Raw genomic sequence first — 97,468 nt, forward strand, 5'->3', positions numbered from 1 at the left:
CGCCCGTCCGAACGGCACTTGCCGGTGGACCGGTGGGTCAAGCCGCAGGAATTCGTGGACCTCCAGCACGAAGCCGAAGAAATCGGCTTCCTCGGCGTCATGTCCGGGCCGTTGGTGCGGTCCTCATACCGGGCCGGCCGCTTGTGGGCCACCGCGATGCGGAAGAAGGGCTGGGAAATCCCCGAAGCCCTGGCACACATCGAGTCCTCCGGCACCACCCGCCAGGAAGCCTCCACCATCCTCGCCGCCCACGGCTAGCCCAAAACGGCACAGAACCCAAACGGCACAGAAGTAACAGCAAGCAGTTCTGAAGGACCGGATGCCCCACGTAACGGCGTCCGGTCCTTCGACGTACATCACGTAGAATTAAGGCACTATGGCGAACTCCTCTGATTCCAGCAATTCGACCCCCTCGGCCGACGCACCCAAGCGTGGGCTGTTCCAGCGCAAGCCCAAGGAAGCCAAGGCCAAGAAGCCGAGCCAGCTGAAGCAGATCGCTGAAGTCTTCAAGATGACCCGGCGAAATGATCCCCAGGTTGTCTGGATCATGCTGCTGGCATTCCTCGCTGTGGTTGCCGTTGCCTTCCTTATCGGCTTCCTGTTGGAGAACTGGGTCACCGGCCTGATCATCGGTATCCCTTTGGGCCTTCTCGCAGCCGTCTTTATCCTTTCCCGCCGCGCGGAGAAAGCCGCCTTCGCGCAAATCGAGAACCAGCCCGGCGCCTCCGGTGCTGCATTGGGCACGCTTCGGCGCGGGTGGGTCACCCAGGATCAGCCGGTTGCTGTCAACCCCCGCACCCAGGATGCCGTCTTCATGGCGATCGGACGTCCCGGCGTCGTTCTCGTCAGCGAAGGACCCAGCCACCGCGTGAAGACGCTGGTGGATGCGGAGCGCAAGCGCCTTACGCGCATCCTCCCCAACGTCACCATCCACGTCCTGGAGTCAGGCCGCGGCGAGGGCCAGGTCCCCCTCAACAAACTTGCTAAGACCATGGGCAAGATGAAGAACGAACTGACCAAGGTTGAGGTCAACGCAGTTTCCAAGCGCATCAACTCCCTTGGCAACCGTCTCCCGATCCCCAAGGGCATCGACCCCTACAAAGCTCGTCCCGACCGCAAAGCCGCACGCGGCCGCTGATATTCCTGAACCAGGCACAAAACCGCCCCCGCCTCTGTGGGTAACAGAGGCGGGGGCGGTTTGTTTTTGTCGTTGGTCCGGGGACAACCGGCGGTCTTCACCGCCCGGCCCCGCGGAATCACATGCGGATAAGGATGGTGTTCATGGCTTTGTCGTGAAGACCGCGTTGGTCGGGATCGAAAACAACGGCCGGTATCACCAGGCACAGCAGGAGGGTTCGCACTACGGCGGCCAGCGGGCCTGCAGGACCGCCGCCCAAGCGGACCACATGAATACCGGCAATCCTGTGTCCCACGCTGTATCCCAACGTGCCGATCAGCAGGATCTGTTCCACGGCAAAAATGGCCAGCGTTGCCCACTGATTTCCGCCGAAGGCAAAGTTGCTGATGACCAAGGCGATGGTCCAGTCGATCACGATGCCGAGGATCCGGCGCCCGGCACGCGCCATGGAGCCAGGACCGGACTCGGGCAGGCCGAGCCTTTCACCAGGATATTTGGAGATGCCGGAAGTGTCCGGACCGCTCAACCAGGAGCCAATGTCTTTTCGATCTACCACCCTCCAAGCCTACCGCTGGAGGATGGTTGGGCATGCCGGGCGGAGGCCCCGGGACAGAGTCCGAACCGGCCGGGTGTTCGACCAGCGGACCCACGTGGACCTGGCACCGGAAAGCAGACTACCGTTTACACAACAGATGATTCTGTAACCTGCCGGAAACAATACTGACACCCCCGGGAAATCCCACCTCCCTATGGTGGTATGAGTTGCCAGCCACCATGGCAAGGGGACCTTTTTGTGTTTCCTGCGTCCTGGTCTGGGCTGCACCACGCGGCCTTCCGGGCCTGTTACTTGATATGCATAAGGAGCATAGATGTTCAAGACTGCGGACGAAGTCCTCAAGTTCATCAAAGACGAAGACGTCAAATTCGTCGATATCCGCTTCACCGACCTTCCTGGTGTCCAGCAGCACTTCAATGTGCCTGCCAAGAGCGTTGACCTGGACTTCTTCGTCCACGGCCAGCTCTTCGACGGATCCTCCATCCGCGGCTTCCAGGGCATTGCCGAGTCGGACATGCAGCTCATCCCGGATGTGACCTCGGCCTTCATCGACACTTTCCGCATCGAGAAGACCCTTGCCCTGAACTTCTCCATCGTGAACCCCCGCACGGGCGACCCTTACCACCGCGACCCCCGTGGCGTGGCCGAGAAGGCAGAGGCCTACCTGGCTTCCACCGGCATCGCCGACACCGCATTCTTCGCGCCGGAAGCCGAGTTCTTCGTCTTCGACAACATCCAGTACGAGTCTTCCCCGCAGGGCAGCTTCTACAAGATCGACTCTGAAGAAGCACACTGGAACACGGGCCGCAAGGAAGAAGGCGGTAACCTCGGTTACAAGACCCCCGTCAAGGGCGGTTACTTCCCGGTGTCCCCCACCGACAAGCAGGCTGACCTCCGCGACGCCATGTGCGTTGAGCTGGACAAGGCCGGCCTCGAGGTCGAGCGTTCCCACCACGAAGTTGGTTCTGCCGGCCAGGCGGAGATCAACTACAAGTTCACCACCCTGACCGCAGCTGCTGATGACCTGCAGAAGTTCAAGTACGTCATCAAGAACACCGCTGACGCCTGGGGCAAGTCCGTGACGTTCATGCCGAAGCCCGTCTTCGGCGACAACGGCTCCGGCATGCACTGCCACCAGTCGCTGTGGAGCAACGGCGATCCCCTGTTTTACGACGAGAAGGGCTACGCCGGACTCTCCGACACCGCCCGTTGGTACATCGGCGGCCTGCTCAAGCACTCCTCGGCAGTTCTGGCGTTCACCAACCCGACCGTCAACTCCTACCGCCGCCTGGTCAAGGGCTTCGAGGCTCCCGTGAACATGGTTTACTCGCAGGGCAACCGCTCTGCCGGTATCCGCATCCCGATCACGGGCACCAACCCGAAGGCCAAGCGCATCGAGTTCCGCGCTCCGGACCCCTCGTCCAACCCGTACCTGGCGTTCGCCGCACAGCTGATGGCCGGAATCGACGGCATCCGCAACCGCATCGAACCCCCGGCTCCCATCGACAAGGACCTCTACGAGCTCCCGGCCGAAGAAGCCAAGGACATCCCCAAGGCTCCGGGTTCCTTGGAAGAAGCCCTGGAGGCCCTGCGCGAGGACAACGAGTTCCTGCAGGCCGGCGGCGTCTTCACCCAGGACCTCATCGATACTTGGATTGACTACAAGTACGAAAACGAGATCCGCCCGCTGTCGCTCCGCCCGAACCCCTACGAGTTCGAGCTCTACTACGGCGTCTAAGCCCCTGGGCACATACTGAGAAGGCCAGCCCCATCCGCGAGGATGGGGCTGGCCTCTTTCAATGCGCAGGGATTACTGCCCAGGCTTCCCCTGTTCACGCTCCCTGATGTTCCGGGTGATCTCATCCAACTTCTCTTTCACGAAGCTTGCTGCCTCGGAAAGACCCTTTTCTGCGCTTCCCAAGGGATCGAGCTGGAGATAGACCTTGTGGTCGATCGACAGGTCGTATTCTTCCTTCAGATGCGTTCCGCCGCCGACTCCGTCGAGAGACAGATAGACGAGGGCCTCAGTCCGGGCGATGCCTGCGATGGTGCCGAAGACAACCGTGAAGTCATTTGGTTGAAAGCTAACCGATTGACCCACGTGGCGCCGGTCGAGTTCTCCGGCAGGAATTGCCCTTTCAGTGGGGCTTCCGTTGTATTCCATGGACGTTCCCTCCGATTCGAGATCAGTGACACGCCAAGTCTATAAGGTTGCTTAGTTTTATGTGCAACGCGTGACTCCGGCCGGCCAACGGCGATGCATACCGCGTCACAGGAAGGACTTGAACATCGTCCTCTGCGGTCCGGAATTGCCGCCCGAATAGCGCCCGGCGTCCACAAAGCCGGCCTTCTTGTAGGCGGCCAACCCTGCAGGGTTGCGCTCATTGACAGAAAGCACGACGCCGGACTGGCCGCCTCCCAGCCTCGCTGTCAGCTTGCGGGCTTCGGCCACGGCAGCGCGGGCAGCCCGGGTACCCAGACCACGCCCCTGGCTCCCGGCGTCGATAAGGAAACCCCTGAGCAGCCATGCCGAATCGTCATCTCCCCAGCCCGCCAGCGACGCCGCACCGGTCTGCAGTGTCAGCACCCCTACACCCACACCACCCGACTCAATGACAAAGGGCAGCCTGGACTCTTCCTCCAGAGCTATCAGCATCATGCGCAACGGATCCCCCACAAACTCCCGCTGCCCATCCGCTACGGACAGTTCAGCCACGGCGCCAAGCTGGATGGCACGGGCGTCGGCGTCGAGCATCTTCAGCGGAATCAACCACACATCGCCAACAGGATCTTGATCGATTCCGATTGAAAAAGCTTTTTCTGAGTCATCTTCACGCATTAAGTGCTTTCCTCCCGTTAGGGTTGTCTCAACAGTTTCCTACGGCAAAGGAACCCTCCGATGAGCCAGCCCAACGTCATCCTGATCTGCGTTGACGAATGGAGGGGCGACTGCCTGTCCTCGGACGGTCACCCTTATGTGGAGACACCCCACCTCGACGAACTCGCCAGGAACGGCGTCCGATTCTCCAAAGGCTATTCTGCTACGCCGTCGTGTGTGCCGGCCCGCGCAGCACTGTTCACCGGACAGTCCCAGGAGAGGCACGGCCGGGTTGGCTACAACGACGGCGTTCCTTTCCATGCGGTCCACCCGGTGACGGTACAGGAGGAGTTCAGAAAGGGCGGGTACCACACGCAGGCCATAGGCAAGATGCACGTGTGGCCCGAACGCTCCAGGCTCGGTTTCGACGACGTCATCCTCCACGATGGCTACCTCCACCACGCCCGCCGGGAGCACCAACAGCATTTCGCGATGTTTGATGACTATGTGCCATGGCTCCGCAGGCAACCCGGCATGGGCCCCGACGCCGAGTACTTCGACCACGGCGTCAACTGCAATTCCATTGTCGCCCGCCCGTGGGACAAGGCTGAAAGCCTGCACCCGTCACACTGGATCGGCACGCAAGCCATTGAATGGATGCACCGCCGCGACCCCGTGAAGCCCTTTTTCCTGTATCTGTCCTTCCACCGCCCCCATCCGCCGTACGATCCGCCGTCGTGGGCTTTCGAACAGTACCTCGGCATTCCCGCCTACGAAGCCGTGGAGGGCAACTGGGAACACCACTGGGACGCCCACCGGCAGGACAGCGACTACCAAGCAAGCTACGGCACCATTCCCGACCACGTTGTGCATAGAGCCAGAGCGGGGTACTACGGCCTGATGGCCCAGATTGATCTGCAGATCAACCGGATCAAAGAGTCGCTGGCAGACTTCGGTCTCGACCGGAATACCGTGATCGCTTTTACCAGTGACCACGGGGAGATGATGGGCGATCACCATATGTTCCGCAAGGCCGTGCCCTATGAGGGGTCGGCCCGGGTCCCGTTCATCATCGCCAATGCACCCACCGCGGAGCATGCCGTCCGCGGAGCCGTGGTGGACCACGTAGTGGAACTCAGGGACATCATGCCCACTCTGCTGGAACTCGCCGGACTCCCGATCCCCGATTCCGTGGACGGCAAGTCCCTGGCATCAATCATCCGTGGTGAAAACACTGACGCCGTTCGGGAGGTACTGCACGGCGAACACGTGTACTGGGGGCAAAACCTGCACTGGCTGACGGACGGCCGTTACAAGTACATATGGGGCTCGGGCGAAGGCACGGAGGAACTGTTCGACCTCGACGCCGATCCGCAGGAACGCAACAACCTCGCCGACGACGCAACCCATCAGGCGGAATTGACGATGTGGCGCCAACGCATGGTGGAGGCACTGACAGACCGCGAAGAAGGGTACGTCGTCGACGGCGAGCTGGTCACCGGGGTGCCGGTGGTGACGATGCTGCGGCACGCCCGGGAGCTGGCCGCCTCGGCCGCTGTCACGAGGTAACCCGTAATCCCTTTGGCCTTAGGTGGCGTAGAACATCTTCTCGAAAACCGCCCTGGCCCGACGACTCAGCCGGAGGTAGTCCTCCTCAAAATGCCCGGCGTTCCCGGGCGGGTAGCCGCACCAACGCGCAACAGCTTCAAGGTCCTTGCGCGAGGAAGGCAGGACATCGGAAGCACGCCCGGTCACGATCACATTGGCCGACCGGATGCGGCTGGCCAGACGCCAAGCATCCCGCAGCAGTGACGCGTCGTCCCTGCCGATGAACCCCAACTCCTCAGCGGCAGCCAGGGCCTCAAGGGTGGAGCTGGTCCGCAAAGCGGGATGCTTCCCGGCATGCTGCAACTGAAGCAGCTGCACCAGCCACTCGACGTCGCTCAGACCACCACGGCCAAGCTTGACGTGCCTGGCGGGATCCGCGCCCCGGGGCAGCCGTTCAGACTCTACCCGCGCCTTGATCCGCCGGATCTCACGAACATCCTGCTCCTGCAGTTCCTGCGGATACCGGATGGGATCGATCAGCTTAACGAAGTCTGCCGCCAACTCATCCGAACCAGCCATGGGACGGGCACGCAGCAGCGCCTGGGCTTCCCAGATCAAAGACCACCGGCGGTAATACTCCGCGTAGGAGTCCAAGGACCGCACCATCGCACCGTTCTTGCCTTCCGGCCGGAGGTCGGCGTCCACCATCAGCACCCGCTCTGCCATGATTGCCGGCTTGAGCGGCTGTGTGAGGAAGCCGGAGACCTTGGCGACGATCGCCGTCGCCTGTTCCTGCGCCTCGGCATCGCTGAAGCCAGGGCGGGCACGGTGCACGTACATCACATCCGCGTCCGAGCCGTAGCCGATCTCGCGGCCGCCCTGCCTCCCCATGGCAACCACAAGTACATCGGTTTTCAACGGGCCTGAGCCAGCCACTACGGCCTCGGCCACATGCAGGGCTCCCAGTACGGCAGCGCGGTCAGTCTCGGCCAAAGCCAAACCGACGGCGTCCTGGTCAAGGAGTCCGGCGCTGTCCGCAATGGCCGTCCTGAGGATCTCGCGTCGCCGGATCAACCGGATGAGCCTCATGGCGCTCTCAGGGTCAGGATGCCGGGACAGCTTGGATTGGATTTCCTGCCATTGGGCTTCGAAACGAACGGGGGCCAATTCCTTGTCGCTGCCCAGCCACGCCACAGACTCCGGTGATACTTCCAGGAGGTCCGAAATCAAACGGGAATTGGCCAGGACCTGGCATAGGCGTTCGGCGGCAGCCTGCGAATCACGGAGCAGACCCAGGTACCAGTGCGTGGTGCCAAGGGCTTCGCTGACCCGGCGGAACGCAAGCAGGCCGGCATCGGGGTCGACGCCCTCAGCAAGCCAACCCAGAAGGATCGGCAGCAACTGCCGTTGCAAAGCAGCGCGGCGGCTGACGCCCGCCGTCAAAGCTTCAATGTGTCGCAGAGCTCCCTGGGGATCCAGGTAGCCGAGAGCCGCCAGCCGGCCCTGGGCTGCCTCAGGACTGAGCTTTGCGTCTTCGCTGCTCAACTTCGCAGCAGTGTTGAGCAGCGGACGGTAGAAGATCCGCTCATGGAGTTCCCGCACGGACTTCTTGGTCTTTTGCCAGGCAGCCATGAGCTGGTCCGGATGGGGGCGCTCAAGGGAAAACGGACCCAGGACAGCTTTGGCCAGGAACCGCTGGGCATCCTCAGCCACAGGCATAAGGTGGGTGCGCCGCAGCTGGAACAGCTGGATCCGATGCTCCAGCAAGCGGAGGTACCGGTAAGCGCTGTCGAAGGCAGCGGCATCGGCACGCCCGATGTAGCCACCCGCCGAAAGTGCGGCGATGGCCGACGTCGTGTCTTTGCAGCGGAGGGATTCATCGGACTTGCCGTGTACCAACTGCAGCAACTGGACGGTGAACTCGACATCCCGCAGTCCGCCACGTCCCAGCTTGATCTGCCGCTGCTCCTCGGATGCGGGGATGTAGTCGGTCACCCTGCGGCGCATCGCCTGCACGGACTCCACAAAGCCCTCACGGCCGGCAGAAGACCAGACCAACGGCTCCACGGCCTTTTCATAGCGCTGGCCAAGTTCCCGGTCGCCGGCGATGGTCCGCGCCTTGAGCAGCGCCTGGAACTCCCAGCTTTCGGCCCACCGTGCGTAGTAGCTCAGGTGGGAAGGAAGGGTGCGTACAAGAGGGCCAGATTTTCCTTCCGGGCGGAGATTCGCATCCACTTCCCAGAGGCCCGGTTCGGGAGCAAAGGAGGAAATTGCCCGGGAAATACCCGAGGCCAGGGCAGTCCCGATGGTGGACGCCCGGGCATCCTCCAGCTCTTCGGACTCGATGACATAGATGACATCGACGTCCGAAATGTAGTTCAGCTCGCGGGCTCCGCATTTGCCCATTCCGATGACGGCCAGTCCGACGTCGGCGATGTCGTCAGCGTCGTAATGGCCTGCCGCTTCAGCCCGGGATACGGCAAGGGCGGCTTCGATCGCGGCACCGGCGAGGTCGGCCAGTTCAGCTCCGGCTGCAGGCATGAAGTCCTGGGGCGAAGCTGCACACAGGTCTTTGATGGCGAGCTCAGTCAGGCCCCGGCGGTACGCCGTCCGCAATGCGGCATAGGCGGGCTGCCCGGTGATGCCTGCCACGGGCCTGTGGGCGCCGGGCTCAGCCTTGACGGAACGAAGCAGTGTGGCGCGGAGCTCGTCGCTGGAAGCCTGCAGGGGCTCCGGACTGACAGGAGCATCAAAGACATCCAGGTGCTCAGGCCGGCGCATCAGGAACTCCCCCAGCGCCTCCGAGGCCCCCAGCAAACGGTACAGGGGCTCGCAGGTGTCCGGATCCGCCGCGGCCAGCTTCTTCAGGCCAGGATTCTTCTCAATGAGCCGGACCAGTGACTGCAGGGCTGTATCGGGACTGGCCGCCATGGAAAGGCCGGCAAACAGTGCGTCCTCGTCAATACCCTCAAGCTCGGGGGCAGCAAGGAAGCGCTCCCCCTTCTCAAGGTCGCTGAATCCGGCTGAGATGAGCCGTCGTGCAAGGCTCACTGGCCCTGCCTAAAGAATGCCGAGGTTGCGCTGCAGCTCATAGGGGGTGACCTGGAGCCTGTAATCCTGCCACTCCGCCCGCTTGTTGCGGAGGAAGTGCTCAAAAACCTGCTCGCCAAGGATTTCGGCCACCAGTTCGGATTCCTCCATTGCCCGGATGGCGTCGTGGAGGCTGGCTGGAAGAGGCGCGTGCCCCATCGCCTTGCGCTCCGCGGTGGTCAGTGACCATACGTCGTCCTCAGCGGCAGCGGGAAGCTCATAGCCCTCCTCGATGCCCTTCAGGCCCGCCCCGAGCAACACGGCGTAGGCCAGGTAAGGGTTGGTGGCGGAGTCGATGCCACGGTATTCGATCCGCGCAGACTGTCCCTTGCCGGGCTTGTAGAGCGGAACGCGGACCAGCGCAGACCGGTTGTTGTGTCCCCAGCTCAGGTAGCTCGGGGCCTCGCCGCCGCCCCAAAGCCGCTTGTAGGAGTTCACGAACTGGTTGGTGACAGCCGTGAATTCCGGAGCGTGCTTGAGGATGCCGGCAATGAACTGGCGTGCGGTCTTGGAGAGCTGGAACTCCGCACCGGCTTCGAAGAATGCGTTGGTGTCGCCCTCGAACAGCGAAAAGTGCGTGTGCATGCCGGAACCGGGGTGGTCGGTGAACGGCTTGGGCATGAACGTGGCGTAGGTACCCTGCTGGAGCGCAACTTCCTTGATGACGGTACGGAACGTCATGATGTTGTCCGCGGTCTGAAGCGCATCGGCGTAACGAAGGTCGATCTCGTTCTGCCCCGGGCCGCCCTCGTGGTGGCTGAACTCCACGGAGATGCCCACGGATTCGAGCATGGTGACCGCAGTACGGCGGAAGTCCTGTGCCACACCACCGGGAACGTGATCGAAGTAGCCGCCCTCGTCCACAGGTACCGGCGAGCCATCCGGGCCCAAGTCCTTGGACTTGAGCAGGTAGAACTCGATCTCAGGGTGGGTGTAGCAGGTGAAGCCCATGTCCGCGGCCTTTGCCAAGGTCCGCTTGAGGACGTTGCGGGGGTCCGCGGCCGACGGTTCGCCGTCCGGAGTCAGGATGTCGCAGAACATCCTTGAGGTTTGTTCGGTCTCACCACGCCAGGGCAGGATCTGGAAGGTGGAGGGATCCGGCTGCGCGAGCATGTCGGATTCGAACACACGCGCCAGGCCTTCGATCGCTGAGCCATCAAAGCCAAGGCCTTCTTCAAAGGCACCCTCGACTTCGGCGGGCGCAAGCGCCACCGATTTAAGGGAACCCACGACGTCGGTGAACCACAAGCGTACGAAGCGCACGTCACGCTCTTCGATTGTCCGCAGAACGAACTCTTGCTGGCGGTCCATAGGGCCTCTTTTCCGATTCGTTGTCCATGCCGCTGGTTTCAAGGGACAGAAGCCACGGCAGCTCAGCCTTCACTCTACTAAGAGTTCCCCCCTAAAGCCGCAGCAGTAGCTGCGTGTAACACACCGTTTACAAAAGGTGACGCTGGGCACACTGCTGGCAGCCGCCGTCGGCACCGCTTAGGCTCTATCCATGGCCCCGAGCAACCTTCCTGAGTCCACCACGCCCGCCGAAGTTTCCGCCCCTTACGGAAGCGGTCCCGGAACCGGTGCGCAGGCGCCATCAGCGACCGGCAGGAAGCCGGCCGGCCGGGTACGGATCCACCACCTCCAGCAAGCCAAGGACAACGGCGAACACTTCGCCATGCTGACCGCGTATGAGCAGTACGCGGCGGAGATCTTCGACCAAGCGGGAATCGAAGTGCTGCTTGTCGGCGATTCGGCTTCCAACAACGTCTTCGGCAACGAAACCAGCCTTCCCGTCACCGTGGATGAGCTTCTTCCCCTGACCCGGGCAGTGAGCCGCGCAGCCAAGCGGGCATTGGTCATTGCCGACCTGCCTTTCGGCAGTTATGAGGTCTCTCCCGGCCAGGCCGTGGCTACCGGTGTGCGCTTCCTGAAGGAAGGCCTTGCACACGCGGTGAAGATCGAGGGAACCGCGTACTACGCGGACACTGTCAAAGCGATGGTCCAGGCAGGCATCCCCGTCATGGCGCATATCGGCTTCACACCGCAAAGCGAACACTCCCTCGGCGGTTACCGCGTCCAGGGGCGTGGGGATGACGCGCAGCGGCTCGTGGACGACGCTGTGGCCCTCCAGGATGCCGGAGCGTTCAGCGTCCTGATGGAAATGGTCCCCGCGGAAACGGCTGCCATTGTGGACGCTGCGTTGCGCGTACCAACGGTGGGCATCGGAGCAGGCAAGAGCACCACAGGCCAGGTCCTCGTCTGGCAGGACATGGCCGGACTCCGGGGCGGCAAGATGGCCAAGTTCGTCAAGCAGTACGCAGACCTGCGCACAACCCTGACCGACGCAGCTGCCGCATTCGGCGAGGACGTCCGGTCCGGGCAGTTCCCCGGACCGGAACACTCCTTCTAGGCAGGCCTTGGCTAATCGTCGTCCTGGGCGTCCCAGGCGTCATTGCGGGCTTTGACCTTCTCCAATGCGTGCTCGGCTTCTTCCCTGGTTTTGTAGGGGCCAATCAGCTGGGTCCAATCGGACATGGCGTCCTCTTCGATCTCGTGCGTCTTGACGTTGTACCAGTACTCCGTCACGTCTCCTCCTCATCGCCGGGGCCGTTGAACGCGTAACGTTGGCGCGGCCACAGGAGCCTTGCCGTGCATTGTTACTTACGTCTCTTGCGTGCCTTATATGATCAATCTATGCCTTCTCTTGCTTCGACTGCACCCATTGGCGCCCTCACCCCGGGAACCATCAGCCCTGAACGCCCCGTCCCCGCATCGATTCCCCGGCCGGAGTACGTCGGCAAGAAGGCGCCTGCGAAGTTCACGGGCTCCGAAGTGAAGTCGCCGGAGACGGTTGAGAAGATCCGCGTAGCAGGCAGGATTGCCGCCCAGGCGATAGTAGAAGTAGGAAAGCACATCCAGCCGGGTGTCACTACCGACCAGCTGGACAAGATCGGCCACGAGTTCCTCCTGGATCACAACGCCTACCCGTCCACCCTGGGCTACCGGGGCTTCCCCAAGTCCCTCTGCTCCTCCCTCAACGAGGTGATTTGCCACGGCATCCCGGATTCCACCGTGGTCCAGGACGGCGACATTCTCAACATCGACATCACCGCCTTTATTGACGGTGTGCATGGGGATACCAACTACACTTTCCTGGTTGGCGACGTGGATGAAGAGTCCCGTCTGCTGGTTGAGCGTACGCAGGAGTCGCTCAACCGGGCCATCAAGGCCGTGGCCCCCGGCCGCGAAATCAACGTAATCGGCCGTGCCATCCAGTCCTACGCCAAGCGCTTCGGTTATGGTGTGGTCCGGGACTTCACAGGCCACGGCGTGGGTGAGGCCTTCCACACGGGCCTCATCATTCCGCATTACGACGCAGCCCCGGCATACAACACCGTGATCGAGGCGGGCATGGTGTTCACCATCGAGCCCATGCTTACCCTCGGCACCATCGAATGGGATATGTGGGCAGATGACTGGACAGTCGTCACCCGCGACCACAAACGAACGGCCCAGTTCGAACACACGCTGCTGGTCACTGAGACCGGCGCGGAAATCCTTACCCTTCCCTGAGCTCACCGGAAGGTCCAAGCAGCCCGGCCGGCTGTGCCTTGCCCATCCCCTCCTGCCATGATCGGAAATGCATTGTCCAAGAAGGATGAGAAAACCCACAAGAACGCGCCGCTGATCGGTATCGACATCGGCGGTACCGGCATCAAAGGCGGCATCGTCGACCTCAAGAAGGGGAAGCTGATCGGCGACCGCTTCCGGGTCCCCACACCGCAGCCTGCTACTCCGGAAGCGGTGGCCGATGTCGTAGCCGAGATTGTCGCGGAGCTGTCCAAGCGTCCCGAGGCCCCGGCAGCGGACTCCCCGGTGGGCGTCACTTTTCCCGGCATCATCCAGCACGGCGTCGTCCACTCCGCAGCAAATGTGGACAAGTCCTGGCTCGAAACCGACATAGACAAGAAGTTCACCGAGCGCCTCGGCCGTCCGGTTGAGGTCATCAACGACGCCGACGCAGCGGGCCTCGCGGAAGCACGCTACGGAGCCGGTGAAGGTGTCGATGGTACCGTCCTGGTGATCACCCTGGGAACGGGCATCGGGTCAGCATTCATCTTCAACGGCCAGCTGGTCCCCAACGCCGAGCTCGGCCACCTTGAGGTGGACGGACATGACGCCGAAACCAAAGCCTCCGCCGTGGCCCGCGAACGGGATGGCCTCAGCTGGGACGAGTACGGCGTGTTGCTCAACCGCTACCTCCAGCACGTGGAATTCCTGTTCTCCCCTGAGCTCTTCATCGTGGGCGGTGGCATCTCCAAGCGCTCGGACGAGTACTTCCCGCACCTGGACCTCCGTACCAGGATCGTGACTGCAAAGTTGAAGAACGACGCCGGCATCGTGGGCGCAGCCCTCGAAGTTGCCCTGCACCACAAACTCGCCAAGTAACCCTGACATGGCCGAGGCTACAGAAAGCCGCTCAGGCATCGCGATCGTCACCGGCGCAAGCCGCGGGATTGGTGCTGCCGTCGCCCAAGCAGCGGCCGTGGCGGGATACGGTGTCGTCGTCAATTACTCGTCTGACGCCGCGGGCGCGGATGCCGTGGTTAACAGCATCCGCGCCCGCGGCGGCGAGGCACACGCCGTCCGGGCAGACGTCAGCCAACCCGCCGACGTCGAGCGTTTGTTTGACGAAGCTGCGCGCCGCGGACCCGTGACTGCCGTTATCAACAACGCAGCCATCACGGGCGATCTGATCGGGCCGCTGGTGGACGTACCTGCCGGGACCGTGCAGCGGGTATGCGACGTTAACATCGCCGGCCTGATCTATATGTGCCAGGAAGCTGTCCGGAGGCTCTCGTTGGATTCCGGCGGACCCGGCGGTTCCATCATCAATATTTCGTCGACGGCCACCAAAGCCGGCTCTCCCGGAACCTGGGTCCACTACGCCGCAACCAAAGGCGCAGTGGACGTTCTGACCGTGGGCCTGGCTGCCGAGGTCGCCAAACAGGGAATCCGGGTTAACGCCGTAGCGCCCGGAAGCACGAACACCGGGTTGCATGCCGCAGCCGGAATGCCGGATCGTGTGGAAAGGCTCAATCCCACCATTCCCATGGGCCGCGGAGCCGAACCCGAGGAAATCGCGGCAGCTGTGACGTGGCTGATGTCCGATGACGCCGGATACATCACGGGTGCAGTGCTGCCAGTCTCCGGCGGCCGCTGATACGGCCATGCCTTGGTGCCGGTGGCGGCTGCGGCTTCCCCTCCGCTGCCGCCACCGGAGCTAGAGTTGGCTCGCCTCGGAGCCTTTGGGTTGCTTGCTGCCCGCTTTTGCGTGCGCTTCATGCTCGTGTCGGAGCAGCGAAATAGCGGATTCGAAGTCTTCTAATGATTCGAAGGCCTGGTACACACTGGCGAAGCGGAGGTAGGCAACCTCGTCCAATTTGCGGAGCGGTCCAAGGATGGCGAGCCCGACCTCGTGGGCATCAATCTCCGCCGCGCCGGATGAGCGGATGTTTTCTTCAACTTCCTGGGCAAGCATGGCGAGGTCGTCCTCGGTCACCGGCCGCCCCTGGCAGGCCTTGCGGACGCCACTGATGACCTTGATGCGGCTGAATGGTTCACCCACGCCGGAGCGTTTGATGACGGAGAGGCTGGTTGTCTCCACCGTGGTAAAGCGGCGGCCGCATTCCGGGCATTGCCGACGGCGGCGAATGGAAGAGCCGTCGTCCGCCATGCGGCTGTCGACAACACGGGAATCGGGATTCCGGCAGAACGGACAATACACGCTGGGCCTCCCCTGACAACTCCGGCACGGGCACCACCCGGCAAGCCGCCGGATGCGCAAAAGGTGCCGGAAGATTCACTTCCGGCACCAGTTTACGTAGGTACACACCGTAATGACAAGCTTGTAATTACTACATGTAGTGGTGGTGACCCTTATATGTAGTGGTTGACCTGCTATTCGAAGCGGATCCGCACCGCATCTCCGTGACCCGGCAGGTCCTCGGCACCGGACAGGCTCACGATGTGGCTGCTGACCTCCTTCAGGGCACCGCGGTCATAGTTGATGACCTGGACGGCCCGCAGGAAGGTGGTCACGTTCAGTCCGGAGGAGAACGCCGCCGTGCCGCTGGTGGGCAGGACGTGGTTGGATCCGGCGCAGTAGTCGCCGAGGCTGACAGGGCTGTAATCCCCCACGAAGATGGCCCCGGCGTTGTGGATGCGTCCGGCTACCGCTGCGGCATCCGCCGTCATGATTTCCAGGTGCTCCGCAGCGTAGGCGTTGCAGACTGCAATCCCCTGCTCAAGGTCATCCACGAGGACCACGCCGGACTGCGGGCCGGAGAGGGCCTCAAGAACACGGGCGCTGTGCTTGGTTGCCGCCGCCTGACGCGCCAGCTCACGCACGACGGCGTCAGCGAGTTCGGTCGAATCCGTCACCAGCACTGAGGCTGCTTTGGGATCGTGCTCTGCCTGGCTGATGAGGTCGGCCGCCACAAGCGGGGCTTGGGCAGTGGAGTCGGCGAGGATGGCGATCTCCGTAGTGCCGGCCTCCGAGTCAATACCCACCACGCCCTTGACCAGCCGCTTGGCCGTGGCCACGAAGATGTTGCCCGGGCCTGTCACGACGTCCACAGGTTCGATGGGCAGCTCGTCCCCCGAGCCCGGAATCCCGTAGGCGAAGGACACAATGGCCTGCGCACCGCCGATGGCGTAGACCTCATCAATGCCCAAAAGCTTGGCGGCCGCGAGAATAGTGGGGTGCGGAAGTCCGCCAAAATCCTTCTGCGGCGGTGAGGCCAGGGCGATGGATTCGACGCCGGCGGCCACCGCAGGAACGACGTTCATGATGACGGAGGACGCCAACGGAGCGAGTCCCCCGGGAACGTACAGCCCCACCCGGCCCACCGGAATCCAGTTCTGGCTGACGACTGCACCGTCCCCCAGCGAAACGTCCACGTTGCGGGGTCGCTGCCTGTCGGCAAACTGCCGAGCCCTGCTGATTGACTCTTCAAGGGCGGCCCGGACGTTGGGATCAAGCCCGGCGAGAGCCTGGGTCAGGGCCTCCGCGGAAACCCTTGGATGCGACTGCTCAACGCCGTCGAACGTGCGTGCCAGCTCGGCCAAGGCACTGAACCCGCGGCTGCGAACGGCGGCAATGATGTCCTGGACCTTCTGTTCCGCATCCGCCATGGTCTGATGGCGCGCCCTGGGAACAGCTCCGCGGAGTTCCGCCAGGGAGAGGCGACGACCCCGGAAGTCAATGCTCCGGAAGTTAAGGGCGGCTGGGGCGGAAGTATCGGAGGAAGTGGTCACCCCGCTATTTTACGGGCTTCTTGGAGAGAACCCCGAATAAAGACAGGACGAAGGTGACAAACGCCGTCGCACCGGTCCATAGCAGGAGGACAGCATAGGACCGGAGCGTGAACCCATAACCAGGGCCGAGGGCCGGGTTGGCTGGAGGACCCCATAGCTGGGCGGCCAGCAAGCCGGTCAGCCATGCGAGGAGTGCACCCGCCGCACCCCCGAGAAGCGCCAACACCAAACGCCGGGAGGCGCTGGCACCCTCGAGCTTGCCATCGAGCATGAGCCCGGCAGCGCACCCCGATACCAGCATCAAGGCCGCCAGGATCAGGTCACGCGGGAGCCACGACTCAGGGTTGTCAGGATTGGACAGCTCGGGATTGCCGGAGACGAGGTTGAGGCCGCCCGGAGCCAGCAACCACCAGAGAAGCCCCACAACGATTCCGGAAGCGGCCGGGACAACCAGCCAAAGGAAGTCCCGCGCCGGGCGGGAAGCGGTGGCCGGAGCCGGTTCGGAAGCAGCTTGGAGGTTCACACTGGGCTCGGTCATGCACTCACATTAACAAAGGTTCACGCTGGCTCCGCAAAATAGGGGAACCGCTGCGTGGGAGGAATACTCTGGGAGGAGAGCATAGGCCCACCCCCAGGAGAACACCACCGTGGCAAGCGAACCATCCGGCTTCGAACAGACTTTCAGGGAGATGTTCCGCAGGCACGCCGCCGGAGTCGCCATCATTACGGCCAACCTCAACGGCAAACCCTTTGGTTTCACCGCAACATCCGTGGCATCGCTGTCCGCCGAGCCGCCCCGTTTCACCTTCAACATGGCCAGGAGCTCCAGTTCCTGGCCCGCCGTCGCGAACGCGGAATATATCGGTGTCCATATGCTGGGGCTGGAGAACCAGGCGTTGGCCGACAGGTTCGCACGGACCCGCGACAGGTTCGACGGCGACCACTGGGAACCCGGCCCCCACGACGTTCCCATCCTCAAGGACGTCAGCGGCTGGCTGGTCGGCAAGATCCAGATGCGCTTGTCTTTTGAGAACAACGCAGTGGTTGTGGTCGAGGTCGTCGACGGCCAAGTGGGCGGGGAAGGGACCCCGCTGCTGTACCACGGCGGCGCTTACAGCAAGCCTGCGCCGCTCGACTACGAGATCTGACTACCGCGGGCCCGGCTGTCAGTTGTCCAGACAGGCCGGACCGAGCAGGACCTTGAGGTCTCCAAAGAGCGACGGACTGGGATTCACCCGAAGATGCACTGGCAATCCCATGACCTCCACCTTGGTATCACCCATCAGCTTCAACCGGACCTCCGAGTTCCCGCGGTGGGTGCGAAGGACGTCCCGGAGATCCGTTACCACTGCCTCCGTGGCCTTGAACGTGGGAATGGTGATCACGACGGGACCGTTGACGCTTTCGCTCAGGTCCGGCACCGATAGTTCCATGCAGTTCAATGTCACGGCGCCGTCATCCCGGCGCTGCAGGCGCCCCTTGACCACAACGATCAGGTCTTCGGCCAGCACAGAAGCAATGGGGCCGTAGACCTGGCCGAAGAACATGACCTCCATTGATGCACCGAGGTCCTCGATCTCCGCCCTGGCATAGGCATTGCCGCTGGCCTTGGCGATCCTGCGGCTCAGGGAGGTGATCATGCCTGCAATGGTGACAATGGCGCCGTCGTGTGGTCCGTCCTCGGCGATGATCGACGCAATGGTCTGCTCGGCGTGCTGGCTCAGGACACCCTCCAACCCCTGCAGGGGGTGGTCTGAAACGTACAGTCCCAACATGTCGCGCTCGAAGGAGAGTTTGTCCTTCTTTTCCCATTCAGGGAGATCGGGAATTTCCGTGGTCAGCGAAGCTTCCGGTTCCTGGTCTTCGAACCCGGCGAAGAGGTCGAACTGGCCAATGGCCTCGTTTCGCTTGAGCGTGATCACCGAATCAATGGCTTCTTCGTGGATCATCGCCAGCGCCCTGCGATGGTGGCCAAGGGAATCGAAGGCGCCCGCCTTGATCAGCGATTCAATGGTGCGCTTGTTGCACACCACCGCCGGGACCTTGAGGAGGAAGTCCTTGAAGGACGTGTAGTTTCCCTCCGTTGCCCGGGTGGACACCATCGCGTCCACCACGTTGACACCAACGTTGCGGATGGCTCCCATGCCGAAACGGATGTCCTGGCCCACCGGGGTGAAGTTCAGCGACGATTCGTTGACGTCCGGCGGAAGCACCGTGATGCCCATGCGCCGGCACTCATTGAGGTAGATCGCGGACTTGTCCTTGTCATCACCCACCGAGGTCAGCAGTGCGGCCATGTACTCCGGTGCATAGTGCGCCTTCAAGTAGGCAGTCCAGTACGAAATAACCCCGTACGCGGCCGAGTGCGCCTTGTTGAAGGCGTAGTCGGAGAACGGAAGCAGGATGTCCCAGAGGGTTTTGACCGCGGCCATGGAGTAGCCGTTGTCCTGCATGCCTTGGGAGAACCCGGCGAACTGCTTGTCCAGTTCGGATTTCTTCTTCTTGCCCATCGCGCGGCGAAGGATATCTGCCTGGCCAAGCGAGTAACCGGCCAGTTTCTGGGCGACGGCCATGACTTGCTCTTGGTAGACGATCAGGCCGAAGGTGCCACCAAGGATCTCCTTGAGCGGCTCTTCCAGCTCCGGATGGATGGGAATGACTTCCTGGATGCCGTTCTTCCGCAAGGCATAGTCCGTGTGGGCGTTGGCGCCCATGGGACCCGGCCGGTACAGGGCCAGGACAGCGGAGATGTCTTCGAAGTTGTCAGGCTTCATGAGCTTGAGCAGCGACCGCATGGGTCCGCCGTCGAGCTGGAACACGCCCAGGGTGTCGCCGCGGGCCAGAAGCTCATACGACGCGGCGTCGTCCAGCGCAAGGTTTTCGAGATCCAGGTCCACGCCACGGTTCATCTTGATGTTTTCCAGGGCGTCCGAAATGATCGTGAGGTTTCGGAGGCCCAGGAAGTCCATCTTGATCAGGCCGAGGCCTTCAGAGGTGGGGTAGTCGAACTGGGTGATGACCTGGCCGTCCTGGAACCGCCGCATGATCGGAATAACGTCGATGATGGGGTCCGAGGACATGATGACGCCGGCGGCGTGTACACCCCATTGGCGCTTCAGGCCCTCAATGCCCAGCGCCGTCTCGAAGACCTTGGCCGCCTCCGGGTCGGTGGCAATGAGCTGCCGGAAGTCCCCGGCCTCGCTGTAGCGCTTGGACTCCGGATTCTGGATGTCCGCGAGGGGAATGTCCTTGGCCATGACGGCCGGCGGCAGGGCCTTGGTCAGTTGCTCGCCCATGCTGAACGGATAGCCCAGCACGCGGGAGGAGTCCTTGAGCGCCTGCTTGGTCTTGATGGTTCCGTACGTCACGATCATCGCCACGCGCTCGTCGCCGTACTTCTTGGTGACGTAGTCGATCACTTCCGAACGGCGACGATCATCGAAGTCGACGTCGAAGTCAGGCATGGAAACGCGGTCCGGGTTGAGGAAGCGTTCGAAGATCAGACCGTGCTGGAGGGGGTCGAGGTCGGTGATGCGCATGGCGTAGGCAACCATGGAACCGGCACCGGAACCACGTCCGGGACCCACCCGGATGCCGTTGTTCTTGGCCCAGTTGATGAAGTCGGCCACCACGAGGAAGTACCCGGGGAAACCCATGGAGGTGATGACGCCAAGCTCGTAATCGGCTTGTTTGCGGACCTTGTCCGGGATGCCCTGGGGGTAGCGGTACTTCAGGCCGGCGTCGACTTCCTTCACCAGCCACGAGGTCTCGTCTTCGCCTGGCGGGCAGGGGAAGCGGGGCATGTAGTTGGCACCGGTATTGAAGGAAACTTCGCAGCGCTCGGCGATCAGGAGCGTGTTGTCGCAGGCTTCCGGATGGTCACGGAACAGCTCCCGCATTTCCTGCGGTGATTTCAGGTAGTAGCCACTGCCGGAGAAGGCGAAGCGGGACCCGCCGTTGTCGTAGGTTGGCTCGAGCAGAGTGGAACCGGACTGGATGGCCAACAGGGCTTCGTGCGCCTTGGCATCGTGTTCGTGTGTGTAGTGGAGATCGTTGGTGGCCACCAACGGCAGGTTGAGCTCCTTGGCCAGGCGGAGCAGGTCGCCGGTGACGCGCCGCTCAATGTCCAGACCGTGGTCCATCAACTCGCAGAAGTAGTTTTCCGCGCCGAAGATGTCGCGGAACTCGGCTGCGGCTTCCACGGCCTCGCGGTAGAGTCCCAGGCGGAGCTTCGTTTGGACTTCTCCGGAGGGGCAGCCCGTGGTGGCAATGAGGCCTTCGGAATAGGTGTTGAGTAGTTCACGGTCCAGGCGCGGCCACTTACCGAAAACAGAATCCAACGACGCAATCGACGAGGCCCGGAACAGGTTCCGCATGCCCACGTTGTTGTAGCTCAGCAGGGTCATGTGGGTGTAGGAGCCACCGCCGGAAACGTCATCTTTACGCTGGCTCTCATCGCCCCAACGGACCCGCTCTTTGTCACCGCGGGCCGTTCCCGGGGTCACATAGGCTTCGACGCCGATGATCGGCTTGATGCCTTTATCCGTCGCCTTGCGCCAGAAGTCGAAGGCGCCAAACAAATAGCCATGGTCTGTGGTTGCGAGGGCCGGCATGCCCAGGCGCTCAGTTTCGTCGAACAACTCCCCCAGCCGTGCCGCTCCATCCAGCATGGAGTATTCGGTGTGGGTGTGAAGGTGGACGAACGAATCATTGCTGGAAGTCACCACGACAGTCTACCGTCCCGGGTCGGGGAGGAAACGGACCGCAACGGCACCGGACTTCAGGTCAATGGAATCAGGCCGAACCTGTTTCCAACAGATCCAAGGCGTACTGGAGGTCCGCCGGATAATCGCTGGCAACTTCCACCCATTCGCCGGTGCGGGGGTGCGTGAAGCCGAGCTGGCGGGCGTGCAGCCACTGCCTGGTCAGCCCCAGCGTTGCCGCAAGACGGGGATCGGCACCATAGGTGAGATCTCCGGCACACGGGTGGCGCAGCGCCGAGAAGTGGACACGGATCTGGTGCGTCCGTCCGGTCTCCAGATGGACTTCCACCAGGGTCGCCTTGCCGAAGGCTTCCAGGACCTCGTAGTGGGTAACGGACGGACGACCGTCCTCGATGACGGCGAAGCGCCAGTCGTGGCCCGGGTGCCGGCCGATCGGTGCATCAATGGTTCCGACCAAGGGATCGGGCAGCCCTTGGACAACGGCATGGTAAACCTTGTCCACGGTGCGCTCCTTGAAAGCCCGCTTGAGCACCGTGTACGCATGCTCGGTCTTGGCTACGACCATGACACCGGACGTGCCAACGTCGAGCCTGTGGACGATGCCGGCGCGCTCCGGCGCTCCGGACGTGGAAATCCTGTACCCCGCCCCGGCGAGACCGCCAACCACTGTGGGTCCAACCCACCCGGGAGACGGATGCGCCGCAACCCCCACAGGCTTGTCGATGACAACGAAGTCTTCGTCATCCAGCAGGATTTTCAGGCCTTCCACAACTTCCTCCACCACTTCAAGGGGGTCACGCCGGTCGGGAACCGTGACGTCCAGCACCGCACCGGCCACAAGCTTTGCCGACTTCCCCAAGGGCGCACCGGCGCTCGTAACGTTCCCTTCGGCGATCAACAGGGCCGCGGCCGAGCGGGATATGTCCAGCAGCTGGGCCAGTCCGGCATCCGCGCGGACGCCGGCCAGATGGTCAGGTACAACCACAGCGTCACTCACCGGCGGGGCCTCCGCCGGCCGGCTTGGCGTCCTTGGAAGACTTCGCGGCGGCGACATGGCGCTTGCCGTCCATGCCAATACCCCGCAAGGTCAGCAAACAGATGATGACGACGCCGGACACCACCGCGGAGTCAGCGATGTTGAAGATGGCGAAATTCGGCAGCTGGATGAAATCGACCACGTGACCCATGGCGAACGAAGGCTCCCGGAACAAGCGGTCCGTCAGGTTGCCCAGTGCTCCTCCCAGGAGAAGGCCCAAGGAGAGCGCCCACCATGCAGAGCCCAGGCGACGAAGCTGGAACAGGATGGCCACCGATACCGCCGCCATAATGATCGTGAAAATCCACGTCACATTCTCGCCAATGGAGAACGCGGCCCCGGAGTTCCTGATGAAGTACCAGTGCAGCAACGGAGGCAGGACCGGAATGCGCTCCCCCTCGGTCATGGTGCTCGTAACCCAGAGCTTGGTGAGCTGGTCAAACGCGTAAGCGAACGCAGCGAAGCCGGCAAAAAGCCACAGCATGGCCGGACGCCACTTACGTTGCACGGTGGGTGCCGGCTGTGAGGCGTCGTCAGTTAGGTCGTCGGTCATAGTGCTTTCATTCGGGAGGCGTGGCGGTCTGTTATTGGTCTTTAACAGCAAAGGCCGGTGGCCGAGGAGTCCTCAGCCACCGGCTTTTAGAATACTTGCTAAACGTCTGCGGTTGCTTCGCCGACCTCGGGGGCAGCAACGGAACCACGGGCATCGAGATCGCGCAGCTGGCCTTCGATGTAAGCCTTCAGGCGTGAACGGTAGTCACGCTCGAAGCCACGGAGCTGCTCAACCTTGCGCTCCAGGACGGAACGCTGCTGCTCGAGTGCACCAAGGATCTTGCGGGACTTTTCCTGGGCATCGTTCACGAGGCTGGAAGCCTCGATCTGAGCCTCGGCAATGATCTTTTCCTTCTGCTGCGCACCGTCGGAGACGTGCTTGTCGTGCATCTGCTGCGCCATGGCGAGCAGGCCTGCAGCGGATTCAGCGGAGGGGGTAACGCTGTTGCTGGCGGCCGGGGCCTTGGCAGCGGCGGCAGCCTGCTCAGCTTCCTTCTTCTTGGCAGCTTCGGCGGCCTTCGCTTCAGCCTCGGCCTTCGCCTCGGCTTCCTTGTCGACCTTGACGGGAGCCGGAACCTTCTCGACGACCGGAGCCGCAGCAGTTGCAGCGGGCACAGCCGAACCAGCCTCGCCGAGCTTCTTGCGGAGCTCGTCATTTTCCTGGTTCAAGCGGCGCAGTTCCACCACGATCTCGTCCAGGAAGTCATCGACCTCGTCCTGGTCGTAGCCTTCGCGGAACTTGGTCGGCTGAAAGCGCTTGTTGACAACGTCTTCTGGCGTCAAAGCCATCTGGTCACCTCGTTGGTCTAGTTAGTCAGTAGGCCTTCCGGCCGTTCAAAACTACGGTACCTAAATAACATCTTGTTCCTCCAATTCAACACCATCGTGTTGATTTGGAGAATTTGCGGCCTGTGAACCATCGGTGGTCCAGGTTCCGCGGGCAATCAGGCCAGGCTGAAGGTCACTGCCATGGCGATGCTCACGGCAATGATCAGGATCAGGAAGCCCAAATCCAGGGATATTCCACCCAGCTGCAATGGCGGTATCAGTCGACGAAGCCTTCCCAGGGGAGGATCCGTGACGGAGTAGACCACATGTGCTGTAACCAATGCCACACCCCTGGGGCGCCACTGGCGCGCAAACATCTGCACCCATTCAAAGACCAGGCGGATGATCAGCGTGATGAAGAACAGAAACAACACAATATGGATAAGGCCGAAAACAATGCCCACGAGTTAGCTCAGATCTCCCACTTGTTCCGGAATGCGGATCGGTCCCTACTATTGCAACACAGATGCCAGGCAGGTTGACCCGCCTGGCATCCGCGAAAAGACTGTTGTCAGCTCTGATTGAAGAAGCTGGCCTGCGTTTCGCTGGCCTTCTTGTCATCTCCGATGACTTCAACGTACGACGGCGACAACAGGAAGACCTTGTTGGTAACCCGCTCGATACTGCCGTGCAGGCCGAAGACCAGGCCGGCGGAGAAGTCCACCAGGCGCTTGGCGTCCGCTTCACCCATGTCGGTGACGTTCATGATGACCGGAATGCCATCCCTGAAACTTTCACCGATGACCTTGGCATCGTTGTAGGAGCGGGGATGAACGGTGGTGATCTGCCTCAAGCCAGAGGCATCTTCGCGGCTGGACGCCGCACGCTTAATTGGTGTCACGGGTGCGCGGTATTCCTCTTCGACCTCAACAGGGGGCATTTCACGGACAACTTCCCGGACGGGAGCGGGCGCGCGTCGCTCTTCCCGATCCTGTGTCTGGGGGCGTTCTTCGTCGTGGTGCGCGGCGACGGACTGCTCAGATTCGTAGTGTTCATCGCCGTCGGCGAGCCCAAGATAGATCATTGTCTTGCGCAGAGCGCCAGCCATGGTGCACTCCTATCATTTCTGCAGTAGGCGGGCCGCCATGACTTGACATATTGGAACCCCGGCCCGTCATTCCAATACTTTGACGCTACCCCACGGCCGGACGTGAACCGAGAATATCGGAGCCAATTCTCAGGTGTGTCGCCCCGAACTTCACAGCGGCCTCCAGGTCCTGGCTCATGCCGGCGGAAATCGCCGTCGCGGACGGATGGTCGGCACGCAGTGCGGCAGAAATGCCAGCCAGGTTCGCGAACGCTTCTTCGGGGTCCGCGCCGAGTGGCGCGACCGCCATGAGCCCGCACAAACGCAGGCCGGCCGCAGACTCGATCCGGGCGGCGAGGTCCCCGACCATTGCCGGAGCGGCACCGCCCCGGTGGGTACCGGCGTCGTTCTCCAAGCTGACCTGGATGAAGCAATCAAGGTCTGCCCTGCCCGTGGCGTCCTGCTCACGGGCGACAGCCTTTGCCAGGGCATCAACCAGTTGGGGCCTGTCGATCGATTGGACCGAAGACGCATATTTGGCCACGGATTTGGCCTTGTTGCTTTGAAGCTGGCCGATGAAATGCCAGCGGATGTCCAGTTCAGTAAGCCCGGCAGCCTTTGCGGCGGCCTCCTGATCGCGGTTTTCGCCAACATCGGCGATCCCGAGGGCGGCCAACCTGCGGACATCGTCCGCGGGATGGAACTTGGTCACGACGATCAGCCGGGGAGTGTCGGAGCGGGCGGCGGCAACAGTAGCGGCCTTGATCCGGTGACTTACAGCATCGAGACGCTCCGCAAGTTCCGCAGAACGCGCGTCAGCGTGCCGCGGGGCGTCGCCGTTGCCTGGGCTAGTCATGCGTCCACACCAATCCTGCGAATCGACCGGCACGGGAGTCCCGCCGGTATGAAAACAGCGAGTCGCTCTCCAACGTGCACTCCCCCAGGTACTCCACGGCAACGCCGGCAGCGTCCAACTGGGCCCGGACACCCGCAGGCAGGTCCAGGGAAGGAGTTCCCCACGATGTGGAAGACCACGTCGCAGGAACCTTTTCCGCGACCTCGGACCGCAACTGCTCCGGGACCTCATAGCAGTTTCCGCAAATTGAAGGACCCACCCATGCCTGGATATCCAGTGCACCCCGGTGCCGCATTTCGGCCACCGTGAAAGAAACGATTCCGGAGGCAACACCTGGGCGACCGGCGTGGGCCACGGCGATAACGGGGCGATCTCCGGAGTCGATCCCTACCAGAACCACCGGTACGCAATCGGCGACCATGACTGCCAACGGTTGGGGCGCACCGTTGGGCAATACGGCCGCAGACACCATGGCATCGGCGGTGGGCCCGGAACCGTGCGAAGCGATGAACTCCACATGTTTTCCATGCACTTGGTCCATGAATTGGAATCGCCTGGAGCCCAACCCTGCCGACTGCTCCAGCCCGCTACGGCGGAGCTGCACGTCGCCGGGATTGTCCCCCACGTGGAGGGCCAGGTTCCCGGCGCCCGTATCAGTGAATGCTACGGAGACGCCGGGCCGGACCTCATCGCGCCACAAAAACACCAAGTACTTCTTCTCCGAACGGGGCTTACTTCAGGAAGTCAGGAACATCGAGATCGTCCGAGCGACTGCCCGAAAGATCGGGCTCCACCACTGCGGGGAGGTCGACGTCGAAGCCTGAGTCCGCGGGCAACGCGGCAGGACGCTGCTGGCCCCAGTTGCTCAAGCCGGCGGCGCCGATGCCAGCCGTTGCGTGCTGCGGAGCCGCAGCGTTCGACGGCGCGCTGGACGGCGCCGCAGGGCGGTCGGCCGGTACGGGGTTCTGGGCCGGACGGGACTGGTCCATGGAAGGCGAAGTGGCCTTGACGTCGTCAAAGCCTGCAGCGATGACAGTTACGCGTGCTTCGTCGCCAAGGGCGTCGTCGATAACAGCACCGAAGATGATGTTGGCCTCAGGGTGGGCAACTTCCTGGACAAGGCGGGCTGCCTCGTTGATTTCGAAGAGGCCGAGGTCCGAGCCGCCCTGGATGGAGAGCAGAACACCATGCGCACCATCGATGGAAGCCTCCAGGAGCGGCGAGGCAATGGCAAGTTCCGCTGCCTTGACCGCGCGGTCCTCGCCGCGGGCCGAGCCAATGCCCATCAGGGCCGAGCCGGCACCCTGCATGACCGACTTGACGTCGGCGAAGTCCAGGTTGATGAGGCCGGGGGTGGTGATGAGGTCCGTGATGCCCTGGACACCTGAGAGGAGCACCTGGTCCGCGGAACGGAAGGCGTCAAGGACAGAGACATTGCGGTCGCTGATGGACAGGAGGCGATCGTTGGGGATCACGATCAAAGTGTCGACTTCATCGCGGAGGGCGTCGATTCCGGCCTCGGCAGAACCTGCACGGCGACGGCCCTCGAACGTGAACGGACGGGTGACCACACCAATGGTCAGCGCGCCCAGGGAGCGGGCGATGCGCGCAACAACAGGGGCGCCACCGGTTCCGGTGCCACCGCCCTCGCCGGCGGTTACGAAGACCATGTCAGCGCCGCGGAGAACTTCTTCGATCTCATCAGCGTGGTCCTCGGCGGCCTGCTTGCCGACCTCAGGGTTTGCGCCGGCGCCAAGGCCGCGCGTCAGCTCGCGGCCGACGTCAAGCTTGACATCGGCGTCGCTCATGAGCAGCGCCTGCGCGTCAGTATTGATGGCGATGAACTCGACTCCCCGAAGGCCGACCTCGATCATGCGGTTGACTGCGTTCACGCCACCGCCGCCGATGCCGACGACCTTGATGACGGCCAGGTAATTCTGCGGTGCTGCCACGTTTCGTGCCCCTTGCTTGTGTCCTATAGCGAAACTGATCGAGTCCAACTTGAATCCTTGGACCTTAACCCTCTAGTTGAAGGTTATAGTTATGTCAAGTAACTCTACTGCGACGGTATTTCCTATGGTTCGCACATGCAATGACCGCTTGCGCGTGTCGTGGGAATGTCGCAAATTAAGGGCTACCGGCGGCAGTGGATTTACATCGTCAAAGCTGCCTATTTGGTGAATGGATGCCGTGGAACACTGACGTCATAGACGCTGACGGGAACCTTCGGATCGGCAGGCATCTTGAGCAGTGCCTCAAGTGCCTTCGCCTTCAGCTCCCTGTCCTCGGCATTGCCCCACACTACAGTCTTTCCGTCCACGAGTTTGAGTTCCACGGCGTCGACCGAAGCCGCAGACGCCGTCGACATCCGGGCCCGGACATCCGCAGGCAAGGTATCCAGGACCGCGGCGATCGCCTTGAACAATTCCGTATTGGTCGATCCGGCACCAGCATCGATCAACGGCAGTGCCACGGCAGAGGGATCCTGCGTCGCACCCACTTGGACCCCATCAACGTCAACCATGATGTAGGAATCGCCCTGCTTCAACAGCGCCACCGGAACACGCTCATTGATGTGCACCAACAGCCCCGACGGCGGCCGGGCCTCCATGGTTGCCGATCGGACCTGGACCAGGGGTTTGAGGAGCTCATTGATGTCCTGCTCAGTGACCTGCGGCAGCGGCTTGCCCTCGAGGCCGGACAACGCCTTCTGCACGGCGTCGGGCGTCAGCAGGGTGGTGCCGTCAACCGTGATGGTCCGTACTGCCAATACCGGCGAGAAGATGGCCCCGGCAATAAGCACGGCAATAAATGCGGTCACCACGGAAACCGTCCACCACACGATGCGGCGTTGGCGCCTGCGCTTGGGTTCGGGGAACGCAATGATGTTGTCCCCGGATGACGCAGCAGACTTGGTTGCCGTCGCGCCTGCCTTCCCGCCGGACTTCCCGGCAGGTTTTCCGGGGGCTTTGTCAGCAGTCTTCTCAGGCAACTTGCGACCGGCTTTATCTGCCGGTTTCACGTCAGGTTCAAGATCCCGTTGCGCACTGATGATGGCGCCGGAGTCATGGCCCCCGGGCTTGGCCGAACGGCCCGCCGCAGGTTCCGGTTGGCGGGCAGCCGGCTTGAACGTGGGCTTCCGGGTGCTAGCCACCCAACGCCTCCACAATGGCGGGACCATAGGCTGTAACGTCCCCGGCCCCCACCGTGATCACCACGTCGCCCTCCGTTGCAACCGCCGCAATGGCGTCCACGGCCTCGGCCCCGGTCACCAGGCGCCCATTCGACAGCCGGTCGGATATCAGCGAACTGGTCACGCCGGGAATCGGGTCCTCGCGCGCCGGATAAATATCCAGGACCAGCGCTGTATCTGCCGCCCCGAGTGCCGAGGCAAACTCCCCGGCGAATTCCCGCGTGCGCGAGAAGAGGTGCGGCTGGAAGAGAACGTGGACTTTGTGGCCGCCGGCTACCGAACGGGCAGCAGACAGGGCGGCACGGACTTCCGTGGGGTGGTGTGCGTAGTCGTCGTAGACCCGCACGCTCCTCCCCTGCCCCTTCAGCTCGAACCGGCGCGAGGCTCCAGTGAAGTGTCCCAGCGCTGCCGCGGCAGCCGCAGGGGCCACCCCCAGTTCAAGCGCGACGGCGAAGGCAGCCGCCGCGTTAAGCGCGTTGTGGCGTCCGGGTACCTGGAGTTCGAGGCGGTGAATGTCGTTGCCAAGACCCACCGACACCTCTCCGGGTCCACCATCGTGGAGCCTGACGTCGGCGTCGGGTGACGTTCCGTACGTCAAGACCCGGGTGCTTTCCTTGGCCGCTGTTCGTTCGGCGAGTGCCAGCGCTCCGGGGTCGTCGGCGCACGCCAGCAGTACGCCGTCGGCGGGCAGCAGCGCTGCGAACGCGTCGAAGGAAGCAAAGACAGCTTCGGGTGTGCCGTAGTGGTCCAAATGGTCCGCTTCGACATTCGTCACGACGGAGATGAGCGGCTGGTAGTTCAGGAATGAGCCGTCTGATTCGTCCGCCTCGGCCACGAAAATATCCGAGGAGCCATGGGCTGCATTGACCCCAAGCGCGGGAACGTTCGCCCCAATGGCGAAGGACGGGTCCAGGCCGGCTTCCTTGAGCAGGACTGCAACCATGGAAGTTGTGGTGGACTTCCCGTGCGTACCGGCTACCGTGACCACCCGGTGTCCCGCCATGGTGGCCGCCAGGCCTTCTGAGCGGTGCAGGACAGGCAGCCCGGCACTTCGTGCCGCCACGAGTTCAGGATTGTCGGCCCGGATGGCTGATCCAGCGACGATGGTCTGGGCGTCACCCAGGTTTGCCGCGTCGTATCCGAAGGCGATGCGTGCTCCGGCAGCAGCCAGATCCTGCATGACCGGCAGATCCTTGGCGTCGCTGCCGCTTACGGTAACTCCACGGGCAACCATGATGCGTGCAACGGCGGACATGCCGACACCGCCGATACCAATGAAGTGGACCCGGCCGAGGGTCTCAAGGGGTGCGATGCTGGTGGTCATGCGGATACCGCTTCCAGGACGAGATCAGCCATGCGCTGATCGGCGTTTCTAATACCAAGGGCCTCGGATTTCCGGGCCATGTCGTTCAGTCGTTCGCGGTCCGAGAGCAGGGGAATGAGCTCGCGTTCCAGCCACTGCGGGTCAAGGTCCTGGTCCGCGACCAACAACGCACCGCCGGCTTCCACCAAGGGAGCCGCGTTCAGGGCCTGCTCCCCGTTTCCGATCGGCAACGGCACAAAGACCGCCGGCACGCCGACTGCTGCCACTTCGCTGACCGTTCCGGCTCCCGCGCGGGCCAGCAGGACGTCAGCAGCAGCGTAGACGTTCTCCATCCCGTCCACGTACTCAACCTGCCGGTAGCCTTCACCGGCCAGCAGGCCGCCGTCGTCGTTCTTGACGGCTTTGCCAACACCTGTGATGTGGAGCGTCTGGACCCCTGCAGCCCCGAAGGCAGGCAAAGCTGCGGCGATGGCACGGTTGATGCTGAGCGCTCCGGAAGAGCCTCCGGTCACGATCAGGGCCGGCCGGTCCGGATCGAGGCCGAGCATGGCTTTGGCGGCCGGACCCGCTGCGCTCCGGTCGAGAGTGGAGATGGCACGCCGCATGGGCATGCCTACATGGCGGGCGCCCCTCAGGCGGGTACCAGCAAAGGCCACGGCGACGTGGTTGCTGAACCGGGCGCCTATCCGGTTGGCCAGCCCTGCCTTCATGTTGGCTTCGTGGACCACGATCGGGATGCCGAGCTTCCGTGCTGCAAGGTACATGGGGGTGCAGACGTAGCCGCCCACACCCACCAGGACGTCGGCCCGTGCGTTCTCCAGGATCCGGCGGGCTTGCTTGACTGCCCCGCCCAGGCGGCCCGGAAGCTTGAGCAGATCAACGGAAGGCCGTCGGGGGAACGGGACACGGTCAATGGTGGCGAGCTCGTAACCGGCCGCCGGGATGAGCCTGGTTTCCATTCCCGACGGCGTGCCAACAGTCAGGATGGACGCCTCCGGACGCTTTTCCCTGATGGCATCAGCAATGGCGAGCAAAGGGCTGATGTGCCCGGCAGTTCCGCCGCCTGCGAGGACGACGGACAAAGGCTTGGACGCGTGGGAATCAGAAGTCATGAAGTGCTAGGTACGCTTTCGTGCGGGTTTGGGTGAGCGGCGCGGCAGGAATCGTGGACGTTGCTGGGGTGGCAGCTGGCCGCGGGCCAAAGACAACACTACGCCCACACCGCACAGGGACATGATCAGCGCCGAACCGCCATATGAGATGAACGGCAAAGGCACTCCCACCACTGGCAGCAACTGCGTTACCACCGCCATGTTCATGCTCGCCTGGCCCAGGAGCCACACCATGATGCCGCCGGCAAGGGTCCGTTGGAACGGGTCCGTCTGGCGGACCACGACCCGGAAAATCGCAATGCCCAGGATGGCAAACAGCACCAGGACCACAATGGTTCCCACAAGGCCGAGCTCCTCACCGATGATGGCGAAGATGAAGTCGTTGTGGGCTTCCGGAAGCCAGTTGTACTTCTGCCGGCTCTGGCCAAGGCCCAGGCCTGTCCAGCTACCCTGGGCCAGGCCGTACATGCCGTTCGTTGACTGGAAATCGAAGTCGAACTGTTCGGTGCACGTCGCGGACGCCGTTCCGAGCCATGACGTGATGCGGCAGATCCGGTTGGAGCTGCTGACGGTGGCCAGCACAGCCCCGACGATACCCACGGCGCCGGCGATGCCGAGCATGCGCCCCGGAACGCCGGCGAAGTAGAGCCCTGCGGCGGCGATGGCTGCAATGACAATGACTGTTCCGAGGTCATTACCGAGCATCACCAAACCGATGACCAGTCCGGCACCCGGCACAACCGGGATGATCACATGCATCCACCGGTTAAGGAGCTTTTGTTTCCGGGCAAGCACGGCGGCAATCCAGACACAAAGGACCAGCTTGGACATCTCCGAAGGCTGGAGCGTGACACCGCCGATGTCGATCCAGTTCTTGTTTCCGTTGACGCTGTTGCCCATGACCTGGACCAAGGCCAGGAGGACCACGACGGCGCCAAGAGCCCACCAGGAAAGCTTCTTCATCCAGTTCACGTTGGTTCGTGAAATGACGTACATGGCGACCAGGCCGACGACGCCGAACACGGCCTGCTTCAACGCATCCGCGTAGGGGGACTTTCCCTCCGAGATGGCTTCGACGCTGGAAGCGGACAACACCATCATGATGCCAATGGCCGTCAACGCCAGGGCACAACCGAGAATGAGGTAGTAGGTGGAGCTGTTGGGCGCCTTGCTTTTGCCCTCTAGGCTCTCCCAGAAGCTGCGCCAGTGCCGGCGTAACCCTTTGGGCTGCCTGGCGGCCGGGGGCGTGGCCTTGTTCTTCCCGTCCCGTGGCTCTTTGCCGCGGGTGCGGGTGGGCGTGCTGACCATTGTTACTCCTCGGTGGTCTGTGCCTGCCCTTCCACAAGCTCGCGAACTGCCTGGACGAATGCGTCGCCACGGTGAGCGTAGGAAGAGAACTGATCCATGGATGCAGCCGCTGGTGCCATGAGGACGGTATCGCCCGAGGTTGCCACTCCGGCTGCGGACGCCACGGCCTGGGCCATGATGGTCTCGCCGAAAATTGGCGAAGCGGCGTTACCGGCTGCGGTCTGCACACTCTCAGTGTCACCCTTGGCCTGGGCTATCACCGGGACATCCGGCGCGTGTCGCTGGAGGGAGGCCTCCAGCGAGGCGGTGTCGGTTCCGATGAGCACCACGGTCTTGAGCCGCCGTGCATGTTCCTTGACCAGCTCGTCGTAGTTGACGCCCTTGGACAGGCCGCCGGCAATCCACACCACGTTCTGGAAGGCCGAGAGTGCCGCCGATGCCGCATGCGGATTCGTCGCCTTCGAGTCGTTGATCCACAGGATGTCGTTGTGCTTGGCCACCAGCTGAATCCGATGCGCGCCGGGGAGGTAGTTGACCAGTCCCTGCTTCACAGCCGAGGGTTCCACACCGTAGGCCCGGACCAATGCCGCGGCGGCCAGCGCGTTCGCTACCATGTGGCGCGGGGCCACCGGGCCAAGATCTGTCATGGCGGCCAGTTCCGCTGCCGAATCCTTGCGTTCGGCGATGAAAGCGCGGTCCACCAGCAGACCGTCCACGACGCCCAGCATGCTGATGGCAGGCGTGTTGGTGGTAAAACCGATGGCCCGGCAACCCTCCACAACATCCGCATTCTCGACCATGCGCTCGGTTTCGATTTGCTCGGCGTTGTAGATCGCTGCCTTTTGGGTGTTCTCGTACACCTTGGCCTTGTCCGCGAGGTAGGACGCATAGGAACCGTGCCAGTCCACATGGTCCTCGGCGACATTGAGGCACACACTTGCCACCGGTGAGAGCGAGTCGCTCCAATGCAGTTGGAAGCTGGACAGTTCCACAGCAAAGACGTCATAGTCCACCGGGTCCCGCAGGGCGTCCAGGATCGGCGTTCCAACATTGCCGACCGCGATGGCCTTCAAGCCGGCAGCCTGCAGCATTGACTCGGTCATCCCCACCGTGGTGGTTTTGCCGTTGGTGCCGGTGATGGTTAGCCAGTCGGTGGTCTTGCGCCCTTCACGGACCCGGAGACGCCACGCCAATTCGACGTCGCCCCACACGGCGATGTGCTTGCGCTTGGCCGCCGCCAGCAGGGCCTGATCCGGCCGCCAGCCGGGAGAAGTTACCACGAGGTCGGGCAGGCTGTCCTCAATCAGCGGGAGGGTGCTGACAGCGTCCTCCCCCAGCAGGACGTCAACAGCGCCGACGATTTTCAGGGTGTCTGCCTGAGCTTTGGCTTTGTCGGTGGTTGCGGCGTCCACCACTACTACCTTTGCTCCGAGCTCAATCAGGGTGTCGGCAGCGGAAAAGCCGGACAGGCCGATACCCGTCACCACGACCCGCAGCCCGCTCCAGTTGGAATCCCAGCTGGTCAGCTCCTTGAGCCGGTCGGATGAAGAGGACATGGTTCCAGGGGCCTCGTTCACAGCAGCACCACCCATTCAGCGTAGAAAATTCCCAGGCCTGCGGCCACGAACAGCCCGGCGAGGATCCAGAAGCGGACCACCACGGTGACCTCGGCCCAGCCCTTCAGTTCGAAGTGGTGCTGGAGCGGGGCCATTTTGAACACCCGTTTACCGCCTGAGAGCTTGAAGAAGCCCACTTGGATGATGACCGACAGGGTGATGAGCACGAACAGGCCGCCGATGAAAGCCAACAGCAGCTCAGTCCGGGAAAGGATGGCAAATGCTGCCACAGCTCCGCCGATGGCCAGCGAGCCGGTGTCGCCCATGAAGATCTTGGCCGGTGACGTATTCCACCAGAGGAACCCGACCAGGGCTGCGCTGAGGATGGCCGCGAGCAAGGCCAGATCCATGGGGTCGCGGACCTGGTAGCAACCGCTGCCTGCTTCCTTGGGTGAACCGCATGCTTGGTTGTTCTGCCAGATACCCATGATGGTGTAGGCGCCGAAGACCATGATGGATGCTCCGGCGGCCAGCCCGTCCAGGCCGTCTGTCAGGTTCACGCCATTGGTTGCTGCCGTGATGATCAGGTTGGACCAGACAATGAAAAGGATGGCGCCCAGTACTGTCCCGCCGAAGGCGAGATCCAGCCAGGGAATATCCCGTACCAGCGAGATCTGCGTCGAGGCCGGACGGAGCCCGTCCTCATTCGGGAACTGCAGGACCAGCACGGCGAAGATGATGCCAACGGCTGCCTGGAGGATGAGTTTGGCTCGGGCGTTCAGGCCCAGGCTGCGTTTGTTCGAGATCTTGATGTAGTCATCCAGGAATCCCACGAAGCCCATGCCGACCATGAGGAACAGCAGAAGAAGACCTGACGCCGATGGCCCGGCGGACCGCGGGTTCATCATCCACATGATCAGGTGCGTCACAAAGTAGCTGATGAGCACAGCCGCCACCACGACGGTCCCGCCCATGGTGGGGGTGCCGCGCTTGGTGTGGTGCGAAGTGGGGCCGTCATCGCGGATGAACTGCCCGTAACTCTTGGCTACCAGGAACCTGATGAAGAGGGGTGTGCCTATCAAGGCCACCAGAAGGGCGACGCCGGCGCCGATCAAAAGTGCAATCACAGCTGCTCGTTCCCTTCGCTTGCGGCAGCTTCAGCCGCGCTTTCTCCGGTGGGCTCGGCCCGTGGAGGTAATGCTATCCGATCCCCCAAGTGCCTGAGCCCCACACCATTGGAGGACTTGAACAACACGAGGTCGCCTGGTCTGAGTTCGTTCTGCAGGAGTTCGTATGCTTCCTCCACAGTCTCGGTGAAGGAACATTCATCCCCCCAGGAGCCTTCCTGGATGGCAGAGACGTAGAGGGCGCGGGCTTCGCGTCCCACCACCACCAGCCTGGAGATGTTCAGCCGGACCACCTGAGTGCCAACCGCAGTGTGTTCGCGGATGGAGTCTTCGCCCAGCTCTAGCATGGCGCCAAGGACAGCCCAGGTCCTCCTGCCTTGTCCAAGGTCTGCAAGAGTGCGCAGAGCAGCGCGCATGGATTCCGGGTTCGCGTTGTAGGCGTCGTTGATGATGGTCACGCCGTCTTCACGTTCTGTTCGCTCCATGCGCCAACGGCTGGCTGCCGACTGGGAGCTGAGTGACGAGGCGATGTCGACGGCTGGAATCCCGGCCGCAAAAGCCGCTGACGCAGCTGCGAGCAGGTTGGTCACGTGGTGGCCACCGATCAGGCGGCTCCGCACCGGAACAGAAGGGCCGCCGTCGGGAAGTATGAGGTCGAAGTCGGGGAAGCCCTGGTCGTTGACCACGACGTTGCGGGCTTCCACCTCTTCGGTGGTAGCGGGCGAGGCCGTGAATCCCAGGACCTTGGCCTTGGTGCGGGCGCGCATGGCAGCTACGCGGCCGTCGTCGAGGTTGATGACCGCGGTGCCGTTTTCGCTGAGGGCTTCGACCAGTTCACCCTTGGTTTTGGCGATGTTCTCCACACCGCCGAATTCGCCGGCATGGGCGGTCCCGACTACCAGGACTACACCGATGTCCGGCTTGACCATCTCCGCGAGGTACTTGATGTGGCCCAGGCCGGTGGCACCCATCTCGATGACAAGGAAGCGCGTATCGGTGTCAGCGGCAAAAACCGTGAGCGGAACACCCACCTCGCCGTTGTACGAACCCTGTGGCGCCACAGTGGCGCCTGCCGTCGACAACACGCCGGCAAGGAGATCCTTGGTGGTGGTCTTGCCGGCTGAGCCGGTGATCCCAATAACCGTGAACTGCTCGCCGCGCTGTTCGCGGTCGGCCCGGATGCGCCGGACCGCTTCAGCCGCCAGGGCGCCCATGGCCAGGACAGCGTCATCGACCACGACGGCGGGATATGGGCTGCCGTGGGCATCGGTCACCTCACGTTCGGCGAGGACCAGAACGGCGCCACGCTCAAACGCGGCGTCGACGAAGTCGTGGCCATCGGCGTGCTCGCCGGGTTTGGCCACGTACAACGAGCCGGGCGTCGCCTCCCGTGAGTCAGTAACCACAGAGGAGGGCACGATGCCCGGATCTCCGGTCAAACGGCCATGGGTGATGTCGGCGATCTCCGCCGCAGTAAGTGCAATCATCTCGGTTTAGGACTCTATCCGCTGGTCCGATGAAACGCTGAATCCCTTGGATGTCAAGGCAGCTCGCAACTCGACCCTGTCGTCCAGGGCGAGGTTTACGCCTTGTACTTCCTGCCACACCTCGTGGCCACGTCCTGCGATGAGGATGGTGTCCTTCGCCGTCGCCAGGTCAACGGCGAGGCGGATGGCAGCATCCCTCGGGTAGGACTCGATGATCTCGCTGCCCAGGTTCTCTCCCTCCCGCGCAGCAAAGGCGCCCGCCAGCACCTCAGCGCGGATGGCGGCGGCATCCTCATCGTGGGGGTCGTCATCGCTGATAATCACGACGTCGGCCAGACGGGCCGCGATTGCGCCCATGGTAGGCCTTTTGCCTTGGTCACGTTGTCCTGTGGCGCCAAAAACCACGATGACGCGCGACTCTTCCTCCGGTGACCGGACCGCCATCAGTGCACGGGCCAGGGCATCAGGATTGTGGGCAAAATCAACAACGGCGGCGGGCTCCGTGGAGACGAGCTGCATGCGCCCGGGAACAGCAACCGTAAAAGGATCGTGGGCATCCAAGGCGTCCTGGAGCTCGGATTCATTCACCCCGGACGCCAGGACCATGACGGTAGCCAACGCCGCGTTTGCCACGTTGAAGTCGCCCGGCAAGCCGGTGTGGACCCGCAAGGTCCGGCCGTCCGTGTGGTGCAGTTCGAATTCCGAACCCAACCCGCGCGGGTTGATGGACGCGACGTGCCAGTCGGCGTCCGGGGCGCCACTGGAAGAAGCCGCTGAAAGCGTGGTGACCGGAATATCCGCCAGGCCGGCAAGCTTGCGGCCCCATCCGTCGTCGACCGTGACAACAGCCTGACGTGCACGTCCGGCGGTGAAGAGTTCGGCCTTGGTGTTGAAGTACTCCTCCATGCTGCCGTGGAGGTCCAGATGGTCCTGGGTGAGGTTGGTGAATCCAGCGACGTCGAACATGACAGAGTCCACCCGGCGGTAGGAGATCGCGTGTGATGAAACCTCCATGGACGCCGCGTCCAGGCCCCGCTCCCGCATCAATGCGAGCAGTGCGTGGACATCCGGGGACTCCGGGGTGGTCAGGAGGCTCGGGATGGGTTCTCCCCCGGCCACTATCTCGATGGTCCCGATCAGGCCCGGCTGCTTGCCCAAGGCACGCAGCAGCGAGTTGATGAAGTAAGTGGTGGTGGTCTTGCCATTGGTCCCCGTGACGCCGAAAAGCGACGGGAAGGCCGCATCCTCCGGTTGGCTGCGATAGATCAGCGCGGACAAAGGCCCGACGGCGGCCCGCGGCTCCGCAATGATGAGGACAGGGACGGGCTGCTCGGTTGCCAGCGCAAGCTGGCGTGCACCGGCGTCGTCCGTAACCACTGCGACGGCACCGGCCTCCACGGCTTGGGGTACGAAATCGGCACCATGGCGCGTGGCGCCCGGCAAGGCCATGTAGAGATCGCCCGGTTCAACGGCACGGGAATTGAGCGTGATGCCGGTGACGCCAAGGTCCTGGCTGCCGTCAGGGGCCGTTACTCCCAGCGCTCCCGCTATGGCCGCCAGGGGCACCGCAGCAACGGATGCGGGACGGAAAGCTGACCGTCCGGCATCCGGCGTCGCGGTATTGGAAGCTGCCTCTTTGTGCTCTGACACGTGGTTCTCCGTTGGTGCTCGTGGAACGACCGGCCGGGGGCCAGCGGCGCCCGGGCCGTTAGTGGTGGATCGAATGGTGACCGAAACAGACGCCCAAGAAGCTTACTTGACGAACTGGGGCAGCCGCGCGGGAGTCCCGGTTGATGGGGCCACGTTGTAGGTCCTCAGGACCTGTGCCATCACTGACCGGAACACCGGGCCGTTGGTGACTCCATAGATGTTTCCCTTGGGGCGCTGCAAGACCACCTCCACGATGAACCGGGGGTCATCCATGGGGGCCATGCCAACCATCGAGGCAGTGTAGCCATCGAAGCCCGGCAGTCCGTCCTCACGCGGGGCCTGGGACGTACCGGTCTTGGCGCCAACACGGTAGCCGTCGATGGCGGCATCCTTGATCTGTCCCTCGGTCACTGCGCTCTCCAGGATGTCCCTGACCTGTTGGGCGGTCTCCTTCGAGACCACTTGGCGCGGATCCTTGGCAGGGGCCTTCTGCTCTTGGCCGTCGGGGCCGATGTAACCGTCTATCAGCCGGGGTTGGAGCATCACCCCGTTGTTGGCGATGCTCTGGAAGGCCCGGACCGTCTGCAGCGTCGACTGCGACACGCCCTGTCCGAAGAGAACCGTGTACTGCTGGCGTTCATCCCATTGGTCTGGCGTGGCGAGGATGCCCGTCGCTTCGGCCGGCAGCCCGATGTCCGTCTGCTCTCCGATGCCGAACTTCTTCAGCCAGTCATACCGCTGCTCTTTGCTCAGGCGGCTCCCGACCATCACGGTGCCGGTGTTCATGGACCAGCCCAGGATGCCGGCGAGGGTGCGTTCTTCGGTGCCGTGCTCGAAAGCGTCCGTGAAGGTCTGTCCGTCAATGGTGTATGCGGGCGGAATGGTGAAGTGGTCCAGCGGGAAGGACTTGCCCTCCTCGATTGCCGCCGCAGCGGTGATCATCTTCTGGACGGAGCCGGGCTCGTAGGCGGCAGTCACCGAACGCACGCCACGGTCCTTGGCGTCGACTTTGCCTGGATCGTTCGGGTCCGGGGCATTGGTGTCGGCCAGGGCGATGAGGTTGCCGGTCTTCGTGTCGATCACGACGATCGAACCCCACTCGGCATTCATTTTGTTGACCTGGCTCTGAATAGCCTGTTGAGCGAAGTACTGGATGTCGGTATTGATGGTCAGTTTGACGTCACTGCCGTCGACGGCGGGTGTCAGTTCGTCAGTGGCCACGGGAATACGGAGGCCGTCGGCACCGATCTCGAAGACGCGCTTGCCTTCAGTACCGCGGAGAATCTCGTCCTGGGTTTGCTCGATGCCCGCCTGGCCGGTGGTCCCGTCCTTGAGGAAACCCACCACCCCGCCGGCCACACTGCCATTCGGGTAGACGCGTTTGCTGATGCCTTCAGCTTTGAGTCCCGGGATGTAGAGCTTGGTGATCCGGTCCTCCAGCTCAGGCTTGATGTCCTTGGCGACCACAAAGTAGCGCTTATCCCCCGTCAGGGACTCCCGGACCTTGGCGACGTCGGTCCCGAGCAAGGCCGCAAGATCAGCAATGCCCTGGTCACGCGTGATTTCGTCGAGCTTTTCCGTTTTCTCGTTGTAGCGGTGGAACGTCTCGGTGTTCGTATTCACGGTCTGGTCGACGACGATGTTGTACCGGATGACGCTGCTGGCCAGAACAGTGCCGTTCGCGTCCAGGATCTGCCCACGCTCAGCAGGGAGGACCTGGGGGGTCAGGCGCTTGGCAAGGGCAGCCTCGGCCATCCCGCCCATGTCCAGGCCCTGGACCATGAACAACTTGCCCCCGACCACCAGCAGCAGGGTCAGCATGATGCCGAGCCCAACGCGCAGCCGCCTTCGTGCCGCCGGCGTCTTCGTTTTCTTCGATGTGCCGGGGTTCTGAGCCACGTTGATTCCTTGCTGCTGGCCTTGGTTCAGTGGACGGATGGACTACTGTCCGGGAGTCTTCTGCTGGGGGGCCGGGACCGACCCTCCATGAAGATCCACCGGCGGTTTCGCTGCCGGGGACGCCGGAGCTGCCGGCGCAGTTGCCTGCGCGGCCGACGCTGCCGGCGCCGCGGGGGTGACCGGCTTGAGGTTCTCCAACGGATCCTTGGTGGTCACAGAGGGAACAACATCCAATACGCCCCCGACGGCCGGAGGAGCAAGAACAGCCCCGGGGTTGTCGCCCTTGACTGCGGGAGTAGCCTTCCCGGTCACCGTCATGGTGTTCAGGTCGATCTGGCCTTTGACCGTGGAAGGAACCATACCCAATTCTGTAGCCTTGGCGGCCAGATTCTGGGGAGCTTCGAAGTTCTGCTTCTTCTGTGTCAGGTCCTGGTTTTCCTTGTTAAGGGTCGCGGCCTGCGCCTTGAGCTGCACCAGCTGGTACTGCGCCGTCGACACGGAGATGTTCAGTACCAGGACCGTCAGGAGCGCCGCTGCCATGGCCACGAAGCACAGAACCACGAAGGGGGTCCTGCGCCTGCCGGGAGCACTGCGTACAACGGAGAGCGGCGTGCGCGGCCGGCGGGCGACATCCGGCTTCCCTGCCGGTGTTGGAAGCGCGCGGGCAGTGTTGCCCACCACGGAGGGCAAAGTCCTCGCTGCGGCGTTGCTCATGCGTCTCTCCTCGATTTGATGCGTTCGACGGCCCTCAGCCGCGCAGAAGCCGCGCGCGGGTTCTCTGCGATTTCTGCCGCTGTGGGCACTTCCGTGCCTTTGGTGATTGTCTTCAATTCAGCTTTGTGTTCTTCAAGCTCCACCGGGAACCCGAGCGGCGCCGAGGATTTCGAGCCCTTCTGGAATACGGACTTCACGATCTTGTCTTCCAGCGAGTGATAGGACATCACCACCACGCGGCCACCCAACGCCGTGGCGGCCACTGCGGCCGGAACCGCGCGTTCCAGGACATCGAGTTCCTCGTTGACCTCGATGCGCAAAGCCTGGAAGGTGCGCTTGGCAGGGTGTCCCCCGCTTTTCGCTGCGGCGGCAGGAACCACGCTGCGAATCTGCTCCACGAGCTCGCCCGTGGTGGCAAATGGCTTCTCCGCCCTCGCGTTGACGATCCTGTTGGCAATCCGTCCGGCGAACTTCTCCTCGCCCCATTTGCGGATGATGCGGACAAGATCTTCTTCGCTGTAGGTGTTCACGACATCGGCGGCGGTCTGCCCGCGGCTCGTGTCCATGCGCATGTCCAGAGGAGCGTCATAGGAGTAGGCGAATCCACGTTCGCGTTCGTCCAGCTGCAGCGAGGAAACTCCCAGGTCCATCAGGATGCCGTGGACCTCCGGAATTCCGAGGTCAGCCAGCACGTCCTCGATCTCGTCATAGACGGCGTGAACAAGGTCAGTGCGCTGCGAAAAGGGCTCCAGCCGGGCGCCGGCCAGTGAAAGTGCTTCTTCGTCCCGGTCAATGCCAACGAGGTGAAGATCGGGAAAGCGCTGCAGCATCGCTTCGGAGTGCCCGCCCATGCCGAGAGTCGCATCGATGGCAACAGGAGTCTCTCCCCTGCTCCTGGCAGCTTCGAAGCCGGGAGCGAGCAGGTTGATGCAGCGGTCTTTCAGGACGGGCACGTGGCGCTCCGATGTGGGCTTTGCCGCGTCCTGCTCTTCCACGCTGCCTCCTCTTTCCTCAGTTACGTGCATGGTGATTCTTGAACCGGATCCCCATCCGCGCCTATCGTCCGCCGGCCTGGCTCAGGGGAAGTTGAGCCAGGAAGACTGTCCGATGGGCGGCTGGAGATCCCATTCAAGAAGCGGTACTGCTTCCACCGACCGGTTAGATGAACCCGGGCAGATTGTCGTCATCCGTTTCCGAGAAGGCTGCTTCCTTCTCGTTGAGGTACTCGTTCCAAGCGTCTGCATCCCAGATCTCGGCCCGGGTGCCGGCACCAATCACTGCCAGCTCCCTTCCCAAGCCTGCGTATGCACGGAGCGCCGGTGGAATGGTCACGCGCCCCTGCTTGTCAGGTACTTCGTCCGAGGCTCCGGACAGAAAGACCCGGATGTAGTCACGTGCCTGCTTGGAAGACAATGGCGCTTCCCGCATCGACTCGTGGATACGTTCGAATTCCTTCTGGCTGAAGACGTAGATGCAGCGCTCCTGGCCCCTTGTGAGGACCAGTCCCTCTGCAAGCTCCTCACGAAACTTGGCGGGAAGTATGATCCGGCCCTTTTCATCGAGACGCGGCGAGTGAGTGCCCAGAAACACTGGCCCCACCGCCCCTCAGTCAAGGTGCCCGTACATACCCAACACTGCCACTACCCTCTTATGTGCTCCACTTTACTCCACAACGCACCACAGTCAACGCACCCGTAGGCGTTTCTCCACCACTTTGAGATTCCTCGGGGCCGAATTGCCGCGGGTTTTCCGGGGGTGGAGTGAAGTGGAGGTATCGACGCATCGGCCGACGTCCAAGTCCCGCGCCGGCAAGCTGAAAGGCGCCTGGGAAGCGCTTTGCACCCCAAAACCGCTTTCGGCGGGAGGAAAGTGGAGCTGGTGGTGGGAAATGGAGGGGCCCGGCGTGGCAACCCTTAAATGCGAAAGGACCCGCTTGGCGGGTCCTTGTCAAAGCTTTGGAAGTGTTTGATCCACGAGCGGACTCAGGGGCGCGACTGACTCACGATGGCCTGCTGCCGGAGAAGTGACACGCCCTCCGTCAGTGGTCGTCGCGGCGCCGTTCATCCCAGCGCTCTTCGAGGCTGCTCATGAATGTGCTCTTGGGCTTGGCCTTGGCGGGCTTTCCCTTACCGGATTTCCCGAAAGCCGCTCCACGCAACGTCGCGAAGTACACGCCAGCACCCATGACTATGAAGCCGAGGACACCCACAGGTATCGCCTGCAGCGAGACGCCGACCAGCAGGAGAAGAATGCCGGCGATTGCCCCAAGGACGCCAATGATGACGTGCCTGGTCGACCAGCTGCGGATGGGATCCGAACCCATGGTGTTGGCAAACTTCGGATCGTCCTCATGAAGTTGCTTTTCAAGTTGCTCAAGCAGCTTCTGTTCGTGCTCCGAGAGGGGCATCGCGACCTCCTTTAGTCAGCCAGCGTCTGGACATAACGCGTCCTGTGCGTCTGTTTACCCCAACGATCGGACCAAGAATTTCGTTCCCAAAATACCCTCTTGTTCAGCGGATACCTCAGGGCCGACTGTTCAGGAAACAGTTTGTCCAGACGATCTAAATCTCTGTAATAAATAGGATAGTTTGTCCGGGGCCGTTCTGAAAGACGCCTGGGGCCGTGCGGGACCAAGGTCACAGGGTTCAGGCCTCCGAGGCAGGTTTACCGGGTTCCAGGAGCCGGGCCGGAAGCAGGGTTTTGGAACCAAATCGCTGGGAAACCCTGTCCAGGGCCTGCTCGGCTGCCCGCCAGTTGTCATCCCGGCGGTCCAGGCTCAATTGCATCGACGTCTGACCTGCCGGTTCCAATTGCTCCGCCCGCACTCCCACCAGCCTGACGCTCATGGAACGCGGACCCAAGGAGTCGAGCAGCTGCATGGCCACCTGGTAGATCAACTGGGCACTGTCTACCGGCGTTTGCACAGTGCGGCTCCGGGACACCGTGGAGAAATCGGCATACCGGAGCTTCAAGGCGACCGTCCGTGCGAGCATTCCGGAACTCCGGAGACGGCTGGCCGTCCGGTGGGACAACCTCAACAACTCTCTGTGCAGCAGTTCTTCATCTGCTGTGTCTACGGAGAAGGTCTCTTCAGCACCAATGCTCTTCTCAACCCTGGTGGGCGTCACTGGACGGGGATCAATTCCCATGGAGAGCCTGTACACATGTTCCCCGCTTGCGCCAAGAACCTTCTTCAGCGAGGACAAGGGTGTGGCGGCCACATCGGCGACCGTTCGGATGCCCATACGCGCCAGGACCTCCCCGGTCTTGCCACCCACACCCCAGAGGGCACTGACAGGAAGGCTGTGAAGGTAGGAAAGGGTGTCCTCGGCGTCGATCTGCAAAATGCCGTCGGGTTTGCACCGGGTGGAGGCGATCTTGGCAACGAACTTGGTGCCGGCAATCCCCACGGAAGCCGTGATGCCAAGCTCTGATTGGACCCTGCGCCTGATGAGGTGGCCAATTTCCAAGGGCGTGCCCAGCCGGCGGATGGCCCCGCCAACGTCCAGGAAAGCTTCGTCCACGCTCAAAGGCTCCACCAGGTCCGTAATGGACCCGAAGATCTCCATGAGCTGCGCTGAGACCTCGTAGTACAGAGTGTGGCGGGGATTGATGACAACCGCCGCTGGACAGCGCCTCATCGCAATGGACATCGGCATGGCCGACTTGACCCCTGTGGTCCGGGCTTCATAGGAAGCAGAGAGGACCACGGACCTGTCCGCGGGGAATCCCACGATCACGGGCTTGCCCCGCAGTTCGGGACGGCTGCGGAGTTCGACGGAGACAAAGAATGCGTCCATATCCACGTGCAGGATGCTGGTTCGCCTCAATTCCCGCAGGGCTTCTTCAGCGCTGCGGGCCGGTCTGTGTCCAGCGCTTGACTCGCCGCCGGGTGCTTCCTGCCTCACAACGGCAATACTATGCCCGGGCACTGACTAAACTGGAGGCAAAGTCCGGCTCAGCCCCAGGAAGGATACCCTGTGAAGCTCTTTGGAACTCCTCAATCGCGAGGGTTTGCCCTGCTCGCAGTCAGTGTCGCAGTGGCGGTCTCCGCATGCACGCCGTCCCCCAGCGGTTCGGCGGCTCCGTCATCCACCGGCGCTGCTTCATCTTCGTCAGCTTCGCCGGCGCCCTCACCCTCCGGGACAGCGTCTTCGGCGAGCAGCACCCCCTCGCCTGAAACCACCGGGTTCACCGAGTCCAGCGCACCCGACCCCAATGCCACGGCCACGGTCAATGCGCTTGTTCCCGGATTCCCTGAGAAGCTCATTCCCGTCATGCCAAAGACCTCGGTACGGTCCAGCAGCTTCGACAAGAACGCCTCCCTGGCCACCGTGGCGCTGGTAGGGACCGTCAAAGCGCCTCCGCAGGGCGTGGTGGACTACTACAAGTCCTCGCTCGAGGCCCAGGGCTTTAAGCTTGTCCCCGGACCGGAAGCGGTGGGCAACGTCACCTCCCTGGACTTTGTCCGCGGTGATGGTGAAACAGTGAATGTCTCGATCATGCAAAAGGAAGGCGTCTCTACCTTCACCATCGGCGCCAATGTGGCAGCCGGGTCCATCAAGTGACGTCAACGTCCCCCGTCGCGTCCGAGCAGGCCCGATACATTGAAGGCGTCGCCGGCAGCCTCAGCGGTTTCCTGTCGGGACAGCGCGACGTCATGGCTACCGTTTCACCCGACGTCGATCCGCTCATCGGGTCGATCTCGACGTTGGTAACCGGCGGCAAGCGGCTGAGGGCGTTGATGTGCTACTGGGGTTGGCGCGGCGCAGGCGGCCCCGCCGGCGACGCGGACATTGTCACAGCCGGATGTGCCCTGGAACTTTTCCAGGCTGCGGCACTGATACACGACGACATCATCGACCGTTCCGATACTCGGCGCGGCGGCCCAAGCGTGCACAAACGGTTCAGCCAGCTTCATGAAACGAACGGCTGGGCCCTGGACAGCGAACATTTTGGAGATGCTGCCGCAATTTTGACCGGTGACCTCTGTCTCTCCTTCAGCGAAGAGGCTTTCACCGGGATTGGGCCCCGCGCCGTTTCAGGGAGCCCTGCCCGCCGCATCTTCAACGTGATGCGGGCAGAGGTGATGGCCGGTCAATACCTTGACATCCTTGAAGAGGTGGCCGGCCCCGTGCGCGACAGGGCGGGATCGGTGGACCGGGCCCGCTCCATCATCCGCTACAAGTCGGCCAAGTACTCCACGGAACATCCGTTGGCATTGGGCGGTGCCCTTGCCGGCGCTTCCACGGAACTACTTGCCGGGTACTCCGGTTTTTCGCTCCCGCTCGGTGAAGCGTTCCAAATGCGCGATGACGTTCTTGGGGTCTTTGGAGACCCAGCAACGACAGGAAAGCCGGCCGGAGATGACCTGCGGGAGGGCAAGCGCACTGTGCTGGTTGGCTTTGCCCTTAATCAGGCTTCGGCGGCCGAAGCCGATTACCTTGACCGCATGCTGGGGAACCCGGAACTCGCTGAGGAGGACGTTGCCAGGATCCGCCATCTCATGGTTGATTGCGGGGCTCTGGACGCGACGGAATCGCTGATCGCGCAGCTGAGCACTGACGCATTCGAAGCGTTGGAACGCCTGCCACTGGATGCACTCCCGCTGCAGGCTTTGGGAGAACTGGCCGAAGCGGCCGTCAGCCGCGCAGCCTGACACCGGGTGCAGGTCAGCCGCGCGGAGCAAGGCAAAGAGGACATGAGACGACGACGGCGGTTTGGGGACCGCCGTCGTCGTCGCTTTAAGTAGTTGCCGCTTTAGGAAGTGAACCGGCGCAATTACCAGGCCAGGGACTGGGCGCGGCGCCTGATCTCCGTTTTACGCCCCTCACGCAAGGCGTCAATGGGACGGCCACGCAGTGATTCATCGGGAGTAAACAGCCAGGTGATCAACTCTTCGTCGTTGTAGCCGGCGTCACTAAGGACCGCAATGGTCCCCTTCAAGCTGTCCACAACATGGCCATCCTGAATAAACAAGGCCGGGACGGAGCGGATATTCCGTTCTCCCCGCCTGACGGCGACGAGCGCACGCTCATCCAAAAGTCCATGGACTTTGGTGATGGAAACTTCCAGCAACCCGGCAACATCCGGAAGCGGCAACCACTCGGAAACAAGGCTTTCTACATTACTCACGGATCAAGGTTGCCATGCCGGCCCACCCGTCGCCTAGCCGGAGCCCGAAAGGGACCACGTCGAAGCCCTTATTACCTGCAATTCCCATACCAACAAATGGCATCAAGAATCTTCCCCCGCGGGAATTGTTGTGTCCACGGAATAAGTATGAGAGATTCACACTGATCACACTTGCACCATTGATAACATCAGTAACATTGGCAACACTGACAACAGCGTTAACAATCAACCCCCGCTGTTTGAGATGAGGACTCCTTCATGACGACGCCCCGCTCGCCGAAACGAACCATGAGCATGCCCGTTATCGCGGCAACCACGGCCGCGCTTCCCGCTGTGGTTTTGTCGTCGCTTGCGCTGGCCCAACCGTCCATCGCAGCGCCCGCACCCCAACCCCGCAAAATACCGGCCACGCTCGCTGCCGCCATGAAGGCCCAGGCAGTCACGACCGGTACGGTGATCCCCGCGCAGGCAGTGGCCGCCACGCTTCCCGCGGCGCTCCGCCCGATGGCCCCCGCAACCCCGGACAGCTACACCGTGGTTCGAGGCGACACCATCAGCGCCATCGCCCGACGTTTCAACCTCGACACGTCCGCGGTGCTCCAGCTGAATAACCTGACCCCCACCACGCTGATCTACCCGGGGCAGAGCATCAAGCTCACCGGAACGGCTGCGTCGGCCCCGGCGCCCAGCGCCCCGCCTGCCTCCGGCACCGCGAGCACCGCCACCGTCTACACGGTTGTCTCCGGCGATACCCTCGGCGGCATTGCGGCCAAGCACGGCGTTCCGCTGTCCAGCATCTTCAGCTGGAACAACCTCAATGGCAGCTCCATCATCTACCCGGGCCAAAAAATCAAGGTCAGTGGCGGATCGGCGCCGTCCGCGGCCGCAACTCCGGCACCCGCACCAGCGCCGGCACCAGCACCTGCCCCCCTGGCAAGCACGGGTTCCTACACCATCAAGGCCGGCGACACCCTCAGCTCCATCGCCTCACGGTTGGGCGTTTCGCTCTCCGCACTCATGTCGGCCAACAACGTGAACGCCAGCACGGTCATCTACCCCGGCCAGAAGCTGACCATCCCCGGCGGCAGCCTGCAGCCTGCCGGAGAGACCACACCGCTGGTGCCCAGCACATTCCTGGGGTTCACCTATCCCCCGGCCGTGGTCAGCTCCGCGAATGAAAACAAGGCACTCCTCAACGCTTCGCCGGTGCCCAGCCGCGCTGAGATGAAAACCATTGTGGCTGACACGGCACGGCGCATGGGCGTCAGCCCGTCGCTGGCCCTCGCGTTCGCAGAGCAGGAATCCGGTTTTGACCAGCGGGCCGTTTCCCCGGCCAACGCCATTGGCACCATGCAGGTCATTCCGTCCTCCGGCCAGTGGGCCTCTGACCTGGTTGGCCGGAAACTCAACCTCCTGGACCCCTACGACAACGCCACGGCCGGCGTCGCGATCATCCGCGTCCTGGTGGCCACCAGCAAGGATCTCGATACGGCCATTGCCGGTTACTACCAGGGACAGTATTCGGTGAGCAAGTACGGTATGTACGAGGACACCAAGCGCTACGTCGAATCGATCAAGGCACGTCAGCGCACGTTCGGCTAGGCCTGTTGCAGCACCCTCGGAAGGGGCCCGCATCCCACCGGGGATTCGGGCCCCTTCCCTGTCTCGTTTAGGATCGTATGGTGCAAGAAGCAACGCAGGACCACCTCATCGGTACCACCGTGGACGGGCGCTACGTGGTCCGTTCCCGCTTGGCGAAAGGGGGAATGTCCACCGTCTACCTGGCCACTGACAGACGCCTGGAGCGCGACGTGGCCCTCAAGGTCCTGCACCCGCATCTGGCAAACGACCAGACCTTCCTGGAGCGCCTGAGCCGCGAAGCAAAAGCCGCAGCCAGCCTCTCACACCCCCACATAGTCGGCGTCCTGGATCAAGGCGAAGACGGCCATATCGCGTACCTGGTCATGGAGTACGTCAAGGGGCACACCCTCCGTGATGTCCTCAATACCCAAGGAGCGCTGCCCCCGCGCCTCGCCCTGGCCTTGATCGATCCCGTGATCGAAGGTCTGGCGGCCGCCCATTCATCAGGCTTGATCCACCGCGACATCAAGCCTGAGAACGTCCTGATCGCAGACGATGGGCGGATCAAGGTCGGGGATTTCGGTTTGGCCAGGGCCATCTCTGCCAACACCAGCACCGGGGCCCTGATCGGGACTGTGGCCTACTTGGCTCCGGAGCTTGTCCTTGGCCGGCCTGCCGATGCCCGCAGCGACATCTACTCGGCCGGAATCATGCTCTACGAAATGCTGACCGGCAAGCAACCGTACAACGGCGACTCCCCCATCCATGTGGCCTACCAGCACGTGAACGCCTCTGTCGGCCGCCCGTCGGACGCAGCCCCCGGGTTGGCCGAAGACCTGGACGAACTGGTGCAATGGTGCACCTCCGTTGACGCAGAGAACAGGCCCATCGACGGGTCCGCACTGCTGACTGAACTGCGCCACATCCGAACGACGCTCACCGACGAACAGCTGGATCTCAAGCAACAGTCAGCCACCGCTGTCCTCCCTGCCGCTCCCACCACAGCCATGGCAGCCTCCGGGCCGGACACGAACGCCACTGAAGCCATTGCCACCACGGCATCACCAACGGAATTCATTGCCCGGCAAAGCAACCCCACCACCATCATGGCCGCCGGTGGCGCGTCCTACCAGTCGCCAAAGGGTGCCACGGAGGTGGAGTCACGCCCGCCCGGAAAAAGGGACCTAAAACGGATCGAACGGCAGCAGGCCAAGGACCAGGCCCGTGCGGCGGCAACCCCGGTCCGACCACTCCGGGAAGGTAATCCACGCCGTCGTGGCTTGATCTGGACCGTGGTGATCGTCATTCTTGCGCTGCTCGCGGCAAGCGCCGGCTGGTTCTTCGGCATGGGGCCGGGGTCGCCAGGCACCGTTCCGGACGTCAAGAACAAGACTGTCGCCGAGGCCCAGCAATTGCTTCGCACTGCCGGCTTCCAGTCAGAACCCCAGGATGTTTTCGATGACGATATCCTCTCCGGCCTCGCTGTTGGCACCAAGCCGGAGTCAGGTGCCGAAGTCCGGAAGTTTCAGCCCATCACCCTTTTCGTGTCCAAGGGAGCCCAGCTCTTCCCTCTCGAGGACCTCACCGGCGGCACCCTGGACGAAGCCAAAACTGCCTTGAATTCAGCCCAGATGGCCCTGGGCAACGTCACTGAGGCTTTCGATGACAAAGTGCCTGCCGGCCTGGTCATCGCCCAGGATCCCGCGAAGGGCACGGAAGTCAGGCACGGCACTCCCATTGCCCTGGTCGTCTCCAAGGGTCCCCAGCCAATCCCGGTCCCGGATGTACGGGGTCTTGCGCAGGACGCGGCAGTCAAGGCCATCCAGGATGCCGGGCTGAAGGCCGTGATCGCCCCGGAGACGGTGAACGACAAGTCCGTCCCCAAAGGCTCGGTTGTCTCGCAGGCGCCCGCCAATGGCACGCTCGTCAAGGGTGAGACGGTGACGTTGACGGTCTCGAAGGGACCAAAGATGGTCAAGATACCGAGTTTCATCGGGAAGCAGGCCGCCGAAGCGGAGAAAGAACTCAAGAAGCTGGGCTTCAAGGTAGAGATCAACAAGATCCTGGGCGGCTTCTTTGGAACGGTACGGGATCAGAATCCCGTCAATACCGAGGCACCCGAAGAATCGGTCGTGACGCTGACAGTGGTGTAGTAACCCGGCCACGCAGCGACCCAGTACCCAAGAAGGCGCGGCCCGGAGAAATCCGGACCGCGCCTTCTTCTGTGGCAGCAGGGACTGTCAGCTACCGCTTGGACAGGGCGCCGGCCACCAGGAACGCCATCTCCAGCGACTGCATGTGGTTCAGGCGCGGGTCGCATACGGACTCGTAGCGGTCCAGGAATGCGTCCTGGTCGATCGGGTCTGCGCCGCCCAAGCACTCAGCGACGTCATCGCCCGTCATTTCAACGTGCAGACCACCGGGGACGGTGCCGAGCGAGTGGTGCACCTCGAAGAAGCCACGGACTTCATCGATGACGTCGTCGAAGTTGCGGGTCTTGTAGCCGTTGGGTGAGGTCACCGTGTTGCCGTGCATCGGATCGGTCACCCACAGCACCTGGGCACCGGATGCCGTGACACGCTCGACGACGGCCGGCAGCTTTTCGCGGATGTTCCTCGCGCCCATGCGGGTGATGAACGTCAGGCGGCCGGGTTCGCGGTTCGGGTCCAGCTTGTCGATGAGGCGCAGGGCGTCGTCACCGCTGGTGGTCGGCCCGAGCTTGACGCCAATGGGGTTCCGGACACGCGACAGGAAGTCCACGTGCGCGTGGTCAAGTTCCCTGGTCCGCTCCCCGATCCAGAGGAAGTGGGCGGAGGTGTCATAAGGGAGGCCTGTACGGGAGTCGATGCGGGTGAGGGCACGCTCATAGTCCAGCAGCAATGCTTCATGGCTGGCGAAGAATTCAACACGCTTCAGGGCCTCGAAGTCTGCCCCGCAGGAATCCATGAACATAATGGCGCGGTCGATGTCACGGGCCAGCGACTCGTAGCGTGCATGGGCAGGGTTTTCAGTGAATCCCTTGTTCCACTGGTGCACCAGGCGCAGATCAGCGAAGCCGCCCTGGGTGAAAGCACGGATCAGGTTCAGGGTGGAAGCCGAGGTGTGGTAGGCCTTCAACATGCGGCCGGCATCGTGTGCGCGGGACTCAGGTGTGAACTCGTAGCCGTTGACGATGTCCCCGCGGTAAGCGGGCAAAGTCACGCCGTCGCGGGTCTCGTCATTGGACGAACGCGGCTTGGCGAACTGGCCGGCCATCCGTCCCATCTTGATCACGGGCATTGCTGCGCCGTAGGTCAGCACCACGGCCATCTGCAGGATGGTTTTGACGCGTGCGCTGATCTTGTCGGCCGTGGCAGCCTCGAACGTTTCTGCGCAGTCTCCGCCCTGGAGCAGAAACGCTTTGCCCTGGGCTGCGGCAGCCAGACGTTCCCGAAGAACATCCACTTCTCCGGCAAAGACCAATGGCGGAACAACGGAGAGTTCGTTGACCGAGGCCTTGAAGACATCGGCATCCGACCACGTTGGCTGCTGCGAAATCGGCAGGTCACGCCAGGCATCCAGCCCGGGATAGTTTGCCGCTCCGCTCTGGGCGGTGCTGGCGAGGGGATCTACTGTGGAAGGTGCGGTGTTCGCGGTTAGCTCAGTCACCCTTCAAGAGTAGTAGCCTCCGGCGGGGTTGAGGCACTGCAGGCGTAACTGATGCCGCCGTCTGCGTCACAGTTTCCTTGGTGGTTCCTGGCCTTCGGGATTGGGGTCGTCCCTGTCTTCGGCGATGTCCGCGACGGCGTCTTCGGTCCCTTCGAGCTTGTGGAGGGGCTCCGGCCCCTTTCCGGCCAGCCGTGCCTTGACGACGGCGGCATACTCGTCCACATATTCCTGGCCGGAGAGGCGCATCAGTTCGTACATGATTTCGTCGGTGACCGCCCTCTGGACCAGGCGGTCGTCCTCCATGCCGTAATAGCGGCTGAAGTCCAAGGGTTGCCCAAAGATGATGCCAATGCGGCGAATGCTTGGAAGCCTCTTGCCGATGGGTTGGACCTTCTCCGTGCCGATCATGGCTACCGGAACCACCGGAACACGGGTCTGCAGGGCAAGCCGGGCAACGCCCACCTTGCCGCGGTAGAGCCGGGCATCGGGGCTTCGCGTGCCTTCGGGGTAGATACCCAGGAGGCCGCCCGACGTGAGGACGTCTTTGCCTGCCTGCAGCGACATCTCGGACGCGGCGCCTCCGGACCGGTCCATGGGGAGCTGGTTGCTCAGCCTGAAGAACAATGCCGTCAGGCGTCCTTTAAGCCCTTTGCCGGTGAAGTACTCCGACTTCGCCAGGAAGATCACCGGGCGATGCACCATCAGGGGAAGGAAGATGGAGTCCGAAAAGGAAAGGTGGTTGGAGGCCAGGATCGCTGCGCCGTTCTCAGGGACATTGTCCAGGCCTTTGACCCAGGGGCGGAACAGGAGTTTGAGGATCGGACCCAGAAAGATCCTCTTCATGACCCAATAGAACACGTTTGTCCTCTCACGGCCGTTGGCAGGCATGCGTCCGGCAACCCGGCCGGCATTCAACTGCAACCCTACTCCAGTGTGAAATGTCCGGAACAATGACACGATGGAACGCATGACGGAACGCAAACCACCAGCCGCGGCCGCTTTCCACTACGCCGGACATGGGCCGAACGCCTCCACCGGCGTAGCGATCTGCCACGGATTTACCGGCAGCCCGTTGAGCATGCTGCCGTGGGCTGAATATCTGGCCGCGCAAGGCTTCGCTGTCACGGTCCCCCTGCTTCCAGGACACGGGACAAGTTGGCATGACCTGGCCACAACCCGCTGGCAGGACTGGTACCGGGCCTTTGAAAAGAGCTACATGGACCTCGCTGCCACAACGGAAACGTGTTTCGTGGCGGGGCTGTCCATGGGTGGGGCCGTAGCCCTCCGTCTGGCGTCCCTCCACGATGTTCCGGGCGTCGTGCTGGTCAATCCGGGTTTGAGCTTCTATGACCGCCGCGTGAAGTACGTGGGCGCGTTGAAATACGTCATGCGCACCACGGATCCCATCGTGGAGGATTCCCCGGCACCTGAGCTCATCGAAGACAGTGACTACTCCAAGACACCCTTGAAGTCCGTGCACGAGCTCAAGAAGCTGTTCCGGTCCGCGACCCGGGGATTGACCCAGGTGAAGGCGCCGGCATTGGTCTTCAAATCGTCGGTGGATGGGGTCATTCCGCCCAGCTCGGTGGATACGATCCGCAGGCACATCGACTCGGCGCGCCTGAAAGTTGTGACCCTCCCGCACAGCGGGCACGTGGCCACCCTGGACGTTGACGCCCCCACCATTTTTGAAGAATCAGCAGCATTTTTCCGCCGGCACGCCAATCACAGAGTAGCCTCGGAGTCATCATGAAGATGACCCCGGATTTCTCACCGTTCCTCAGCAGCTGGAGCGGAACTGGACCGCGCGTCGGCGTGGTCATGTCCCACGGCTTCACCGGGAGCCCGCACAGCGTGCGGCCCTGGGCTGAGCATTTGGCCGCTGCCGGCTATGCCGTCCGCCTGCCGTTGCTGCCGGGCCACGGCACTACCTGGCAGGATATGGCGAAGCGATCCTGGCAGGAATGGCACAGGGCAGTGGATGATGCCTACCTTGAACTGGCTGCGGAGTGCGACTACGTCTTCGCCGCGGGCTTGTCCATGGGCGGCACCCTGGCATTGCGGATAGCAGCCACGCGGCCCGTCGCGGGGACTGTGGTGGTCAATCCCGGCCTCGTCCTGGACGATCCACGTGCCGTGATCGTCGCCGCACTCAAGTACGTGGTGAAGACGACGCCGGCCATCGCCAACGACATCCTCAAACCGGACCAGGACGAAGGTGCGTATGCACGCACCCCTGTTGCCGCGGCCCATCAGTTGAAGAAGATGTACAAGGACACGGCCGCGATCCTGCCACGCATCAGCGCCCCGGTGCGCGTCTACCGGTCAACAGTGGACAACGTCATATCGAACGCCAGCCTGGAATTTCTCCGCTCCCGCGTGAACGCTCCGGTTGACATCAGCTATCTTCACAACAGCCACCACGTGGCCACCCTCGATAACGACGCACCGGAAATCTTCTCCGGTACGGTCGATTTCATTCAACAGACACTTGCCGCCTTGGCCGGACAGGGGCCATCTCCCGATAAGGACGCAGCCCATGAACAGGCCTGATCCCAACTCCGCCGACCAAAGCGCCAATAAAGACGACGACGCGGTCTGGCAGGACCTCGTGGCCCGGCTTGAGGCAACCAGGTCCACGCCTGATGAACAAGAACCGGATCCCACCGCCGGCCCCGGCGAGGCTCCGGCGGGTCCAGCCAGGTCTTTCCGGGATTTCGATCCCCTCGGCCTTTCCACGTCCGCTGCAGTGCCGGACGCTGATCCCATGGCCGGAGAGGGTCAGGGGCGTGCGCCGGGACCGCGTGACTTTGAGGTGGACGACGACGACGAGTCGTTCGTCCCGGAAGAACCGCCGAGCCTGGCAGGTACCGAACCGCTGACCATGCTGGCCTGGGTGGGCGCTGTGGGCGGACCCATCGCGCTGCTCTTCACTGCCATGTTCTGGCGATCAGCGCCGCTGGCAGCCATCCTCGGAATCGTCGCCGCGTTTGTGGTCTCGGTGGTTTTCCTCATCATGAGGCTTCCGCAGGAGAAGAACGAGGACGACGACGGCGCCCGCATCTAGGTGCCGACGCTCCAGGTCCCGCTGACGCTTAGCTGTGCGTCCGGCCGCTGACCCGTGAGAGGTCGGCAGCGCCAATCATGCCGGCACGTGGGCCCAGGGCGGCAAGTTCAATCCTGGCCATGGGCCGGAAGCCACGCCCTGTGAGGTTCTTGGCAAAAGAGTCGCGGGCAGGACCAGCCAAAAGGTCTCCGGCGTCGCAGAGTCCACCACCGATGACAAACATTCCCGGGTCCAGGGCAGCTGCAAGGTTGGCCAGGCCCAGGCCAAGCCAGTCGCCCTGGTCCGCCAGCAACTCCCGGGACGTAGCGTCCCCGGCCAGGGCGAGGGCGGTGACGACCGCCCCCGTGATGTTGTCGGCGGTGCCTCCGGCGCGATCCAGCAAGGCCCGGCCTTCGGGCGAATTTGTCCTCACCAGCTGGCGGGCTTCACGTCCCAGCGCGTTGCCCGAAGCGTATTGTTCCCAGCACCCTCGGTTCCCGCATTCGCATCGGTGGCCGCCGGGAAAAATGATCTGGTGACCGAATTCGCCGGCGACACCGTAGCGGCCCCGTTCCACCCGGCCGTCCATCACCATGGCACCACCAATGCCAGTACCAAGGGTGATGCACACAAGCCGGCTCTCTCCTTGACCGGCCCCGAAGCGCCATTCCGCCCATGCTGCGGCATCGGCGTCGTTGGTGAGCAGGACCGGGCGCCTGAGCAGTTTCTGCAGGCTGGCCCTGAGCGGTTCGTTACGCCAGGCGAGGTGCGGGCTGAAAAGCACCGTGCCGCCGTCGAGGTCCATCCAACCGGCGGCGCCTATACCCACGGAGGCCACCCTGTGCCCCGCACTGAGTTCGTCCACGAGTTCCACAATGGTCTGTTCAACTGCCCGCGGATCGGCGCCCGGGGTGGACCGGCGCGCCTCGGCGAGGACCCTGCCGTCGGCGTCCACCACACCGGCGGCAACTTTGGTGCCCCCGATATCGATTCCGATGGCCAGTCCCCTGCGGCCCAAGTGGCTTCGCCGGGCGGCCCAGGGGACGTCCTTCCAGGCAGCGGCCGGGGGCCTGGAGTTTACGCGGGTGCTGGACCGAAATGCGGGCATCCCATCATCCTATTCCGCCATCGGGCACGCCCCCGCATCGCCGGGTCCAGAAGTCCCCGAGTTGCTTGAAATGGCGCCTGATCCGTAAAGTTACTCGCCAGTAGGTGAAATAGAACACACCTCCGCGAGCGGGCATACTAGAGTGGAAGAAGCCCCTCGTGGCCCGTGGATATCAAAGGAGCTACCGTGCGTGAAATCAGTGTTCCTCCCCTCGTGAACATCTCCCCTGAAACCAACATCACGGACCTCGTGCTTCGGGAGGCGGGAAAGGCGTCCAATCCCCCGCTGTTCTCCAAGCTGGATGCCAGCGGGCAGTGGGCGGACATCCGCGCCACCGACTTCCTCGCTGACGTCCGGGCTCTGGCCAAGGGCCTCATCGCCAGCGGCGTAGGACAGGGCGACCGTGTAGGCATCATGTCCCGGACACGCTACGAGTGGTCGCTGGTGGACTTCGCGATCTGGTTCGCCGGGGCCGTCTCCGTCCCGATCTACGAAACGTCGTCGCCGTCGCAGGTGGCATGGAACCTTGGTGACTCAGGCGCAGTAGCCGCCTTCGGCGAGTCAGCCCACCATGAGGACATCATCCGCCAGGCCGTCGTCGCGGAGGACATCACGTCCGTTGCCAACGTCTGGCAACTCGAAGGCGCCGGCCTCGATGCCCTGCGCACTGCGGGAGCGGGAGTTCCCGACGACGAACTCGAGTCCCGGCGGTCCGCGGCAGGCCTGCGGGACATCGCCACCATCATCTACACCTCCGGAACCACGGGCAGGCCGAAGGGCTGCGAACTGACCCACGGAAACTTCGTGGAACTTTCCGAGAATGCCCGCGCCTCGTTGCCGGAAATCATCAACGAATCCGGCAAGACCATCATGTTCCTGCCATTGGCCCACGTTTTTGCCCGCTTTATCTCTGTGCTGGCCGTGGCCGGCGGCGTCAAGGTTGCCCACACCCCGGACATCAAGAATCTGCTGGGCGACCTCCAGAGCTTCCAGCCGACGTTCATCCTCGCCGTGCCCCGCGTGTTCGAGAAGGTATACAACTCGGCGCTCACGAAGGCCGAAGACGGTGGCAAGGGCGCCATCTTCCACCGGGCGGTAGACACCGCGATCGCCTATTCCAAGGCGCGCCAGGACGGGAACCTTGGCCTGGGGCTGAAGATCAAGCATGCCGTGTTCGACAAGCTGGTCTACGGAAAGCTCCGGGCGGCGATGGGTGGCCACGTGGCCCACGCGGTATCCGGTGGCGGGCCGCTCGGCGAACGCCTGGGCCACTTCTTCCAGGGCATCGGCCTGCAAATCCTCGAAGGGTACGGGCTGACCGAAACCACGGCTCCGATCTCCGTCAACACTCCATCCATGATCCGGATCGGCTCGGTCGGCGCTCCCCTTCCGGGGAACGCAGTGAAGATCGCGGACGACGGCGAGATTCTCGCCAAGGGCGTCTGCGTGATGCGCGGCTACTACAAACGACCTGACCTCACGGAAGAGACCTTCACAGCCGACGGATGGTTCCGAACCGGCGACATCGGAGAGCTGGACAGCAACGGCTTCCTGAAGATCACTGGCCGCAAGAAGGAGATCATCGTCACCGCAGGCGGCAAGAACGTGGTCCCAGCGCTGTTGGAGGACCAGATCCGCGCAGACGCCTTGGTGTCCCAGGTCCTGGTGGTTGGTGACAACCGTCCTTTCATCGGCGCGCTGGTGACCCTGGACGAGGAAGCCCTGCCCGGCTGGCTCGAACGCCACGGACTTCCGGCCGGCACGACTTTGGCCGAGGCCACCGAAAACGCCGTGGTCAAGGCTGCGGTGCAGGAGCTGATCAGCAAGGCGAACCAGTCCGTCTCCCAGGCAGAGGCCATCAAGGCCTTCCGTGTGGTTCCGGCTGACTTCACCGAGGCCTCCGGTCACCTGACACCGTCGTTGAAGGTCAAGCGCGCGCAGGTCATGAAGGACTTTGACGCCGTGATCGAGGAAATGTACTCGGCTCCCCGCGCCTCCTAGACCGCCTTCCGGCCAAACAGCCGGACAGCACACAGCAAAAAGCAAAAAGCAAAAAGTACCCCGCCCGGATGACTCCGGGCGGGGTACTTTTTCGTGGCCGCTAGCTAGCTGATGACCAGCAGCAGATCGCCACCCTGCACTTGCTCCACAGCTGAGATGGCCAGGCGCGAAACCGTGCCGGCCACCGGCGTCGTAATGGATGCCTCCATCTTCATCGCCTCAATGGTGGCCACAGTGTCACCGGCCTTCACAGCATCGCCGGCCTTGACCGTAACGGTCACGGCACCGGCGAACGGTGCTGCAACCTGTCCGGGCTGGGCTGGGTCGGCCTTTTCTGCAGCCTTGACGTTGCTGACCACGGAGCGGTCGCGGACGACCACGGGCCGGGACTGGCCGTTGAGCGTGCACATGACCGTGCGCATGCCCTTCTCGTCGGCTTCGGAAACGGCTTCGAGCTGCGCAATGAGGCGGACGCCCTTTTCCAGTTCGATGACGTGCTCGGAGCCCTGCTGGAAACCGTAGAGGTAGTCACGGGTGTCGAGAACGGAAAGGTTGCCGTAGGTGTCCACGCTCTTCAGGTAGTCCTTGGTGGGACCAGCGAACAGCAGGCGGTTCAGCGTGTGCTGGCGCGTCTTGGAGTCGCCCTTGAGCGCTGCGCTGTCTTCCGGGCTGATATCGACGTCGCGGACCTTCACGCTGCGGCCCTGGAGGGCCTTGGTGCGGAAGGGTTCGGGCCAGCCACCGGGAGGATCACCAAGTTCGCCGGACAGGAAGCCGATGACGGAATCCGGAATGTCGTAGTTCTGCGGGTTCTCGTTGAAGTCCGCCGGGTCTGCGTTCAGTCCCACCAGGTGCAGGGCGAGATCGCCCACGACCTTGGAGGACGGTGTCACCTTGACGAGGCGGCCGAGGATGCGGTCTGCCGCGGTGTACATGTCCTCGATCGCTTCGAACCGCTCCCCCAGTCCCAGGGCAATGGCCTGCTGGCGCAGATTGGACAGCTGGCCGCCCGGGATCTCGTGCTGGTAGACACGGCCGGTCGGGCCCGGGAGGCCGGATTCGAAGGGTGCGTAAACGCGTCGCACAGCTTCCCAGTACGGTTCCATGGCGCCGACGTTGGTCAGGCTGAGGCCGGTGTCACGGGGAGTGTTGGCCAAAGCGGCAACCAACGCGGAGGCAGCAGGCTGGCTGGTGGTACCGGCCAGGGAAGCCGCGGCGACATCCACCGCATCCACGCCGGCGTCGACAGCTGCCAGCAGGGTGGCCAGCTGGCCGCCGGCGGTGTCGTGCGTGTGCAGGTGCACGGGCAGGTCGAAACGCTCACGGAGTGCGGTAACGAGCTTGGCCGCGGCGGCCGGGCGAAGGAGGCCGGCCATGTCCTTGATGGCGAGGATGTGCGCACCGGCGTCGACGATCTTCTGGGCCAGGTCCAGGTAGTAGTCCAGCGTGTACAGGTCCTCGTTGGGATCCAGGAGGTTGCCGGTGTAACACATGGCCACTTCCGCTACAGCTGTTCCCGTGGCCCGGACCGCCCGGATGGCCGGAGCCATCTGGTTGACGTCATTAAGGGCGTCGAAGATCCTGAAGATATCGATGCCCGTAGCGGCGGCTTCCTCGACGAAAGCTTCCGTCACTTCTTCCGGGTAGGGCGTGTAGCCGACGGTGTTTCGTCCGCGAAGCAGCATCTGGAGGCAGGTGTTCGGAAGGGCCTGGCGCAGTGCGGCCAAGCGGTCCCAGGGATCCTCGCCCAGGAACCGCAGGGCGACATCGTACGTCGCACCACCCCATGCCTCCACTGAAAGCAGCTCAGGCATCAAAGCTGTCACTGCCGGACCAGCCGCGACCAGATCGCGGGTGCGGACCCGTGTGGCAAGGAGAGACTGGTGGGCGTCACGGAACGTGGTGTCAGTGACCGCCACAGCGTTCTGCTCGCGCAGAGCCTTGGCGAAGCCCTCCGGACCGAGCTCGATCAGCTTCTGCCGCGAACCCGACGTCGGAACAGGACCCTCGACGGCGGGCAGCTTGCTTGCGGGATCGCTGTGGACCTTGAGTTCGCCGTTCGGCTTGTTGACAGTCACCTCAGCCAACCAGGTGAGCAGCTTGGTGCCACGGTCGGCGGAGATGTGCGACTTCAACAGTTCAGGACGCTTGTCGATGAAATCCGTCGCCACATTGCCGGCGTTGAAGTCGGGGTCAGCGAGGACGGCCTGCAGGAACGGGATGTTGGTGGACACGCCACGGATACGGAACTCGGCGAGTCCGCGCCGGGCGCGGGCAACAGCAGCCGGGTAGTCGCGGCCGCGGCAGGTCAGCTTCACCAGCATGGAGTCAAAGTGGGGGCTGATCTCGGCACCCGAGTAGACCGTGCCGCCGTCGAGCCTTACACCGGCGCCACCGGCTGAACGGTAGCCGGTGATCTTTCCGACGTCAGGCCGGAAGCCGTTGGCGGGGTCTTCAGTGGTGATACGGCACTGCAGGGCAGCGCCCTTGATGGAGACGGTTTCCTGGCTCAATCCCAGATCCGCCAGGGTCTCCCCCGACGCAATGCGCATCTGCGCCTGCACGAGGTCGACGTCGGTGATTTCCTCCGTGACGGTGTGCTCCACCTGGATGCGGGGGTTCATTTCGATGAAGACGTGCTGTCCCGCACGCTCGCCTTCGGTGTCCACCAGGAACTCGACCGTTCCGGCGTTGACGTAGTTCAGTGCTTTGGCGAAGGCCACGGCATCGCGGTAGAGCGCCTGGCGGATGTTCTCATCCAGGTTCGGTGCCGGGGCGATTTCAACGACCTTCTGGTGGCGGCGCTGCAGGGAACAGTCACGCTCGAAGAGGTGCATGACGTTGCCCTCGGCGTCAGCCAGGATCTGTACTTCGATGTGGCGCGGACGCAGTACGGCCTGCTCAAGGAACATCGTGGGATCACCAAAGGCCGCGTCGGCCTCGCGCATGGCAGACTGCAGTGCTTCGGGGAGGGCCTCGCGCGTCTCAACGCGACGCATGCCGCGACCGCCACCTCCGGCAACAGCCTTGGCGAAGATGGGGAATCCGATCTCGTCGGCTGCCGCAATAAGTTCGTCAAGATCCTTGGACGGCTTGCTCGATTTCAGGACGGGAACACCGGCCTTGCGGGCAGCTTCCAGTGCTGCGACTTTGTTGCCGGCCAGTTCCAGGACCTCGGCGGGCGGGCCCACGAAGGTGATGCCCGCAGCTTGGGCCGCTCGCGCGAGATCCGGGTTCTCCGAAAGGAAGCCATAGCCGGGGTAGATGGCGTCTGCCCCGGCTTCCTTGGCGACGCGGACAACCTCCTCGACGTCCAGGTAGGCGCGGACGGGGTGACCCACCTCGCCGATCAGGTAAGCTTCGTCGGCTTTCTGACGGTGGATCGAGTTACGGTCCTCGTGCGGAAAGACGGCTACGGTCTTGGCGCCCAGTTCATAACCAGCGCGAAACGCCCTGATCGCGATTTCGCCGCGATTGGCCACCAGAATTTTCGAAAACATACTTCTCCTGCATCATTGCGGGTGGATCGGTCGGTGGTCACAGTGTGTAGTGCCGCCAGCATCAAACACAAATCTTTGTGGCAACCATCACAAAGGAATCGTCATGTGGGCTGTATATGCGTGCGCGCGATCCAACGGCATGCTATTGCCAACTGCGATCTCCCTTGGCCGGGCGCGTAGAAAGCGGGATTCGATGCCGAAGCACCATATGATGTTGAGGGGGCTTCGGCAAGCCCCGGCTCCGGTGATTCCGGAGGCGAATGAGCGCGATACGGCAACCGGCGTTAGGTTTTGGGTTTTCAAGTGCAAGTAGTCAGCATCAGCAGCCTCAAAGGTGGAGTGGGAAAGACGTCCGTGACCACCGGTCTGGCGTCCGCGGCCCTCGCTGCCGGCATATCCACCCTGGTGGTGGATCTCGATCCCCATGCCGACGCCACGACGGCACTTGGTGTCCAGCCCGGCGGCCAGCAGGACATCGGTCGGATGCTGAAAAGCCCTCGACGTGCCAGGCTCCAGGACAACGTCGCCGGCAGCAGCTGGGTCTCCAACGGCTCCAGCAACGGCACCCTGGACGTCGCAGTAGGCTCAGCGTTCACTGGAATCTACGACCGCCCCGACCTCGGCCGCCGCGACCTCCGCAGGCTGTCCACGGTTCTGGCCGGCACCACCAACTACGAGTTGGTACTGGTCGACTGCCCGCCGTCCCTGAATGGATTGACCCGCATGGCCTGGAGCGCCAGTGACCGCGTGGTGCTCGTGGCCGAGCCCGGGCTGTTTTCCGTAGCGGGCACCGAACGAACCATGAGGGCCATTCAGCTGTTCCGCCAGGAATTCGCCCCCAATCTGTCCCCGGCAGGTATCGTGGCCAACCGCGTGCGCAGCGGATCCGCCGAGCACACCTTCCGCCTGGCCGAAATGGAGTCCATGTTCGGAGAGCTGCTGTTGACTCCGCACATTCCGGAACAAGCCAATTGGCAGCAGATCCAGGGTGCGGCGCATTCCGTCCACCACTGGCCGGGAGATTCTGCGAAGAATGCCGCAAAACTTTTCGATGCCCTGCTGGAGAGTCTTCTTGAGGGGCAGGGTTCCACCAGGGAACGCCGCCAACGCTGACGGGCGCGGGGCTCCGTCAGTGGCCCCGGTCTGCACAACAAGAAAGCCTCTTCCCTGTGGGAAGAGGCTTTCTTCATGTCATTTGTCGGTTGCCTAGCCTATGCGGCGGGCAACGCGGCGCTTGCTCAGTTCGTCGTCGGGAAAGGATTGCTCGACGGCGTGCTCGCTCGGCAGCGCGGCCAAGCTGCCCTCAACTTCCCGCCATACGCGGCCAACGGCTATGCCGAAGACTCCTTGGCCACCCTGCACCAGGTCGATGACCTCATCTGCGGAGGTACATTCGTAAACACTGGCACCATCGCTCATGAGGGTGATCTGCGCGAGGTCCTCCACGCCACGTTCGCGGAGGTGTTCCACCGCGGTCCTGATCTGCTGGAGTGATACGCCGGTGTCAAGAAGTCGCTTGACCACTTTGAGAACCAGGATGTCGCGGAATCCGTAGAGCCGCTGTGATCCGGAGCCGGCAGCTCCACGGACAGCAGGTTCAACGAGTCCTGTGCGTGCCCAGTAGTCCAGTTGGCGGTAGGTGATGCCTGCCGCCTTGCATGCGGTGGGGCCGCGGTATCCCGCGTCCTCGTCCAGCACGGGAAGATCCTCGGTGAAGAGCAGACCTTGGGCGCCGGATGCGGGCGCAGCAATGCCGGCAGAGGACTGCTTCAGCTCGCCTGCTTCGCCTTTCGGACTCACGTGACCTCCTTGTTCTCAGCTCCCTTGGGGACGGTGCATACCCCTGACACAACAACAAAATGCAGCAGTGTAATTCCCACAAGTCGGCACCTTCCAGTGTGACTTGCGCGGGCAGTGTATGCAACGGGAACTTGATACTTCGACGTTAGGCCCGTGAAGCGCCGAGGTCAAAGACCTCGGGCCCAAAATCCAGTCGTGTCGAAACTTTCACCCTCAACTTTAGGTTGAGGGTGTTTCAACCTTCGAAATCTTCAGGTTCCACATCGTCGAGGAACTCGCGGAACCGGCGCATTTCTCGTTCTTCGTCCACCGTGGGATCCGGCTCCGAATCCTCGCCTTCATCGTGCTCGGTGATCCGGACACCCGCTTCTTCCATGACGGCGTCAGCGCACCAGATGCGGCACTTGGCCCGCAAAGCCAGGGCGAGGGCGTCCGAGGCGCGGGAACTGACCACCGTGCCGTCGTCGAACTGCAGCTGGCCATAGAAGATGTTGTCCTCGACCGCCACGATGTTCACGCTGATGATTGTGTGACCCAGCGATTCCACGACATCGATCAGGAGATCATGCGTCATGGGCCGGGGCGGGACCACGCCCTGCTGGGCGAGGGCGATGGCACTGGCTTCCGGCGTGCCGATCCAGATTGGCACATGCCGTTCACCGTTGAGTTCGCGAAGGAGCACCAATGGCTGGTTGGACGGCAATTCGATCCGCACACCGACAATTTCGACTTCGATCATCAGCTGTCCATCCGGGAGATTCGGTCGTGGACGAGGGCCCGGTGGAGGGTGAGGCACAGCTCGCTGATCTCGCGTGCCGCTTCTGCGGCCCTTGCCTGGGATGCTGCGTCGCGCCGTGAGGTCAACGGCGCGACGGCCCTTTCAACCAAGCCGAACTCCCGCTCGGCTGCAGCCTGGAAGGGACGAAGGTGCCGGGGCTCAAGGCCGTGGCCCTCCAATTGAACGCAAGCCCTGGCCACCTGGAGGGCATGTTCGTCGAACTTGCCACCGACATGGGAGATCAAGCCAAAGCTCAGGAGCGCTTCCAGCAGCGGCACGCTGGCGCCGGACTCGGCACGCAATTGCTCCTCCGTGAGGGCCCGGGCTCGTCCTTGCATCTCCGCCGCCATTTCCGGCGAGACAACCCTCGGGGAGACAGTGACCCCCGGAGGAAGATTCTCCGGCCGTTCACCGCGGTCGATGGCGTCGAGGTAGTCCTTGATGACCTTGAGCGGCAGGTACTGGTCACGCTGCAGGGCAAGGACGAAGCGCAGGCGCTCCACGTCGCTGTCCGAATACTGCCTGTATCCGGCAGGAGTCCTCTTCGGATTGATGAGGCCCTTTTCCTCCAGGAAGCGGATCTTGGACGCAGTCATTCCGGGGAAGTCATCGCTCAATTGGGCGAGGACTTCCCCGATGTTCAGGACCTGCGGCCCGCGACGGTCCGGCTGGGCAATAGCCACAGGCAGGTTCCCCGTCAGACTTGGCCTGCTGAGCGGACAGGGCTGATGTAGTAGGTCAACCGGAACTTACCGATCTGGACCTCGTTGCCGCTCTTGAGCTGCACGCGGTCAACGCGGTCGTGGTTGACATACGTACCGTTGAGGCTGCCCATGTCCACGAGCTCGAATCCCGACGTAGTGCGGATGAACTGCACGTGCTTGCGGGACACCGTGACATCGTCAAGGAAAATGTCCGCGTCAGGGTGCCGGCCGGCAGTTGTGGTGTCCGCGTCCAGCAGGAACCGGGCTCCGGCGTTGGGTCCGCTGTGTGCAATGAGCAAGGCCGAATTCGGCGGAAGAGCATCCACGGATGCACGCTCTTCAGGAGCCAACTTGGGGGCAATGCTCGGCTCGTCCCATGTTGGCGTGATGCTGATCGAGGTGGTCTCCGACGTCGGCTGTTCCTCCGCGCCGTTCCCGACATTGGCTTGATTCTGTTCGCCGCCAACCATGGAATTTCCTCCTCATCCGCTGACAGTTCCAAACCCTGCCAGCAACTTCCGCATCCCGGTACCGCCGGGCAAATCGGTTCCTGGCCCGCCCTTCCATTTCCCCTGTAATGGGAAAACAGCCTGGCGGGCCAGATAACTTTAGCCTACCTGTTGTTCGTACTCCGATGCACTGAGCAGGGAATCCACTGCGTCAGGTTCTGCGAGCTTTACTTCAATGAGCCAACCTTCGCCGTACGGGTCCGAGTTAATCAGTGCGGGATCCGTATCCAACGCGTCATTGCGATTGGTGACCTCGCCGGAAACCGGAGCATAGATGTCGCTGACGCTCTTGGTGGATTCGACTTCCCCAACAACTTCATTGCCGGTGATTTTTGTCCCCGGCTCCGGCATCTGGGCGTAGACCACGTCGCCCAGCGCGTCCTGGGCGAAGTCGGTAATGCCAATGCGCACAACGCCGTCGGCATCCGGAGCGGTTACCCACTCGTGTTCTGCAGTGTAGGAAAGTTCTTCAGGAATATTGCTCACGGGTGGCCTTTCATCGGGACAATGACGAACCTCGGCGACGGCCTGCGCAGCTGGCCGCCGCTGAAAGTATAGGCACAATTCCCCTGCGCCTGATGGGGTCTCTGCCATGATTGACCCATGACTGAACAAGCACAAGTACCAGCCGGGAAAAAGAGCAACCTGGGCGTCAAAATAATCCTGGTCCTTGTGTTTTTGCTGGTTGCTGTGGCCGCCTGGTTCATTCTTGGGGCAATTCTTCCCAGATGGTGGTCCGATGTCATCGCAGGACAAATCAGGCGTGACCTTGGTGCCAGCGTGCTGGTCGGCATGTTCTACGGCTTCGTATTTACCTTCATTCCTTTGCTGGTCGCCTGGCAGGCCACCAGGAAAGCGGTTCGCTGGCCCTGGAAAACAGCCATCGTCCTGCTGGCAGTTGCCATCGCAACTCCCAATCTGCTCACTGCCGGAATCGTCTTTGGCTCCACGGAATCAGCCCACGCCGGCCAGAGGACCCTCAGCGTGGATGCAGGCTTCTTCACCACCTGGACAGCCATCTCCGCCGTTGCCGCGGTAGTTGTCTTTATTGCGGTGACGGTCATGTGGTCGATCTGGCGGCGCCGGGGCAACCAGATGAAGGCCCTGAAGCAGGCGGAGAACGAACGCATCAAGGCTGCCGGGAACCGGAACGCCGAACCGGAACCGCAGAACCCCACGCCCACCCCGTAAGAGCCGAAAATGCCCGCCACGGACTTTCCGTGGCGGGCATTTTCCTGCCTGCGTCAGACGTGACGCTCCAGGCGTCGGGATCCAGGCCTCATGACTTAGGCGACGATGGCCCCATCAGGTTCGCGCTCGACGTCGGGAGTTGCCGTCGGTGCGGCCCCTCCCCCGCGCTTGGCGGCCGCAGCAGCAGCAATCATGACCAGCAGGGCAGCAACCGTGATCCCTGCGCCCGCCCAGATGGGCGAGGTGTAGCCGAGACCGGCAGTGATGGTGACGCCGCCCAGCCATGCGCCCAGCGCGTTGCCCAGGTTGAAGGCACCAATGTTCGCACCCGATGCCAGCGTTGGTGCCGTGGAGGCGAAGTGCATCACGCGCATCTGGAGGCCTGGAACGGTTGCGAATCCGAATCCGCCCATCAGGGCCAGGGACACCAGGGTTGCAATGCTGCTGGCAGCCGTCAGGGCGAAGAAGACCAGAACCACCACAAGTCCGGCGAGGATCACGATGAGTGACTTGTCCAAGGCCTTATCGGCAGCCTTGCCGCCGAGGAAGTTGCCGACGAACAATCCTCCACCGAACAGCACCAGCAGCCATGGGACGGCGCCCGGCTCAAATCCGGAGACCTCGGTGAGGGTGAAGGCAATGTAGGTGAAGGCGCCGAACATGCCGCCGAAGCCGAGGATGGTCACGATGATCGACAGCCACACCTGGCCGGATGCGAAGGCGCCCAGTTCGCTGCGTAGGCCCTTTGTGGGTTCCGTGCCGGCCTTGGGGACCATGAAGGCGACGCCGAGCAGCGCCACTACGCCGATCATGGTGATAGCCCAGAACGTTGAACGCCAGCCGAAGTTCTGGCCCAGCAAGGTCCCGAAGGGAACACCCAGGACGTTGGCCGCCGTCAGGCCGGTGAACATGATCGCGATGGCGCCGGCCTTCTTATGCGCCGGCACGAGGCTTGCGGCCACCACTGAGCCGATACCGAAGAAGGCCCCGTGGCACAGTGCGGCCACGATACGTCCGAGCAGCATGGCCGAGTAGGTGTCGGCGATCGCGGAGAGGAAATTTCCTGCGATAAAGAGCACGAGCAGGCCCATGAGTACAGGTTTGCGGGGCAGCCGGGTCACAGCGGCAGTCACCAGCAGGGCACCGACAGTGACGCTGAGGGCGTAACCGGAGATGAACCAACCGGCCGAAGCCTCGCTGACGTCGAAGTCGGCGGCAACCTCGGGCAAGAGGCCCATGATCACGAATTCGGTCAGTCCGATGCCGAATCCGCCGAGGGCAAGGGCAATCAACCCTGCGGGCATGTGGAACTCCTTAGATGGCCGGTTCCCCTGGGAAGTGGAAGTGCGCCGCCGGGAACCGTAGGATAATAGTTGCAGACGCTCTATATATAGTTGCATACGCTAGGTACTTGCGCAAGCAACTACTTTCGAACGTCCGCGATCGACTCAACATCAAGGCAGGAGCACAGCAGACATGGGCATCAAGGATGACGCCGTAGAAGTACGGGCACAGGGCTGGCGGACCCTTGCCGCCCTGCACGGAAGCATCGAAGCGGAGCTGGAACGAGCGCTCCAGGCTTCGAACGAGCTCTCTGTCGTGGAGTACACGGTGCTGGATGCCCTGAGCCGCCAAGACGGCTGGCACATGCGGATGCAGCAGCTGGCCCGCGCCACCGCACTCTCAAGCAGCGCCACAACGCGCCTGGTCAACCGCCTGGAAGACCGGGGGCTGCTCACCCGCATCCTCTGCGCCGACGACCGGCGAGGGATCTACACGGAGCTGACGGGCGCCGGCCAGAAGCTCCTCGAAGCGGCCAAGCCTGTCCATGACGAGACTCTGGCTGCAGCCTTGGACGCCGCGGAGGCCGTGCCGGAGCTTGAGCCGCTCGTAAGGGCGCTCGGAGCGTTGCAAAAGGCATAGGCCGGATCCCGGGCTCGTAGGCGCAATTCCGCCCTGAATGACGGGCGTGGCGAACGAGCCCGGGAAGTCTTGCACCTTAGCGACCCGACTTAACGACCAAAGGCCGGAATCACGCGTTTCCACGTGATTCCGGCCTTTTTGGTCGGGCTGACAGGATTTGAACCTGCGACCCCTTGACCCCCAGTCAAGTGCGCTACCAAGCTGCGCTACAGCCCGCTGGTTCCACCGTTCTCCGCCTAAGTTTTCCTCCGAAGAGTCCCACCTAAGCAGTCCGGCCGAACCACCTCCAAAAGCTTACACGAAGTTGGAGGTCGGAGACGCCATCACAGCCAAAGTGGGCTGTGATGCGCGTCTCACTTAGCGCTTCTTGCCGCGCTTTTCGCGTACGCGCATGTTGACCTCGATGGGCGTGCCCTCGAAGCCGAACGTTTCGCGCAGGCGGCGGGTGATGAAGCGACGGTATCCCGGGTCCAGGAAGCCGGTGGTGAAGAGCACGAACTTCGGCGGACGGCTGGAAGCCTGGGTACCGAAGAGAATGCGGGGCTGCTTTCCACCACGGACCGGGTGCGGGTGGGCTGCGACGAGTTCACCCAGGAACGCGTTGAGGCGTCCGGTGGGGATACGGCGGTCCCAGCTCTCCAGGGCGATGTCCAAGGCAGGAACCAATCGGTCCTTGTGCCAGCCGGTCTTGGCTGAGATGTTGACGCGGGGAGCCCATTCAACGTGGGCCAGGTCCTGCTCGATCTCACGCTCAAGGTAGCGGCGGCGCTCGTCATCCAACAGGTCCCACTTGTTGAACGCAAGCACCAGGGCGCGGCCGGACTCGATGGCCAGCTGAAGGATGCGGACGTCCTGCTCGCTGAGGACCTCGTCCACGGCTAGAAGCACGACGGCGACCTCCGCCTTTTCGAGGGCGGCCTGCGTACGCAGGGATGCGTAGAAGTCTGCACCCTGGGCCATGTGCTGGCGGCGACGGATACCGGCGGTGTCCACGAATCGCCAGGTGCGGTCACCCAGCTCGATGAACTCGTCAACGGGATCGCGCGTGGTGCCGGCCAGCGGATCCACCACTACGCGCTCGGAACCTGCGAGCTTGTTCAGCAGCGAGGACTTGCCAACGTTCGGGCGTCCGATCAGGGCGATACGTCGCGGGCCGCCGGAGCGCTCCACTCCTTCGACCAGGGAGAACTCGGGAAGGGTGTCCATGACATGGTCAAGGAGGTCGGCAACACCGCGTCCGTGCAGCGCCGAGACGGGGTACGGCTGACCGAAGCCCAGTCCCCACAGTGCTGCGGAATCGGCTTCCTGCGCAAAGTCGTCCACCTTGTTGGCCACCATGATGACCGGCTTCTTGCTCTTGCGGAGCATCTTCATGACGCCCTCATCCGTGGCTGTCGCACCAACGGCGGAGTCCACCACGAAGAGAACGGCGTCAGCGAGCTCCACTGCCATCTCGGCCTGCTCGGCTACGCGGGCATGGATGCCCTTGGCGTCATGCTCCCAGCCACCGGTGTCCACCAGGGTGAAGTTGCGGCCGTTCCAGCGGGCCGAGTACATGACGCGGTCGCGGGTAACGCCGGGGGTATCTTCGACAACTGCTTCGCGGCGGCCCAGGATGCGGTTGACCAACGTGGACTTGCCGACGTTCGGACGGCCGATGATGGCCAGGACGGGGTCCAGCTTGAGGGGACCTTCGTCTCCTTCATCGCCGTACTCGCCACTGAGCAGCGCAGCATCTTCTTCATCGAGTTCGTAATCGTCCAGGCCTGCCCGGAGGGTGGCTGCGCGCAGCTCGGCCTCGTCGTCGTCCAGGGCAGCCAGGTTTTCAGCCACCTGGTCGGTGCCGGTGGGCGTGTATTCGTCGTCGCCGGCTCCGTGGAGGCCGGATTTTTGAGTCGTATCGCTCATTGCACTTTCCTTAGTGGTGGTCTGCCGGCGTCCCGGCTACTTCTGATGGGCGGTGCTGCAGAAGGGCTACCCCGGGCGCAGGCTCCGTAGGCAGGCCCTGGCCCGTGGCCCGGATGGCATCCTGGACGTGTCCGGCAAGGGCTTCACGGATCTCCGCAGCTGCCCTGTCCATTGAAACACGCCCCGGTTCGCCCTTCCGGCGCTTCACCGTGATGGGTTCGCCGAAGCTCACATGGAGCTTGCGGCGTGGTTTGGGGATATGGTCGCGGTGCTCGTCACCCTGGCGGGTTCCGAGGATGGCGACCGGAATTACTGTTGCTCCGGAATTGATGGCGAGCCATGCAACCCCGTTGCTGATGTTTTCGGCGGCGCCGCTCCCCCGGGTTCCTTCAGGAAGAATCCCGACGCAGCGGCCGTCGTCGAGCAGTTGCTTGCCGATGTGCAGCGCCGTGCGGTCGCCGGTCCGGTCCACTGGAATCTGCCCGGAGCCCCTGAGGACCTTGCCCAGGAATCCTTTGAACATCTCTTTCTTGACCAGGATGTGCATGGGACGCGGCGAAGCGCCGAACATCACCGGTCCGTCCAGAAAGCTGATGTGGTTGGCGGCGAAAACCACCGGGCCGGCAGCGGGCACGTTGGTCTTGCCCGATACCTCGGTCCGGTAGAGGACGTGGTCCAGGAACCAACCCACAGGCCGGCTCCAGAGGCGCGTCCACGCTGCCGGGAGTTGATTGCTAGTCGCCATAGATGACCTTGCTGACGATTGCCAGGGCGGTGTCGACGGTTTCCTCGAAGTTGAGGTCGGAAGAATCTAGCGTCACAACGCCGTCGGCAGCCTGGGTGAAGTTCACCACCGTGGAGTCCTTGGCATCGCGCTGGATTACCTGGGCCGCAAGCTGCTCTTTGCTCTGCGTGCCACCCAACTGGATTCCACGACGCCGGAGCCTGGCTTCCTCACTGGCGGTCAGGAGCATACGGACCTCGGCATTGGGGACGACGACAGTGGTTATGTCCCGCCCTTCCACCACCATGCGGTGGTGGTGCTGGTCGATCAGCTCTCGCTGCCGGCGGATCAATTCGGTGCGTGCGCCGAGGGTTGTCGCCACGGCACTGACAGAGGACGAAATCAGGGGTTCCCGGATCTCATCGGTGATGTCGGTGCCGTCAACGGCCACATATTCCTTGGCAGTACTGGTGCTGACTTCCAAGGGCATGGTTTTGGAGGCATGTTCCACGGCGGCGCCGTCCTGCAGGTCCACTCCGGTTTTGAGGCAGTACCAGGTCAAGGCACGGTACATCGCACCCGTATCCAGGTAAGCCAGCTTCAAGCGGCGGGCCACTTCCTTGCTGACGCTCGATTTTCCGGAACCCGAAGGGCCGTCGATCGCAATCACCAAGGGCTTGCCGGGGCGGGCGACCGTCTCGGGGCCAAAGAATTCACGTGTCATTACTGGAGTACCCGCCATCCACGGTCGGTCAAAGCTTCAACAAGGAGGTCATGCTTGCTGGGAAGCACGGAGAGCTCCACCATGCCCACGTTCTGCCCGGACGAATGGTCGAGCCGAAGGTCTTCAAGGTTCACGCCGATTTCACCGATCTCGGTCAGGAGACGTGCGATCTGGCCTGGCTTGTCGTCCACCAGGATGGTGAGCCACGAGTAGGCCTGCGGTGGTCCGCCGTGTTTGCCTGGAATCCTTGCCTGGCCGGCGTTGCCTTCGCTGATCAGTTGGGCGAGGTCGAGCCTGGCGCCCGGCGCGGACGGTGCTTCCAACGTGCCGATCAGCCGGTTCAGGTCCTCCCGCACACCGTGCAGGATGGACACCACCTTGTCTGCGTTACCTCCCAGGATCTGCACCCAGAGGGTTGGATCACTGGCGGCAATCCGGGTGGTGTCCCGGAGCCCGTTCCCGGCCAGGGAGAGGGCATGCAGTGGCGTACCCTGCAAGCGGCTGGCCAGCAGGGACGACATGATCTGCGGCAGATGCGACACCAAGGCAACGGCTTCATCGTGCTCGTCCGCAGTGAACTGGGAGACAATCGCCCCAAGATCTCCGGCGAGCGAACGCGCTACCTGGACGGCCGCTGCCGAGGTCTCCTCGGAAGGGCAAACGACCCACGGCATGGACGTGAAGAGTTCCCCCCTTGCTGCAACGGGACCGGACTTCTCGCGCCCGGCCATGGGGTGTGTCCCCACGTACCGGGAGAGATCAACTCCGCGTTCGCGCAGCTGCGCCAGGATGGTTGCCTTGACGCTCGCGATGTCGACGACGACGGCGGACGGGTAGTCCCCCAGCGCTTTTTGCACGACGTCGGCCGTCACGTCAGGCGGGGCAGCAACGACTACCAGTTGGGGTACTTCATCCAGCTCAGACAAAGGACGGCCCGCACCGATGTCCACCGCAACCGCCTGGTTGGTGGGCGAAGGATCGAAAAGAAAGACCGGGACCCCGCGTCCGCGCAGCCCGAGGCCAATGCTGGCCCCCAGCAGGCCTGTACCGAGAACGACGACCGGGCCATCAAGATGGCCCCGGCCGTGCGTACCGAATGCCGACATGCCCTAGAGCCCCACAGATGCCAGGAGGTGTCCGACTTCCTGCCTGCCGAGGTTGCGGATGCTGCCCTGGCGCTGGTCACCCAGGCCGATGGGACCAACCTTGACGCGGACAAGCCGTTCTACCGGGAAGCCGACGGCGTCGAACATGCGGCGCACAATGCGGTTCTTACCGGAGTGGAGGACAACCTCGATCAGGACGTGGCCCGGAGTGGAGTCCACCAGCCGGAAGGAGTCCACTGCTGCTACGCCGTCTTCAAGCTCAACGCCGCTCTTCAGCTTGGCGCCGACTCCTTGCGGGAAGGGGCCACGCACCTGGACCAGGTACGTCTTGGGTACCTCGTAGGAAGGGTGGGTCAGACGGTTGGCGAGCTCGCCGTCGTTCGTCAGCAGAAGCAGTCCTTCGGTGGCGACGTCGAGGCGTCCTACGTGGAACAGGCGTTCGCCCTTGTTCTTGCTGTTCTTGAGGAAGTCGCTGATGCAGGGGCGGCCCTCGGGGTCTTCCATGGTGGAGACAACGCCCTTGGGCTTGTTGAACACCATGTAGACGAGGGTCTCGTCCAGCTGGATACGGATACCGTCCACGTGGATGACTGCCGTTGCAGGGTCCACGCGCATTCCGAGCTCGGTGGTGACCACGCCGTCTACTTCAACGCGGCCTTCGAGGATCATTTCCTCACAGACGCGACGGGAAGCAACTCCGGCCTGGGCCATGACCTTCTGCAGGCGTACGCCGTCGGCATCGTGAAGGTCCGACTGCGGGACCTCTTGGCGGGGCCCGCGATTGCGGCCCGGCTTGCGCACGGGGCCAAGGTTCTGGCCGAACCGTTCGCTGCCGAAGGCCTTGGAACCGTATTGCCGGGCCGGCTTGGCCTTGGGCTTCAAAGCGCCGGGCGTGCCGGGTGCCTTGCCGAAGCCGGGCTTGTTGGAGCCGGGCTTGCGGAACGGCTTGGCAGGCCTTGCAGCCTGGCCGCGGTCGTAGTCGCCGGCCGTTGTGGGGTTGTCGGGATCGAAGGGTGCCGCTTCGCGCGGCTTCGAAGCCTTGAAGGGGCGACCCTCGCCCTGGGTGAAGTTGCGCTTTCCAGCGCCGGCGCTTCCGCCGCGGCCGGAGAAGCCGCCGGCGTTGGAGCGGCCAGTGCCGCCTCCCTTGGCCTCATTGCGTCCGGAGCTGTTGCGCCCCGAACCGTTACGTGGTGAACTCTGGCGTCCCGCCTGTGTCATGACCCGTCCTTGTGTAGTAATGGCCGGCATTGTGTGCTGCAATCAACACTAGCCAGCCGGGCAGACATCGTCTGCCCCTTGTCGCTGTGCACCTATATAAGGTGCCGAAATTCAGTATGAAGTTGTGTCGCACAGCCTATTGGAGCCCGTGGCTACATCCGGCTTGCGTCGTAGTATTCGTCGATCCCTTCCAAACCCGGAAGGTGCGGCGAGAGCTGTGGCAATTCGGCCACCGATCCAATGCCCATCCGTTCCAGGAAGTACGAGGTTGTCCGATACAGGACAGCCCCGGATTCGGGATCCGTTCCGGAGTCCTCGATCAAGCCCCTCTGTGTAAGGGTCCTGACCACGGAATCGACGTTAACGCCGCGAATGGCGGACACCCGGGCCCTGGAGACCGGTTGCCTGTAAGCAATAACCGCCAGGGTTTCGAGTGCTGCCTGAGTAAGCCTGGTGGTCTGCCCCTCGAGGACGAACCTTCCCACGATGTCGGCGAAATCCGACCGTGAATAGATCCGCCACCCCCCAGCGACGTTCCGCAATTCAAAACCCCGGGGTGCAGTGCTGGCAACGGCAAAGCCGACAGCATCCACGTCCGGGGCTTTAACAGTATAGCCGCTATACTCCCGCCGCAGGTCCTCCAGGAAATCCTCGACGACGGCGACCGTTACGTTGAGTCCGGCGGCCAGCTCTTCGGAGGTTGCCGGCTGGTCGATGACCATGAGCACGGCCTCCAGCGCAGCGCGGGCTCCGCCGGGCAAAGCCTCCAGTTCCGCAAGCCCATCCTGGACCACTTCTTGTTCACTCATTGATGCCTGCCTCGTATTCTTCACTCAGCCTTGAGCTGTCCCATTCGGCGTCGTCGCCGGTCCACCGCACCGTCAGCTCTGCCAGCGGCTCCGGCTGTTCGAATGCGATCACGCGATCCCGGAACATCTCCAGCAACGCCAGGAACCGGGCCACCACCACCAAGGTGGCTTCGGCATCGGCAATCAGCGTCTGGAAGGACAGCGGGGCACCCAGCTTCAGGCGATGGCCGATGATCGCCGCCTGCTCCTTGACGCTCACCGGCGGGGCGTGCAGGTGGCCCAAACCCACCTCTTCCGGAGTCGAGTCCTTGGGCTTGAGCGCTTTGGCCGCCAGTTCACCGAATTGTTCAGGGGTGTGCCGCCACACGAGTTCCGGAAGCAGCGCGGCGAAGTGAGCCTCAAGAGCCACCTGGCGCGGGTACCGCATGGCTTCCTGCTCCAGCGTTTCACCCATGATTCCGGCGATTTGCTTGAAGGCCTTGTACTGCAGCAGACGGGCGAACAAGAGGTCCCTTGCCTCCAGCAAGGCAATGTCCTCGGCATCCTCCACTTCTCCTGCGGGCAGGAGGCGGGCGGCCTTGAGGTCAAGCAGGGTTGCTGCGATCACCAGGAATTCGCTGGCTTCGTCCAACGCCCAGTCCTCCCCCAGTTCCTGGAGGCGGCGGATGTACTTGATGAACTCATCGGTGACGGTAGCCAAGGCCACTTCGGTGATGTCCAGCTTGTGCTTGGAAATCAGTCCCAGCAGGAGGTCGAAGGGGCCGGTGAAGTTGGCCAGCCGGACCTCAAAGCCCGCTTTGGGAGCTGCGGAGGTATCGGCGTCGGGTGCTTCCCGTTCGGCGATCGCTTCCGATGCCGGGGCGAGTGACGGTGCCACCGTCGGTTACGGCGCGCCGCCGCGCGAAATCAGTTCCTTGGCAAGGCGGCGGTAGGCGTCGGCACCGATGTGGTTGCCGGCGTAGCTGGTGATCGGCTCCGCCGCCACCGTGGCGTCGGCGAATTTGATGGAGCGCTTGATGACGGTCTCGAAGACTTTGTCTCCGAATGCTTCCACCAGGCGGGAGATGACTTCACGGCTGTGCAGGGTCCGGGCGTCGTACATCGTGGCCAGGACGCCGTCCACCTGCAGGCGCGGGTTGAGGCGGTCCTGGACTTTCTCGATGGTCTCGACAAGCAGGGCCACGGCGCGCAGGGCGAAGAATTCGCAGATCAAAGGGATGATGACGCCGTGGGCTGCCGTGAGCGCGTTGACGGTCAGAAGACCCAAAGAGGGCTGGCAGTCAATGAGCACGACGTCGTAGTCGTCTTCAACGTTCTTGAGGGCGCGGTCAAGGACCTGTTCCCGGGCTACCTCATTGACGAGCTGCACTTCAGCAGCAGAGAGGTCGATGTTGGCAGGAAGGAGATCCACGCCCTCCACCCCGGTCTGCTGGATGGCGTCACGGATATTGACCTTGCGGTCCATCAGGACGTTGTAGACAGTGAGGTCGAGTTCATGCGGATTGGCGCCCAGGCCCGCCGACAAAGCGCCCTGGGGGTCAAAGTCCACCAACAGGACCCGTCGGCCGTACTCTGCGAGCGCTGCTGCAAGGTTGATGGTGGACGTCGTTTTACCGACCCCACCCTTCTGATTGACCATGGCGATGACTCGCGCCGGCCCGTGGGAGGCAAGGGGTGCGGGTTCCGGGAATTCGCGGTAAGGGCGGCCCGTAGGCCCCATGACGGCGTCTTCCAGATCGAGCTCGGTGCCTTCCAGCGTAGCTGTTCCCCGTTCGATGCTCACGTATCTAACCACTCTTTCGACGACGATCTTCCCTGCCGCTGTACCCCCGGCTGCAGCGCTACTACCCCCTTAGGCTACATGTCCCGACACGGTAATCCGGGGAACTTGACTTTGTCCGTTGTTTGAGCCTTGACCCTCTAGTTGAGGTCGAAGGTTGGGATCCGGGAGCCTGGCCGGGTATTGGAAAACGCCGAAGGCCGGCACCTGGATGGTGCCGGCCTTCGGCGTTGCTGTTCTGTTCCGGGACTTGGCTGTTAGACGACAGCCTTGCCGCGGGTTTCGGCTTCGGCGACAACCACGTCTTCTTCGCCATGGGCCATCATCGTCTGCTCGTCGAAGGGCTCGCTTCCGGAGAGGACCCGCTCGACCTGGCCGTTGTCGATTTCCTTGACCCAGGTACCGATGAGGACTGTGGCCACAGCGTTCCCGGTGAAGTTGGTCAGAGCGCGGGCCTCCGACATGAAGCGGTCGATGCCAACGATCATGCCTACCCCGCCCAGGAGTTCGGGCTTGTGCGCCTGGAGACCGGCCGCCAGGGTCGCCAGTCCGGCACCTGTCACGCCTGCGGCTCCCTTGGAGGCAATGATCATGAAGACCAGCAGCGAGATCTGCGCACCGAGGTCAAGCGGCGTACCCATGGCGTTGGCCACGAAGAGGGAGGCCATAGTCAAGTAGATGGCCGTGCCGTCCAGGTTGAAGGAGTAGCCCGTGGGAACGGTGACGCCAACGACCGGCTTGGAAACACCCAGGTGTTCCATCTTGGCGATGAGGCGGGGAAGAGCCGCTTCGGAGGACGACGTGGAGAAGATCAACAGGTATTCGCGGGCCAGGTACTTCATGAGGCGGAAGATGTTCACGCCGGCCACGGCGCGGAGCAACGTACCGAGGATCACCACAATGAACAGGGCGCAGGTGATGTAGAAGGCCAGCATCAGGGTGAACATGCTCAGGATGGCCTGGGCACCCGTCGCACCGACGACGGCGGCAATCGCACCGAATGCACCTACCGGGGCCAGCCACATGATCATGATGAGGATGCGGAACACGAGTCGCTGACCGTGGCCGATGGCATTGAGGATGGGCTGGCCTTGCTTGCCCATCTTCTGCAGCGCGAAGCCGACCAGGATTGCAGCAAGCAGGGTGGGCAGGACGGGGATGTCGCCCGGAATGATGCCGAGGAGGAAGTCAACGGTGCTGTCCGTCGCCGCCTTCTTGTTGGGATCGTACGGCGTCAGCTTGAGTCCCTCACCCGGGTGGATGAGGTTGCCGACCACCAGGCCGATGGCGAGCGCGAACGTCGACATCGCCACGAAGTACCCCAAAGCGAGCCCGCCGACCTTGCCGACGGTTGCGGCCTTGGCGATGGAGCCGATGCCAAGGACAATGGTGCAGAAGATCACGGGGGCGATCATCATCTTGATGAGTTTGATGAAGCCATCACCCAGCGGTTTGAGTGACTTTCCGACCTCAGGGAACATCAGGCCGACGACAGCGCCAAGCACTACGGCCAGGATGACCGCGATGTACAGGTAGTGCGACTTGTCGAGCCCCTTGCGTCCACTTTTGGCAGCTACTGCCGACTCTCCTCGTTGAGAGGTCATGGGATTCTCCTTCTGGATACTGTGTAAGGCGCTGCGGTCCTGCACTGATGTCCAATCCGCTGCCCTTGTGTGATATCCATCATTGAGCCGCTGGTGACATACATCACCGTTGCGGTCATATTGGTCATGGAGGTCCATGTGTTTCACAGCTGGAGCATTGCCCGGCGGTTGTTTGTTGCGAACTTGCTGTTCGTCCTGGTGATGACGGCGGTCTTCGGGACCTTTTCGGTGCTGGAAGCCAGGGACCGGGCGTATGACAACGCCGGCGGGCGGATGCTTGCCCTGTCCACGTCGATTGCCAACAACCCCCTCGTGCTGGAGGCGGCCGCCACTGCCAACCCGTCAGAGACGCTCCAGCCGTATGCCCTGAAGGTCATGCACGATGCCGATGCGGACTTCATTACGATCATGGCTCCGGACCGGACGCGGTGGACCCATCCCCGGGCCGAAGAGCTGGGCAAGCCTTACATCGGGACGATCGAGCCTGCCCTGCGCGGAGAGACCTTCACTGAAGTCACTGCGGGAACGCTGGGGCCTTCGGTCCGTACCATTGCACCGGTCAGGGCACCGGACGGATCCATCAAGGCTTTGGTTGCCGCAGGGGTCACGGTCCGCACGGTGGACACCGACGTTGCCGAGCGGTTGGGCGTCATTGGCAGCATTGCCTTGGTGGTGCTGGCATTCGGGTCTTTTGCTGCCTGGCTGCTGGGCCGCTACCTCCGCTCGGTCACCCGCGGTTGGGGGCCGGAACAGCTGGCACAGCTCTTCGCCTACTACGAATCGGTCCTGCACTCAGTACGCGAGGGCCTGATTCTCATCGACACCCACGGCAAGGCCGTGATGTACAACGACCAGGCAGCCGAACTCCTGGGTTTGGAGCCTTCCGACGCCGACAGGTCACCAACGGCGGCGCCAAAGCTGGCGGAGCTGCCGATCGACGGCAGCCTGCGGGCACTGTTCGAATCCGGCAGGGCCGCCCATGACGAAATCCACCTCACCGGCTCCCGCATCCTGGTGATCAACCAGGCCCCGGCGGTCGGACCGGTTCCCGCGCGCAGCCGCCAGAAACCGGCGGTGTATGGGACAGTGGCCACCATCAGGGACCGCACGGAAATCGAATCCCTGGGCACGGAGCTGCAGACCATGAAAACCCTCTCCGATGCTCTGCGCGCCCAGACCCACGAACACGCCAACCGCCTCCACATGATCGTCTCCTTGCTGGAACTGGGCCGGACACCGCAGGCCCTGGACTTCGCCACCAAGGACCTGGAACTCAGCCAGCAACTCACCGATGACATGGTGGCCTCGGTGGATGAACCCGTCATGAGCGCTCTGGTGATGGGCAAGGCCGCCGAAGCTCATGAGCGCGGCGTGGAACTGATTGTCCGGACATCAGGGAGTGGAGGTGTCCGGGGGCTGGAAATCCAGGACCTCGTCACCATCCTGGGTAACCTGCTGGACAATGCGATCGATGCCGCGGCAGCCGGGGATTTCCCCCGCCAAGTGGAAATGGACGTGGACGCCGGTCCTGCCGCTGTCGAATTCACCGTGCGCGATTCGGGCGCCGGCATCGACCCTGAATCGATCGACGACGTCCTGCAGTACGGATTCAGCACCAAGTCGTCGGAGGGAAACTCCCGTGGAGCGCACGGCCGGGGCGTGGGTCTTGCCCTGGTGCGGCAGGCCGTCCAGCGGCTGAACGGTACGATGACCATCAGCAATCCCGGCGGTGCACAGTTCCATGTTGTGCTGCCTTCGCCGGTTCCCGAGGAAGAGAAGGCATGACAGACATCCGCGTCCTGGTTGTAGAGGACGAGCCGATCGCTTCGGATGCCCACTCCGTCTACATCGGCCGCCTGGACGGATTCACCCTGGTGGGAACAGCGCCAGACGGACAATCGGCCCTCCGCATCCTTGGTGAGTTCGCAGCATCAGGCTCCCCCGTGGATCTGGTCCTGCTGGACATGAACCTCCCGGACTTGCATGGGCTGGACGTCGCCCGCCGCATGCGCTCAGCAGGTGTCTTCGCCGACATCATCGCCATCACGGCCGTCCGTGAACTGAACATTGTCCGCAGTGCCGTATCCATCGGCGTCGTGCAGTACCTCATTAAACCGTTCACGTACGCCACCTTCGCGGACAAGCTGCGCAGCTATCGGACATTCCGCGAACAGTTGGCGGGTTCACTGTCCGGGATTTCCAAAGCCGGCGCGTCACAGAGCGACGTTGACCAGGCGTTCGCGAGCCTCCGTGCACCGACGGAACTGCCGCTGCCCAAGGGTCTGTCCGGGTCCACGCTCGAAGCGGTCAAGGAACTGGTGCGGGGGCGCGAGGATCCCATTTCCGCGAGTGAAGTCATGGACGCGCTGGGAATGTCCAGGGTGACCGCCCGCAGGTATCTGGAGTACTTGGCCGACGCCGGAACGGTCACCCGGGCACCGCGGTACGGTACTCCTGGCCGACCGGAGAACGAGTATGGCTGGAACCGCAATTAAGTGAATGTATACAAGGTATCGCTCTCTAGCCCCAATGCTGGCGCGCATGACCTCAATGTATACACTGAGGTCATGCGCGCCAGTGATCGGGCTTACAGGGCCCTCCGGGAAGACATTCTCGAGTGGCGCCTCCGCCCCGGCACCGTCCTCGCTGAGGTCGAGCAGTCCGAACGCCTTGGAGTCTCGCGCACTCCCGTCAGGGAAGCGCTGGGGCGACTCACCGCGGAAGGTCTGACGACGGCGGCGGGCGGCCGCGGCGTCGTCGTCACCGATATCTCGCTGGACAGCATCGACGAACTGTTCGAACTGCGCGAAACCCTGGAGGTAAGGGCCGCTTCCCTCGCCGCGCAACGCGGCGAACCCGGAGTGTTCGCGGAACTGCACGCAGAACTGCTGCTGGCTCCCACGCTGCTGGGCGACGACGATCCCGCCAGGCACGAGTACTACGCCCTGGTGAGCCGTTTGGACGAAGCCATCGACGCCGCGATCTCCAATGTGTACATGGCCAACGCCATGCGAAGCCTCCGCGTCCACCTTGCCCGCGTCCGCCGCCTGGCCGCCGACGACACCGCCAGGCTCCAAGCAGCGGCCGCCGAACATGCCGCCATCGCCGAAGCAATCGCCGTCGCCAACCCGCGCCTGGCCGAAGCCGCCACGATGGTCCACCTGCACCGCAGTCTCACCCACCTCAAAGCCGCTCATTCAGCCGGCTGAACGTCCCACCAGAAGGAGCACCATGGTCAAGTCCAACCACGTCCGTGTTTACAAGTCCGAGGAGAACCTTCCCCGGGAGGAGCAGCTGGCGCACAAGATCGCCGTGGTCGCCGCCGACCCCGTCGAGGTCACCCCGGAGGTCACCGACATGGTGATTAACCGCATCATCGACAACGCTTCCGTTGCCATCGCCTCGCTGAACCGGGCACCGATCGTCGCAGCCCGTGCACAGGCCCTGACGCACGGCCCCTCCGCCAACGGCAAGGGTGCCCACGTCTTCGGCATCACTGAGCAGGTCTCTCCGGAGTGGGCTGCCTGGGCCAACGGCGTAGCCGTGCGCGAACTCGATTACCACGACACGTTCCTGGCCGCCGACTACAGCCACCCGGGCGACAACATCCCGCCGATCCTGGCCGTTGCCCAGCACGTTGGCTCCAACGGCGCTGACTTGGTCCGTGCCATCGCCACCGGCTACGAGATCCAGGTGAACCTGGTCAAGGCCATCTGCCTGCACAAGCACAAGATCGACCACGTCGCCCACCTCGGCCCATCGGCCGCCGCAGGCATCGGCACCTTGCTGGGGCTGGATGTCGAGACGATCTTCCAGTCCGTGGGCCAGGCCCTGCACACCACCACCGCCACGCGCCAGTCCCGCAAGGGCGAGATCTCCACCTGGAAAGCCCATGCCCCGGCGTTCGCAGGCAAGATGGCGATCGAAGCCGTGGACCGCTCCATGCGCGGACAGACTTCACCCGTGCCGATCTACGAAGGCGAAGATGGCGTGATCGCCTGGATGCTCGACGGGCCGGACGCCTCCTACGAGGTCCCGCTGCCGCTGCCCGGTGAAGCCAAGCGCGCCATCCTGGACACCTACACCAAGGAACATTCCGCCGAGTACCAGGCCCAGGCCTGGATCGACCTCGCCCGCAAACTGCACCGCGAGCACCCCGAAACCACCGACCCCGCCAACGTGGAATCGGTGCTGATCAAGACCAGCCACCACACGCACTACGTGATCGGCTCCGGCGCGAACGACCCCCAGAAGTACTCCCCCACGGCATCCCGCGAAACCCTGGACCACTCCATCCCGTACATCTTCACCGTCGCCCTGCAGGACGGCGCGTGGCACCACGTGGACTCCTACGCCCCCGAACGCGCCGCCCGCCCGGACACTGTGGAACTCTGGCACAAGGTCACCACTGTGGAGGACCCGGAATGGACCCGCCGCTACCACTCCCTGGACATCGCGGAAAAAGCCTTCGGCGGCACTGTTGTCATTACACTCACGGATGGGTCGGTTGTCACGGACGAGATCGCCGTAGCCGACGCCCACCCGCTCGGTGCCCGGCCGTTCGCCCGCGAGCAATACATCAACAAGTTCCGCACGCTTGCTGCCGGGCTCGTGGAGGAAGCCGAAATCGAAAGGTTCCTCGCCGCCGTCGAACGCGTCACCGAACTGGGCGAAGGCGAACTGGACCAGCTGAACATCACCGCAGCCCCCGGCGTGATCAACCTCAACAACGCACCCAAGGGACTGTTCTAAATGCTGTACTCCAAAGTCACTCCCGAACAGAAGCGGCTGAAACTCCGGGAACTGCTGGCCTCCGGGACCGTGCAGCAGTTCCCGGGCGCCTTCAACCCGCTCTCGGCCCGGCTCATCGAAGAGAAAGGCTTCGCCGGCGTCTACATCTCCGGCGCAGTCCTCGCCAACGACCTCGGACTGCCGGACATCGGGCTCACTACCCTGACCGAGGTGGCCACCCGGGCAGGGCAAATCGCCCGCATGACCGATTTGCCGTCGCTGGTGGATGCCGACACCGGATTTGGCGAACCGATGAACGTGGCACGCACCATCCAGGAACTCGAAAACGCCGGCCTGGCCGGTTGCCACATTGAGGACCAGTTCAACCCGAAACGCTGCGGACATCTGGACGGCAAGAACGTGGTCGACGTCGACACGGCCGCCAAGCGCATCCGTGCCGCGGCCGACGCCCGACGGGATCCGAACTTCCTCATCATGGCCCGGACCGACATCCGCGCCGTTGAAGGAATCCAGGCAGCACAGGACCGCGCCAAAGCCCTCGTAGACGCCGGCGCCGACGCAATATTCCCTGAAGCCATGGCCACCCTGGACGAATTCCAAGCCATCCGCGACGCCGTGGACGTGCCCATCCTGGCCAACATGACCGAGTTCGGCAAAAGCGAGCTCTTCACCGTCGACCAGCTCCAAGGGGTGGGCGTCAACATGGTCATTTACCCCGTCACGCTCCTCCGCATTGCCATGGGCGCTGCAGAGCGTACTCTGGAATCGATTAAGGCTGCGGGGACCCAAGAAGCGCAAGTGGAAAACATGCTCACGCGTGCGCGCCTCTACGAACTCGTCGACTACGAGGCATACAACCAATTCGATACCGGCGTTTTCAACTTCCAGGTTCCTGGCGTCCGCTAGGTTCCGGATTCATCAAGGGGAACGCAGGCGTTCCGGATCGACCCGGTGCACCTGCACTATGAACGAAGGAGAGCAGCATGGCAGCTGTTGACATCAAAAAGGGCCTTGCCGGCGTCGTGGTGGACTACACCGCCGTCTCGAAGGTCAACCCGGACACCAACTCGCTCTTGTACCGCGGATACCCGGTCCAGGAACTGGCCGCCAAATGCAGCTTCGAAGAGGTCGCCTATCTGTTGTGGAACGGAGAACTGCCCAACGAGGCACAGTTGGCCGAATTCACCGCCCGCGAGCGCGCGGGCCGCGCGCTGGACCCGGTAGTGAAGCAGGTTATCGATGCCCTGCCCACCACAGCACACCCTATGGATGTGTGCCGCACCGCCGCGTCCGTGCTCGGCGCCCGGCACGAGCTGGCCGAGGATTCATCACCCGAAGCCAACATGAAGAAAGCCATCGACCTGTGGGCTGCCATGCCCGCCGTCGTCGCCTACGACCAGCGCCGCCGCCACGGCCAGGAACCCGTGGAACCCCACGAGGACCTGGACTACTCCGCCAACTTCCTGTGGATGACCTTCGGCGAAGAACAAGTGCCCGAGGTAGTGGAGGCTTTCAACGTCTCGATGATTCTCTACGCAGAGCACTCCTTCAACGCTTCGACGTTTACCGCCCGCGTAGTCACCTCCACGCTCTCGGACCTGCACTCGGCTGTCACCGCAGCCATCGGAGCACTCAAGGGCCCGCTGCACGGCGGCGCCAATGAGGCCGTGATGCACACGTTCGACGAAATCGGCATCCGCAGCGAAGAGTCCCTCGAAGAAGCCGCCTCCCGGGCGAAGACGTGGATGGAAGACGCGCTGGCGCAGAAGAAGAAGGTCATGGGCTTCGGGCACCGCGTCTACAAGCACGGCGACTCCCGCGTGCCCACCATGAAGGCCGCACTGGACAAGATGATCGCCCACTACGGACGACCCGAGCTCCTCGGTCTTTACAACGGCTTGGAGCAGGCCATGGACGAGGCCAAGGCCATCAAGCCCAACCTTGACTACCCTGCCGGACCCACGTACCACCTCATGGGCTTCGACACCCAAACCTTCACACCGTTGTTCGTCGCCAGCCGCATCACCGGTTGGACCGCGCACATCATGGAGCAGGTGGCTTCGAACTCCCTGATCCGCCCGCTGAGCGAATACAACGGACCCGAAGAGCGCCACGTTCCGTAAGGCTTTTTGGGCGCCAAAAAGCGGTAAGTACGACGTCGGGCCGGTCACCGAAAGGCGACCGGCCCGACGTCGTACTCTTTAGGCCTCAGGTTCCGCCCACTCCACAGTGTGGACCTCAGCGACATTCTCGTTGTCTGCCGCCAGGTCGACGCGCACGGCGATGCGCTGACCGGAAATCATGGCGGGCAACCAATGCTCGGCATCTGCCCACATCCGCTCCACCGGAAGCCTGCCAACGGGGAACCACGCCGGAGCGATCTCCTCGCTCTCGGAGGGCTCGCCTTCCCAGGCACGGGTGAGGAAGACCGTGGTGGCCATGTTCCATTCGGGCCTGGCCGGAAAAACGAAGTCGACGGTTCCCGCGGGAATCAGGTCATGCGCATGGACCACCACGTTGATTTCTTCCATAACCTCACGGCAGGCGGCCTCGGATGCAGTCTCCCCCACTTCGACGTGTCCGCCTACGCCCACTACTTTTCCCCGGCCAAAGCCGGTCTTCTTGGTGCCGAGAAGTACGTGTCCGCCGTCCGCACCGTCGCGGAGGAGGAAGCACAAAGTCACATGGGCTGCAGTCATGCTGCCTACCTTAACCTGATCTCCCCAGCCGTTGCCGCCATTGCTACAGTGAGCCCATGAGCGAAGGTGGGGGTGAAGCGGGCGCCAAAGCGGCCGCCGTCGATGAGGTTGGCGGGATGCCGTCCACAGCGGAAAGCACCCGGGACGGGACAAGAGTCAAAGGCGCCGAAGCCAAAGCCGAACGGGACGCCTGGCTCCCGCGCTGGCTTGTGGCTCATCCGCTGTACGCCGGGTGGGCGTGGACCGTTCTCTGGGCCGGGCTCATTGTCCTGGACGAAGTGCTGGACCTGGCCGGCTGGACCTGGTATCTGCTGGTCCTGGTTGCTGCCTTGCCGACGCTGATCTCCACGCTGGTGGTGCTGCACGCCACCCCACGGAGCCATCTCCGCGCGGTCGACGCGACCGTGCTCGGACACTTCTTTGTCCGGTTCCTGGCATTGGTGGCTGCCTTCATGGTGTGGGCTGCGTCAGTGGTGATGAGCGCGTCCATCTCCACCACTGTCCAGTCAGTAATCGGCGACTCGGAGAAGGAAGTCACTGCCCTTGGCTTCAACCTCATGCTGGCGGCCGTTCCCCTGGTGCTCTCCGTGCTCTGGATGGCCTTCATCGTGCGGTGTGCCTGGTTCCTGCGGCGGCTGCGCGGTTGGCGGCAGGTGCCGGTCAAGACCAGGGTTCCCAAGAAGTTCCTGCGGGGACGTCCACGGCTGAAGCGCGTGGTGGTGGGACTCGCCCATCCGGGTTTGCTGCTGGTGGCCGGACTGGGAACTTCTTTGTTGGCGCTGTTCGTGGACGCCGTCGAATTGACGCTGAACGTTCTGGAGTAACCTGCTTCCGGCGGAGTGGTTCCAGTAACGGTTTCCAGCCGAGGGTTTCCAGCCGAAGATTACTAGCCGAGCGCCCTGGGGTGGGCCGCTGCGTAAATCTCGCGCAGGGTGTCGGCGGTGACCAGGGTGTAAACCTGTGTGGTGGTCACAGAGGCGTGGCCCAGCAGCTCCTGCACCACCCTTACATCAGCGCCACCCTCCAACAGGTGCGTGGCGAACGAGTGCCTCAGCGTGTGCGGCGAGACATCCTTGGTGATGTTCGCCCTCTCGGCCGCCGTTTTCAGAATGGTCCATGCGCTTTGCCGGCTGATCCGGCCTCCCCGGGCATTGAGGAACAGCGCCGGGGTGCCTTTGCCCTTGGAGGCAAGCAAGGGCCGACCCCGGACGACATAAGCTCCGACGGCGCGAGCACCGTATGACCCCAGCGGCACCAACCGTTCCTTGGAACCTTTGCCAAACAACCGTACGATCGCCGGACCGGCTTCAGGGTTTTCCAACGAGACATCGTCCACGTCCAGCCCGACGGCCTCGCTGATGCGGGCTCCGGTGGAGTATAGGAACTCAAGAAGCGCCCGGTCCCTGAGCCCTGTGGCCGTGTCCGAACCTGCAGCCTCCAGGATCCGCGTCACTTCTCCTACGCTGATGGCTTTCGGAAGCCGTTTGCCCGGCATAGGCGGGTGGACATCGCTGGCGGGGTCCGCCGTCGTAGTCCCTTCCAAGGCCCAAAACTTGTGAAGTCCGCGGACGGCAACCACGGTGCGTGCCGCTGAACGGACGCCCAGAACGGCGCCTCCGTCCGAACCGTCGGACAACGCCTGGACGAAAGCTGTCACATGATGGCGTGTGATGTCGACTGGCCGCTCCACCCCCTGCGCTGCAAGGAAATTGGAGTATCGGGCCAGGTCCCGGCGGTAGGCAGCCAAGGTGTTCGCCGCCAGGCCGCGCTCCACGCCAACGTGCTGCAGGTAATCCGTTACCGCACGGTCAATCCCGTTGATGGGTCGGGCAGCGGCTTCGGTCATGCTCAGCGCTGGCTCGGGTGTGCCGGCCACGGCGCGTTGGCAGGGCGGAGGCTGGTGAATCCGTCGGCCTTCGCTGCTGCGGCGGCAAGGATGCCCAGCACCGCGGAGGGGTTGTGCAGGCGCCCCTCAAGGACGGCCTTGACCGCTTCTTCCAGCGGAACCCAGTGGAGTTCGATCTCCGCTTCCTCGTCCGTACGGACGTGGCGCTCGGCCTCGGGAACATCCCGCAGCCCGCGCGCCAGGTAGATGCGGACTGCCTCGCTGGAGGAGCCAGGCGAGTTGAAGAAGTCGACCAGGACATTCCACGTCGCCGCCACAAGGTCAGCTTCCTCGGCAAGTTCCCTGGCAGCACCCACCACGAAATCCTCACCCTCCACGTCCAGCAAACCGGCCGGTATCTCCCAGAGGTCCATGCCCACAGGGTGACGGTATTGCTTCAACAGCAGGATTTCCCCGTCGACGTTCATGGGAAGCACCGCTACTGCACCTGGGTGGTCGATGTAGTCGCGGACCAGGGTGTTCGTGCCCTCACTGAGTTGGAACGAGTCACTGACCACGTCCCAGATGCGTCCTTCGTAAACCTTGCTGGTAGACAAAAGACGGCGCGGGCTCGGCATGTCCGAAACCTGCCTTGATGTGCGGGGGGTTTCAGAAATACCGGGCATCGCGCCGTCCTTCGTTAGTGCTTGCTGTTTACTTGGCTGCTACCGTGCGGTCGCCGGTCTTGGTGGCAACGGGGGCTCCTTCACGACGCTCGAGCGCAGCCTTCACCAGACCTGCGAACAGCGGGTGCGGGCGCGTCGGGCGTGAGCTGAGCTCCGGGTGCGCCTGGGTTGCCACGTAGTACGGGTGGACTTCGCGGGGAAGCTCCACGTACTCCACCAGCTTGCCGTCAGGAGACGTACCGGAGAAGACCAGTCCTTCCGCGGCGATCTGGTCACGGTACTTGTTGTTGACCTCGTAGCGGTGGCGGTGGCGTTCGCTGACCGTTGTGGCGCCGTAGGTCTCGGCAATGACCGAGCCCTCGTCCAGCTTGGCTTCGTAAAGGCCAAGGCGCATGGTGCCGCCCAGGTCTCCCTTGCCATCGACAATGTCCAGCTGCTCTTCCATGGTGGCGATGACCGGGTACTTGGAATCGGGTTCGAACTCGCTGGAGGAAGCGCCCTCAAGGCCAACCACGTTACGGGCGTACTCGATGACCATGCACTGCAGGCCGAGGCACAGGCCCAGGACCGGAAGCTTGGATTCGCGGGCGAACTTCAAAGCACCCAGCTTGCCTTCAAGCCCACGGATGCCGAAGCCGCCGGGAACACAGATGGCGTCGACGCCGGCCAGGGACTTTGTAGCACCGGCCAGGGTCTCGCACTCATCCGAAGGTACCCAGCGGATCTTGACCTTTGCCTCGTTGGCGAAACCACCGGCGCGGAGGGCTTCGGTCACCGAGAGGTACGCGTCGGGCAGGTCGATGTACTTGCCCACCAAAGCGATCTCGACTTCGTGCTTGGGGTTGTGGACAGCTTCAAGCAGCTTGTCCCACTTGCTCCAGTCGACATCCTTGAACGGCAGGTCCAGCGCACGGACGATGTAGGAATCCAGGCCCTGGGAGTGCAAGGTCTTGGGGATGTCGTAGATGCTGGGTGCGTCTGCGGCGTTAACCACAGCGTCGATGTCGACGTCGCACATGCGGCCGATCTTCTCGCGCATTGCTTCGGGGACTTCACGGTCCGAACGGATCACGATGGCTTCAGGCTGGATACCGATCGAACGGAGGGCCGCCACGGAGTGCTGCGTCGGCTTGGTCTTCAGTTCCTGGGAGGGGCCGATGTACGGCACCAGGGAAACGTGCAGGAAGAAGACGTTGTTGCGTCCCACATCCTGGCGGACCTGACGGGCCGATTCCAGGAACGGCTGGGATTCGATGTCGCCCACGGTGCCACCGATTTCGGTGATGATGACGTCCGGAGCGTTCTTGCCTTCGGCAGGAAGGCGCATGCGGCGCTTGATTTCATCCGTGATGTGCGGGATGACTTGGACAGTGTCTCCCAGGTATTCGCCGCGGCGTTCCTTGGCGATAACGGTGGAGTAGATCTGGCCGGTTGTGACATTGGCCGAACCTTCGAGGTTTTCATCGAGGAAGCGCTCGTAGTGTCCGATGTCGAGGTCGGTTTCGGCGCCGTCATCCGTCACGAATACTTCGCCGTGCTGGAAGGGGTTCATCGTGCCCGGATCCACGTTCAAGTAGGGATCGAGCTTCTGCATAGTTACAGACAAACCGCGTGCCCGCAGCAGGTGGCCGAGGCTGGAAGCCGTCAGACCCTTACCGAGCGAGGACGCCACACCACCGGTGACGAAGATGTGTTTGGTCGTCTTGGACGAGCCCGGGAACCGGGAATTTACACGGGAATTTGATCGCTGCACCACGGAATTCGAGCTTATCATCAATTACGCCTTCCAAGCGTCCTGTTCGGATTCCCCAAATGGTCAATGGTTGCCCAGGACCGCGTTCCAATCAAGAGCCGGGCGGCCAAAAGCCTCTTGATGTGATGGTGCTCGCATCGCGTTTCGCACCGCACCGCTGCGGCATCAGGCACTCTGAGGCAGGAGCTTCGCATCATCCAGCAATTCCTGGGCGTGGGCTTGCGCGGACTCGGAATCTTCCTGGCCTGCCAGCATGCGCGCCAGCTCCTTGACGCGTTCGTCGTCGCTGAGGAGCTGAACGTCGCTGGAAGTGAAGCCGGTGGCCGTCTTGCCGTCCGAACCCCGCACCGAGGTCTTGGTGACACGGATGTGCTGGTCGGCGAAAGCTGCCACTTGCGGCAGATGGGTGACCACCAGCACTTGGACGTGCCGTGCCAGCATGGCGAGCCGACGGCCGATTTCGACGGCGGCGCGGCCGCCCACGCCTGCGTCCACCTCATCGAAGACGAAGGTCGGGACCGGGTCCACGGCGGCCAGGACAACCTCGATCGCCAACATGACCCGGGACAGTTCACCTCCGGAGGCTCCTTTGCCCAGCGGACGGGCAGGAGCCCCCGAGTGCGGCTGCAGGAGGAAAGCGATCTCGTCGGTTCCCCAAGGGCCCAGTGAATCGGTGCTGTCCACTTCGATCACCAGGGTTGCATCGGCCATGGCCAGTGCCTTGAGCTCCGCACTCACGCGTCCGGACAGGTCCTTGGCGGCCTTGGCACGTGCCTTGCTGATAGCCGCCGCCTGCTTGCGGAGCGCCACCTCAGTGGAGGCCACCTCGGCGTCGAGGGATTCGATACGGCTGGAGTCATCCTGAAGCTCGTCCAAGCGGGTCCGGGCTGCGGCGGCCCACTCAAGTACCTCGTCAATGCTGGGCGCATACTTGCGAATCAGCTTGGCGAGGGCCGCGCGGCGGTCCTCGATTTCGGAAAGGCGTTCAGGGCCTTCCGTATCAAGCGCTGCCTGGTAGCTGGAAAGCTCCGCTGCAATGTCGTTGAGAAGGAAGCCCACCTCGGCCAGCCGTGCAGCAGCGGAGCGCAGCTCTTCATCGTGGTCGGCAACATGCTCCAGCGTCCGCTTCGCCGCATCCACCATGGTGGTGGCATCTCCCGACTCACCGAATTCCTCGGCAATGAGCGACTCGTGGGCCGCTGCTGCAGCAAGCCTTAGTTCTTCGACGTTGGCCAGCTTCACGGCTTCGGCCTTGAGGGTCTCGTCCTCGCCCGGCTGCGGATCCACCTCGTCGATCTCCTTGAGGGCCGCGTCCAGCGATTCGGCCTCGCGCAAGCGTTCGCGGGCTTCCCTCCGCAAAGTCTCCAGCTCCGACTGGATCGCTTTCCAGTGGTTGTACTTCTCCTGGTACTCTCCCAGGATTTTGGCCAGGGGCGCTCCGGCAAAGCGGTCCAAAGCGTGACGCTGTGCCGTCGCGCTCTTCAACCGGATCTGGTCCGATTGGCCGTGGACCACCACCAGGCTCTCCCCCAGTTCGGCCAGCACCCCTACCGGTGCCGCGCGCCCGCCAACGTACGCACGGCTGCGTCCATCCGCGCCCACCGTGCGTGCCAGCAGGAGTTCAGCCACGCCGTCGAACTCCTCGGCGTCTCCCCCCGCGTCCTTGGCCCGCTGCACAGCACTGTGCGCGGGATCAAGCTTCAACACGGCCTCAGCCGACGCGGACTTGGCGCCACTCCGGACGGCCCCGGCATCCGATCGGGCACCTAGAAGGAGCCCGACGGCGGTCACCACCATGGTCTTGCCGGCACCGGTCTCGCCGGTGACGACGCTGAGGCCAGGGCCCAGCGGCAGGGCAGCGTCAGTGATGACGCCCAGGTCACGGATTCGGAGTTCTTCAAGCATGGTTCACTTCGCATTCGTGGGGTCGGAAGGTTCACCGTCCTGGGGACTGTCAACATCCCGCGGACTGGGCAAGGGAGCCGGCGACAAGGTCCGGATCACAGGGATGGGACCTGTGTGGACTTCGCCGCTCCGGGGGGCCGGACCACGCCAGCCATGGATCGGAAGCTCGAACTTACGCACGAGCCTGGCCGAGAACGGCGTCTTGTGGGTGCGGGCAAGCCGCACCGGAGTAGCTGATCGGGTTACCTCCACCCGGGCACCGGGCGGCAGATCCACTGAGCGCCGCCCATCGCACCAGAGAACACCCAGGGCATCCGTGCGGTTCATGATTTCAACGGCCAGCTTGGAGCGCGGAGAGACCACCAGGGGCTTGGCGAACAGTGCGTGTGCGCTGATGGGGACAATCACGAGCGCTTCAACTTCCGGCCACACCACGGGTCCGCCCGACGAGAAAGCGTAGGCAGTGGACCCGGTGGGGGTAGCCATCACCACGCCATCACAGCCGAAGGACGTCAGGGGACGCTCGTCCACTTCCGTCACCACCTCCAGCATCCGCTCCCGGTTGGCTTTCTCGATGGCTGCCTCGTTCAAAGCCCACGTGTGCCAGATCTTTTGACCCTTGATCCACACCTGGACATCGATGGTCATGCGCTCTTCCACCGTGTATTGGCGGCTCGCGATCCACTCCACCGTCTGGGCGAGGTCAGCCCGTTCGCTTTCGGCCAGGAAGCCCACATGCCCAAGGTTCACCCCAAGCAGAGGGACGTCGACCTCGCGGACCAGCTCAGCGGCGCGCAGGATAGTGCCATCGCCACCCAGGACCATGACAAGTTCCACGTCCTCCAAGCTGACGTGGTCGTTCAAAATCTCAATCGGGGTGTCCAAAGCACCGAAAAACCGCTCGATGTCTGCAAGTTCGGACTTCTGCAGCACAGGAACCAAACCTGACGAGTGCAATTGCGTACAGGCATCCCATGCAGCGCGGAGCGATTCCTCCCGCCCAGTGTGGGCAAGGACAAGTACACGCCTGCTCATCGGGTTCTGCTTTCTAGTGGTTTGGCCAGAGGTTCTTCAACAAGGCAGCTACGTGCTGGTCCCGCTCTTCGATCTTAGGCAACGCAGCCGACATCCGGCGCGTCATCCACAGGAAGTATTCAACATTTCCGTCCTGGCCCGGCAACGGACTGGCCGCAAGGCCCCGTAGATCCAACCCCGAATCAACCGCAGCCCGGGCAACCTGGGCAACAGCCCGGCGTCGTTCATTGTCGGAAGAAACAACGCCGGTCCGGCTCAGCCGCTCCTTGCCGACCTCGAACTGGGGCTTGACCATGAGGACCAGATCACCGCCTGGATCAGTGCAGTACGCCAGGGGCGCCACCACCAGCGTCAGCGAGATGAAGGACAGGTCCGCGACAGTCAGCGCGGCCGTGCCGCCGATCTGCTCCGGGGTCATGTACCGGACGTTGAGGCCCTCATGGACTTCCACGCGCGGATCGTCCCGAAGGTGCGGCACCAGTTGTCCGTGCCCGACGTCGACCGCCACAACCTGCGCTGCACCTTGCCGGAGCAGCACGTCGGTGAAACCACCGGTGGAGGCACCGGCGTCGAGACACCGCTTCCCTGCCACCGCGACGGCGGGAAAGGCCTCCAGCGCGCCGGCCAGTTTGTGACCGGCACGGCTGGCGTAGATGTCTTCGAGATGGGCCTCGACGGAAAGCTCCGTCTCAGCGTCGACCTGCAGGGCTGCCTTGGCGAGGACGCTGCCGGACGAGCTGACCTTGCCATCGCTGATGAGCTTGGCCGCATGGGTACGGGACCTCGCCAGCCCGCGGGTGACAAGTTCCTGATCGAGTCGTGCCATGCGTTAGCTGTCGCCTTCCGGGGTGATGGGCCTCGGCGCGGCAGGGAGTCCAGGTTCCGCGTCCAAAGCCGCCGAGAGGGAGTCGTGAATTCCGGCGTACAGTTCACCGTGCTCTGCTATGGGTGCTTCCCGGACTCCTTCGAGCAAGCCGAGGGCCCTGTCGACGAGTGCGTCGCCGGTGGTCTCGGAGTCGTCAGGCCACTGGATGTCGCGGGTTTCGGGCTCGGGCGTCCCGGGCTCGGGTGAACTGTTCGGCACGGTCATCGCACCAGTCTAGTTAGTTCGCCATTCCAGCTGCGGCGCCTGCGCTGTCGACGCGTACGGGACAGCTGCCCACCATGCCGCGCACGCGGCGCGCCATGCGTCGAGATCGCCCTCTTCGCCGGTCACCGTCACCGTGCCGCCATCAGCAACCGCCGACGCGGACCCGCAACGGAACGAGCCGCCGTCGTCGATAATTCCGGGATACGGAGCGTAGAGGTCCTCGAGGTTCGCCAGCAGGTAGTCGGGACGCTCATCTGTCCTTGCAGCCAGGATGGTGTGCTTGGTGTCAACACCGGTGAGGACGGCCGCCGTCGCATATCCTGCACGGTTCCCGCCCAGGATGTCAGTGTCCAGACGGTCGCCCACCACCAGTGGCCGGTCCGCCTTGAGTCGCTTGGCTGCCGCATGGAACAACGGCGCTTCCGGCTTCCCCGCCACCAACGGGGACTTCCCTGTGGCAGCAGCGACGGCGGCAACGAGGGTTCCGTTGCCCGGCGCCATGCCGCGTGCCTGAGGAATGGACATGTCCGTGTTGGTGGCCAACCACATGGCTCCCCCGGCCACCACGTACGACGCCTCGGCCAGATCCTTCCAGCCGATGTCCGGGTTGAACCCCTGGACGACAGCAACCGGAGACTCAGCGGCACTGTGCACCGGTTTGAGTCCCACCAATTCGATCTCATGGGCCAACGCCGCACTGCCTGTGATGAGGACATGCGCCCCCGCGGGAAGCAGGGAAGCCAGGAGCTCCCCGGCTGCCTGCGAGGAACTGACTACCTGATGGTCCTCAGCCGGCGCACCGAGCTCACGCAGATGCGCGGCGACCTGGGCGGGGGTCCTGGATGCGTTGTTGGTGACATAACCCAGACCAACCCCGACGGACGCCAGCCGCTGCAGCGCTTCGATGGCGCCCGGAATGGCGTGCGGTCCAGCGTAGACCACGCCATCCAGGTCCGACAGGACAGCATCAAACCTCGAGATCAGTGAATCAGCCATGCTGGGAGTCGGTACCCTCGTTGTCTGCTTCCTTGTGCTCTTCCTCGTCCTCGACGGAATCAACGTCCGACTCGGCGTCATCCGACTCGAAGTAATCCGACTCAGCGTCATCAAGTTCAACCTCGTCGTGCTCAACATCAGCCGCTGCGGCTTCCACGATGACCGTTTCCGTTTCTGCTGTCGCGGCTTCTGCTGTCGCGGCTTCTGCCGTTGCGACGTCGGCCTCCGGGGCCGGCGTCTTGAAGCGCGGCCTGCGTTCGGCTTCTTCTTCCTGCTCATCCCAGCCGAGGTCAAGAATCTCAGGCTCAGCGAAATCGCCAACGCCCAAAGCATTCTCGGCCACGAGGGCCTGACGGGCCCACTTGTCGGCTTCCTCAGTACGGCCAACAGCGCTCAGTGCCTCAGCGTAAGCACGGAAGAGACGGGGGCTGTAGGAGAACGCCCGGTTGATGTCCAACTGCGGGATCTCAAGCTCGCTGACAGCAGCGTCCAATTGATTCAGGTCCGTGCGTGCACCGGACGCGACAATCGCCAGCTCCACCTTGCCCGGAGCGTCAAGATCCTGGGCTTCGGGCGAGCGGACCATATCCAATGCACGGTCCGGGCGGCCGAGGCCACGTTCGCAGTCGGCCATCACCGGCAGGTGTACGTTGGATCCACTGATACGGCGGTAGGTACGGAATTCACGCAGTGCCTCGCCATAGTGGCCGGCAGCGTAGGCCGTCAGACCCACAGCTTCACGGACAGCCGAGAGACGGCCACCGCGGCGGCTTGCAGCCAGGGCGTGCTGGAACGCAAGCTCCGGTTCAATGTCTATCAGGCGGCCGGCCATGACCAGGTGCTTTGCAACCCAGCCTGCGCTCTGCTCTTCAAGGGTCTTGATCTGGTGACCTGTGGCACGGTCGAGTTCCTTGCCCGTGACGTCGTCATCGATCTCGGGGGAACGTTCGCGGTCAGGACGGTTTGCGCTGCGGATGTCCTTGGCGTTGGGGACCCGCGCAGGACGCTCTTCCCAGGAATTGCCGCGGTCACTGCCGAAGGAGCGACGCTCACCATCACGGGCCGGGCGCACGGGACGGTCACCACGGTCGGGGCGGTCACCACGGGCGGGGCGGTCACCACGGTCGGGGCGGTCGCCGAAAGGCTTGCGGTCACCGAAGGGCTTGCGGTCACGGTCGCCGCCGAAGGAACGACGCTCACCATCACGGGCCGGACGGTCACCGAAAGGCTTGCGGTCTCCACGATCGTTGTTGAAGGGACGGCGGTCATCGCCATCACGACGAGGACCGTCAAAGTTCCGCGGGCCGCGCTCGGGGCGGTCACCGAAAGGCTTGCGGTCACGGTCGCCACCGAAGGAACGACGCTCACCATCACGGGCCGGACGGTCACCGAACGGACGACGTTCGCCGTCACGGGCCGGACGGTCACCACGATCACCAAACGGCTTTCGATCACGATCCCCACCGAACGAACGACGCTCACCATCACGGGCCGGACGGTCACCACGGTCGTTGTTGAAAGGACGACGCTCACCATCACGGGCCGGACGGTCACCACGGTCGTTGTTGAAAGGACGACGCTCACCATCACGAGCCGGACGATCGTTGCTGTCCCGGTTTTCCCTGGAACGGAATCCGCGAGGATCTCCGCCGGAATTGTTGTTGGGGCGGTACGAACCGCGGTCGTCCCGGTTCCCGCCGAAGTTTCCGCGATTGCCGCCGCGATTGCCGCCGTTGTGCTCAGCCATGGTGGATTCCTCCTGTTGCGAGCCGACCACTGGCGCGTGCGTAGTCGCTCATAACCCTTATTTCGTTGTCACGCCGCCGGCAGCCCGAAGCTCCCGACTCGTATATCTCATTCAATTCTATTCGACCCCGCCATCAGTCCCGAACGTGGAACCCCGATTTGGGGCACCCGTGGCAAGTCTCACAAGCACGAAGGCCCACAGGAACTGCCATGAGAGGGCAGGGCCGGTGCTTGTGTGGGGCCTGACTGGTTTGTTAAATGGAAGAGCCCCAACCGTGGTTGGGGCTCTTCGTTAATGGTTGTCCGGCGGTGTCCTACTCTCCC

Annotated in this window: 90 protein-coding genes, 1 tRNA gene and 1 pseudogene; 28 read left to right on the top strand and 64 right to left on the bottom strand. The window is 63.2% G+C overall.

The genetic code is table 11. The annotated features are described in order from the left end of the window. Both PV760_RS16565 and PV760_RS16570 read left to right on the top strand, forming a co-directional pair. A pseudogene (locus PV760_RS16565) lies at positions 1-258 on the top strand (lipoyl synthase); the annotation flags it as partial. Positions 259-376: 118 nt separating this feature from the next. Then, positions 377-1,138 carry a DUF4191 domain-containing protein gene (locus PV760_RS16570; RefSeq protein WP_018779321.1) on the top strand — a complete coding sequence of 254 codons (762 nt, stop codon included), beginning with the start codon at positions 377-379 and terminating at the stop codon, positions 1,136-1,138. Positions 1,139-1,256: 118 nt separating this feature from the next. Here PV760_RS16570 and PV760_RS16575 read toward each other — a convergent pair whose 3' ends face one another. Next, a complete protein-coding gene (locus tag PV760_RS16575; protein ID WP_055977749.1) occupies positions 1,257-1,694 on the bottom strand; it encodes an RDD family protein in 438 nt (145 codons plus the stop codon). Positions 1,695-2,007: 313 nt separating this feature from the next. Here PV760_RS16575 and glnA (PV760_RS16580) point away from each other — a divergent pair, with 313 nt between their 5' ends. Continuing rightward, positions 2,008-3,432, top strand: a complete 1,425-nt coding sequence (gene glnA / locus PV760_RS16580; RefSeq protein ID WP_018779319.1) for a type I glutamate--ammonia ligase — start codon at positions 2,008-2,010, stop codon at positions 3,430-3,432. A 72-nt stretch (positions 3,433-3,504) separates the two neighbouring features. On the opposite strand, the gene PV760_RS16585 is transcribed toward glnA (PV760_RS16580), so the two are convergent. Both PV760_RS16585 and PV760_RS16590 read right to left on the bottom strand, forming a co-directional pair. Next, positions 3,505-3,858, bottom strand: coding sequence for a hypothetical protein (locus tag PV760_RS16585; RefSeq protein ID WP_354628273.1), 354 nt, complete (start codon positions 3,856-3,858; stop codon positions 3,505-3,507). 105 nt (positions 3,859-3,963) lie between these two features. Further along, on the bottom strand, positions 3,964-4,533 hold the full coding sequence (locus PV760_RS16590; protein ID WP_354628274.1) for a GNAT family N-acetyltransferase: 570 nt from the start codon (positions 4,531-4,533) through the stop codon (positions 3,964-3,966). A 60-nt stretch (positions 4,534-4,593) separates the two neighbouring features. Here PV760_RS16590 and PV760_RS16595 point away from each other — a divergent pair, with 60 nt between their 5' ends. Continuing rightward, positions 4,594-6,081, top strand: a complete 1,488-nt coding sequence (locus PV760_RS16595; protein WP_354628275.1) for an arylsulfatase — start codon at positions 4,594-4,596, stop codon at positions 6,079-6,081. 18 nt (positions 6,082-6,099) lie between these two features. Here PV760_RS16595 and PV760_RS16600 read toward each other — a convergent pair whose 3' ends face one another. Both PV760_RS16600 and glnA (PV760_RS16605) read right to left on the bottom strand, forming a co-directional pair. Next, entirely contained in the window at positions 6,100-9,111 is a 3,012-nt protein-coding gene (locus PV760_RS16600) for a bifunctional [glutamine synthetase] adenylyltransferase/[glutamine synthetase]-adenylyl-L-tyrosine phosphorylase (protein WP_055977759.1), read from the bottom strand. 9 nt (positions 9,112-9,120) lie between these two features. Beyond that, positions 9,121-10,461 carry a type I glutamate--ammonia ligase gene (gene glnA / locus PV760_RS16605; RefSeq protein ID WP_018779314.1) on the bottom strand — a complete coding sequence of 447 codons (1,341 nt, stop codon included), beginning with the start codon at positions 10,459-10,461 and terminating at the stop codon, positions 9,121-9,123. Between the two features lie 190 nt (positions 10,462-10,651). Between glnA (PV760_RS16605) and panB the strand changes: the two genes are divergently transcribed. Then, positions 10,652-11,557 (top strand): 3-methyl-2-oxobutanoate hydroxymethyltransferase, encoded by a 906-nt coding sequence (panB, locus tag PV760_RS16610; protein WP_018779313.1) that lies wholly within the window; start codon positions 10,652-10,654, stop codon positions 11,555-11,557. Between the two features lie 11 nt (positions 11,558-11,568). Here the strand turns inward: panB and PV760_RS16615 are convergent, their stop codons facing one another. Further along, entirely contained in the window at positions 11,569-11,733 is a 165-nt protein-coding gene (locus tag PV760_RS16615; protein WP_011774435.1) for an SPOR domain-containing protein, read from the bottom strand. Positions 11,734-11,841: 108 nt separating this feature from the next. On the opposite strand from PV760_RS16615, the gene map reads away from it, so the two are divergent. The 3 genes from map to PV760_RS16630 all read left to right on the top strand — a co-directional run bounded on the left by map (position 11,842) and on the right by PV760_RS16630 (position 14,371). After that, positions 11,842-12,720: a type I methionyl aminopeptidase gene (gene map, locus PV760_RS16620; RefSeq protein WP_064723210.1), complete on the top strand. Its 879-nt coding sequence runs from the start codon at positions 11,842-11,844 to the stop codon at positions 12,718-12,720. A 72-nt stretch (positions 12,721-12,792) separates the two neighbouring features. Continuing rightward, on the top strand, positions 12,793-13,596 hold the full coding sequence (ppgK, locus tag PV760_RS16625; protein WP_018779311.1) for a polyphosphate--glucose phosphotransferase: 804 nt from the start codon (positions 12,793-12,795) through the stop codon (positions 13,594-13,596). 7 nt (positions 13,597-13,603) lie between these two features. Beyond that, positions 13,604-14,371 carry an SDR family oxidoreductase gene (locus PV760_RS16630; RefSeq protein ID WP_064723211.1) on the top strand — a complete coding sequence of 256 codons (768 nt, stop codon included), beginning with the start codon at positions 13,604-13,606 and terminating at the stop codon, positions 14,369-14,371. A 60-nt stretch (positions 14,372-14,431) separates the two neighbouring features. Here the strand turns inward: PV760_RS16630 and nrdR are convergent, their stop codons facing one another. From nrdR to PV760_RS16645, 3 genes are all read right to left on the bottom strand, one after another. Next, positions 14,432-14,935 carry a transcriptional regulator NrdR gene (gene nrdR / locus PV760_RS16635; protein ID WP_026267383.1) on the bottom strand — a complete coding sequence of 168 codons (504 nt, stop codon included), beginning with the start codon at positions 14,933-14,935 and terminating at the stop codon, positions 14,432-14,434. Positions 14,936-15,108: 173 nt separating this feature from the next. Next, a complete protein-coding gene (gene hisD / locus PV760_RS16640; protein ID WP_354628276.1) occupies positions 15,109-16,467 on the bottom strand; it encodes a histidinol dehydrogenase in 1,359 nt (452 codons plus the stop codon). Positions 16,468-16,471: 4 nt separating this feature from the next. Further along, positions 16,472-17,005, bottom strand: coding sequence for a hypothetical protein (locus tag PV760_RS16645; RefSeq protein WP_018779307.1), 534 nt, complete (start codon positions 17,003-17,005; stop codon positions 16,472-16,474). A gap of 109 nt (positions 17,006-17,114) precedes the next feature. On the opposite strand from PV760_RS16645, the gene PV760_RS16650 reads away from it, so the two are divergent. Beyond that, the gene (locus PV760_RS16650; RefSeq protein ID WP_018779306.1) at positions 17,115-17,615 is read left to right on the top strand and encodes a flavin reductase family protein; all 501 of its coding nucleotides are present in this window, start codon (positions 17,115-17,117) and stop codon (positions 17,613-17,615) included. 18 nt (positions 17,616-17,633) lie between these two features. Here the strand turns inward: PV760_RS16650 and dnaE are convergent, their stop codons facing one another. From dnaE to PV760_RS16770, 24 genes are all read right to left on the bottom strand, one after another. Next, complete coding sequence (dnaE, locus tag PV760_RS16655; protein ID WP_026267382.1) at positions 17,634-21,191, bottom strand: DNA polymerase III subunit alpha; 3,558 nt, start codon at positions 21,189-21,191, stop codon at positions 17,634-17,636. 70 nt (positions 21,192-21,261) lie between these two features. Further along, complete coding sequence (locus tag PV760_RS16660; protein ID WP_018779304.1) at positions 21,262-22,188, bottom strand: RluA family pseudouridine synthase; 927 nt, start codon at positions 22,186-22,188, stop codon at positions 21,262-21,264. Beyond that, complete coding sequence (gene lspA, locus PV760_RS16665; protein ID WP_055977774.1) at positions 22,181-22,780, bottom strand: signal peptidase II; 600 nt, start codon at positions 22,778-22,780, stop codon at positions 22,181-22,183. Before lspA ends, PV760_RS16660 begins: the two co-directional genes overlap by 8 nt. A gap of 98 nt (positions 22,781-22,878) precedes the next feature. Next, positions 22,879-23,568, bottom strand: a complete 690-nt coding sequence (locus tag PV760_RS16670) for a DivIVA domain-containing protein (RefSeq protein ID WP_018779302.1) — start codon at positions 23,566-23,568, stop codon at positions 22,879-22,881. A gap of 155 nt (positions 23,569-23,723) precedes the next feature. Next, complete coding sequence (locus PV760_RS16675) at positions 23,724-24,011, bottom strand: YggT family protein (RefSeq protein WP_018779301.1); 288 nt, start codon at positions 24,009-24,011, stop codon at positions 23,724-23,726. A gap of 107 nt (positions 24,012-24,118) precedes the next feature. Then, positions 24,119-24,655, bottom strand: coding sequence for a cell division protein SepF (locus PV760_RS16680; protein ID WP_018779300.1), 537 nt, complete (start codon positions 24,653-24,655; stop codon positions 24,119-24,121). Positions 24,656-24,740: 85 nt separating this feature from the next. Then, positions 24,741-25,490 (bottom strand): YggS family pyridoxal phosphate-dependent enzyme, encoded by a 750-nt coding sequence (locus PV760_RS16685; RefSeq protein WP_354628277.1) that lies wholly within the window; start codon positions 25,488-25,490, stop codon positions 24,741-24,743. Continuing rightward, positions 25,483-26,196 carry a purine nucleoside phosphorylase YfiH/LACC1 family protein gene (locus tag PV760_RS16690; protein ID WP_354628278.1) on the bottom strand — a complete coding sequence of 238 codons (714 nt, stop codon included), beginning with the start codon at positions 26,194-26,196 and terminating at the stop codon, positions 25,483-25,485. Before PV760_RS16690 ends, PV760_RS16685 begins: the two co-directional genes overlap by 8 nt. Positions 26,197-26,221: 25 nt before the next feature. Beyond that, entirely contained in the window at positions 26,222-27,442 is a 1,221-nt protein-coding gene (gene ftsZ, locus PV760_RS16695) for a cell division protein FtsZ (protein ID WP_018779297.1), read from the bottom strand. 218 nt (positions 27,443-27,660) lie between these two features. Beyond that, positions 27,661-28,644: a cell division protein FtsQ/DivIB gene (locus PV760_RS16700; protein WP_354628279.1), complete on the bottom strand. Its 984-nt coding sequence runs from the start codon at positions 28,642-28,644 to the stop codon at positions 27,661-27,663. Continuing rightward, entirely contained in the window at positions 28,637-30,007 is a 1,371-nt protein-coding gene (murC, locus tag PV760_RS16705; RefSeq protein ID WP_354628280.1) for a UDP-N-acetylmuramate--L-alanine ligase, read from the bottom strand. The genes PV760_RS16700 and murC overlap by 8 nt, the downstream gene beginning before the upstream one ends. Then, on the bottom strand, positions 30,004-31,119 hold the full coding sequence (gene murG / locus PV760_RS16710) for an undecaprenyldiphospho-muramoylpentapeptide beta-N-acetylglucosaminyltransferase (protein ID WP_354628281.1): 1,116 nt from the start codon (positions 31,117-31,119) through the stop codon (positions 30,004-30,006). The genes murC and murG overlap by 4 nt, the downstream gene beginning before the upstream one ends. 6 nt (positions 31,120-31,125) lie before the next feature. Continuing rightward, positions 31,126-32,427 carry a putative lipid II flippase FtsW gene (ftsW, locus tag PV760_RS16715; protein ID WP_018779293.1) on the bottom strand — a complete coding sequence of 434 codons (1,302 nt, stop codon included), beginning with the start codon at positions 32,425-32,427 and terminating at the stop codon, positions 31,126-31,128. Between the two features lie 2 nt (positions 32,428-32,429). Continuing rightward, positions 32,430-34,019, bottom strand: a complete 1,590-nt coding sequence (murD, locus tag PV760_RS16720) for a UDP-N-acetylmuramoyl-L-alanine--D-glutamate ligase (RefSeq protein ID WP_110504075.1) — start codon at positions 34,017-34,019, stop codon at positions 32,430-32,432. After that, positions 34,001-35,110, bottom strand: a complete 1,110-nt coding sequence (gene mraY / locus PV760_RS16725) for a phospho-N-acetylmuramoyl-pentapeptide-transferase (RefSeq protein WP_018779291.1) — start codon at positions 35,108-35,110, stop codon at positions 34,001-34,003. Before mraY ends, murD begins: the two co-directional genes overlap by 19 nt. Continuing rightward, positions 35,107-36,597 carry a UDP-N-acetylmuramoyl-tripeptide--D-alanyl-D-alanine ligase gene (locus tag PV760_RS16730; RefSeq protein WP_079582328.1) on the bottom strand — a complete coding sequence of 497 codons (1,491 nt, stop codon included), beginning with the start codon at positions 36,595-36,597 and terminating at the stop codon, positions 35,107-35,109. The genes mraY and PV760_RS16730 overlap by 4 nt, the downstream gene beginning before the upstream one ends. Before the next feature lie 6 nt (positions 36,598-36,603). Further along, positions 36,604-38,247, bottom strand: a complete 1,644-nt coding sequence (locus tag PV760_RS16735) for a UDP-N-acetylmuramoyl-L-alanyl-D-glutamate--2,6-diaminopimelate ligase (RefSeq protein ID WP_354628283.1) — start codon at positions 38,245-38,247, stop codon at positions 36,604-36,606. 102 nt (positions 38,248-38,349) lie between these two features. Beyond that, a complete protein-coding gene (locus tag PV760_RS16740; RefSeq protein ID WP_354628284.1) occupies positions 38,350-40,146 on the bottom strand; it encodes a peptidoglycan D,D-transpeptidase FtsI family protein in 1,797 nt (598 codons plus the stop codon). Between the two features lie 42 nt (positions 40,147-40,188). Then, the gene (gene ftsL, locus PV760_RS16745) at positions 40,189-40,860 is read right to left on the bottom strand and encodes a cell division protein FtsL (protein WP_039240731.1); all 672 of its coding nucleotides are present in this window, start codon (positions 40,858-40,860) and stop codon (positions 40,189-40,191) included. Further along, positions 40,857-41,855, bottom strand: coding sequence for a 16S rRNA (cytosine(1402)-N(4))-methyltransferase RsmH (gene rsmH, locus PV760_RS16750; protein WP_018779286.1), 999 nt, complete (start codon positions 41,853-41,855; stop codon positions 40,857-40,859). Before rsmH ends, ftsL begins: the two co-directional genes overlap by 4 nt. A 163-nt stretch (positions 41,856-42,018) precedes the next feature. Then, complete coding sequence (gene mraZ, locus PV760_RS16755; RefSeq protein ID WP_018779285.1) at positions 42,019-42,450, bottom strand: division/cell wall cluster transcriptional repressor MraZ; 432 nt, start codon at positions 42,448-42,450, stop codon at positions 42,019-42,021. 448 nt (positions 42,451-42,898) lie between these two features. Continuing rightward, positions 42,899-43,267 carry an SCO2097 family morphological protein gene (locus PV760_RS16760; protein WP_039240730.1) on the bottom strand — a complete coding sequence of 123 codons (369 nt, stop codon included), beginning with the start codon at positions 43,265-43,267 and terminating at the stop codon, positions 42,899-42,901. 238 nt (positions 43,268-43,505) lie between these two features. Further along, on the bottom strand, positions 43,506-44,768 hold the full coding sequence (gene dinB, locus PV760_RS16765) for a DNA polymerase IV (RefSeq protein ID WP_275779009.1): 1,263 nt from the start codon (positions 44,766-44,768) through the stop codon (positions 43,506-43,508). Positions 44,769-44,860: 92 nt separating this feature from the next. Beyond that, the gene (locus PV760_RS16770; protein ID WP_306765510.1) at positions 44,861-45,139 is read right to left on the bottom strand and encodes a hypothetical protein; all 279 of its coding nucleotides are present in this window, start codon (positions 45,137-45,139) and stop codon (positions 44,861-44,863) included. Between PV760_RS16770 and PV760_RS16775 the strand changes: the two genes are divergently transcribed. Both PV760_RS16775 and PV760_RS16780 read left to right on the top strand, forming a co-directional pair. Continuing rightward, positions 45,138-45,428: a hypothetical protein gene (locus PV760_RS16775; RefSeq protein ID WP_018779281.1), complete on the top strand. Its 291-nt coding sequence runs from the start codon at positions 45,138-45,140 to the stop codon at positions 45,426-45,428. The two genes, PV760_RS16770 and PV760_RS16775, sit on opposite strands and share 2 nt — an antisense overlap. Further along, positions 45,425-46,519 (top strand): polyprenyl synthetase family protein, encoded by a 1,095-nt coding sequence (locus PV760_RS16780; protein ID WP_354628285.1) that lies wholly within the window; start codon positions 45,425-45,427, stop codon positions 46,517-46,519. The genes PV760_RS16775 and PV760_RS16780 overlap by 4 nt, the downstream gene beginning before the upstream one ends. Positions 46,520-46,641: 122 nt before the next feature. Here PV760_RS16780 and PV760_RS16785 read toward each other — a convergent pair whose 3' ends face one another. After that, entirely contained in the window at positions 46,642-46,995 is a 354-nt protein-coding gene (locus tag PV760_RS16785; RefSeq protein ID WP_018779279.1) for an Rv2175c family DNA-binding protein, read from the bottom strand. A 258-nt stretch (positions 46,996-47,253) separates the two neighbouring features. Between PV760_RS16785 and PV760_RS16790 the strand changes: the two genes are divergently transcribed. Together PV760_RS16790 and pknB are read left to right on the top strand one after the other, a co-directional pair. Further along, positions 47,254-48,597, top strand: a complete 1,344-nt coding sequence (locus tag PV760_RS16790; RefSeq protein WP_354628286.1) for a LysM peptidoglycan-binding domain-containing protein — start codon at positions 47,254-47,256, stop codon at positions 48,595-48,597. A gap of 77 nt (positions 48,598-48,674) precedes the next feature. After that, entirely contained in the window at positions 48,675-50,729 is a 2,055-nt protein-coding gene (pknB, locus tag PV760_RS16795; RefSeq protein ID WP_354628287.1) for a Stk1 family PASTA domain-containing Ser/Thr kinase, read from the top strand. 91 nt (positions 50,730-50,820) lie between these two features. On the opposite strand, the gene PV760_RS16800 is transcribed toward pknB, so the two are convergent. Both PV760_RS16800 and PV760_RS16805 read right to left on the bottom strand, forming a co-directional pair. Beyond that, positions 50,821-52,224: a class II 3-deoxy-7-phosphoheptulonate synthase gene (locus tag PV760_RS16800; protein WP_039240719.1), complete on the bottom strand. Its 1,404-nt coding sequence runs from the start codon at positions 52,222-52,224 to the stop codon at positions 50,821-50,823. Positions 52,225-52,290: 66 nt separating this feature from the next. After that, positions 52,291-53,082, bottom strand: a complete 792-nt coding sequence (locus PV760_RS16805; protein WP_026267377.1) for a lysophospholipid acyltransferase family protein — start codon at positions 53,080-53,082, stop codon at positions 52,291-52,293. A 109-nt stretch (positions 53,083-53,191) separates the two neighbouring features. Here PV760_RS16805 and PV760_RS16810 point away from each other — a divergent pair, with 109 nt between their 5' ends. The 3 genes from PV760_RS16810 to PV760_RS16820 are packed head-to-tail and all read left to right on the top strand — an operon-like array spanning position 53,192 to position 55,291. Beyond that, entirely contained in the window at positions 53,192-53,977 is a 786-nt protein-coding gene (locus PV760_RS16810) for an alpha/beta hydrolase (RefSeq protein ID WP_189075771.1), read from the top strand. Then, entirely contained in the window at positions 53,974-54,777 is an 804-nt protein-coding gene (locus PV760_RS16815) for an alpha/beta hydrolase (protein ID WP_064723224.1), read from the top strand. Before PV760_RS16810 ends, PV760_RS16815 begins: the two co-directional genes overlap by 4 nt. Further along, a complete protein-coding gene (locus PV760_RS16820; protein WP_039240718.1) occupies positions 54,764-55,291 on the top strand; it encodes a hypothetical protein in 528 nt (175 codons plus the stop codon). Before PV760_RS16815 ends, PV760_RS16820 begins: the two co-directional genes overlap by 14 nt. A 28-nt stretch (positions 55,292-55,319) precedes the next feature. Here the strand turns inward: PV760_RS16820 and PV760_RS16825 are convergent, their stop codons facing one another. Next, positions 55,320-56,378, bottom strand: coding sequence for an ROK family protein (locus tag PV760_RS16825; RefSeq protein ID WP_018779271.1), 1,059 nt, complete (start codon positions 56,376-56,378; stop codon positions 55,320-55,322). Positions 56,379-56,564: 186 nt separating this feature from the next. On the opposite strand from PV760_RS16825, the gene PV760_RS16830 reads away from it, so the two are divergent. Continuing rightward, positions 56,565-58,379: an AMP-dependent synthetase/ligase gene (locus tag PV760_RS16830; protein ID WP_018779270.1), complete on the top strand. Its 1,815-nt coding sequence runs from the start codon at positions 56,565-56,567 to the stop codon at positions 58,377-58,379. Positions 58,380-58,483: 104 nt separating this feature from the next. Here PV760_RS16830 and PV760_RS16835 read toward each other — a convergent pair whose 3' ends face one another. Continuing rightward, entirely contained in the window at positions 58,484-61,879 is a 3,396-nt protein-coding gene (locus PV760_RS16835; RefSeq protein ID WP_354628288.1) for a pyruvate carboxylase, read from the bottom strand. 303 nt (positions 61,880-62,182) lie between these two features. Between PV760_RS16835 and PV760_RS16840 the strand changes: the two genes are divergently transcribed. Beyond that, positions 62,183-62,992: a ParA family protein gene (locus PV760_RS16840; protein WP_354628289.1), complete on the top strand. Its 810-nt coding sequence runs from the start codon at positions 62,183-62,185 to the stop codon at positions 62,990-62,992. Positions 62,993-63,085: 93 nt separating this feature from the next. Here PV760_RS16840 and PV760_RS16845 read toward each other — a convergent pair whose 3' ends face one another. From PV760_RS16845 to gcvH, 5 genes are all read right to left on the bottom strand, one after another. Next, positions 63,086-63,679, bottom strand: a complete 594-nt coding sequence (locus tag PV760_RS16845) for a MerR family transcriptional regulator (protein WP_018779266.1) — start codon at positions 63,677-63,679, stop codon at positions 63,086-63,088. A gap of 235 nt (positions 63,680-63,914) precedes the next feature. Further along, on the bottom strand, positions 63,915-64,418 hold the full coding sequence (locus PV760_RS16850) for a bifunctional nuclease family protein (RefSeq protein ID WP_018779265.1): 504 nt from the start codon (positions 64,416-64,418) through the stop codon (positions 63,915-63,917). Continuing rightward, complete coding sequence (ftsR, locus tag PV760_RS16855) at positions 64,418-65,134, bottom strand: transcriptional regulator FtsR (protein ID WP_079582343.1); 717 nt, start codon at positions 65,132-65,134, stop codon at positions 64,418-64,420. Before ftsR ends, PV760_RS16850 begins: the two co-directional genes overlap by 1 nt. 20 nt (positions 65,135-65,154) lie before the next feature. Continuing rightward, on the bottom strand, positions 65,155-65,631 hold the full coding sequence (locus tag PV760_RS16860; RefSeq protein ID WP_354628290.1) for an FHA domain-containing protein: 477 nt from the start codon (positions 65,629-65,631) through the stop codon (positions 65,155-65,157). Between the two features lie 138 nt (positions 65,632-65,769). Next, a complete protein-coding gene (gene gcvH / locus PV760_RS16865; RefSeq protein WP_018779262.1) occupies positions 65,770-66,156 on the bottom strand; it encodes a glycine cleavage system protein GcvH in 387 nt (128 codons plus the stop codon). A 117-nt stretch (positions 66,157-66,273) separates the two neighbouring features. On the opposite strand from gcvH, the gene PV760_RS16870 reads away from it, so the two are divergent. Continuing rightward, entirely contained in the window at positions 66,274-66,861 is a 588-nt protein-coding gene (locus PV760_RS16870; RefSeq protein WP_354628291.1) for a hypothetical protein, read from the top strand. Between the two features lie 95 nt (positions 66,862-66,956). Here the strand turns inward: PV760_RS16870 and PV760_RS16875 are convergent, their stop codons facing one another. Continuing rightward, a complete protein-coding gene (locus PV760_RS16875; RefSeq protein ID WP_354628292.1) occupies positions 66,957-68,165 on the bottom strand; it encodes an MFS transporter in 1,209 nt (402 codons plus the stop codon). 172 nt (positions 68,166-68,337) lie between these two features. On the opposite strand from PV760_RS16875, the gene PV760_RS16880 reads away from it, so the two are divergent. Further along, on the top strand, positions 68,338-68,784 hold the full coding sequence (locus tag PV760_RS16880) for a MarR family winged helix-turn-helix transcriptional regulator (RefSeq protein ID WP_039240712.1): 447 nt from the start codon (positions 68,338-68,340) through the stop codon (positions 68,782-68,784). A gap of 139 nt (positions 68,785-68,923) precedes the next feature. Here PV760_RS16880 and PV760_RS16885 read toward each other — a convergent pair. The 10 genes from PV760_RS16885 to PV760_RS16930 all read right to left on the bottom strand — a co-directional run bounded on the left by PV760_RS16885 (position 68,924) and on the right by PV760_RS16930 (position 78,657). Next, a tRNA-Pro gene (locus tag PV760_RS16885) sits at positions 68,924-69,000 on the bottom strand. Between the two features lie 141 nt (positions 69,001-69,141). Beyond that, entirely contained in the window at positions 69,142-70,692 is a 1,551-nt protein-coding gene (gene der, locus PV760_RS16890; RefSeq protein WP_018779258.1) for a ribosome biogenesis GTPase Der, read from the bottom strand. Positions 70,693-70,702: 10 nt separating this feature from the next. After that, positions 70,703-71,437: a lysophospholipid acyltransferase family protein gene (locus PV760_RS16895; protein WP_051088533.1), complete on the bottom strand. Its 735-nt coding sequence runs from the start codon at positions 71,435-71,437 to the stop codon at positions 70,703-70,705. Further along, entirely contained in the window at positions 71,427-72,140 is a 714-nt protein-coding gene (cmk, locus tag PV760_RS16900; RefSeq protein ID WP_039240700.1) for a (d)CMP kinase, read from the bottom strand. Before cmk ends, PV760_RS16895 begins: the two co-directional genes overlap by 11 nt. Next, on the bottom strand, positions 72,140-73,246 hold the full coding sequence (locus PV760_RS16905; RefSeq protein WP_039240699.1) for a prephenate dehydrogenase: 1,107 nt from the start codon (positions 73,244-73,246) through the stop codon (positions 72,140-72,142). The genes cmk and PV760_RS16905 overlap by 1 nt, the downstream gene beginning before the upstream one ends. A 3-nt stretch (positions 73,247-73,249) precedes the next feature. Continuing rightward, the gene (locus PV760_RS16910) at positions 73,250-74,464 is read right to left on the bottom strand and encodes a pseudouridine synthase (protein ID WP_039240696.1); all 1,215 of its coding nucleotides are present in this window, start codon (positions 74,462-74,464) and stop codon (positions 73,250-73,252) included. 152 nt (positions 74,465-74,616) lie between these two features. Next, positions 74,617-75,273, bottom strand: coding sequence for an SMC-Scp complex subunit ScpB (gene scpB / locus PV760_RS16915; protein WP_354628293.1), 657 nt, complete (start codon positions 75,271-75,273; stop codon positions 74,617-74,619). After that, positions 75,266-76,150 carry a segregation and condensation protein A gene (locus PV760_RS16920; protein WP_502921448.1) on the bottom strand — a complete coding sequence of 295 codons (885 nt, stop codon included), beginning with the start codon at positions 76,148-76,150 and terminating at the stop codon, positions 75,266-75,268. The genes scpB and PV760_RS16920 overlap by 8 nt, the downstream gene beginning before the upstream one ends. A 6-nt stretch (positions 76,151-76,156) precedes the next feature. Next, positions 76,157-77,056: a ParA family protein gene (locus PV760_RS16925; RefSeq protein ID WP_018779251.1), complete on the bottom strand. Its 900-nt coding sequence runs from the start codon at positions 77,054-77,056 to the stop codon at positions 76,157-76,159. Between the two features lie 254 nt (positions 77,057-77,310). Continuing rightward, complete coding sequence (locus PV760_RS16930) at positions 77,311-78,657, bottom strand: C4-dicarboxylate transporter DctA (protein WP_018779250.1); 1,347 nt, start codon at positions 78,655-78,657, stop codon at positions 77,311-77,313. Positions 78,658-78,795: 138 nt separating this feature from the next. Here PV760_RS16930 and PV760_RS16935 point away from each other — a divergent pair, with 138 nt between their 5' ends. The 6 genes from PV760_RS16935 to PV760_RS16960 all read left to right on the top strand — a co-directional run bounded on the left by PV760_RS16935 (position 78,796) and on the right by PV760_RS16960 (position 85,532). Beyond that, on the top strand, positions 78,796-80,442 hold the full coding sequence (locus PV760_RS16935) for a sensor histidine kinase (protein WP_039240744.1): 1,647 nt from the start codon (positions 78,796-78,798) through the stop codon (positions 80,440-80,442). Further along, complete coding sequence (locus PV760_RS16940) at positions 80,439-81,152, top strand: response regulator (protein WP_018779248.1); 714 nt, start codon at positions 80,439-80,441, stop codon at positions 81,150-81,152. The genes PV760_RS16935 and PV760_RS16940 overlap by 4 nt, the downstream gene beginning before the upstream one ends. Positions 81,153-81,224: 72 nt before the next feature. Beyond that, on the top strand, positions 81,225-81,866 hold the full coding sequence (locus tag PV760_RS16945; protein WP_026267373.1) for a GntR family transcriptional regulator: 642 nt from the start codon (positions 81,225-81,227) through the stop codon (positions 81,864-81,866). Between the two features lie 22 nt (positions 81,867-81,888). Continuing rightward, on the top strand, positions 81,889-83,409 hold the full coding sequence (locus tag PV760_RS16950; protein ID WP_039240691.1) for an MmgE/PrpD family protein: 1,521 nt from the start codon (positions 81,889-81,891) through the stop codon (positions 83,407-83,409). Continuing rightward, positions 83,410-84,315, top strand: coding sequence for a methylisocitrate lyase (gene prpB / locus PV760_RS16955; RefSeq protein WP_018779245.1), 906 nt, complete (start codon positions 83,410-83,412; stop codon positions 84,313-84,315). Positions 84,316-84,392: 77 nt separating this feature from the next. Beyond that, a complete protein-coding gene (locus PV760_RS16960) occupies positions 84,393-85,532 on the top strand; it encodes a bifunctional 2-methylcitrate synthase/citrate synthase (protein ID WP_354628294.1) in 1,140 nt (379 codons plus the stop codon). 78 nt (positions 85,533-85,610) lie between these two features. On the opposite strand, the gene PV760_RS16965 is transcribed toward PV760_RS16960, so the two are convergent. Beyond that, positions 85,611-86,108: an 8-oxo-dGTP diphosphatase gene (locus PV760_RS16965; protein ID WP_018779243.1), complete on the bottom strand. Its 498-nt coding sequence runs from the start codon at positions 86,106-86,108 to the stop codon at positions 85,611-85,613. A gap of 56 nt (positions 86,109-86,164) precedes the next feature. On the opposite strand from PV760_RS16965, the gene PV760_RS16970 reads away from it, so the two are divergent. Then, complete coding sequence (locus PV760_RS16970) at positions 86,165-86,932, top strand: hypothetical protein (RefSeq protein ID WP_354628295.1); 768 nt, start codon at positions 86,165-86,167, stop codon at positions 86,930-86,932. 62 nt (positions 86,933-86,994) lie between these two features. Here PV760_RS16970 and xerD read toward each other — a convergent pair whose 3' ends face one another. The 9 genes from xerD to PV760_RS17015 form a co-directional block, all read right to left on the bottom strand. Continuing rightward, entirely contained in the window at positions 86,995-87,954 is a 960-nt protein-coding gene (gene xerD / locus PV760_RS16975; RefSeq protein ID WP_275779905.1) for a site-specific tyrosine recombinase XerD, read from the bottom strand. Between the two features lie 2 nt (positions 87,955-87,956). Next, on the bottom strand, positions 87,957-88,619 hold the full coding sequence (locus tag PV760_RS16980) for an NUDIX domain-containing protein (RefSeq protein ID WP_064723240.1): 663 nt from the start codon (positions 88,617-88,619) through the stop codon (positions 87,957-87,959). Between the two features lie 28 nt (positions 88,620-88,647). Beyond that, positions 88,648-90,393: a CTP synthase gene (pyrG, locus tag PV760_RS16985; RefSeq protein WP_354628296.1), complete on the bottom strand. Its 1,746-nt coding sequence runs from the start codon at positions 90,391-90,393 to the stop codon at positions 88,648-88,650. A gap of 144 nt (positions 90,394-90,537) precedes the next feature. After that, positions 90,538-92,277 (bottom strand): DNA repair protein RecN, encoded by a 1,740-nt coding sequence (recN, locus tag PV760_RS16990; protein WP_039240684.1) that lies wholly within the window; start codon positions 92,275-92,277, stop codon positions 90,538-90,540. Between the two features lie 3 nt (positions 92,278-92,280). Further along, complete coding sequence (locus PV760_RS16995; RefSeq protein ID WP_026267372.1) at positions 92,281-93,312, bottom strand: NAD kinase; 1,032 nt, start codon at positions 93,310-93,312, stop codon at positions 92,281-92,283. Between the two features lie 13 nt (positions 93,313-93,325). Then, positions 93,326-94,138, bottom strand: coding sequence for a TlyA family RNA methyltransferase (locus PV760_RS17000; RefSeq protein WP_018779236.1), 813 nt, complete (start codon positions 94,136-94,138; stop codon positions 93,326-93,328). 3 nt (positions 94,139-94,141) lie between these two features. After that, entirely contained in the window at positions 94,142-94,402 is a 261-nt protein-coding gene (locus tag PV760_RS17005; RefSeq protein ID WP_354628297.1) for a hypothetical protein, read from the bottom strand. Between the two features lie 9 nt (positions 94,403-94,411). Continuing rightward, positions 94,412-95,398, bottom strand: a complete 987-nt coding sequence (locus PV760_RS17010; RefSeq protein ID WP_354628298.1) for an HAD-IIA family hydrolase — start codon at positions 95,396-95,398, stop codon at positions 94,412-94,414. Further along, the gene (locus PV760_RS17015) at positions 95,391-96,230 is read right to left on the bottom strand and encodes a tetratricopeptide repeat protein (RefSeq protein ID WP_354628299.1); all 840 of its coding nucleotides are present in this window, start codon (positions 96,228-96,230) and stop codon (positions 95,391-95,393) included. The genes PV760_RS17010 and PV760_RS17015 overlap by 8 nt, the downstream gene beginning before the upstream one ends. Before the next feature lie 54 nt (positions 96,231-96,284). Here PV760_RS17015 and PV760_RS17020 point away from each other — a divergent pair, with 54 nt between their 5' ends. After that, positions 96,285-97,199, top strand: a complete 915-nt coding sequence (locus PV760_RS17020; protein WP_354628300.1) for a hypothetical protein — start codon at positions 96,285-96,287, stop codon at positions 97,197-97,199. Positions 97,200-97,468: the final 269 nt, after the last annotated feature.

It is taken from the genome of Paenarthrobacter sp. CC6 (genome assembly GCF_040560085.1).
GTDB lineage: Bacteria > Actinomycetota > Actinomycetes > Actinomycetales > Micrococcaceae > Arthrobacter > Arthrobacter nicotinovorans.

What these genes read in the sequence shown, in the direction of transcription:
- PV760_RS16570 (WP_018779321.1), top strand. Translation starts at nt 377, where the DNA reads ATGGCGAACTCCTCTGATTCCAGCAATTCGACCCCCTCGGCCGACGCA.
- glnA (WP_018779319.1), top strand. Translation starts at nt 2,008, where the DNA reads ATGTTCAAGACTGCGGACGAAGTCCTCAAGTTCATCAAAGACGAAGAC.
- PV760_RS16585 (WP_354628273.1), bottom strand. Translation starts at nt 3,858, where the DNA reads ATGGAATACAACGGAAGCCCCACTGAAAGGGCAATTCCTGCCGGAGAA.
- PV760_RS16590 (WP_354628274.1), bottom strand. Translation starts at nt 4,533, where the DNA reads ATGCGTGAAGATGACTCAGAAAAAGCTTTTTCAATCGGAATCGATCAA.
- PV760_RS16595 (WP_354628275.1), top strand. Translation starts at nt 4,594, where the DNA reads ATGAGCCAGCCCAACGTCATCCTGATCTGCGTTGACGAATGGAGGGGC.
- glnA (WP_018779314.1), bottom strand. Translation starts at nt 10,461, where the DNA reads ATGGACCGCCAGCAAGAGTTCGTTCTGCGGACAATCGAAGAGCGTGAC.
- panB (WP_018779313.1), top strand. Translation starts at nt 10,652, where the DNA reads ATGGCCCCGAGCAACCTTCCTGAGTCCACCACGCCCGCCGAAGTTTCC.
- map (WP_064723210.1), top strand. Translation starts at nt 11,842, where the DNA reads ATGCCTTCTCTTGCTTCGACTGCACCCATTGGCGCCCTCACCCCGGGA.
- PV760_RS16630 (WP_064723211.1), top strand. Translation starts at nt 13,604, where the DNA reads ATGGCCGAGGCTACAGAAAGCCGCTCAGGCATCGCGATCGTCACCGGC.
- PV760_RS16645 (WP_018779307.1), bottom strand. Translation starts at nt 17,005, where the DNA reads ATGACCGAGCCCAGTGTGAACCTCCAAGCTGCTTCCGAACCGGCTCCG.
- lspA (WP_055977774.1), bottom strand. Translation starts at nt 22,780, where the DNA reads ATGACCGACGACCTAACTGACGACGCCTCACAGCCGGCACCCACCGTG.
- PV760_RS16670 (WP_018779302.1), bottom strand. Translation starts at nt 23,568, where the DNA reads ATGGCTTTGACGCCAGAAGACGTTGTCAACAAGCGCTTTCAGCCGACC.
- PV760_RS16680 (WP_018779300.1), bottom strand. Translation starts at nt 24,655, where the DNA reads ATGGCTGGCGCTCTGCGCAAGACAATGATCTATCTTGGGCTCGCCGAC.
- PV760_RS16685 (WP_354628277.1), bottom strand. Translation starts at nt 25,490, where the DNA reads ATGACTAGCCCAGGCAACGGCGACGCCCCGCGGCACGCTGACGCGCGT.
- murC (WP_354628280.1), bottom strand. Translation starts at nt 30,007, where the DNA reads ATGACCACCAGCATCGCACCCCTTGAGACCCTCGGCCGGGTCCACTTC.
- murG (WP_354628281.1), bottom strand. Translation starts at nt 31,119, where the DNA reads ATGACTTCTGATTCCCACGCGTCCAAGCCTTTGTCCGTCGTCCTCGCA.
- ftsW (WP_018779293.1), bottom strand. Translation starts at nt 32,427, where the DNA reads ATGGTCAGCACGCCCACCCGCACCCGCGGCAAAGAGCCACGGGACGGG.
- murD (WP_110504075.1), bottom strand. Translation starts at nt 34,019, where the DNA reads ATGGGTGGTGCTGCTGTGAACGAGGCCCCTGGAACCATGTCCTCTTCA.
- PV760_RS16730 (WP_079582328.1), bottom strand. Translation starts at nt 36,597, where the DNA reads ATGATTGCACTTACTGCGGCGGAGATCGCCGACATCACCCATGGCCGT.
- ftsL (WP_039240731.1), bottom strand. Translation starts at nt 40,860, where the DNA reads ATGAGCAACGCCGCAGCGAGGACTTTGCCCTCCGTGGTGGGCAACACT.
- PV760_RS16760 (WP_039240730.1), bottom strand. Translation starts at nt 43,267, where the DNA reads ATGCCCCTCTCGGAGCACGAACAGAAGCTGCTTGAGCAACTTGAAAAG.
- PV760_RS16775 (WP_018779281.1), top strand. Translation starts at nt 45,138, where the DNA reads ATGCCAAAGACCTCGGTACGGTCCAGCAGCTTCGACAAGAACGCCTCC.
- PV760_RS16770 (WP_306765510.1), bottom strand. Translation starts at nt 45,139, where the DNA reads ATGACGGGAATGAGCTTCTCAGGGAATCCGGGAACAAGCGCATTGACC.
- PV760_RS16790 (WP_354628286.1), top strand. Translation starts at nt 47,254, where the DNA reads ATGACGACGCCCCGCTCGCCGAAACGAACCATGAGCATGCCCGTTATC.
- pknB (WP_354628287.1), top strand. Translation starts at nt 48,675, where the DNA reads ATGGTGCAAGAAGCAACGCAGGACCACCTCATCGGTACCACCGTGGAC.
- PV760_RS16810 (WP_189075771.1), top strand. Translation starts at nt 53,192, where the DNA reads ATGACGGAACGCAAACCACCAGCCGCGGCCGCTTTCCACTACGCCGGA.
- PV760_RS16815 (WP_064723224.1), top strand. Translation starts at nt 53,974, where the DNA reads ATGAAGATGACCCCGGATTTCTCACCGTTCCTCAGCAGCTGGAGCGGA.
- PV760_RS16820 (WP_039240718.1), top strand. Translation starts at nt 54,764, where the DNA reads ATGAACAGGCCTGATCCCAACTCCGCCGACCAAAGCGCCAATAAAGAC.
- PV760_RS16825 (WP_018779271.1), bottom strand. Translation starts at nt 56,378, where the DNA reads ATGCCCGCATTTCGGTCCAGCACCCGCGTAAACTCCAGGCCCCCGGCC.
- PV760_RS16835 (WP_354628288.1), bottom strand. Translation starts at nt 61,879, where the DNA reads ATGTTTTCGAAAATTCTGGTGGCCAATCGCGGCGAAATCGCGATCAGG.
- PV760_RS16850 (WP_018779265.1), bottom strand. Translation starts at nt 64,418, where the DNA reads ATGATCGAAGTCGAAATTGTCGGTGTGCGGATCGAATTGCCGTCCAAC.
- PV760_RS16860 (WP_354628290.1), bottom strand. Translation starts at nt 65,631, where the DNA reads ATGGTTGGCGGCGAACAGAATCAAGCCAATGTCGGGAACGGCGCGGAG.
- PV760_RS16870 (WP_354628291.1), top strand. Translation starts at nt 66,274, where the DNA reads ATGACTGAACAAGCACAAGTACCAGCCGGGAAAAAGAGCAACCTGGGC.
- PV760_RS16875 (WP_354628292.1), bottom strand. Translation starts at nt 68,165, where the DNA reads ATGCCCGCAGGGTTGATTGCCCTTGCCCTCGGCGGATTCGGCATCGGA.
- PV760_RS16880 (WP_039240712.1), top strand. Translation starts at nt 68,338, where the DNA reads ATGGGCATCAAGGATGACGCCGTAGAAGTACGGGCACAGGGCTGGCGG.
- der (WP_018779258.1), bottom strand. Translation starts at nt 70,692, where the DNA reads ATGAGCGATACGACTCAAAAATCCGGCCTCCACGGAGCCGGCGACGAC.
- PV760_RS16895 (WP_051088533.1), bottom strand. Translation starts at nt 71,437, where the DNA reads ATGGCGACTAGCAATCAACTCCCGGCAGCGTGGACGCGCCTCTGGAGC.
- cmk (WP_039240700.1), bottom strand. Translation starts at nt 72,140, where the DNA reads ATGACACGTGAATTCTTTGGCCCCGAGACGGTCGCCCGCCCCGGCAAG.
- PV760_RS16905 (WP_039240699.1), bottom strand. Translation starts at nt 73,246, where the DNA reads ATGTCGGCATTCGGTACGCACGGCCGGGGCCATCTTGATGGCCCGGTC.
- PV760_RS16910 (WP_039240696.1), bottom strand. Translation starts at nt 74,464, where the DNA reads ATGACACAGGCGGGACGCCAGAGTTCACCACGTAACGGTTCGGGGCGC.
- scpB (WP_354628293.1), bottom strand. Translation starts at nt 75,273, where the DNA reads ATGAGTGAACAAGAAGTGGTCCAGGATGGGCTTGCGGAACTGGAGGCT.
- PV760_RS16930 (WP_018779250.1), bottom strand. Translation starts at nt 78,657, where the DNA reads ATGACCTCTCAACGAGGAGAGTCGGCAGTAGCTGCCAAAAGTGGACGC.
- PV760_RS16940 (WP_018779248.1), top strand. Translation starts at nt 80,439, where the DNA reads ATGACAGACATCCGCGTCCTGGTTGTAGAGGACGAGCCGATCGCTTCG.
- PV760_RS16945 (WP_026267373.1), top strand. Translation starts at nt 81,225, where the DNA reads ATGCGCGCCAGTGATCGGGCTTACAGGGCCCTCCGGGAAGACATTCTC.
- PV760_RS16950 (WP_039240691.1), top strand. Translation starts at nt 81,889, where the DNA reads ATGGTCAAGTCCAACCACGTCCGTGTTTACAAGTCCGAGGAGAACCTT.
- prpB (WP_018779245.1), top strand. Translation starts at nt 83,410, where the DNA reads ATGCTGTACTCCAAAGTCACTCCCGAACAGAAGCGGCTGAAACTCCGG.
- PV760_RS16960 (WP_354628294.1), top strand. Translation starts at nt 84,393, where the DNA reads ATGGCAGCTGTTGACATCAAAAAGGGCCTTGCCGGCGTCGTGGTGGAC.
- PV760_RS16965 (WP_018779243.1), bottom strand. Translation starts at nt 86,108, where the DNA reads ATGACTGCAGCCCATGTGACTTTGTGCTTCCTCCTCCGCGACGGTGCG.
- PV760_RS16970 (WP_354628295.1), top strand. Translation starts at nt 86,165, where the DNA reads ATGAGCGAAGGTGGGGGTGAAGCGGGCGCCAAAGCGGCCGCCGTCGAT.
- xerD (WP_275779905.1), bottom strand. Translation starts at nt 87,954, where the DNA reads ATGACCGAAGCCGCTGCCCGACCCATCAACGGGATTGACCGTGCGGTA.
- PV760_RS16980 (WP_064723240.1), bottom strand. Translation starts at nt 88,619, where the DNA reads ATGCCCGGTATTTCTGAAACCCCCCGCACATCAAGGCAGGTTTCGGAC.
- pyrG (WP_354628296.1), bottom strand. Translation starts at nt 90,393, where the DNA reads ATGATAAGCTCGAATTCCGTGGTGCAGCGATCAAATTCCCGTGTAAAT.
- recN (WP_039240684.1), bottom strand. Translation starts at nt 92,277, where the DNA reads ATGCTTGAAGAACTCCGAATCCGTGACCTGGGCGTCATCACTGACGCT.
- PV760_RS16995 (WP_026267372.1), bottom strand. Translation starts at nt 93,312, where the DNA reads ATGAGCAGGCGTGTACTTGTCCTTGCCCACACTGGGCGGGAGGAATCG.
- PV760_RS17000 (WP_018779236.1), bottom strand. Translation starts at nt 94,138, where the DNA reads ATGGCACGACTCGATCAGGAACTTGTCACCCGCGGGCTGGCGAGGTCC.
- PV760_RS17005 (WP_354628297.1), bottom strand. Translation starts at nt 94,402, where the DNA reads ATGACCGTGCCGAACAGTTCACCCGAGCCCGGGACGCCCGAGCCCGAA.
- PV760_RS17010 (WP_354628298.1), bottom strand. Translation starts at nt 95,398, where the DNA reads ATGGCTGATTCACTGATCTCGAGGTTTGATGCTGTCCTGTCGGACCTG.
- PV760_RS17015 (WP_354628299.1), bottom strand. Translation starts at nt 96,230, where the DNA reads ATGGCCGGCCGCCTGATAGACATTGAACCGGAGCTTGCGTTCCAGCAC.